This window comes from Lysinibacillus sp. NPDC097287 (genome assembly GCF_044761695.1).
GTDB lineage: Bacteria > Bacillota > Bacilli > Bacillales_A > Planococcaceae > Lysinibacillus.
In genome coordinates, this window is the sequence record NZ_JBIWCX010000018.1 from 1 (window position 1) to 81064 (window position 81064).

Genomic DNA, 81064 nt, shown 5'->3' on the forward strand with positions numbered 1-81064 from the left:
AATGCGGATATTCCAGTCATTCCAGGTACAGATGGACCTGTTTCTTCGGTAGAAGAAGTGCTGGCATTTGGTGATCAGTATGGCTATCCACTTATGATTAAAGCTGCTTTAGGCGGTGGCGGTCGTGGTATGCGTGTTGTACAGACAAAAGAAGATATTCAGTCGGCTTATGATCGTGCCAAATCAGAGGCGAAAGCGGCATTTGGGTCAGACGAAGTGTATGTAGAAAAATGTATATTAAATCCGAAACATATTGAAGTTCAAATAATAGGGGACAAGGAAGGCAATATCGTGCATTTATATGAGCGTGATTGTTCTATCCAACGTCGCCATCAAAAAGTAGTAGAAATTGCCCCATCGAATTCGATTTCAGAAGATTTAAGAAATAGAATTTGTGATGCAGCTGTGAAACTCATGAAAAATGTCTCGTACATAAATGCAGGGACAGTTGAATTTTTAGTCGCGGGCGATGATTTTTATTTCATCGAAGTAAATCCTCGTATTCAAGTAGAGCATACGATTACAGAGATGATTACAGGTATTGATATTGTGCATGCGCAAATTAAGGTCGCGGCGGGTTATGGCTTACATGGTGAAGAAATTCATATGCCACTGCAGGCAGATATTCCGTTATTCGGCTTTGCAATTCAAGCACGTGTGACAACGGAAGACCCTGCAAATGGCTTTATGCCGGATACAGGAAAGTTGATGGTGTACCGTTCAAGTGGTGGTTTTGGCGTCCGTTTAGACGCAGGAAATGGCTTCCAGGGTGCTGTTGTCTCACCTTACTATGATTCATTACTCGTGAAAATTTCGACTTCTGGTATGACATTTAAAGAAGCAGCGGCAAAAATGGACCGCAATTTACGAGAATTCCGTATTCGCGGGGTAAAAACAAATATTCCGTTTTTAAATAATGTCGTTGTACATGAGAAGTTTTTAAGCGGAACATTCGATACAAGTTTTATCGATACGACACCGGAACTTTTCGAGTTCCCAGATCGTAAAGACCGTGGAACAAAGTTACTTAGTTACATCGGGAATGTAACTTTAAACGGCTTCCCAGGCGTAGAAAAGAAAGCTAAGCCAATTTTCTCTCAGCCAAGCATTCCAAACGTTGATAAATTGATCGTACCTCCAGCGGGGACAAAACAAATTTTGGACACGCAAGGTGCAGATGGTTTAGTGAAATGGATTTTAGCGCAAGAGGATGTGCTGTTAACAGATACAACTTTCCGTGATGCGCATCAATCCTTACTTGCGACGCGTGTTCGTTCACAAGATATGTTCGAAATTGCAGATCAAACAGCGCGCATGATGCATAACTACTTCTCACTTGAAATGTGGGGTGGCGCAACCTTTGACGTGGCGTACCGTTTCTTAAAAGAAGATCCATGGGCGCGTCTAGCAAAACTACGCGAACAAGTGCCAAATGTGCTGTTCCAGATGTTACTTCGTGGGGCGAACGCAGTCGGTTATACAAACTATCCAGACAATTTAATCCGTGAATTCATCGCAGAATCGGCGTCTTCAGGTGTAGATGTCTTCCGGATTTTCGACAGTTTAAACTGGATTAAAGGAATGGAAGTGGCAATTGATGCCGCACGCCAATCAGGAAAAATTGCAGAAGCGTCAATCTGTTACACTGGTGATATTTTAGATGATTCACGCGCGAAATACTCTGTTCAATACTATAAAGATATGGCAAAAGAGCTAGAACAAACAGGTGCACATATTTTAGCGATTAAAGATATGGCAGGCTTATTGAAACCAGAAGCTGCTTATCGTTTAATTTCGGAATTGAAAGAATCTACAAACCTACCAATTCATCTGCACACGCATGATACAAGTGGCAACGGTATTTACTTGTATGCAAAAGCGATCGAAGCAGGCGTGGATATCGTTGATACAGCACTCGGTTCAATGGCAGGTTTAACATCACAACCAAGTGCGAACTCATTGTATTATGCGATGAAGGGCGGAAAACGTGAAGTACGTGCTGACATTGCATCGCTTGAAAATCTATCATACTACTGGGAAGATGTTCGTAAATACTATAAAGATTTCGAAAGTGGCATGAATAGCCCACATTCTGAAATCTACGTCCATGAAATGCCGGGCGGTCAATACAGTAACCTACAACAACAAGCTAAAGCAGTAGGGCTGGGTGATCGTTGGGATGAAGTGAAACACATGTATTCTCGTGTGAATCTACTATTTGGTGATATCGTCAAAGTAACACCATCATCAAAAGTAGTCGGCGATATGGCATTATTTATGGTGCAAAATGACTTGGATGAGGAAACAGTGATTTCGAGAGGGCAAACAATCGACTTCCCAGACTCAGTGATCGAGTTCTTCCAAGGCTATTTAGGACAACCACATGGCGGATTCCCACAAGAATTACAAAAAGTGGTCTTAAAGGATCGTGAAGCGATCACAGTTCGTCCTGGTGAGCTGTTAGAGCAAGTGAATTTTGAACAGCTTGAAATGATACTAGAAGAGAAACTGAATCGTTCTGTGACGAAACAAGATGTGTTAGCCTATGCGCTATATCCGAAAGTGTTTGAGGAATATGCAAAAACGCTTGATAACTTCGGAAACATATCCGTATTAGACACACCAACGTTTTTATACGGCTTGAAATTAGGCGAAGAAATCGAAGTAGAAATCGAAAAAGGTAAAACACTCATCATTAAACTCGTATCCATTGGCGAATCGCAGCACGATGGCACACGTGTGATGTACTTCGAGTTAAACGGTCAATCACGTGAACTCGTTATCCAAGATATGACGGTGGAAGTGGATGGCAGCATTACAATGAAGGCTGATCCAAGCAATCCAAACCAAATCGGCGCAACGATGCCTGGAACTGTATTAAAAGTCGTTGTCTCAAAAGGTAGCCAAGTGAAACGCGGGGACCACCTACTGATTACAGAGGCGATGAAGATGGAAACGACAGTACAGGCACCAAAAGATGGAGTAGTAAAAGAAGTTTATACGACTGCAGGCGATGCCATTTCAACAGGTGATCTATTAATTGAAATTGAATAATTACTAACATTTAAAGGCTATTACACGGCTTACACAGCGTGTTAATAGCCTTTTTTAGCATATTTACTGACTGTTTTATCAGGAAGAAGTTCTTATTTTAATAAGTAAGATAGTGAAAAATATTTGGGATGCAATGAATGTAGGAGGAGTAAAGATAGACAAAAAAATTTTTAATTGGATGTTAGTCATTGGAATCATTTTATTAGGGAACGTATTGTAACAAGTGTTTGTTGTTATTTGGACAGTCTATTTATCACTTTTTTAAAAGACTACATCTCCATAGCTCATATCGCTTAAATAGTAGAAGGAATTGGTATAAAAAGAGAAAACAACTAAATAAAAAAATCGACATACATTTTCATGTGCTGTCGATTTTAATAATACTATTTACTTTTTTCATTATGGTTGCTTCGGGATACGAGCATAATCATGTAACAAAGCAAACCAAATAGAAGTGAAATGAGTAATGAATGTACGAGTGCAATAGTTAAGTTCAATCTTGTTAGTACTACTAACATACCAGCTATAACTTGTAAAACAACAATACTGAAGGCAATGATCCAGCCCCAATAGATGATGCGTTGATCTTTGTATTCTTTTACTGCATGCCACGTTATGTATGCGATCCAGATGAAGATAATAAGAACAGCGATGCGATGACCCATTTGTACCCATTCATACATATTATTTGGTAACGCAAACGGCGTTTCATTATAACAAAACGGCCAGTCTGGACAGACCAAACTTGAATCTGTATGACGTACAAGAGCACCTGTATAAACAACTAAATAAGAATAAATTGTGACAGCAATCGTATGCCAGCGTAATTTTTTTCCAATAAATACTTGGTCAGCATCAAATTTCCTATCTACTTCAAAAACGATCATCGAAAGGAGTAAAACCGCTGCAAAGGAAATAAGTGAAATTCCGAAATGTAGTGCTAGAATGAAATCCCCTTGTCCCCATAATACTTGAGCTGCACCAATTAAAGCTTGCGCGATTAAGAAAAACATCGCTAAAAATCCTAAGAATTTTACCTCACGAATATGACCGAGTTTACGCCAAGTCCAAACTGTTAAACCAAGAATAGCAATCGAAACGACTCCAGTTACTAGACGGTGTGAAAATTCGATTAATACTTCTGGTGTAATTTCCTTTGGAATTAGAGAACCGTTACAATCCGGCCAATTTCGACCACAGCCCAAGCCACTATCTGTCTTTGTTACGAGTGCACCTCCAATTAAAATGAAGAGCATTCCAACTGTAGCGGCAACAGCAAACCACTTCATATACCTGTTGTGTTGCATAAAATAAGTCACCCACTTTGTCTATCCACATCACATCTTAGTGTAATGTTTCTGCTACTAGATAATATCTAAAATAAGGATAAAAAACAACTTGTATTAAGATGGTAGTAATGTATGTTGGCTCCATTTCACAAATTGTTCATAATTTCGTGCTTTAACCTTCACAATTCATTTTAGAAAATGATTTACTATAGATATGTTGATTTTAATTATATTTCTAGACGAGCTAATTTTTACATGTTTATCTAAATTTCACTAAACGTCTAGAAATCAATCGCAAATTTCGCTATAGTTATGGTTAGCGGAATATGCTTACAAAAATGAAAGGAGAGGTAATATGTCAAACGGTCGTACATTGACTGCTACTAGAAATACTGGTCCTGAAACAACATCTGTTGTAACCGATTTCTTAGCACTGATTAAAATCGGCATTGTTAATTCGAATCTTGTCACAACTTTTACAGGGATGTGGTTGGCCTTCCAGTTTACTGGTGGACACTTCTTGCAAGAGCTTGATGTTATCTTTTGCACGATGATAGGTGCGGCTCTCATTATTGGTGGTTCTGGTGCAATGAATAACTTCATTGATCAGGATATTGACCCAATAATGAAAAGAACAAAGACAAGACCAACAGTTACTGGTAGATTCAAACCAAGTCTTGTATTGACCATTGCACTCTCGTTTTTATTTGTAGGTGAAATTTTGTTATTTGCGGCATCATTTGCGGCCGGCATGTGGGGACTAGCAGGGATACTTGCTTATGTAGTTCTATACTCAATGTGGTCAAAAAGGAAGCATGTTAGTAACACGGTTGTAGGAAGTATTTCTGGAGCCATCCCGCCAATTATAGGGTGGGCGGCTGTTGAACCAGCACTAAGTTCCGGAGCACTTGCTTTATTTCTTATAATGTTTGCTTGGCAGCCACCGCATTTCTATGCACTTGCGATGAAGCGAACAGAAGAATATCGTGCGGCTAATATTCCAATGTTACCCGTTGTAAAAGGGTTTAAACGAACGAAGTACTCAATGTTTTTTTGGATTCTTTTATTATTACCATTACCGTTCCTTTTACCCGAGCTAGGGAGTGGATTTTTACTCCTTGCAACAGCATTGAATGTAGGTTGGTTAATCCTGGCGTTTAAAGGCTTTACAGCAAAAGATGATTTGAAATGGGCAAATAAGATGTTTATATATTCCTTGAATCATATGACAATCTTGTTTGTATCAATGATTATCTTTGCAGTGTTTAGCTAACTACTGGAATTCTTTCTTAATTATAAGAATTCACATAGACAGAACCAATGTCCTAGGTACACATGAAAATACAACAAAGAAAGAGGGGTTTAATTAAGCTATGATGAAAGGGCTTAAAAAGTGGCGTCTTTTTTCACTTCTAACAGTGATGATGGTCTTCCTTTCCGGATGTGGTGAAGAATATATTTCTACACTAAAACCAGCTGGTGAAGTAGGTAAAGAGCAATTAAATTTATTATTGTTAACTACTGGAATCATGACGCTAGTAGTAGTAGTAGTATCAGTTATCTATTTACTTGCATTCTTAAAGTTCCGTCGTGCTAAAGTAGGCGAAAATGTTATTCCTAAGCAAGTAGAAGGTAGCCACACTTTAGAAGTGATTTGGACAGTTATTCCTATTATCTTATTATTAATTATCGCTGTACCAGTTGTTACGGCTACTTACAAATTTGCAGATGTTGCTGCAATGGACGAAGTAGACGAAGATGGCAACAAAACTGCTCTTACAGTTAATGTAACTGCAAAACTTTACTGGTGGGAGTTCGAATATCCTAACCAAGGCATTATAACAGCTCAAGAATTAGTTGTACCAACAGGTGAAAAAGTTTACTTTAACCTAAAAGCGGCTGATGTTAAGCACTCATTCTGGATTCCTGCAGTAGGCGGTAAAATGGATACAAACGTAGAAAACGTAAACAAGTTCTACCTAGTATTTGACAAAGAATCAGAAGGTCTTAAAGATGGCGTATTCTATGGTAAATGTGCTGAGTTATGTGGTCCTTCACATGCTCTAATGGACTTCAAAGTTAAAGCGTTAAGCCCAGATGCATTCGATGCATGGGTTGCATCTATGCAAGCAACAGAAGGTCAAGTTGCGGATAAAGCATCTACAGATCTTGGTGAAGCAACATTCGCTAACAGCTGTCTATCTTGTCACGCGGTTTCAGGTGCAGGTTCGGCTCCAGGAATGGGTCCAAACTTAGCGACATTTGGTGACCGTAATCGTCTTGCTGGTTTCTTGGATCACAGTGAAGAAGACTTAAAAGCGTGGATTAAAAACCCTGAAGAATTCAAACCAGGTAACTTAATGATGAATGCTGATGGCACTGCACCAATCTACGGCGACTTATCTGACGAAGAAATTCAAGCTCTTGCAACTTACATCATGGGCTTATCTGTCGAAAAATAATTTTTAGTTTATGTTACAAACTTTGAAGGAGGTAAAAGTTGTGAGCTCATATACACAGAAAAAGGGCTTCGGAGCAACTGTCTGGGATTACATTACTACTGTTGACCATAAAAAGTTAGCAGTCATGTATTTATTAGCCGGTACATTGTTCTTTGCTATCGCTGGTTTTGAAGCGTTATTAATGCGTATTCAGTTAATGAAACCAAATAACGATTTCATTTCAGCTGGTTTTTTCAATGAATTATTAACAATGCACGGAACGACAATGTTATTCCTAGCTGCGACTCCATTGCTATTCGCATTTATGAACATGCTTGTACCATTACAAATTGGTGCACGTGACGTTGCATTCCCATTCCTGAACTCTTTAGGGTTCTGGTTATTCTTCCTAGGTGCGGTATTCCTTCACCTGTCATTCTTCATGGGTGGCGCTCCTGATGCGGGCTGGACTTCTTATGCATCATTATCATTATATTCTCCAGGTCATGGTATTGACTTCTATGTACTTGGTTTACAAATTTCAGGGGCAGGTACATTAATCTCGGGTCTTAACTTCATCGTTACGATTATTACAATGCGTGCTCCAGGTATGACATTCATGCGTATGCCTTTATTCACTTGGACTTCATTAGTATCAAGTGCATTAATCTTATTCGCATTCCCTCCACTTACAGTTGGTCTTTTATTAATGTTAATTGACCGTATGTTCGGTGGTAACTTCTTTGACCATACTATGGGTGGTAATACAGTTATTTGGGAACACTTATTCTGGATCTTCGGACACCCAGAGGTTTATATCTTAGTTTTACCAGCGTTCGGTTTATTCTCTGAGATTATTCCAACGTTCTCTCGTAAACGTCTATTCGGATACTCTTCAATGGTATTCGCAACAATCTTAATCGGTTTCCTAGGCTTCATGGTTTGGGCTCACCACATGTTCACAACTGGTCTTGGGCCAACTGCGAACGCAATCTTCGCTGTTGCGACAATGGCAATCGCCGTCCCGACAGGTATGAAAGTATTCAACTGGATCTTAACGATTTGGGGCGGATCCATTAAAGTTACAGTACCAATGCTATATGCACTAGGTTTCATTCCATCGTTCGTAGCTGGTGGTGTTACAGGGGTAATGCAAGCATCTGCTCCTCTTGACTACCAATTACACGATTCTTACTTTATCGTAGCTCACTTCCATTACGTAATCGTTGGTGGTATCGTTACAGCATTATTCGGTTCAGCGCACTTCTACTGGCCAATTTTCTTCAACCGTATGTTAGATGAAAAATTAGGTAAATGGACTTTCTGGGTATTCTTCATTGGATTCCATTTAACATTCTTCGTACAACACTTCCTAGGTTTAATGGGTATGCCACGTCGCGTATTCACTTACATGGAAGGTCAAGGTTGGGATCAGTTCAACTACATTTCCACTGTCGGTGCGGCAATGATGGGTGTAGGGGTTGTCATGATGGTAATCAACTGCTTACTGTCAATCAAACGTCCACCAGCTGGTCAAGATCCATGGGGCGATGGCCGTACTTTAGAATGGGCTATTCCACAACCAATTCCATTCTATAACTTCCGTCAAACTCCACTTGTTCGTGGATTAGATCCTTATTGGATTGAGAAACAAGAAGGTAACAAAGAAGGTATGGTATATGCTGAGCCACTAGGTGACATCCATATGCCAAACAACTCTGCAATTCCATTCGTAATTTCTGTTGGTATGTTTATCGCAGCTTTCGGTGCTCTTTACAGCCCACTTGGTGTTGCAGATGATTCACGTACATGGGCAATTCCAGTTCTAATCATAGGTCTAGCTATTACATTCGGTGCTATGATTGTTCGTTCTGTTAAAGACGATCACGGATTCCATTTACACAAAGAAGAAATTATGGAAATTGAAGAACAACTTTACGGCAAAGGGGGAAAAAAATAATGGATTACAACACAAAATTTACTCCTCATACTTGGCCAGATCATCCTGAACAAGCTACAATGGAAGGGAAAAATAAAGTTGTTGGTTTCTGGATTTTCCTTGCATGTGAAGTTGTACTTTTCGCAAGTTTATTTGCGACATACTTAGCACTTAAGAACAAAGGGCCTGCGGGCATGGAGTTCTCAACACAAGAATTATTTGAATTACCATTAGCATTTGCGATGACGATGTTACTTTTAACATCTTCACTGACATCGGTTTATGCAATTTACCATATGCGTAACTTTAACTACAAAGCGATGCAAACTTGGTTAGCAATCACGTTACTTTTAGGTGCAGGCTTCTTAGCTCTAGAAATCTATGAGTTCTATCACTATGTGCACCTTGGTTTCACTTTTGGGCAATCTGCATTCTCAACTGCGTTCTATACGTTAGTTGGTACACATGGTTTCCACGTAACTTTAGGTCTAGTTTGGATTTCAACATTACTAATTCGTAACGCTAAACGTGGTCTTAATCTGTACAACGCACCAAAATTCTTCGTAGCTGCTTTATACTGGCACTTTATCGATGTAGTTTGGGTGTTCATCTTTACAGTAGTATACTTGATGGGAGTGATCGGATAATATGTCACACGATACACCTGTAGTTGCTAAGTCTCAAACGCAGTACGAGTATGATCGTCATCACAATGCCGTTCATATGCGTAAACAAGTAATTAACTTTGCGATCATGATTTTCTTAACGTTTATCGCGTTCGCAGTAGTTGCTGCTGATTTCTCACCATATTTAATTATGCCATTCGTTTTGTTATTGGCAGGTATTCAAGTAGTGCTTCAACTTTATTCATTCATGCACTTAGAAGATAAAAAAACTCACTTCGGTGGCGTTATTGCATTCTTCATGTGGTTTGGTATTCTTGTAGCATTCACTTTCTTCCTTGCGTTCTTAACGATCGTTTGGTGGTAATCATTAGAAAAGCACGTTCCTACTATTTAGGAACGTGCTTTTTTGTCTCCAAATCGTGCTAAATGTGGGGAAATTGTTCACCTTTCGTTCATTGCAGTTCACAAGTAAGGGCTTTATAATAGGAGTATTGAAGTTTAGAGGGGTGCGTTTAAAATGTCACTTAGTATATTTGGTTTCCAAGCATTATGGAGCCCGTATTTAATAGGGGTTCTCGTTTTTATAACAGGATTGTATTTTTTAGTAACAATTAAATGGAGAAATGACTTTAAAGTAAATGAACCTTTGAAAAAGGGAGAGGCAATTTACTTCCTATTAGCCATGGTGACGATATATATTATTAAAGGGTCGCCTTTAGATTTAATGGCACATATAATGTTTACGGTACATATGGTGCAAATGGCTGTGTTATTATTACTTGTACCAATCTTCATTATCAAAGGGATTCCTTGGTGGCTATGGAAGGTTGCAATTGAGGCACCAGTCGTAAAACCATTATTTAGAGTGCTTACATTACCTGTAGTAGCTGTCTTGGTCTTTATTGGACTATTTTCGTTCTATCATTTACCATCCGTATTAGATTACATTAAGTTAAACGAAACATTACATGGTACATACACATTTGTATTGTTTGTTTCTGCTGTATTAATGTACTGGCCTATACTTCAAAAAATGCCAGATCGACAACAGATGAAGCCGCTTTATAAAATAGGTTATATTATCGCTAATGCAGTATTGATAACACCTGCTTGTGCACTTATTATTTTCGCACCTACTCCTATGTATGATACATATACAAATGGTGATGCTTGGTTGAAAGCAATGGAACTATGTGTACCTGCTTCAACTTTATCAGGGCTATCATTATCTGGACCGGAGTTATTTACTGATATGAAGCCTGTAGAGGATCAGCAGCTTGGTGGCGTAATAATGAAAATTATACAAGAAATTATTTTTGGAGTTTTACTTGCTTCTATCTTTACAAGATGGTATCGCTCTGAACAAAAGGATCCCGATAAAATTACTGCAGATGCATTAAAAGCGCATCAGGAAAAATGGAAAAACGAACATCAGCATCAAATGTAAAACTAGAAATTTTATACGTATAAGGGGTTTTGAGAATGAGTTTAGAATTATTACCCACGATTAGTACTTCGTTCATCGTCATTAGTGCGGTGTTAGTGGCAATCGGTTGGGGCTTAATAGTAAAAGGCAAAGTAGAAGCGCATAAAAAAGTAATGTTGGCTGCAGGTGCTGCCGCACTTATTTTCTTCATTATCTATGCTTCACGCACAATCTTTATTGGTAATACAGCATTCGGTGGTGGAGATGATTTAAAACCATACTATACATTCTTCTTAATTTTCCACATTATTTTAGCAACAACAGGAGCTGTTTTTGGTATTGTTAGTATTATTTCAGGTTTGAAAACAAACTTGAAGCTTCACCGTCGTATCGGACCAATTACAAGTATTATTTGGTTCTTTGTAGCAATTACAGGTGTAATGGTTTATTGTCTATTATACGTATTATTTGAACCAGGCGAAACAACATCGGTTATTAAAGCTATTCTAGGGTTTTAATATAATTCAGCAGTAAGTGCCTGCTGAATGCGGAACTCTGGCTAAGAACGCCGCGTCTTGCGGCAACGCCTGAGAGTGACCAACATCCTGTTGGCCCAACGCCTCCGGCGGATGTCACAGATTTTGAAAGGAGTCAATTGTGCAAGCGCAATTCAAAATCTGGACGCATTATTTTTCTGTGCGAAAGCGTAGCGTCAGCAACAATTACGCCGAGGCGTAATCTGTTAATAAAATCTCCCATCTTACTCTTCAGTAGGAGGGAGATTTTTTGATGGTGGTGGATTGATGAGGGTAACGATAACAACAATAACCAATGGACCAATTAATATACCAAGAAAGCCAAAGATTTTGAAGCCTATGAACATCGAGATGAGTGTAGAAAGTGAAGATAATCCAATTTGGTCACCAATGATTTTAGGTTCGATCATACGGCGAATTAAAAATAGCACGACAGTTAAAATTATTAGAGCCAATGCAAATAAATATTCGCCTGTTACAACTTTATAGATAGCCCATGGACCAAGCAAAATAATCGAATCTAAAAAGGGAATACCATCAAGTATAACGAGTAGCAACGCCAATACAATTGGGAAAGGCATCTTTAAAAAGAAGAAAGCTAGTGATGCTACAATGAAAATACAGATTGCTACTAAAAATTGTGCTTTGATAAACCCGAACAAAGCGATCTTAACACGCTGTGCAATTAGTATTAACTTTTGTTGATGATGAAAGGGAACAGGTGACAATAACTTTTTATTAATGGATGGTAGCTCTAAAAGCAACATGTACAAGACGATCCAATAGATGAGTACATCAAAAAGTATTGTCGGTAAATGCGTCATAAAGGATGACCAGTAGTTTAAATTTGTTAGTGAAAAGGCGAAATCTTCGAGAGAAATGAGCCCGCGAGAAATAAGTGTTTGAATCTGAATCACAAGTTCGAGTGGTAGAGGATGCGTATAGACTGCTAGTTTGGATTGCATTTGAATCCAGAATGCAGACAATTGGTTTATATATTCAGGGAAGTGATTCAAAAATGTCGAAAATTGCTTCCATGCTATATAGCCTAATAACAGACAAATCAAGGTACTGAGAATGAAAAATAATATAAAAAATATAGATACAACGACACTTCTTTTAAAGCGAAGTCTCTTTCCGATTTTTAGAACAAGGGGCTCTAGTAATAGGGCAGTTAAGTAGGCAAGTATAATCGGGAGCGATAAGGATGATAGCCAAAGGATTGCGGTAGCTATTAAAATAACTGTTATTGGATGGCGAAAAAAAGGTTTTTGGAAAAAGGTTTTCAATTTAAACACCTACATCATTTGAAAGATGTAGTTAGTATGAGGAGAAAATTTTTTTTTACAAGGGAAAAATAAAAAAGACTGGATATCCAGTCTTTCATCAGTAATTAAACACGGACTTCAAAAGCTTCTAAATCTAATTTTACTTTATTTAGAATTTCTTCGCATTTTTTAACAAGGTGTGCAGGGAAAACTTCACCTTCACCATATTCTACACCGTGTGGATAGTAGTATTTACCGATAACTGGTTTCATTAAAGTTAAGACTGCATCATGTGCGCCAACATCACCAGATTTAGCATATGCGAATACACGAAGGTAGAAACGTCCCTCACGAGTATCGAAACGACGGTCGAATGTCATGCGTTCATAATCCCAGCCGCCATCACATTCAAGACCATTTTTGTTCATAACGCTTTCGATTAATTCTTGGTCAGCTGTTAAATTTTCAAGGTTAGTATTTTCAAAATACATCTAATAATCCTCCTTTAGCTTTTCGTACATATAATACGCTCATTTTTATAATAGAGCATATTCGACATTGTTGCAATGACAACATTGTGTCAACGCACTTACAATTGATATAATAACTACCAATAATGGTGATGAAAAGGAGTAACGTATGAAAGCTTTATTTCGCATATTATTAGCTTGTGCAACGATTGCGTTTATCGGCTTTATATTCTTTAATACCGCTCGTGAAAATGAGCCATTAAAAGGGCCTAATGCGAATTCAAATGTAATCCCAAAGACCGAGTTAGAACAACCTGAAGAAGGTGCAATAACACGTCCGCAAAGCGGTTTGTCGATATTTGTCGGGCAAGGAGTGGGAGCTGTACTCGAACAATATGGAGAGCCAGCAAGAATAGAGCCGTCGTCGTTTGGTTATGATTGGTGGGTATATAAGTCAAGCGCAGCGACGTTTTTTATGCTAGGTGTACAAGAAGACATTGTGACACAAGTATACATAGCTGGTGATGAGTTAGATGCGTCTCCCTTTAAAATTGGACAAAAGCGAGATGACATTTATCGCATGACAATCATTGACTATGAAGTCGCTGCCAATGTCGACGATAATATTTTTATTTTTTCAATGAATGAAGAAGATATGCAGACACGTTTACTCGTTAAATTTGACGGCATTTTTGCACAGTTGTATATAGATGGAGAAACAGGCGAATTGCAGGGTGTACGCTTTACTGATAGTGAAACGCTAGTATTACACCAACCATATGAAATGATTTATCAAGGTGAGCTTGTTACACCAACACCACCATCTTCTTTTTTACAGCAAGATATTAACACAGCAAATGCCAAACAATTAAATGATTTAATCAATATCACACGTGTACATCATGAACTACCCTCGTTAGAAATCGACAAGGCACTTGATGAGGCGGCAAAAATGCATAGTGAGGATATGAAAATACAAAACTTTCTTGCACATGAGTCACCTACAAATGGCGATTTGAAAAAGAGGTTAGAAAACCAAGGCATAGCATTTAATGATGCAAGTGAAAATCTAGCAACTGCTTATTTCGATGCGATTGAGGCGATGCATGGATGGCTCAATTCAGCGGAGCATCGTAAGGTTATCATGGATGAGAAATACACAGTTGTTGGTTCAGGTGTATATTTAAATTACTATACGCAAATCTTTATTGAACCTTCAGAAGATAAAGAGAGCAGTGAGGAACAGGATAACGAATTACCTGTAGAAGGATCAGAAAATATCACCAGATAAATTAAAAGCAGTGTACACGGTAGGAACGTGTACACTGCTTTTTTTCGTCACCACGTTACAAACGTCGACATATGATAGGGGAAATAGGGAGGGGAGTTGTATGATGCAATTAGCAGAGCTGTTAAAGGAATGGCCTTGTACCGTTACTGGGGGCTCGATTCGGACGATTATTACAGGGGTAGAGGATTATGCACAGGCAGTAAAGCCAGGTGATATTTTTGTCGTGCGAAAAGGTGTCAAAACATCTGGAAGTCGTTTTATAAAAGAAGCGTTGGAACGAGGCGCTGTTGCGATTGTGTCAGAAGAGAGTATAACAATTCCTACAAATGACAAAAAAATACCTTATGTATGGGTTCCAAATACAGCCTTGTTTCTATCATATGCCAGTGCAAAATTAGCGGGTTTTCCAGCAGAGGCCTTAACGGTAATTGCTGTGACAGGAACGAATGGAAAAACAACAGTCAGCCACTTTATCAGTCAATTACTAAGAGGCTTACATAAAAATGTAGCGGTGATTGGAACTGTTGGCTATTTTATAAATGGACAAAAACAACAAACAAAATATGAAGAGTTAACAACAGTACAGGCGAAGGAGCTACATCCTATTTTAAAAGAATGTGTGTCTGCTAGAGTCACATATGTTGTACTAGAAGCCTCATCAATGGGCTTACAGCAATATAGACTTGATCATTGTGATATCGATTGTGGCGTGTTCTTAAATTTATCAGAAGACCATTTAGAAGATCATGGAGGACTAGAGGCGTATAAACGAGCCAAAAAAAGATTAGCGGATTTATCGAAAAAGCTCGTACTAAATGGTGATGATAATTTTTGTCGGTCTGTAGGGATTTATGATAAGAAAAAGGCGAGCTCATTTGGATTTGAGAACCACAATGATTTACATGTTCAAATACTAGGTGAAACAGCTGGGAAAACGACATTATGTTTGCAGACGAGTGTGAGTGAGCATATTGTCGCAATTCCATTTGTTGGTCGTTATCATGTGCAAAATACCATTGCTGCATTAATGGCGGTCTGGCGCCTTGGTTTTCCAATGGAAGAAATAATTACGCATATGTGGAATTTAAAATTACCAGAAGGGCGGCTTGAAAAAATAGATAATCCATTGGGAATAGATGTCTATGTCGATTATGCGCATACAGCAGAAGCATTACAGGCTGTTTTACAAACCTTTGAGGACAAAAAAACTATTCTTCTTGTGTTTAGTTGTGGAGGAAATCGAGATAAAGCAAAGCGTTTTGCCATGGGGGCTGTGGCCAGTAAATATGCCGATATTATCTTTTTAACAACCGATAATCCACGTGATGAAGATCCTATTATTATCAATGAAAGTATCATAGCTGGTTTTTCTGAACAACAGTATTATGAAGTGTTTTTAGACCGACAAGTTGCCATTCATCAAGCGTTGTCAAAGGCGAATAAAGGTGATATTGTGCTTGTTGCTGGAAAAGGGCATGAACGAACTCAGCAAATAAAGAATGAAAAGTTCCCCTTTTCCGACCAACAATGCATTCAAGACTATTTTGCTAATCTTACGACAGGCGACGTTTAATGACAAAGAAGGAAGCTGTTGCAATGGCTAGCTTACGCCCAGTTTCATCCTCGATATCACATTCCATTACTAATGTTTGACGACCTTTATGCACAAAACGCCCTCTAGCAATCAGTTCTTTATTTGTTGTCGTCGCAATATATGAAATGTTGATATTCGTAGTGACCACGTTAAAGCCTTCTGGAACAGAGCGTGAAGCGAGCCCACCCATTGCTGCGTCTGCAATGGTTGCGATTATTCCTCCGTGTGGCACTTTTATCGTGTTATGAATAACGGGAGTAATTGGTATCCGAACTTCGCTTTCTTCCGGCTTGAATTCCCCCACCATATGAAGTGCAGCATTAATGTAACGACGATGGGTGCCTTGTTGCTTATCGCGAAGGCCACCTAATAAATGACGTAGTACTTCCTCATCTTCTTCCGTACTATTTTGTAAAATTTCTGCTAGTAGCTCTTCAATTTGTTCTTTCGAGGATATGACCAATTGTAAAAACTCCTTTATGTTGAAATATCAATAATGTAAAATTACCATAAAATCTGTTATGATGGGAATTAGATTGGGGGAATTAACAATGATGATGACCTCTGAATGGGCACTCATTTTGGATGAAGCCGATGCGCTTTGTGAGATGATTCTTTCCTCCGAACCTGCGAATACGCTACAGCAAGCGTATAATGCCGTTTATAGCGACCCTAAATTAGTAGAAGCTATTCACGCATTTGGACGTATGAAAGAGCAATACGAAGATGTACAACGTTTTGGGAAATATCATCCTGATTATCATACAATCATGAAATCGATTCGTCAGCAAAAGCGTGAACTCGATTTAAATGATAAGGTTTCAGCGTTAAGACTAGCTGAAAACGACTTTCAAGATTTGCTTGATGAAATTAGCTTACTAATCGGTAAAACCGTATCTGAAGCGGTGAAAGTACCAGTAAGTAATCCCTTTTTTGCATCAAGTTCTGCTTGTGGTAGTGGCTGTGGCTCAGGAGGCTCTTGCTCTTGCTCGGCATAACGATAGAAGAAGTGTAGGCATTACACTTCTTCTATTTTTTTTGTGCCAAGAAGAGTGTATAGTAAATTATGTAAGGAAAGTTCAAACAGGGGGCAATACATATGAAAATTTACCGAATTGCAGTAATACCAGGGGATGGCATAGGAAAAGAAGTTGTCCCAGCGGCAATGGAAGTACTCGACAAGGCCGCACAACTAGATGGAAGTTTTCAATTTGAATGGACAACATTTCCGTGGGGATGCGAATATTATTTAGAAACAGGTAAGATGATGCCAGATGATGGCATTGATATTTTAAAAAGCTATGACCAAATTTTCTTAGGTGCGGTTGGTATGCCGGACCTTGTACCAGACCATATTTCACTTTGGGGTTTACTCATTAAAATTCGCCGTGAGATGAAACAATCGATTAATGTACGTCCAGCAAAATTATTACAAGGTTTACCTTCACCATTACGTAATCCAAATGGTTTTGATTTTGTAGTTGTTCGAGAAAATTCTGAAGGGGAATATTCAGAAAGTGGCGGCCGTATCCATAGTGGTCAAGACGAGGTGGCAATTCAAAATGCCATTTTCACACGCAAAGGAACAGAACGTGCGATGCGCTATGCATTTGAAATGGCACAAAATCGTCGTCAGCATGTAACGAGTGCTACAAAGTCGAATGGCTTAACGTACAGCATGCCATTTTGGGATGAAGTTTTTGCAGAAGTGGGTAAGGATTATGAAGGCATCGGACAAACAACAAATCATATTGATGCTTTAGCTGCTTTTTTAGTGATGAAGCCACAAGTGTTTGATGTTATTGTTGCATCGAATTTATTTGGAGATATTTTAACAGATTTAGGCGGGGCGATCATGGGAAGTATCGGGATTGCACCAGCTGCCAATTTAAATATTGAACGTGAGTATCCATCTATGTTTGAACCTGTTCATGGCTCTGCACCGGATATTGAAGGAAAAGGTATAGCAAATCCACTTGGACAAATTTGGACAGGTAAGATGATGCTCGATTTCTTAGGCTATTCAGAAGTAGGAGAAAAGGTGTTAAATGCTATAGAAGAAACGTTAGCGCAAGGTGTGAAAACAGGTGATTTAGGCGGTGCAGCCAATTTACGTGAAGTAACAGATGCTGTGCTTAATAATTTAAAATAGGTTAAAAACGAGAAGAGCGTCTTCTAAGTTAATCTGGACTTAGGAGACGCTCTTTTTTATTGATATTTTTGTAATAGCACCATCGCTATATCAGGGCGGTCGGTAATAATACCCTTAGCACCATTTCGAATTAGCTTGTTCATAGTTACTAAATCATTGATTGTCCAATAATGGACAGGAATATTGAGGTTGTTTAAAAACTGAATGAATTTTGGTGAATCTAGTGCAACAACACCGGACTTTATTGGTATTTGAAATACATCCACTTTCGGATGATATAAATGCCCAAACTGGCTTGAAAAAGATGTGAATGCTTTTCGTACATCTGACTCACCTGCGCCAAGTGCCACACGATTTTGTGCATATAAATTAAAACGATCTACTTGTTCGCCATAGAAGCTTGCCACAATGACACGATCTTCTACACCGAGCTCTTCGATTAAACGCCATAGTTTAGAAGGCATTAAACTACCTTCATACGTATCTGGTGCATCTTTTATTTCAATATTTATTAACATGTTTGAATATGTTTCTAGCAATTGACGGAGTGTAACAACGTCGACTTTCTGATCACGGTAAGTAGTAATGCCATCTAAATCTTCAAACTGGTAGCCATGGTTAAAAGCATTAATCTCTTCTAATGTCATTTCAGCTACAAGGCCATAACCATCTGTTGTACGGTCAATCGTAGCGTCGTGGAAGACAATAATCTCTTCATCTTTAGTTAAACGAATGTCGACTTCAAAGCCATCTACGCCTAATTGTGCAGCTTTTTCAAAAGCCGGCATCGTGTGCTCTGGTGCCAAATCTGCACCACCGCGATGCGCAAGTACAATAGGGCGATCAAATTGTAACGCTGGTTTTCCTTCGCGTTGTTGCGGTTTAGAAATAGCTTTACTCCCTGCCCAGGCTGCTGCACTAGCTGCTGCAATGGCAATTGCTATCTTTGTCTTCTTCCCCATATTCGTCCTCCTTAACAATCATCTTCATTCCAAAAGGTACTGGCAAATTCACTTTATCTAGCATAAGTGAATAGATTTCTGTCAACAAAAAATTCTATGCTTTTCCATTATAACGGAAAAACGATCCAGCTGTCAGCTAAACTCTGTTGCTATCAATTTCCCGTGTATGGTATTCTTTTAGATAAGAAATGAGGGAATACTTATGAACGAACGACAAGGGCTTATCGTTTACGTCCATCAATTAAAACATGCAAAATCACTTCGGAAGTATGGTCATGTTCATTACATTTCTCGTAAGCAAAAATATGTTGTACTTTATTGCGATCGAGAGGATATTGAAACAATGATTACAAAAATACAACGCCTTCCTTTCGTGAAAGACGTTGTTGAATCTTTTCGTCCATTCGTTAAAACTGAGTTTGAAAATGCTAAACCAGATAAAGCGAAGGAATATGACTATAAAGCGGGTCTATAATATCAGTTTAATGCCGGAATATAGTGATGTAGTCTCATTATTCCAATAAGGTATTGATAAAATAGTTTTGACTCCGAAAATATAGATGAGTGCTTTATTTCTACAACTACTGCTTTTCTACCGAGTTGTTCAATACATTCTTCGAACATTATTTGGCGTTTTGATGGCTTCTCCTCATTAAAAGGAATGCCTTCTCGGCAAATGTAAATGGGCATGAATTTACTGTCTCCTGCTGGTTTAAGGGCTACAGCTAAAGAAGCAATTGTTTGTTCTTCTTTTGTTGATGTTAGAATGAAGGCTTGATGGAAGCGGCTGTCATTTGATTTGATAATCTCAAGAAGCTCGTAAACATCACCGTAGCCTTCACCTAGTTCTATAAATTGTTGTGGCATTATATTCGCACATCCTTTCCAATACACATAGTATCATGCTGCGGGAGGTCTAGCATATGAAATTTGCATTGAGTTTTTTTTCCATTCTAGCTTTAATAATAACGGGCACATTGTTCTTCCAATATCAGGCATACTCATCTGATTTAGAAGTAGGTAATGGCGAATTCCACTACTCACAAGAAATTGAGATTGTTTATCGTGAAAATAGTTTAGATGTTCGTCAGCATTTTAAAAACTTGCCAAATCAAAAGGTAAAAATAAAATGGCCAAAAAATGCAGTGGATCCAACTTGTTTTATCGACAACGAGAACAGTTGTAACCGTTTATCAGAAGAAACAACATATTTTAAAAAAGGTGAAACAAAAGCACAATCAGTTTCGTACATAATTCCACTTGAGGGTGGTCTGCAAGATAAAATGTTGATCCAGGATGTATTTGCTACATTAATTAATGGAGAAACCTCTTACTCGGTTGTGCATATTTCAACTGAAGGGAACATGGAAGGACAGTGGGTAACAGGTTTGCCATTAATTGGGCAACAACAATTATCGCTTGTGAACTACACAATGTTTAGTGGAAACGGTGCAGTGCATGATTTATATTGGCAAACAGGTAATTTAAAAGTGCAAAAACAAACACCTGTATTATCGATTTATGCAAAGCAAGCGGTATCCAACGAATTTTTAAAAGCACTTGAAAGCATACAATTTTTAAATGATGAGCATATTTCTATTGTACAAGAGCAAAAGCCAATTGCTACACATGATGATCGTATATTATTCTTACCAGAGTTAACAGTGCAGGCAGTAGAGAAACAGGTTATTCTATCGCAAATCAAGTCGGAGTTAGAATTTAAGGACGCGCCAGAGTGGTTAATAGAAGTTGTAGCATCGTATTTAGTAAGTGGCTCTATTGGTTCTGATAAAGCGAAGGAAATGGTAGCAACCTTGAAGGAGTATATGTCTGATGACCAAGAGCGTGCTTGGCAGGAAGCTGTAAAAGGATTGGGTGAAGAGCCGATTTCTCCGACAAAAATGGATGAGCTATTATCGGAAGTATTAACAGCGAAAACATCCTATTTTGAGTTAAATGTCACACATGAAAATGGTGTTTACCCATTGTTATTTGAAGATGGGCGAAGCGTTTATGTAGATGACCTTATTAAAGAAGATGTAGATATTATTTTATATGAAGGACAAACTTTATATTCTGCTGATACACTATTACCGCATTTAGGCTACACTGCTGGTGAGGGGGAAAATGGTTATTATGTGAATAGTGAGACACGTTCATTCCGATTCCCGAAAGAGCCAGGGTTTTATGTATTTAATCAACGCAGATATTCAACAATTTCTGAACCGATACTCAAAATTGCTGATCGTTATTATGTAGAAGAGGCGTGGTTACAACGTTTATTCTTAGTAGAATTGAAAAAAAGTGATGGTCGTGTACAAGTGTTAACACAGGAACAAAAATAGTAAGAGTAAAAAGCGACACATTTGTGTTGCTTTTTGCTACTAGAAGTAAAAGAAAGTATGAAGAAGGTGCATCTATGAGAGTAGTAGCAGGAGAACGTAAAGGCATGCCATTAAAGGCGATTTCAGGAAATACAACGAGGCCGACAACAGATAAAGTAAAGGAATCCATTTTCAATATTATTGGCCCATTTTTTGATGGTGGAACGGCGCTCGATTTATTCGCGGGTAGTGGTGGACTTGGTATTGAGGCTCTGAGTAGAGGGGCTGAGCATGCAGTATTTATTGAGAAGGATTTTAAGGCTTTTCAGGTACTACAAGAAAATATCGGAAAATGTCGATACGAAGAGTACTCTGAGCTTTTCCGCATTGATGCGAAGCGTGCTGTAAAAGCGCTATTAAAGCGTGATATTAAATTTAAATTGGTTTTTTTAGATCCGCCATACCATCACAAAGAGTATTATGATTTAGTACAAATACTTGTCGACAACGATAAAGTGCAAGAGGATGGTATCATTTTATGTGAACATGCGAAGGAAGTAAACCTACCACAAAACTTTAATGCATTCACATTACAAAGACAAGAAACATACGGTGGAACGATTATTTCGGTATATCGTTGTACTGGGGAAGAGGGAGAATAAGTTGTCAGAGAAAATTGCTGTTGTTCCTGGAAGTTTTGATCCTGTTACATTTGGTCATTTAGACATTATTAAACGAGCTGCGGATATTTTTGATGTTGTGTATGTGGCTGTATTAAATAATTCATCCAAGCAGCCTTTGTTTTCGGTAGAAGAGCGCATGAAATTGATGGCGGAGGTCACAAAAACGCTACCGAATGTGCGTATTGAATCCTCATCAGGGCTTCTGATCGACTATGCCAAAGAAAAGGGTGCCAAAGCTATCGTACGTGGTTTACGCGCAGTATCGGACTTTGAATATGAAATGCAAATTACATCGATGAACCGTTTCCTAGATGAAACGATTGAAACATTTTTTATTATGACGAAAAATCAATATTCATTCTTAAGTTCGAGTATTGTCAAAGAGGCGGCAAAATACGGCAGCGATGTACGCGAACTTGTACCTGATTGTGTGGAACGCGCATTAAAAGAAAAATACGGTTTTGCAAAGTTATAAAGGCACATGTACCTATTCGGGTACATGTGCTTTTTGTTTGTTAAGGAAATTATAGATTTTTTTTCTGCGGATAACCTAGGGCATTGTCGTCTAGGCTAAAGCGTTACATCCTCGAGGCCGCGGTCTGCTCCCACTGGCGAAAGTGGTGGAACGTTTACTTTCGCTTCGGGCTCTCCAGCGTATTTGTTCCTATAAAAAAAATAAGGCATAAATAGTTGGCACTACAATGATGCTGAGTAGACGAAATTTAATATATGGGCGAACGGAGAGTTTGGCTGACTTAGCGATAACGAATATTTGTAGGTGGATGCTAATACTTTGCATCGTCAACAGTATGACCACGAATAACGGTAAGTACGGATGTGAGGGAAAGGTTGTAATGGTCATTTTTATGCCATTTGTCACTTCTAATACGGCAGCAATCATAAACTCTAACGAATGTGGTAAGCCAGGAATCAATTCTACTAAACTTTTTTGCACAATCGTTTGAATAGCTGTGAAAAAAATAACTGTTGTCCCAACTAGGAGTAATGTAGGTGCTGTTTCCTTGATACTTTCTGAAAAAGGTGATCCGTGTAATGGGGTGTTGTGTACTGAAATAGTAGGGGGTGCTGTTTTACGAAATAAAAAATAGCCGCTGAGTAAACAACAAATATTAAAACTATGTAATAAACATAAAAACAACCATCCAAACGTATTGTTTTGTAATAAATCAAGACTTACAAAGCCGAGTACAAAAAGCGGACTAGGGGCATGACATACAGCTAATAAAAAATTTGCTTCTTTTGGATGAAGCTGCCCACTGTTTTTTAAGTACACAATTGTTGTTGCACCTGTAGGATAGCCGCCAAGAGCGCTAATCACGTAAGCTTGTACGTACAGAGAGGCTCTTTTTGTTTTGGTACGAAGTGGTGCAGTTAAGCGCAGTAGCCATTGTGTCAGTATGAGATAAGGGAGCAAATACGGGAAGAGTGCTTCCATGAAAAGTTGTAGACCTAAATCTGTCCCGGTATGAGCGGTCTGTGGAAATAACAAGAGTAATAGAATAAGAAGTATGCAGAGCAATATTTGGATTGTCGCAATCATCATATCATCTCGTTTCAACTTTTTGTCATTCACATAGGCAAATGCTAAAATCAATATATGTGTAAAAGGCGAAAACATGAACAGTTGGTTTTAGTGCGTCTAGGGAGGTGTCTTTAATTATGAAGAAAAAAATTAGTTTATATGTTTTGTTTTTATCTATGATTGCTTTTTTATCATTGTATCGAATAGACGCTTATATTATGAAGCCAGGAAGTGCTTATGATGTTAGTGAATTTGTAACCGTAGAAGATGGTGATGCAGACGATGAAGGATCGCTAAGTTTGATGACTGTTGCTATGCAACAAGCAACTCCCATGACATATTTATGGGCAAAAACACAAAAGTACCAAAAGTTAATGGATATTAACCAAGTCAGAAATCCCTTAGAGGATAATGAAGAATACAGTGTTCGCCAGTTAAAGCTTATGTCAGATTCACAGTTTAATGCGAAATATGTAGCTTTCAAGAGAGCTGGCCTAGATGTTAATGTTAAATTTGATGGTGTTTTTGTATTAAATGTCCTTGATGGTGGTGCTTCAGATGGTATTTTAAAAGCAGGTGATGAAATCATCGAAGTTGATGGACAAAAGATTGAAAATCAAGAAATGCTTGTAGAATTGCTAAAAACGAAGCGAATGGATGACGAAGTAAATATACAATTTCTTAGAAATAAAAAACTAAAAGAAGAAAAACTTACGCTAAAAGAAATTCCAGGTACCCAGGAGAAGCGTGCGGGTTTAGGGATTACGTATGCAGAAAGTAAAACAATTGAAACGACGCCGGAAGTTTCGATGAAAACAGAAGATATTGGTGGCCCGTCTGCAGGATTAATGTTCACACTTGAAATATTAAATCAGTTATTACCCGAGGATTTAACAAAGGGCTATAAGATTGCAGGTACTGGTGAAATGCATATGGATGGTAAGGTTGGCCGTATCGGTGGAATTGACTACAAAGTCATTGCTGCTGACCGTGATGGCATGGAGATTTTCTTTGCCGCAGACGATGAAATTTCGCCTGAACTAAAAGCGAAGTATCCTGAGTTAGAATCGAATTATGCGACAGCAGTTAAGACAGCTGAGGACATTGGTACGGAAATGAAAATAATACCCGTGAAAACTATAGATGACGCTATTAACTATTTAGAACAATTGGATACAAAATAAAAGACGCCGCACTGCATGTTGTGCGGCGTTTTAGTGACATTAATAAAAGGACCGCTTTAAAAATCGTATCCGACCGCTAAAAGCGAATTGGTGGTGTTTGATAGTCTTTCGGGAGTTTATGTGAAGTGCCACCATACTCAACACTAAAGTTGTAAATTTCCGCCGCGTGAAGGTCGATAGCAAGCATTTTGTCTTCGGTTGCGGCAACACGGCTTATTAGTGGCAGTGTGAATTCTTTTTTATGCAGTCCTAAATATTGCTGTCCCTGAGCTGACATACCAAGTAAGCGAATTGTTGTTGGTGCATCAAAAGTATGCAATTGTTCCTTTGTAAATCCTGTATAAATATGAGTAAGCATTCGTTGTAACCTTGTCCACGTATAGCGTTTAGATTTTATCTTTTCCATAAAAATTTTGAATGTATCGCTTGTTTTTGCAGCTTTCAAAAGTGTATGCTCGATGCCTTCTGTTACTTCTGCATATCGTGTTAACTCTTTTGGTGAATGGCGGATAATTGTAAATTGTAGGAGCGGCCAAAATGCTTCCCAACTGGCGAATTGAGCATGCCTTTCATGCCAATTGCATAAATATTCATATGAAGGTTTTGGTAATACATTTTTCACACCATGTAAAGAACCTGTTTCGGCGAGTTCTTTTCGTATACCGGTTGCACTGGCAATTGAAGCACCTTCTCGTAAATCGTCATGATAACCAGCTGCTATACGTGGAATCGTTAATGGCTTGATGGAGCTACCAAGTCTGTCAGCAGCTTCAATATAATGAAAGCCTAAAATATTATTTGGTTGTGCTAAATTAATGTATGTTGAAGGGTGATTTTGTGTAAGCTGTTCATAAGCGTAATGTAGGCTTTTTGGAAAGCTTGCACCGGTTTGTAAGCTTGTTCTAACAAATGCATCGTACTCGTCTCGGTGCTGTTTAATGAGATGGTAGGTATTTAAAAAAGGCTGAACAGTGCCGTCCTCGCTGCCAAAGACAAAGGAATCACAACCAATCGCTGAAAGAAGAGCAATCGCCCCTTTTGCGAAATCTGTTGCTGATGCGGTACTATAGACATATGGTAGCTCTATCACAATATCGACACCGCTTGCGAGTGCCATTTGTGTTCGTGTCCATTTATCCACCATAGCTGGTTCTCCGCGCTGTAAAAACGAACCACTCATTACTGCAATGGCGATATCAGCCTGTGCTACTTGTTTTGCCTGTGTTAAATGATAGGCATGTCCATTATGGAATGGATTATATTCAACAACAATGCCGACTGCTTGCATAACGTAAAACCCCCCTTTAACTGTATTCAGTAAATGTCTTATGCGGTAGAATCTGGGCGTGATTACGCCAAGTTGTAATTGGTAGTATGTCTAATTATAAGTGGGTTTTTAAGTGGTGACAAGAAATTATCTTGACATCTATTTTCACACAATATATAATCAACAGTGTTGTCTCGAGGTGATTAAACGAATGAAATGGTCAATTCATCAATTATCTAAATACCGCCAAGACGGAATGCCAATTGATGCCTATGTACAGTTGGACGAAGTGATGGAGCGAAACCAGGATATTCGTGCGATTTCGCCCGTTCATGTAAAAGGGCTATGTACTTTTGGTGCATCGCAAATGACTTGTCAGTTGACAGTGACAGCTACGTTAACACTTCCATGTGCACGCACGTGGGAAGATGTTGAGTTTCCTATCGAAATCGAGACAGTTGAAATTTTCAGCTGGGTAGATGAAGAAAAACGTGGGGAAGATGCCGATGAGGTTCACTATATTGATGGTGATGTTATCGACATGAAGCCGGTTATTGAGGAGTTAGTTCTTCTTGAGGTGCCAATGCAAGTATTCAAAGAGAATACCGAAGGACAAATGCATGGTGGCAAAAACTGGACTTACGCAACGGATGAAGACGTAGTACTTCACAAAAAAGCTGACGAACCAAAATTGGATCCAAGACTGGCTGCTTTAGCTAAGTATTTTGATCAAACAGACGAATAAACGATCTGTAAGGAGGTGCCATCAATGGCTGTACCATTTAGAAGAACTTCTAAAACTGCAAAAAGAAAGCGTCGTACGCATTTCAAACTATCTGTACCTGGTATGGTAGCTTGCCCTAACTGTGGTGAAGCTAAATTATCACACCGTGTTTGCAAAGCTTGCGGACAGTACAAAGGTAAAGAAGTAGTAAGCAAATAATTCAGTGTTTGCTCACTTAAAAGGCTAGTAGAGAGACCATGGCTCTCTACTAGCCTTTTTTTATTTTTTTAGCTCTTGGAATTACACCTCTACGTAATTGATTATAACGAAATGACCGAATTTTTCGTCAATAACGAAAGAATATATAGTACAATAATAGTTGTATGATACAATTTATCTTATTAAACAAAGGGGGACTAGAAATGGCTTATATAATTGACAACAATGATGGCATCATTACTTTTACGATTAATCGAGAAGAAAAACATAATGCTGTAAACGATGAGGTAATGAACGGTTTACAGGAAGTAATTACATATATTCGTACACATAATGATGTGCGTTTCTTAGTCGTAACGGGAGCGGGAGAGAAATCATTTTGCTCAGGTGGTGATTTATCAGAATTTCATTCGCTAGAAACGGAAGACGAAGCTTTCGGCATGCTTAGCAAAATGGGGAAAATTTTATATGATTTAGCGACATTACCAGTACCAACAATTGCACTTATTAACGGAACTGCAGTGGGTGGTGGCTGTGAGATTGCAACGGCTTGTGATTTCCGTCTAGTGGCGAGCCATGCGAAATGTGGCTTTATTCAAGGTACTTTAGCGATTACGAGTGGCTGGGGTGGCGGCACGTACTTGTTCGAAAGAGGTTTACGTCATGACCGTGCAATGAAGATGCTTGTAGATGCGAAAAGGTACCCTGCAGATTTACTTTATGAAATTGGCTGGGCGATGCGTGTCTTTGAAGGTTCTAAAGATGAGGCACTTGATGATTTTGTTGAGCATATGTGTAAAATTCATCCGTCTGTGCATAAAGCATATAAGGAAATTGAGCTTCGTAAATGGCGCGAACGTAATATGTATGAACGTGTGATGGAGGAAGTGCGTACATGTGCAAAGCTTTGGGAAAGTGAAGCACATCATGAGGCGGTTAATAGCTTCTTAACGAAAAAAAATAATAAATAATATTTTAGCTCAACACCAAAATCTGTTCTTGAATCATTATATATTGATATAAAGCACATGGAACGGAGGCTCAACCCACGCCCCGCGGAAAGCGTCCACCCGTAGTGGAATGTGCAGACACGTACATGTTTTGAAAAGAGCCAATATTTTATATGCAGTGATTATTGAAGCTAACAATAATCATTGCTTTTTTCGTAGAATGATTCTATTTTCTTTACCAAAGCATATAGTAGTAAAAAATGCGAGGGTGATAGATTATGGAACTTAAAAAAAGAAAAGATCAATGGACGAAGGATGACGATGAAAGATTAGCGGAAATTGTGCTGCATAATGTGCAAAATGGTAAAACACAGTTAGAGGCATTTGAATTAGCGGCGGAAGAACTTGGACGTACGAAGCAGGCATGTGGTTTTCGTTGGAATAAAACGTTGCGTGGTCAGTATAGTCAATCATTATCAGCCGTGCGCAATCAACCACAACAATCCATGCGTAGTCATTTGAAGTTAGCGTTGACAAGTTTTGATGAATTGACTGAGGCCTACCAAAGTCTTGAGGTGCAACATCGAGAATTGCAAAATGAACACGAAAAGTTAGTGAAATGGCTGCAACAAGGCTATTCATTAATGAAAGATTAGCGATTTAGAAAAAAGTAAGATATGGATATATAAAATGAGTGTCGGTTGATTTTTGTGCGATACTTGTAATGTATATCCGAAGGTTAGTATCCAAACAAAATGCTATTATCGTATCGAAAACATTCGGTGAATCCTGTATAATAAAAACACCTGCGAAGGTCTGCCATCTAGTCGGCAGGCCTTTTGCGCATAAGAAAGCGGGGAGATTTTGTGAATGTTGTTGTTGTAGGGGCGGGTGCTGTCGGTATGCTGACGGCAAGTTTTTTAGCGGAAGCTGGCATACATGTGACAGTAGCTGTTAGAAGACAAGAACAGGCACAAAAATTAAATAAAGTAGGTTTGACAAGAGTCAATCTTGACGGTACAAAAACGCAAAGACAAGTTGGTGCAACAACAAGTTTAAGCACTCTACCTCACCAAGATTTAGTCATTGTCGCTGTTAAATACGGTCAATTACAGACGCTGTATAAGGAATTGTCAGTGTTACCGAAGAATGTACCACTATTGTTTATGCAAAATGGTTTGGCGCATTATGAGGAGGCCCTACAATTACCACAACAGACGATAGCCTTTAGTTCTGTTTTGTATGGTGCGCAAGTTCAAAATAGTTCGACTGTCTTACATAGAGGGCTTGGTTTATGCAAAATTGCACCTGCTCGTGGGGATCATACAATCTTTTGGGAGCTTCAACAAATGGTTGATTCTGTTTTTTCGCTTAAATTAGCACAAAATGCAGAACAAATGTTATTTGAAAAGGCAGTGTTAAATTGCTTAATAAATCCACTAACAGCCATTTTGCAAATGAAAAACGGAGAGTTACTAACGAATAAGCATGCGTTTTTCTTAATGCAGACTCTGTATAATGAGTTAATAGATGCATTTCCGGGTCTCGAGGCTAATGTTGCTTTTTCTGATGTTGTTGCTGTATGTGAAAAAACTTCAGCCAACACGTCATCAATGCTAGCGGATCGTTTGGATGGGAGAAAAAGTGAAATCGACACAATTGTAGGTGCGATATTAAAAAAGGCTTTAAACAATGGACACACATTACCGACTTTGCGCACGTTCTATCATCAAATACTAGCAATTGAGGAGAGTGATGAAGGAAATTGAAAGATTTTTTACATATCCTAATTAGTATTATTATTTTTTGTCCTGTTCTTATTTTTTTGCTTGTTCTTTTCATTGGGCGAAAAATTAATGTTAAAGGAACCCGTGCATTTGGTGTAGCATCGGATGTAACAACATTTTTTTTATTTTTTTCAGTACCACTTGCAATCGGAGCGGTATGGCAAATAAATATAGGTGGATTTTTAGTAATAACAGCCATCATAATGGCGATGATTTTTACATACGTAGACTGGCGTACGAAAAAGGAAATTGAAGTAAGGGCATTACTGCGAAAAATTTGGCGCTTTTTATTCTTATTACTAAGTGCTGCGTATATTATTATTTGTGTAGTGGGTATAATCCAATCGCTGATAGAATATTTACAGGTTGTATAAGCATTTTCTTTTCATGTTAATGAGGAAAGCGTTAAAATAATAGAATTAACAGAGTGTGAAAATTAATTTAGATGATTTAGTGAGTAGAGGAGTTTATGTTAAATGAAACTGGAGTCAATCCAAGTACCTGTGGGAAGTCGTGTGCTAGCAGACTATTGGTCGCCAAACACTGCCATTCATAAGTTTTTTGAATACGAATATAGTGATGAGGCATTTCAAAAACGAGCAGCATATTTAGAAAAGCAGACGAAGGACCAAACTGAAATAGCTACAATAATTCGTCAATTTATGGAACCACTTGGTATAACGGATAAAATAAATGAGCATTTAAAACAATTAGAACAAGGCGCACTTGTTGTTGTTGGAGGACAGCAGGCGGGTGTTTTAACAGGCCCTCTTTACTCTGTAAATAAGGCAATTTCAGTTATTGCGTTAGCGAAAGAGCAAAGTATGAAACTTCAAAGACCGGTTGTACCAGTTTTTTGGATTGCTGGAGAAGACCATGATCTAGAAGAGATTAATCACACTTACACAATGCGTGAAGAAGATGTGAAAAAACGTGCTTATGGGGAACGTTCGAAACGTAAAACAATGGCTTCGACAACAGCGTTAAATCAAGAAGCAATGACTCAATTTATAAATACGGTTGTAAAAGATTTTGGCGAAACAGCTTATACTGAAGGACTTAGAAAACATTTGCTAGAGGCATTAACAGAAAGTGACACGTTTACCGATTTCTTTGCGCGTTTAATGAATCAATTGTTCAAAGAAGAAGGATTACTTATGATTGATGCGGCGGATATGAAGTTCCGTCAATATGAAAGCCAAAACTTTACGCATATTATTCGTAATAACGCAGAAATTGCTCAGGTTGTAACTGCGCAAGAGCAAGCATTTGATAGTGCGGGATACGGGACGCCGATTTTTTCAACAAGTGAAGCTGCCAATCTATTTTATGTAAAAGACGGTGAACGTCATTTACTAGAACGTCGTCAAGATCAATTTGTGAATTTAGCTGCGAATATTAAGCTATCTCGAGAAGAGTTACTGGAAATCGCTGAACTTAACCCTGAGCAGTTAAGTAATAATGTGGTTACAAGACCATTGATGCAAGAAATGACATTGCCGGTATTAGCCTTTGTCGGAGGACCGGGAGAGCTTGCTTACTGGGCGACGCTAAAAGATGCATTTACAGTTCTAGGTTTGAAAATGCCTATATTTGCACCACGTTTAAACATAACACTAATTACTAGACAAGTAGAGCAACTACTGAAAGAGTATGGATTATCTGTCGAAGATGTATGGAATGGAAAAGCGATGCAATTAAAAGACACGTTTGTTACAGCTGTGCAAGACGAAAAGGCAAAGCATCAAATTCAGGCGATACAACAATTAATTAATGAAAAATTAGATGAGCTTGAAGTGCATTTAGAAGCGCAACAAATTCCGTTAAATAAAGTCATTATGAAAAATAAAGAAACACATTTAAAGCAATTTAATTATTTGCAACAAAAAATTGAACAAACAGTACTTGCGAAGCATGAAGTAACTATCCGTAAGTTTATGATACTGCAAAACGAACTGTATCCAAATGACGGGTTCCAAGAGCGTTCTTATAATCCGTATCAATATTTGAATGAGTTTGGCCCTAGTTTAATTGATGAAATGTTAGAAAAATCATACGACTTTGGAAATCATCATTATTTACTTTATTTGTAATGGGAATAAAATGAGTATAAATACCTATATGTGTCATAAATTAACATATAGATCTGATCTTTACCGTCGTTTGTCATAACAGAAAGAGGGCTACTCTATTAAGAGTGGTTCTTTTTTTATGCCATTTATCACAAAACAAATATTTTACTAGAGGTCTATTCGCATATTGAGTGTGAAAATGTCAAGTTTTTTTTAAAAAAAGTGGAGGAAAGTGGGGGGATGTGGTACATTATTTAGTAAAGTGGGGTGAGTAGCATGTTCATGGGAGAATATCAACACTCTGTTGATGCGAAAGGACGGTTAATCGTACCAGCAAAATTTCGTGAAGCTTTAGGCGAAACGTTTGTTGTTACACGTGGTCTCGACAACTGTCTATTTGGCTATCCTATGAATGAATGGCGAAAACTCGAAGAAAAATTAAAAGGCTTACCAATGACGAAGAAAGATACACGTGCATTTGCGCGATTTTTCTTTTCGGGAGCAACGGAAGTTGAAATAGACAAGCAGGGCCGAATTAACATTCCTTCTACTCTTATCACGCATGCACATCTTGAGAAAGAATGTGTTGTGCTAGGTGTATCGAATAGAATTGAGATTTGGGCTAAAGAGGCTTGGGAAATTTATTTCAATGAGTCTGAACAATCTTTCAATGAAATTGCAGAAAATATGATTGGCTTTGATTTTTAGTTAAAGAAGAAAGGCCTGGAGGGAGCGATTAGTATGTTCGATCATACAACCGTGCTATTAAAAGAAACTGTTGATGGGTTGAACATCAATCCTGATGGTGTATATGTAGACTGTACGCTTGGCGGAGCAGGGCACAGTGAATATTTAGTACAACAACTATCAGAAAAGGGTCGTCTCATTTGTTTTGACCAAGATACAGTAGCTATCGAAAATGCAAAGGTTCGTTTAGCACCTTATATAGAACGTGTCACATTTGTGCACTCGAATTTCCGATATTTAAAAGAGGAATTACTAGCATTAAATATTGAAAAAGTAGATGGTATTTTATATGACCTTGGCGTATCTTCGCCACAATTGGACACACCGGAGCGTGGGTTTAGTTATCATCATGATGCACCACTTGATATGCGTATGGACCAGACAGCACAACTGTCGGCATTCCATGTTGTCAATGAATGGGCATATGCGGATTTAGTTCGTATTTTCTTCCGTTATGGAGAAGAGAAATTTTCAAAACAAGTAGCTCGAAAAATTGAGGAAGCACGTAAAACTGCGCCAATTGAAACGACTGGGCAACTTGTAGAACTTATCAAAGAGGGGATTCCTGCAGCTGCACGTCGTAAAGGCGGGCATCCAGCGAAGCGTATTTTCCAAGCGATTCGTATTGCTGTAAATGATGAGCTAGGCGCAGCAGAAGACTCACTTGTAGATGCTATTGAAATGATTGGTGTTGGAGGACGCATTAGCGTAATTACATTCCATTCATTAGAGGATCGCTTATGTAAGACAATTTTTAAAGAAGCTTCGTCACTACCTGAATTACCACCGAATTTACCGGTGATTCCAGATAATATGAAACCGACTTTAAAGCTTATATCAAGAAAGCCGATTCTACCTTCAGAAGAGGAGTTAGCAGTTAATAATCGTGCACGATCAGCAAAGCTTAGAGTGGTGGAGAAAATTAACGACAAAGGACGTGAGTAAATGGCAGCAGTACGTGTAAGGCAACAACAGCATCAACATGTGCAACAACCAGTAACGCCACCTAGTCCAAATCCCACCATCAAACATCGCAAAAAAACGAACCAAAAATTTGAAAAAATGATGTTACTCGTTTTAGTAGCAACGATTGCAGTACTAGCAGTTTTTGTATTAAACAAACAGGCAGCAATTCAAACGACGAACATAGATATTCAAAAAATTGAAAATGAAATTGAAGAAATTTCAAGACAAAACGTAGATTTGACTGTTCGCGTGAGCGAACTTTCTACATACTCTAGCATATGGAAAAAAGCACAGGAACTAGGTTTAACTCAAAATGAGAAAAATGTAAAGGTAGTGCCTGGAGAATGAAAAAAAAGAGATTTCGATTCCAATGGGGAGCCTTTCTATTATTAATATTTTATGGAGGGCTCTTTTTCCTATTATTCACAAGAATGGTTACACTTCAAGCTTCTGGAGAAGTAGAAGGACAAGAACTGGCAGCAAAAGCTGCTGCGAAATATCAAAAAGAGAGTGCTATTACCGCTAACCGAGGAAAAATCTATGATACTAATGGCAAAGTGATAGCTGAGGATACACTTAGCTATCGACTAGTTGCCGTTGTAAATGAAAGTGCAACAACCAATCCCAAAAAACCACGTCATGTTGTTGATCCTGAGGAAACTGCAGAAGTATTGGCAGAATATATAGATATGGATAAAGAGGCAATCTATCATCGACTAACGAAGCGTAGAGATGACGGTACACTACCTTACCAAGTTGAATTTGGTAGTGCTGGCCGAGGGATTAGTCATGAAATTATGAACCAAATAAAAGAAGAAGAATTACCAGGTATACTGTTTGTTAGTGATTTGAAACGCTATTATCCAAATGGAGTTTTTGCGTCGCATCTGATTGGCTTTGCGCTAAAAGAGGAAAATAAGGACGGTACTGTGACAACAAAAGGAAAGATGGGTCTTGAGTTAACGTACGACGAGGCATTAACTGGTGAAAATGGTAAGGTTGAATACCAGACCGACGCTTTCCAATACTTATTACCTAACAGTGAGAAAATGATAACACCGGCCAAAGATGGCGATGATATTTATCTCACTCTAGATAAAACAATTCAAAGTTTCGTAGAAGATGCTATGACACGAGTAGAAAAAGAGTATAATCCGGAATCTATGACGGCTGTAGTGGCTGATCCGAAAACGGGGAAAATTCTTGCGATGTCACAGCGTCCGACATTCAACCCTGAAACACGTAGTGAAAATATGAAATGGTTGAATGAAGTCATTGAGGAAACGATTGAGCCTGGTTCGACGATGAAGATTTTCACGCTTGCTAGTGCAATCGATTCGGGTAATTGGAATCCAAATGAAACTTATAATTCAGCTCCTTATAAGGTACATGATCGAGTTATTCGGGATCATAATAGAGTCGGTTGGAATTGGATTACATATTTAGAAGGTTTCCAACGTTCTTCTAATACATCAATGGCCCATCTTTTGAAGAAGATGGGAGACGATGTGTTCCTTGATTATTTAGATCGCTTTGGTTTTGGTCAAAAAACAGGCATTGATTTACCAAATGAAGCGACAGGGATAATTTTATCGCAATATCCAATTAACCGAGTGACAACATCATTTGGTCAAGGTTCGACGGTAACACCAATTCAGCTTATTCAAGGGATGACAGCTATCGCAAATGACGGAAAAATGATGCAACCGTATGTGATTGATAGAATAGTAGATTCATCTACAGGAGAGATTATTGAACAACATGAACCAAAAGAAAAGGGGCAACCTATTTCAAAAGAAACAGCGAAGCAAGTGCAAGAGATTTTAGCATCTACATTAACGTCTAAGTACGGGACAGCGAAGGATTTTGTGTTAGATGAATATCAAGTAGCTGGTAAAACAGGTACAGCAGAAATTCCGAAGGCTAGTGGTGGGTATTATTGGGGTGCTGATCAGTTCCTGTATTCCTTCTTAGGAATGGCACCAGCAGATGATCCACAGCTAATCATGTATGTGTCAGTTGAAAAGCCGAAGCTAAAAGGGAAATTAGGATCTGTACCAGTTGCTGAAGTATTTAATCCTGTCATGCAAAATAGTTTAAAACATTTAAATATTAATCCTGAAGATGTAAAAGCAGTAGATCGTGTAGCTATTCAAGATTACACGGGTAAAAATGCAGAAGCGATGCAGGTGGAGCTTGCAAATGATGGCTTGAAACCAATAATTGTTGGTGCTGGCGGCGAAATTATTGAGCAATATCCAAAAGGTAAGCAAAAGCTTGTGAAAGGTAGCTTTGTATTTTTGAAAACGGCAGGAAATAGTACCTTACCGAACTTTACGGAATGGTCGCTACGGAACATACTTGTTTTTAAAACAATGTCGGGCATGGAAATTGAAGCAGTAGGGGAAGGTTTTGCGGTCAGTCAAAGTGTGTCTCCGGGTACAGTCATTTCAGATCGTGCACCAATAGTCGTTAATCTCAAGACTCCTGCTGAAAGTTTCATTCCAGATGTAGACGTTTCTCCAGAAGGTGAAATTGAAAATATAGAGATTGAATAGACATTGAATAGAAGTCCACTTCATTTCATACGTTGTAAAAAACAAGGTGTGATGTAGAATGAAGTGGATTTCTATCCATTCAAAAAAGCGATTACGAATTTTATATGTATTGTTTATCTGTCTGACAGCTGCAGTAGTGATTCGTCTTTTTTTCTTACAAGTCTTTGACCAAAAAGAATTAACAAAAAAAGCAGAAGAGAACTGGGACCGTGAAATTCCGTTTGCTAATGAACGAGGGCATATAACGGATCGAAATGGAGAAAGTATAGTAACGAATAAATTGGCACCGACTTTATATTTTATGCCTTCACAGAGCAAGGATATTGAAGGAGCTGCTGCAAAAATTGCGCAAGTACTAGAAGTGGATGCGCAAACACTTCTAGAAAAGATGAATAAAAAAGCGTACTTAGTGAAGTTGGCACCAGAGGGGAAGAATATCCCTTATGAAAAGGCTGTAGAACTGCAAGGCTTACAGATAGAAGGCTTGTATAGTGGTGTTGACTACGTACGGGACTATCCTTATGGCACATTGTTATCACGTTTTCTCGGGTTTACTGGTTATGATTCGCAAGGACTTGCAGGTATTGAGTATGGGTACGATAAACTCTTACAAGGCAATGCGTCAGCCATCCGGTTATTTACAGATGCAAGAGGTAACAACTTACCGAATGTAGCAAGTGCTTGGAAAGCGGGCGATGATGGCGCTACTGTAGAACTGACGATTAATGTGGATGCACAAAAAGTAGTGGAGCGCGAACTATCACAGGCTATGGATAGGTATGATGCTGACCAAGCCCTCGCGATTGCCATGGATCCAAATACAGGTGAAATTTTAGCACTGTCTTCATATCCAACTTTTCATCCCGCGGAGTATCAGTCAGTGGAGCAGTCGATTTACAATCGGAACTTGCCTGTATGGATGGCATATGAGCCGGGTTCTACTTTTAAAATCATTACGTTAAGTGCAGCACTTGAAGAAAACCTAGTTGATCTAGAACATGAAAGATTTTACGACCCAGGCTATTCTATGGTCGCTGGTGCGAAACTTCGCTGTTGGAAGCGCGCGGGACATAGGGATGAAACATTCCTTCAAGTCGTTGAAAATTCTTGTAACCCAGGCTTTATTGAACTAGGACAACGATTAGGTAGTGAGCGACTTATGCAATACATTAAAGACTTCGGTTTTGGTGAAAAAACCGGTTCGGGTATTGCTGGCGAAGCTTCGGGGATACTATTCTCAAAAGAAAGATTTGGACCTGTTGAGCAAGCAACAACTGCATTTGGTCAAGGTGTTTCAGTAACACCAATACAGCAGGTTCAGGCAGTTTCGGCTGCAGTAAATGGTGGCAAGTTGTACACACCGTATGTTGTGAAAAAGATATACGATCCTAAAAGCGGAGAGGTTATTGAAGAGACTGAGCCGACTATGAAAAGACAGGTTATTCGCGAAGAAACCTCTGCAAAAGTGCGGGCTGCTTTAGAATCTGTCGTTGCAAATGGTTCAGGACGACAAGCTTTTCGCGATGGTCTACGTATTGGCGGTAAAACTGGTACGGCACAAAAAGTAGAAAACAACCGCTATCTTGAAAATAATTATATCGTTTCCTTTATTGGTTTTGCACCTGCAGATAATCCACAAATAGTTGTGTATGTTGCAATAGATAACCCTAAAAAGGCAACACAGTTTGGTGGTGTAGTAGCAGCGCCAATTGTTGGTCAAATTATCGAAGATGTTGCACCCTTTGTAGGTATAAAAAAATCTACTGAACAGTTAGAGAAGGTATACCGTTATGGGGATGCGATTACAGAAAAAATGCCGGACTTTATAGGTCAAACAAAAGATGATATTGCAAAGCAACATTATCCTTTTAGAATTGAGTGGCATGGTGAAGGTACAAAAATTGGTAGTCAATTACCTGAAGCAGGAAGCGTTATCGCTCAAGACGGCACAATTCATTTATATTTAGTAAAGTAATGTAACTTTGCCTTTAAAAATAGAGGAATAACAACTATTATTATGAAGGGCAGTATTAAATATATTATGGTTTTAACTTTCTTCATTAGGGAAGAAGTTAAACAAGATTTAAAGGAGATTTTTTAATGGAACTCGCAACAACGCTTACCATCTTAGCCATTGCTTTTATAGTAACAGTTATTTTGGCACCAATTAGTATACCCCTTCTACGTCGCTTGAAATTTGGGCAAAGTATTCGCGAAGAAGGACCGCAATCTCATATGAAAAAAGCTGGTACACCGACGATGGGTGGCATTATCTTTTTAATGTCAATCATTATTACTACAGTCGGTGTAGGCAGCTATTTAGATTTATTCACAGCGCAAACAATTGTCTTGCTACTAGTGCTAATAGGGTTTGGTATTATTGGCTTTTTAGATGATGGATTAAAGGTTATTCTCAAACGAAATTTAGGTTTAACATCTATTCAAAAATTGATTGGGCAAATTATTATTGCGATACTTGCCTATTTCTTATTACATGTAGCATCATTTGACACGTCTTTAGCTATTCCATTCACGGATTGGTCGATTGATTTAGGCATTTTCTATGTAGCCTTTTTAATTTTCTGGCTTGTTGGTTTTTCAAATGCGGTGAATTTAACAGATGGATTAGATGGATTAGTAGCAGGGACAGCTTCAATTTCATTTGCGGCATTTGGTGTTATTGCACTATTCCAAGACCAAGCTGATATCGCAGTATTTACGTTTGCAGTAACGGGTGCTTTACTTGGGTTTTTACTTTTTAATGCAAATCCAGCGAAGGTGTTCATGGGTGATACAGGTTCACTTGCACTTGGTGGGGCAATTGCGATGGTCTCAGTTTTAGTAAAAGAAGAGTTTTTATTATTACTTATTGGGCTTGTGTTTGTCATTGAGACATTATCCGTTATCCTACAAGTAGGAAGCTTTAAACTTCGTAAAAAGCGTATCTTTAAAATGAGTCCAATTCATCATCATTTTGAATTATCAGGTTGGTCAGAATGGAAAGTTGTTCTTGTATTTTGGTCAACTGCTTTAGCAGTAGCATTGATTGCAGTCTTATCGGAGGCGTTATTATGAGAGATTACAAAGATTTACAACATAAAAAAGTGCTTGTTCTTGGTTTAGCCAAAAGTGGAGTAGCTGCTGCGGAAATTTTACATGAGCTTGGTGCATTTGTGACAGTCAATGATTCAAAACCATTCGACGAAAGTCCGGATGCACAAGGTCTACTTCAAAAAGGCATTACAGTGATTTGTGGACGTCACCCAGAGGATTTACTAGACGAAGGTTTTGAATTAGTGGTGAAAAATCCAGGGATTCCTTATAGCAATAAAATTGTAGCAGATGCAATTAGCCGTGATATTCCTGTATGGACAGAGATTGAACTTGCTTATTTAATTAGCGATGCACCATTTATTGGTATTACCGGCTCGAATGGTAAGACAACAACTACAACACTTATTTTTGAAATGCTTGAAAACGGAGCGAAAAAGCCGTTAATCGCAGGGAATATTGGTACTGTAGCTTGTGGCGTAGCTAGAGAAGCTGTTGAAGATAATAATATAGTGACGGAACTTTCGTCTTTCCAATTAATGGGTACGGAAACATTTAAGCCGAAAATCGCTATTTTAACAAACCTTTATGATGCTCATTTAGATTACCATGGTACATTTGACAAGTATGCAGAGGCAAAATTTAACGTGACACGTAATCAAGATGAAAATGATTATTTCATCTATAATGCTGATCAACCTATAGTGGTTGGTTATGCAGCACGATCGAAAGCGAAAAAAGTTCCATTCTCTTCTAATGGACGAACAGAAGAAGGCATCAGTGCTGATGAAACAACAATTTACTGGCAAGGCGAGCCGTACATGGAACGAGCAAATATTGCTCTTCCTGGTAAACACAATCTAGAAAATATTCTAGCCGCTGTAGCAGCTTGTATTTTAGTAAACTGTGATAAAACAAAGATGGAAGAAGTATTAGAGACATTTGCGGGCGTGCGTCATCGTACACAATTTGTTGGTGAATGGAAAGGGCGTAAAATTTATAATGACTCAAAAGCAACAAATTGCTTAGCGACGAAGAGTGCACTAGAAGCATTTAAAGCGCCTGTTATTTTGCTTGCTGGTGGTTTAGATCGAGGGCATTCGTTTGAAGAATTGCGACCTTCTATGAATCATGTAAAGGGTGTTGTCGCATTTGGTGAAACGGGCTTACGTTTTGTCGAATTTGCAAAATCTTGTGGTGTACAGCAGACGGTCATCGCACAAAATGTAGAAGACGCGGTGCACTATGCCGCACCGATGTCAGCTGAAGGCGACATTATTTTACTATCACCAGCATGTGCAAGTTGGGATCAGTATGATAGTTTTGAGATTCGTGGAGATGTATTTATTGAAGCTGTAATGAAGCTGTAATAAGTTCGTAACTATTTTAGAATATAATTAATTCGGAAGGATGGCATTGCTGAGAGGAAAAGAAAGCTATTTATTGCTCATAACAACGTTGATGCTATCAATAATCGGCATTATTTTCGTCTATTCTGCTGGCACGTATTGGAGTGCTGTTCATTATAGTGAAAAAATGCCGTTTTATATGAAACAGAGTATATACTTCGTCGTAGCGATAATAGTGTTTTTTGTCACTATTCGACTAGATGTTCTTAAAACTAAATCTTTTTGGAAAATGGCTTATGTATTTTCTTTAGTTTTACTAGTACTCGTTTTGATTCCGGGAATTGGCCTTGTCCGTAATGGTTCACAAAGTTGGATTGGGGTAGGACCATTAACAATTCAACCAGCAGAGCTAACAAAAATAACTGTACTCGTATATATGAGTCACATTTTAGCAGAGCATAAGACGGGCAAACCTATTGTGAATTGGCGACATGGTGCGATTTTATTGCTACCAGTTGTACTCATCATGCTGCAACCGGATTTTGGTTCTGTCTTTATCTTAGTTGTGTCAGTGTTTTTATTGTTTTTTGTAGCAGGCTATCCACTAAAGCTCTATGCATTATTTATTGTAGCTGGTATTGGTGGGTTAGTGGCTTTGATCGCAACTGCTCCGTATCGTTTGAAGCGAATTCAGTCATTTCTTGACCCATGGCAAGACCCTCTAGTTACTGGCTTTCAAGCAGTACAATCATTAATGGCTATTGGGCCAGCAGGTATTTTTGGGCATGGCTTTGGACAAAGTAGGCAAAAGTTTTTATATTTACCTGAGCCTCAAAATGATTTTATATTCGCGATTATTTTAGAAGAAGTTGGTTTAGTAGGTGGGTTGGCCATTGTGGCATTATTTGTACTTGTTTTGTATGCCGGTTACAAATTAGCGGTCCAAGCTACGACGAGAACAGCCTTTTACGCTATCATAGGACTCGTTACAATGTTAAGTGTGCAAGCTTTTTTAAATATTGCCGTTGTAATTGGTTTAGTGCCCGTAACGGGGGTAACACTGCCTTTTATTAGTTATGGTGGTACATCTTTAGTAACAATGTGGTTAATGATAGGTATTATTTATCAATTAGCAAAATAAATATAAAGGAGGGAGTGCATAATATGGAGAAGGTAATAGACATTGAAGATCGTATACCTACACTAAAAAAACGTCGGAAGAAGCGAACCAATCGTAAATTTATAGTGTTGATATTACTTTTCTTTTTAGTATTATCTGTACTCCTTTATTTTCAATCCCCGTACAGTGACATAAAAACAATAGATGTTAAAGGTGCTCATTTAGCAAACGAAGATTATTATCTTCAAGGAAGTAAGATTGTAGAAGGGCAATCGATGTGGGGCTTTAAGGTTAAAGATGTTGAACAAGCATTATTAAAGGATGAATGGGTTAAGGATGTACAGGTAAAGCGCAACTGGTTACGTAAAGTCACAATTGAAGTAGAAGAGTGGAAAAAGGTTGCTTATTTAGCGGAGAATAGCACATACTATCCATTACTCGAGAATGGAAAGCGCTATGAACAAGCTGATGATAGCATACCGATAGATGCACCTGTTTTTATCGGTATTACAAGTGAAAAAAAGATTAATAAGCTCGTCGAACAATTGTCGTTCTTAAAGCCTGAAGTCCTTGCTCTAATTTCACAAATCAATTCGAATGAAAGTAAAACAAATCCAAATGCCATCAAGCTATATATGAATGATGGCTATGAGGTACGAGCAATCATTTCGACTCTAGCAGAAAAGCTCAATTATTATCCGTCGATGGTAGCGCAAATTCAGCACTTGGAAAAGGGTATTATTGACTTAGAGGTTGGTTCATCTTTCAAACCGTACAATAAAGCATACAATCAAGTGGAGTTGGATATGGAAGAAGATGCAGAACTAACCGAGCAGGAAGTGACCGAAGATGAACAACAAGAACTCTAACAAAGGGAACTTTTTATCTAGAAAACAGTTCGAGATTTTAATTGTATGTATAGTTACTGGTTTTATCATTGGTTATTCGTACAATCAGGCACAGGATAATAGAACGTCTAGTTCGTTAAATTCACAGCTTTTTGCACAAGAGGATTCATATCGGGAAGAATTAATTGAACAGCAAGAACGAAATATAGAGCTTGCTGAAGAAAGAAATCATTTGCAAGATAAAATTCGCGAATATGAAAAAAAGTATGCTTCTAACGAAAAAGAATATGAACAGCTTGTGGAAGAAGCAGAGGATTTGCGATTATTATTAGGAGAATTAACAGCAGAGGGGAAGGGCGTTCGTGTGACATTACAGGACGCTGAATATGACCCAACTGCAGTCAATCCTAATGATTATATAGTACATGAAAGCCATGTGTTTAAAGTCTTGCATGAATTGAAAATATCGGGTGCACAGGCCATCACTATCAATGGTCAGCGTTTAATGGCAAATTCTTATATACATTGTAATGGACCTGTAATTACTATTGATGGTAAGCAACATCCAGCACCTTTTGTCATTGAAGCAGTAGGGGATTCAGCAACGCTAAGTGCTTCGTTAAATTTAAAGGGCGGAGTAATAAATCAATTATTAAATGATAATATCGTCGTAACGTTGGAAGAAAATCAAAATATAATGATGTCAAAAGTTAAAGTGGAAAGTTAATACGATACGTCTAGGTGGGAACAGTTTTGAAAAAAAATATGTATACCCGAATAACGATTGTGCTATTCATTATCGGTCTAATGATGTCGGTACAATACAATACTATTCGCAAACCAGCTGAACGAGATACTCGAGATATATGGGCAATTCGTGAAGAACTTTCAGAAGAAAAGAAACAGCATTCAGCTCTATTAGCAGAAATTCGTTCATTAAATGCAGTCGTAGATCGCTATGAACAATCTGAGGAGACGAATATGAAAGCTGTATTGAGTGAAACAGTTGAAAGCCTAAAACAGCAGGCTGGACTAACAGAGATTACTGGACCAGGTGTAATATTACGCATTAATCCAGCACAAGAATTAGTAGCGATGGGGTATGACATCAAAGAAATATCTCCAGATTTACTTATTCAATTAACAAACGCATTATTCAAATATGGTGCTACGAATGTTGCGATTGATGGGGAAAGAATTGTACACACGACTGCCATTCGTGATATTAATGGAGAAACAACCGTAAATAGTGTGCCGTTAAGCACACCACCATTTGAAATATACGTGGGCACAAATTCGTATAAAGATGCAAAAAAAGTGTACAATTCTGTACAAGCCTCTACATTTATTGATTCATTCTATTTGGACAACTTTAACCTAATTATTGAAGAACCCACCGACGAATTAACCATTCCAGCATTTGAAAATTCGTTAACGAATGACTACTTAACAGAAGCTAAAAAAGGAGAATAGCATATGTGGCTACCGTTTTTAGGTTTATTACTAGGAATTGCCTTTGGTTTATTAACGAATATTCAAATCCCTGCTATTTATGAAAATTATTTATCCATTGCAGTATTAGCTGCTTTAGATACCTTATTTGGTGGCATCCGTGCTCAATTACAACAAGTTTATGATGATAAGGTATTTATATCTGGATTTTTCTTTAATATTATGCTCGCAGCAGGGCTAGCGTTTCTAGGTGTCCATTTAGGCGTAGATTTATATTTAGCAGCAATTTTCGCTTTCGGAGTACGTTTGTTCCAAAATATTGCAATTATTAGGCGTATTTTACTAACTAAGTGGGGTGAAAAACGTCCCAAGAACAAAAATTCGCCCATAAATTAAGAGAAAAATTGACTGAAATGCTCGATTTGCTTAGACATTATGGGAAATTTACAATAGAATGAAAATAAGAGCATTTTCAAGGAGGTGCAGCGAGTTGAATCAGCAAGAATTATATATATCTCTTGATATAGGATCTTCCTCTATCAAAGTATTAATAGGTGAAATGAGCGACGGACATTTACATGTAATTGGTGTTGGAAATGTCAAGTCGAATGGTATTCGAAAAGGGGCAATTGTTGATATAGATGCAACAGTACAATCTATTCGGAAAGCAGTAGAACAAGCAGAACGAATGACAGGCTATAAGATAGAAGAGGTAGTCTTAGGAGTTCCTGCTAACCAAACAATGTTACAATTAGTAAAAGGTGTTGTAGCTGTTAGTAGCGATAATAGAGAGATTACAGATGATGATTTAGACAGAGTAGTAGAGTCTGCACAAGTCATGTCAATACCTCCTGAACGTGAGCTAGTAAATATAATACCTAGACAATTTATTGTGGACAACCTGGATGAAATTAAAGATCCTCGTGGCATGATTGGTATTCGTCTTGAAATGGATGCCACAATGATTACAACATCAAAAACGCTTTTACACAATGTACTTCGGTGTGTAGAACGTGCCGGTTTAAGCATCAGAGAAATATATCTGCAACCACTCGCAGCAGGTTTCTTTTCATTAACCGAGGACGAAAAAAATCAAGGAACCGCTTTTATTGATTTGGGAGGCGGTTCGACGACAATTGCAGTGTTTGAGGATGGGCAGTTAACACATACAGGTGTTATACCTGTCGGTGGTGATCACATCACTAAAGACTTATCGATTGTTTTAAAAACACCTACTGAGCAATCTGAACAAATCAAGCAGCAGTTTGGACATGCCTTTTATGATGATGCTTCAGACGATGAATTATTTGAAGTTCCAGTTGTTGGTACTGATTCAAAAGATCAGTATAGTCAGCGCTTCATTTCAGAAATTATCGGGGCACGTTTAGAAGAAGTATTTGAGCTTATTATTGATGAATTAGCTCGTTTAGGTGTACGGGATTTACCAGGCGGTGTAGTTTTAACAGGTGGCGTTGCTCAACTTGAAGGAATCGCACCTTTAGCGCGTCAAGTATTGCAAACACGTGTTAGAATTTATACACCTGATTATATCGGCGTTAGAGAGCCTTCATTTACGACAGCGGTTGGACTTATCCGTTACGCCTATTTAGAAGACGATTTTTATGGAAAAAGTACGATTTCAAACCCGATTGAATATGCAACTGTAGGAACTCAAACTGTTGCTTCTAAAAAACAAGAACATGCAACAACAGAACCTAGAGGCAGTGTAATTGGGAAAGCAAAAAAATTTCTAGATAAATTTTTTGATTAATGCGAATGCGTAATGGATGAAATAGAGTCGAGTTACCGTGGGAGGAAGAGAGTATGTTAGAATTTGATACAAGTGTCGATCAACTTGCAGTTATAAAAGTAATTGGTGTCGGTGGCGGCGGTAACAACGCTGTAAACCGAATGATTGAGCATGGTGTACAAGGTGTTGACTTCATTGCAGTAAATACTGATGCACAAGCTTTAAATCTATCAAAGGCAGAAGCTAAATTACAAATTGGAACAAAACTAACTCGTGGTCTAGGTGCAGGAGCAAATCCCGAAGTTGGGAAAAAAGCTGCTGAGGAAAGCCGTGAACAATTAGAAGAAGTACTACGTGGTGCTGATATGGTATTTGTCACTGCTGGTATGGGTGGTGGTACTGGTACTGGTGCTGCTCCTGTTATCGCACAAATTGCACGCGATTTAGGTGCTTTGACAGTTGGTGTTGTGACACGTCCATTTACATTCGAAGGACGTAAGCGTCAAACACAAGCAATCGGCGGTATTAATGGCATGAAGGAATCGGTTGATACATTAATCGTTATTCCAAATGACAAGCTACTACAAATCGTGGACAAGTCAACACCGATGCTTGAAGCATTCCGTGAAGCGGACAATGTATTACGTCAAGGTGTACAAGGTATATCAGATCTTATCGCAACACCAGGTCTTATTAACTTAGACTTTGCGGATGTAAAAACAATTATGTCTAATAAAGGTTCTGCATTAATGGGTATTGGTATTGCAACTGGTGAAAATCGTGCCGCAGAAGCTGCGAAAAAAGCGATTTCAAGTCCATTATTAGAGTCTTCAATTGATGGCGCTAAAGGTGTACTAATGAATATTACTGGTGGCTCAAACTTAAGCTTATTTGAAGTGCAAGAAGCAGCTGATATCGTTGCTTCAGCATCTGATGAAGAAGTGAATATGATTTTCGGTTCGGTTATTAACGAGAACTTAAAAGATGAAATTATCGTAACAGTTATTGCGACTGGTTTCACAGAAGAAGCTATACAACAACGTGGTCCAGCTCGTCCGACGTTGAATGCAACTCGTCAAGCTGCACCTCAACAACAAGCGCCTGTTCGTGAGCAACGTCAAGAAGTTCATGTTCAACAAGAACAGCCACGTCAAAATCAACAAAATTATGCACAAGATGATATGCTAGAGGTACCTGCATTTTTACGTAATCGTAAAAACCGCGGTTAACTAGCAAAATAGTTTTTTTAAAAAGTCCGTATTTTACTAATGTAAAATACGGATTTTTTTGTGTTTTAAAATGTAAGGAAAGCGTTTTTTTTGTCAAAATCTTTTTTAGAATCTCTTCTACTGTTTGACAATATTTGTGTAAATTGCGTGCTAAATTAGTAATTAGGAGGCGGCTGTTATGTATGGAGAATGGCTGGTGCTCATTAATACGCTTTACAATCTGGCGATACTTACGTTTGCAGCAAAGGTGACTGGGGTTCATGTAAAGAATAAAAGACTCTTAATGAGCTCGATTTGTAGTAGTTTGATTGCTGTTGTAGGTGGACAAACGCTAGTGGTTACATTTTTGAGTTTTCTTGCACTAATTGGAATTGCTTTTCGCTTTAAATTACGTAGCTTTCAAAAACAAGGACCAATCGTATTAACAGCGACGGTCATTGTAGGAGGGTTATTAACAGCATTACAACCGTACTTAAAGAACCTTTCTGTTATTCATTTCATTCTGATTTGCTTTTTGTTAGCGGTCGGCAATTTGGTTGTTTTTTATAAGCAATGGGGATTTGTGAAGCTTGAACGTTTCAGTGGTCAATTTGTCTATGAGACAACTTTAAAGATTTTTGGTGAAACGATTCCGCTTTCGGCATTTGTTGATACAGGGAATCAATGTATTGAACCAATGTCTGGCAAACCAGTCCACTTTGTATCGTATACAGCTTTGCGCCCGAATATACCGATATCTATAAAAAAAGCGTTAGCAGAATGGCAAGAAACAGATCCGTATAATGTGTCGATGTTTTCGCCAGATTACCAGCGGATTATACGATTTATTCATGTCAATACGGTACAGCAACAGACTATTGTACTCGGTTTTCGCTTTGATGAATTGCATATCAAAGGGGAGTCATCGCAAGTGAAAACAAATGAATATATCGTTTTGACAAAAAAAGCGAAAAATTTTCCGCATAGCACAGCAGCAATATTACATTTTTCAGCGCTTTCAAATCAATCATAGAGGGGGAAAACTATTGCTTCTTAGGCTACTTGCTAGCTTGAAAAAATTATGGGGTAAGTTTCGTAGTAGTGAGACGTACTATATAGGGGGTAACGATTCATTGCCAGTGCCATTAAGTCGAGAAGAAGAAGTGTCGGTGATTGCATCCTTTATGAATGGGGATTTACGAGCAAGAGATACACTAATTGAACGCAATTTGCGTCTTGTTGTCTATATTGCGAGACGTTTTGATAATACAGGAACTCCGATAGAAGATTTAATAAGTATTGGATCGATTGGGCTTATAAAAGCGATTGAAACGTTTAATACTGATAAAAATATTAAGCTAGCCACATATGCATCACGTTGTATTGAAAATGAAATTTTAATGCATTTACGCAAAACGAGCCGTATGAAAGGTGAGGTTTCACTAGATGAACCATTAAATTCAGACGCTGATGGAAATGAGCTACTGTTGTCGGATATATTGGGGACAGAAGAGCATATTATTTTAGATAATGTTGAGAAGAAAATTGAGCGGCAGCATATGTTCCATGCGATCAATTTACTAGGTCAGCGCGAGCGTTATATTATGGAATGTCGTTTTGGCTTAAATGGCAAAATTGAAATGACGCAAAAAGAAGTAGCTGATCACTTAGGTATTTCACAGTCTTATATTTCTCGTCTAGAGAAGAAAATTATTCAAGATTTACGAGAAAATTTAAATCAACCAATTTCGTAAGTAGGAAATATTGACCTGCCTAAAATTGGCTATGACTTTTGTGCATATTCTTATTTCTTCAGGACAAACTGATTTCACGGTTTAAGTCAGAGAACAACATCCGGAGGAATCGAATATGCGAACAAAAGTAGATCTTTGCGGCTTAGATACATCGACTTTGCCAATATTAAAACATGAGGAAATGAAGGCACTCTTCATTCGCTTACAAGCAGGAGAAACCGAGATTAGGGAAGAGCTTGTCATGTGTAATTTAAGATTGGTGCTTAGTATTGTTGGGAGATTTGCCTATAGGGGAGAACAGGCAGATGATTTGTTTCAAGTAGGAAGTATCGGTCTTATGAAAGCCATCGATCATTTCGATTTGAAGCATAATGTAAGATTTTCAACATATGCTGTACCAATGATTATTGGTGAAATTCGCCGCCATTTACGTGACCATCATGCGTTACGAGTGTCTCGTTCATTGCGAGACATTGCCTATAAAGCTATGCAGGCAAAGGAGCAATGGATTACAGATAATTTGCGTGAGCCAACGATTGAAGAAATAGCTGAAATGATTGATATGAAAAAGGAAGATGTCTTGTTTGCTTTAGATGCTATTCAAGACCCAGTATCATTGCAAGAGCCCATTTATGCAGATGGTGGAGATGCCGTCTATATGATGGATCAGCTTCGTGATGATGCCGTATCTGAAGATCAGTGGGTTGCCTATGTATCGGTGAAAGAGAGTATGCAAAAATTAGATGTACGTCAACAAATGATTCTTGCAAAGCGTTTTTATTTTGGCGAAACACAAACTGAAATTGCCAAGGAACTTGGAATTTCACAGGCGCAAATCTCACGCTTAGAAAAAAATGCAATTGAAACAATGCAAAAAGATTATAAGTAACTAGTCAATGCGCACCCGAGACTTCGGTGCGCATTTTATCTTCATTCAGCTTTAAATTATTGTCTCTAAAGGTGTGAGATGAATGTGGTTCTATCTTTATTCAGCAGACGTATAGATACCCGCTGAATAAAGATAGAACCAACGGCGGATGTAACATGTTTTTGCGCGAAAACGGCAGGTATTATTACGCCGTGGTGTAATTGATATGGGGGGGATATTGATGCGTTTTTCCGTTTTACAACAAAAAGAAGTCATAGAAGCGGGCAATGGACGTTTTTTAGGCTTTGTGGTGGATGCAGAAGTGTCAAAAGAAACGGGTTATGTGACAGCCTTTATGATTGCAGAGCCACGCAAGTATCTTGGTTTTTTTAAAGGAGAAGAATCTATTAGAAAAGTTTTCATGAAGGATGTACTTGTCGTTGGAAAAGATGTTATTCTAGTGAAGTCACTCGCGTAGATGTCTAGGTATATATGCTGATTGGGTATAATTAGAAAGTGAATATGCATTTCCTAATAGGTCAGGCTATTTATTGATAAAAGAAGCATTGCTTGTTACAATGTAGAAAACTAATGTTGTAAAGTTGGGAAAAATAGTGACTAAAATTTCAACAAATTTAACGAAAATAGAAGAACAAATACTCACAGCACAAAAAAAAGCGCATCGTGAAGGTGATAATGTACACATTATCGCTGTTACAAAAGAAGTTTCTGTTGAAAGAACACAAGAAGCGATTGCTGCTGGGCTTACACATTTAGGTGAAAATCGCCCCGAAGGCTTAAACAATAAAATTGAAGCTATTGATGAACCAGTAAATTGGCATTACATTGGCTCATTGCAAACAAGAAAAGTGAAACAGGTTATTAATCAGATTGATTATCTACATTCGTTAGACCGATTAAGTCTAGCGGAAGAAATAGAAAAAAGAGCGATAGAACCTGTAAAATGTTTTGTTCAAGTAAATGTTTCAGGTGAAGAATCTAAGCATGGCTTAAATGCTATGGAAGCTGTATCATTTATTCAATCTTTAAAGGACTTTACTAAAATTCAAGTTGTTGGTTTAATGACAATGGCGCCGAATACTGAGGATGAATCGGTAATTCGCTCTGTTTTTAAGCAATTAAAACAATGTCAACAGCAAATAGCCGATCAAGGATTAGCACATGCACCTTGTACCGAGTTATCAATGGGCATGTCAAATGACTTCCAAATTGCGGTAGAGGAAGGAGCTACATTCGTTCGAGTTGGAACGGCTCTTGTTGGAAATGAAAGAGGGGAACAGGATGAGCATGAAAAATAAAATAAAAAATTTCTTTTATCTCGAGGAAGAAATCGAAGAAGAAATCACGCAAGCTCCTATTCAACAGCAAGTACAACAGCAACAACCAATACCAGCAATGAAGTCTAAAAAAATGATGAAGGAACGTAAAGCTCCGATTCATGAAGTGGTACAACAAAGTAACGTACCGAATAATAACATCGTGAGTATACAAGCAGCAATGTCCTCTAAAGGATCTAAAGTGGTACTAGTAGAGCCGAGGATCTATGCAGAGGCGCAGGATATTGCAGAAAACTTAAAAAACAAGCGTGCTACAATCGTGAACTTACAACGTATTGATCGAGAGCAAGGTGTTCGTATTATTGATTTTTTAAGTGGAACTGTTTATGCACTTGGCGGCGATATTCAACGTATTGGCAAAGACATTTTTCTTTGTACGCCGGATAATGTAGAAGTATCTGGTGAAATTTCTAATTTTATTATTGACGATAACTAATGAGCGAGGATTGTAGAATATATGGTTGAAATTATGAATCTGATAGCAATTGCATTTTATGTTTATTCATTAATGTTAATAGCTTATATATTAATGTCTTGGGTACCAGCTGCCCAAAATTCAGCAGTTGGACGTATGCTAGAAAAAGTTTGCGAGCCGTATTTAGGTATCTTTAGGAAGTTCATTCCACCAATCGGAATGATTGATATTTCTCCGATTGTAGCAATCTTCTTATTGAATTATATTCAAAAAGGACTTTTCATCGTCATTGAAAAAATATACATGATGTTTTAGTCGAAAATCCTCACTGATTGTGGGGATTTTTTGTTTAATAGAAATTTATAGAGAGATAGAAGAGGTGACAACTAATTGGAACATTTAATACAACACTTTAGAAAGGATGAACAGCCTTTCATTGAACAGGTTGTGAGTTGGCAACGTGAAGTAGACGATCGCTATGCACCAAAATTAACAGATTTTCTAGATCCGAGACAACGATTCATCGTGGCATCTATTTTGGGACAAACGAATGAATTACAAACAGCAAGTGCTGGTTTATTTGAAGATGCAGAACGTCAGCGCATGCTCATTTTCCCGTCATATTATGAGCCACAAGTAGATGATTTTCAAATGACTGTTTATACCATTCATTATCCGTCTAAATTTGTGCAGCTTCGTCATCCAGATGTGTTAGGTGCTTTACTTTCGCTTGGTTTAGATCGCACTAAATTTGGCGATATTCGTGTAAATGAACAACAAGTACAATTTGTTGTGGCACATGAGGTGGCCGATTATGTACGATTACATTTAACGGGTATTGGTAAAGTAAAGGTTCATATAGAGTTGATTAAGGAAACAGAGCAACTTATCCTAAATGAAGATGAGTGGCAAGAAGAGTCACATACAGTTTCATCCATGCGTTTAGATGTTATTTTAGCTACCGTATTAAATGTTTCCCGTCAAAAGGCGCAGGCTCTGATAACAGGGAATAAAGTACGTGTAAACTGGACAGAGCGAGATGCAGTAGCTTTTGAATTACAGGAAGGCGATATTTTATCGGTTAGAGGAAGTGGCCGGGTGAAAGTAATTATGACAGAAGGTCGAACAAAAAAAGATAAGATTCGACTGCAAATTGGTCGGTTGACACAAAAAAGCTAAAAAACTTGTGAATTTCATTTATTTTTACTGCGAAGTTGTTAGAAGAAATGTATAATAGTGAGTACGAATGTTAATGTAAAGGAGAGAAGGATCGTATGCCATTATCACCTATTGATATACATAATAAGGAGTTTACGAAATCTTTCAGAGGTTATGCAGAAGATGAAGTAAATGAATTTTTAGATCAAATCATTAAAGACTATGAAATTTTGCTGCGTGAAAAGAAAGATGTCGATAAGCAATTAGAAGCGGCTCTAGAACAAACAAGATATTTCAATTCTTTAGAAGAGACGTTACAAAAATCTATTGTTGTAGCACAAGAAGCAGCTGATGAAGTACGTCGAAATTCTCAAAAAGAAGCAAAATTGATTGTTAAGGAAGCAGAAAAAAATGCGGATCGTATTGTCAATGAAGCATTAACAAAGGCTCGTAAAATTACAATAGAGATTGATGAATTAAAAAAACAATCAAAAGTTTTCCGCAATCGATTCAAGATGTTAGTGGAAGCACAGCTTGATTTATTAAACACAGATGATTGGGAACACTTGCTGCAGTATGATATTGATTTAACAGAGATTCAATCTTCTGTTGAAGGCTCACAAGGTTCAGACGAAGTATAGGTAGTTAATTTCACTTGACGATATGCATTGGTTTTCATATACTTTGTAACAGTAGTTATTATAATTGACATAATACAGGCGGAGACGGAAACAGTATTTGTTAGATGCGGTGATAGCGATTTGGGGATAGTGTGAGCCCAAACAAGCAAATAACAAAGAAAATCATTCCTGAGCTAAATAACTGAACTAACAGTAAGTTATTTCGTTGCGCACGACGTTAACGTGCTTTCAAGAGGTAGTGTAATTTTATGCTACAACTAGGGTGGTACCGCGAGTTCAAGCTTCTCGTCCCTTTTAGGGATTGAGGGGCTTTTTTGTTTGCAAAAATGGTCAACATTATGTGAGATAGAGTTGATTGCAACCCCTCGGAATGGGGCGTAATTGCCCCGATATTCATTAAAAATTGAAGGAGGAATACTAAATGGTAGAGTATAAAGAAACGTTATTAATGCCGAAAACGGATTTCCCAATGCGTGGGAACTTACCGGCAAATGAACCAAAAATGCAAGAAAAATGGAATGAGATGGACATTAACAAATTACAAATGGAGCGCACTGCAGGTCGCCCAGAATTTGTTTTACACGATGGCCCTCCATACGCAAATGGCGATATTCATATCGGGCATGCGTTAAATAAAGTCCTTAAAGATATGATTACTCGTCAACGTTCAATGACTGGCTACCACGTAAATTATATTCCAGGCTGGGATACGCATGGTTTACCAATCGAGCAAGCATTAACAAACAAAGGTGTAAAACGTAAAGAAATGTCAGTTGCTGATTTCCGTCAACTTTGTGAAGAATATGCATACGAACAAATCGATCGTCAACGCACACAATTCCGTCGTCTAGGGGTTCGCGGTGACTGGGAAAATCCTTATATCACATTAAAACCTGAATTCGAGGCGCGCCAAATCGAAGTATTCGGACGAATGGCTGAAAAAGGTTACATTTACAAAGGTCTAAAACCAGTATATTGGTCACCATCTTCTGAATCAGCACTTGCTGAAGCAGAAATCGAATACCAAGATGTAAAATCTGCATCTATCTATGTTAGCTTTGCTATTAAAGATGCAAAAGGCGTCGTGCCAGCAGATGCGAAATTCATCATCTGGACAACAACACCGTGGACAATGCCAGCAAACTTAGGGATTTCATTAAACCCTGATTTCACATACGTTGTTGTAGCAGTAGAAGATAAAAAATTCATCATCGCTAAAGAGCTATTAGAATCTGTATCGACTGCACTTGAGTGGGCGTCGTATGAAATCGTACAAGAAGTAAAAGGGCAAGAAATGGACCGCATCGTTGCACAGCATCCATTCTATGACCGTGAATCACTTGTTATGGTTGGTGAGCACGTAACAGCTGAAGCTGGTACAGGGTGTGTTCATACAGCACCTGGACACGGGGAAGACGACTATAACATCGGTAAATTATATGATTTACCAGTACTTAGCCCAGTTGATAATCGTGGCTGCTACACAGATGAAGCGCCTGGCTTTGAAGGTGTTTTCTACAATGATGCCAATAAAATGATTACAGCTAAATTAGAAGAAGTTGGTGCTCTTGAGAAATTAAGCTTCTTTACACACTCATACCCGCATGACTGGCGTACAAAAAAACCAGTAATCTATCGTGCAACACCACAATGGTTTGCGTCTATTGATGCTTTCCGTGATGAATTACTTGCAGCAGTTAAAGCAACTAAGTTTACACCAGCTTGGGGCGAAACTCGTCTTTATAACATGATTCGTGACCGTGGAGATTGGGTAATTTCTCGTCAACGTGCATGGGGCGTGCCGATTCCTATTTTCTACGCAGAAAATGGTGAACCAATCATTACACCTGAAACGATTGCACATATCTCTGCATTATTCCGTGAGCACGGTTCGAATATTTGGTTCCAAAAGTCAGCGAAGGAATTACTTCCTGAAGGCTTTACACATGAAGGTAGCCCAAATGGTGAATTCACTAAAGAAAATGATATTATGGACGTTTGGTTTGACTCAGGTTCTTCACACCAAGGTGTGCTAGTAGAGCGTGGCATGAAATATCCTGCTGACCTTTACTTAGAAGGTTCTGACCAGTACCGTGGTTGGTTCAACTCTTCATTAATCACAAGTGTTGCAATCAATGGCTATGCACCATATAAAGGCTTATTATCACACGGTTTCGTACTTGATGGTGATGGTCGTAAAATGAGTAAATCATTAGGGAATGTTATCATTCCTGAAAAAGTAATGAACCAATACGGTGCAGATATTCTACGTCTTTGGGTAGCATCTGTTGACTACACTGCTGACGTACGTATTTCAATGGATATGTTAAAACAAGTATCTGAAGTATATCGTAAAATCCGTAACACATTCCGTTTCTTACACGGAAACGTTGCTGATTTTAATCCACAGACAGACCGTGTAGCATACGCTGATTTACGTGAAATGGATCAATACGTATACATGCGCCTGCAAGATGTGTTAAAAACAGTGCGTGCTGCGTATGACCGTTATGATTTCGCTGCAGTATATCATGCAATCAATAACTTTGTGGCTCTTGAATTATCTTCATTCTACTTAGACATCGCAAAAGATGTTGTGTATATCGAAGGTCATGACAATAAAGACCGTCGTGCAATGCAAACAGTGATGCATGATACATTAATGACATTATTAAAAGTTATGACACCAATCATCCCACATACAACGGATGAAATGTGGTCTTACTTAGATGTAGAAGAAGCTTCTGTTCAATTAACGGACTTCCCAGAAGTAGTTGAACAAGCAAACTTCGAAAGCCTACGTGCGAAATGGGACAACATCATCGCTGTCCGTAATGATATCTTAAAGGCACTTGAAGAAGCTCGTAATGCAAAAACAATCGGTAAATCTTTAGAAGCAAAAATTTCTGTTTATGCAAATGAAGATATCGTGGCACTTTTAAGTGATGCAAACATTGACTTTGCACAGCTTTCAATTGTATCTGCTTTTGAAGTAGCCCCACTTGAGACAGCTCCTGCTGAAGCGTTGGCGCTTGAGCACGTTTCAATCGTTGTTGAAAAAGCAACGGGTGAGAAATGTGAACGTTGCTGGTCAATTTCTGAAACAGTTGGCTCAAATGAGAAACATTCAACAGTTTGTGCGCGTTGTGCAGAAGTAGTAGAGAAATATTACGTTTAACATTAATGGGTCATTACCAAAATATGTACTTGGCTTAAAATAAACCCCACTATTTGTAAGCACATGGAACGGAAGGTGGCGACTCCTAGGGGATTAGCGAGCAACTTGAGACCCTGCAGGAGCACAGCGACGTAGCGGCTCAAGGCTCGCCCCCTGGAAAGCGTCCGCCTGTAGTGGAATGTGCTGTCACGTACAGATTTTGGTGTAGAGCCACATTAATTGGCGGATTTATTTAAATAAAAATGAGCAGCCGGATGATCGCATCGGCTGCTCATTTTTTATTTGAACAATATTTCTTTTGTATTTCGGTATTCGCTAGGTGTAATACCAACATGTTTTTTAAAGGTTAAGCTGTAATAATTAGAAGTATTAAAGCCTGAACTTGTTGCGATTTTATCAATAGTATAATCATATTTTCGTAAAAAAGTCACAGTTTTAAGAACACGTGTAAACGCAACATAATCAACAAAATTGCGACCTGTCTCCTTTTTAAACAGGCGGCTAAAATGTGCAGGACTAAAGTTAATATAGTTTGCTACATCACATAAAACAAGTTGCTCATCGTAATGCTCTTCGATGTAAGCTATTGCTTTTTGTAGTTGTTCATTTTTAGTTAAGTCTTCATAAAATCGCACGTTAAGATTATCAACGGATGGTTTTTTACGAGCTTTTCTTGCCTGGCTATAGGATTGATAGACTTGCCTTGGTTGTTGGTAAACATCACCGATCCCCATAAATAAATGGATGTTGTAATCTCTTTTTAAGACTTCAATGACATTTAATAAGCAAGTTAATCCTTCAGACCAATGCTTAAAGGATGTATAGTCAGAAGGTATACGCATAAGTAGCAATAAGTAGCGTTCAAAATTTAAAAAAGAGATTGATGCTTTATTCGCGAAATTAGTTCGAAAAACATTAGTAATGATACTCGCAGCATCAATATCTATAGGATGGTTTTCATCAAGTATCCTATAGCCTTGAATTAAAAACACAATATTCGGAATGTTGTCAGCAGATAAAAAGGAAGCAGCTTGAATAATTTCTTGTTCATTTTCGATTTCACCACGAATAAGTCTTCTCAAAAAAGCTTCTCGGAATGGAGATGTATGATCTTGTGGAACTTGTTGAGATAATTCATACATAGTCAATTTGTGAGCTTGTTTTTCGTGAAGAGATGCATAGAGCTTTTTCACGATACGTAAAAATTTAGTCTTATGTAGCGGTTTAATTAAGAGTGCTTGCAAATTAAGTTCAATAGCAATACTAGTAGAGTAGGTTAAGTGTTCTGCAACAATAGGCACGATAATGTTATTAGGATAATTTCTATGCAATCGATTTACCTTAACCCAGTCAAACAAATGGTTTATTTCATATACAAAAATTGTCATTTCGTTTGCCGCTAGATATTCACATTCAACAAAAGTGTTTGGAAGAAACTCCTCTAGCCATGCTGTCATACACTTTTTATCATCAGAATTTTCAACTGCCCAAGTAATGCTTAAAATGATTAACAGCCCCTTCCTTATATAACTATATGAAACCGCCTTATAAAAATATTTTAACTTAAAATAGTGTTTTTTTGTACTAATACAGCAATATTTTGTATCATTTTTATTGAAAAAATGAAATAAAATAGAAGTTATGAGTAATAGAGGGGAAATTTAAATAACTATATGTCCATAACAAAGTAGAAATTGTAGGATGGTAAGTTGGATTGAACAGGATGTGTAAACGTTTATCGCTAATAGATGCTAAAGCAATAATCTGTTTATGATTTCGGAGGGTACAGGAACAAGTACACAAAAAATGAGGTAGGATTCTTTTACAAGAAACTATACAAGTGATTTTAGTTATTAGACTATTAAGATTTCGTGTTATAATTTGGGAAAAGATTAGAAATATAATCTATAAGAAACAGGTAGGTGAAACTTATGCCACACATACAATCGGCATTATCGACGATACGTGATACATCACAGGCGTTTCAAGAGATTAGTGCTCAGTTGCATTCCAATCCTGTGCTTATTCTCTTTTTTACTAGCACGGTACATTCTTTTGAACAATTGACTGAATTATTTCAAGTTAAATATCCAAATTGCGAAGTTGTTGGGGTAACGACGACTGGTGAGATTGGTCCACAAGGATTTTCTGATAATAGTTTAAGTGCACAAAGCTTTGCGCAGGAGTTTGGTCAAATCGAGGCTTTACTTTTAGAGAACATCGAAAAATATCCAATATTTGATCGCAATAAACTTTTACATAGTGTGAAGAAATTAGGTATTCGCGTCGAGAGCGAGCAAATCGACAAGGAAGGGCTAGCGCTCATTTTTCCAACAGGCTTAGTTGCTGGTGAGGAAAAAATGCTATCAGTTGTAAATTCGATTTTTAATTTTGAAGGTTTTCCTATTTTTGGTGGAACTGCCGGTGATGATGCTAAATTTGTACAAACGATTGTGAGTTTGAATGGGCAGCAATCTTTTAAGGGTGGTATCGTTGTTTTTATTAAAACCAATCTAGACTTTTACATACAAAAAGAAAATATTTTCACTAGTACTGGCATTACGCTGAAAATTACGAAGGCAGACGCTGAAAAACGTATTGTTTATGAAATTAATGATGAGCCTGCTACGAGGGCTTATGCAAAAGCATTAGGGATAAGTGAGCCACAATTGCCCCAATACTTTATGACAAATCCTCTAGGTCGACGCTTTAATGAGGAGATATTAATTGCTTCTCCATTCCGCGTCGAAGCTAATGGTGCACTGGCATTCTATTGCCAAGTATTTCAGGATGCAGTATTAGAGCTGTTGGAGCCAAAGGATCCTGTCACAACTTTGCAAAAAACACTTTCTGAATTTACATCTCAATTTGACAAACTAGAGGGTGTATTGGCTTGTAATTGTATTTTACGAAAATTGCAGTTTCAAGAGCAGCGTTTATTCCCAGCATTAAATAATCAGCTAAGCCAATTGCCGAATCTATCTGGATTTTGTAGCTACGGAGAACAGTTAAACAAATCTTTAATTAACCAAACCTTATTATTAATTGGCTTTGGCAAACGAGGATAGGAGAACGAACATGCTAAAACAATTATTTATGCGTACAAAAGATGAACAAACTGAAGAGGCACTAAGACAAGAAATTGAAGGTTTAACATCTGAAGAACAGGACATGATTTTAACGGGTATGTTTGATTTAATCTCGCTGTTAACGACTGCCAATGAAAAAAATGCGAAGGGCGATAGTTTTTTTATTGAGCGAATTACAGGGATTAAAGACTCTCTAGCGGAACAGCACCAGGAATTGCAACATTCTAATGAAGGTGCGATGAGGATTGTGAGTGAAGCAGAGCGTGTTCATGAAATAACAAATGCTGTAGAGATACAGGGCAAAGATAATATTCGTTTAGTCGTTGAAGGCAATGATAATATGAACAAACTTTTCGCGCAAATGGAGAAAGTGATGGATGTTTTCAAAGGATTTGAACATTCCATGCAGGAAGTCCAAACGGAAACGAGTAATATTATGGCTTTTACAAAAATGATAAGTGATATTGCCGACCAAACGAATCTTCTAGCACTTAATGCTTCAATTGAGGCTGCACGTGCAGGTGAGCATGGTAAAGGCTTTGCTGTAGTGGCAAACGAAGTACGGAAACTAGCAGAGCAAAGTAAAGATGCACTTGTCCATATTCGCTCTAAGGTAACGGAAATTGTTGACCGGATGGAACAACTGTCTACAACAATGAAGGAAGAAGCGTTAATTGTTGGTGAAACACAAGACATGACAACATATACGAAAGCTTTCTTTGAGAAAATAGAGCAATCTGAGCAGTCACTATTTACGAATATGTCTGCCATTCAACAGGCGACAGATCAAACGATGACAGAAGTGGTTGCCTTTCATCAGCAACTGACGGCAATTATTGAATCGACAAAGGTGTCTATTGAAGGAATCAATGAGTTATATAAGTTTTCACAAGATAAATTTTATAATGCCAATGACATTACATCTTATATTGCGCAACTGTACTATTTAGCAGAAGCTGTGCGTCATCAGCGCTTATAATTTTATTCAATAGATTTTTATAGCAAAAGCTACAAGGTAAATTCGCTGTTGAGAATTTAATTTAAGCAGGACACCTGAATTAGTCTAGTAATCGGACGATTCAAGTGTCCTGTTAGCGTTTCCATCATATTTTCATGTACTATAAGTTATTCTTTGTATGTGCTCTTATGGTAGAATAGATAAGATATCGTGCAAACGGAGGAATGGCTTGTGTATAAATATTATGGATTGGCCGCTTTTGCTATACTTTTAGATCAATGGACAAAATGGCTAATTGTGAAAAATATGGATTATGGGGAACGCATCTCAGTATGGGACCCGTGGTTAGGTATCTTGTCTCATCGTAATAGAGGGGCTGCATGGGGCATGTTAGAAGGTCAAATGTGGTTGTTTACGATTGTGACAGTTGGTGTGATTATTGCCATCATTTACTTCTATCATAAAGAGGCAAAGGGTAAACCGATTTTCCAAGTAGGTTTAATGTTGCTATTAGGCGGGGCGATTGGGAACTTTATTGATCGATTATTTAGAGGTGAAGTGGTCGATTTTGTGGACGTATTAATCCCGGTTATTAATTATCATTTCCCTATATTTAATGTTGCAGATGCAGCATTATCGATTGCGGTAGTTGTATTAATGATTGGTTTAATCATTGAGGATAAAAAAGAAAAGAAACAGGTGGAACAATGACAGTAGTAACATATACAATGGAAGAACAACAACAGGGAGAGCGCATTGATAAGGCGGTCTCGAGCGTACAAACAGAATGGTCACGTACACAAATAGGCAACTGGATTACAGAAGGTATTGTCAAAGTGAATGGTGAAACAGTAAAAGCGAAGTATAAAGTAAAAGCAGGAGATGTCGTAGAAATCACTGTTCCAGAAGCAGAACCTCTAGACGTTATAGCAGAAAACTTAGATCTTGACATCGTTTATGAAGATGCAGATGTATTAGTAGTGAACAAACCAAAAGGTATGGTTGTACATCCTGCACCTGGTCACTTGACAGGTACACTTGTAAACGGCTTAATGTACCACTGCAAAGATTTATCTGGCATAAACGGCATTATGCGTCCAGGTATTGTCCATCGTATTGACAAAGATACATCTGGTTTATTAATGGTTGCTAAAAATGACGTTGCGCATGAATCATTAGTCGACCAACTTGTGAAGAAGACGGTAACACGTAAATATACAGCGCTTGTACACGGGCATATTGCACATGACAAAGGTACGATTGAGGCACCAATTGGCCGTGACCAAAAAGATCGTCAAAGACAAGCAGTAGTGGATAATGGTAAGCATGCTGTAACACACTTCCAAGTTGTCGAACGTTTTGGAGACTTTACGTTAGTAGAGTGTCGTTTAGAAACAGGGCGTACACACCAAATTCGTGTGCACATGAAGTATATTGGTTTCCCACTTGTGGGTGATCCAAAATATGGTCCGAAAAAGACAATTGATTTTGGCGGACAAGTATTACATGCAGGAGTTTTAGGATTTGTACATCCTGTTTCAGGCGAATATTTAGAGTTTGAAGCACCACTTCCTGCTGATTTTGTGCAATTAGTAGACGAATTACGAAATAATCATTGACGTATTCAGATAGACGGTCTATAATAGCGACAGTGAATGAATAACTCAACTTAATATTCACCTTTAATGGCAGTCCAGAGAGGCTGAGAAGGTACATGTGAAAGTGTTGAAAGAATTTGTGATGCAAATTTTTCCAACGCACTTATTAAACACGTATATAACCCTCTCAAGCCCTGCGCTTCGAGAGGTTTTTTTTATGGACACATGACCAAACTAAGATAAGAGAGGGGGAGTCAAACATGACAAAAAACGAGTTATTAGATAGTCCGTCAATGACGAGAGCATTGACTCGTATTGCACATGAAATTATTGAACGTAACAAAGGAATTGACGAGTGTATTTTAGTTGGTATTAAAACACGTGGTGCTTATTTAGCCAAACGCCTAGCAGAGCGCATCGAAAAAATCGAAGGAAAACCGATACGTACAGGTGAACTAGACATTACATTGTACCGAGATGATTTATCGATGAAGCATGATAATGAACAAGCACATGTACAACAAGTAGATATCGAATACGGGGTAGCCAATCAGAAGATTATATTAGTCGATGATGTATTATACACGGGGCGTACTGTAAGAGCTGCATTAGACGCAGTTATGGATTTAGGCAGACCTTCACAAATTCAATTAGCAGTTTTAATAGACAGAGGTCATCGTGAATTACCGATTCGAGCAGATTACGTTGGAAAGAATGTTCCAACATCGGGTACAGAACGAATCGTTGTACATCTGCTAGAAGTTGACGGTGAAGATTGCGTCACAATTTATAAAGAAGACTAAACATGAAGAGAGGAAACGAAATGTCAAAGGCAGTTTTAGACATAAATGATAAACCGACACCAGTCCAATTAGTTACATTAAGTTTCCAGCATATGTTCGCCATGTTCGGGTCGACAATTTTAGTACCGCAACTTGTTGGGCTAAGCCCAGCAATTGCCTTGCTTACAAGCGGGATTGCTACACTTGTCTTCCTATTAGTCACACAGTTTAAAGTGCCAGCTTATCTAGGATCATCATTTGCCTTCATATCACCAATTTTAATTGCCTCAAACGGCTTAACAGAGGATGGCGCAAGTGTAAATCCAGGGAATGCAATGATAGGTGCCATGGCAGTTGGTTTAGTGTACGGGATTGTATCATTATTAATTTGGAAAACAGGTTATAAATGGTTGATGCGCTTACTACCACCGATTGTAGTAGCGCCAGTCATTATCGTGATTGGATTAGGTTTATCAGGTACAGCAGTAGATATGGCGATGAATATAAAAGTGGAGCAGTTCAATGAGACAACTGGAGTTGTAGAAATAGTGTCTCAGTATAGTGTATTGCACTTCACAGCAGCTTTAGTCACATTATTCTCAGCCATTATTTTCACAGTGTATTTTAAAAACATTTTAAGTGCGATGCCGATCCTTATGGGGCTAATCGTAGGCTATATTTATTCAGTCATCATCGGAATTGTTGATTTTTCATCGGTAAAGGAAGCGTCGTTCGTCGCTTCACCAGACTTCTTAATTCCAGGTATTGACTATGAAATTAATATTACAGCTAAAATCTTACTCGCAATGGTACCGATTGTGATCGTGACAATTTCAGAACATATCGGCCACCAATTAGTTTTGGGGAAAGTTGTGAATCGGAATTATATAAAAGATCCAGGTTTGCACCGCTCGATTTTAGGCGATGGTTTAGGGACATTAGTAAGTGCGATTATCGGCGGTCCACCGAAAACTACATATGGTGAGAATATTGGAGTGTTGGCAATCACACGTGTCTATTCAGTATACGTCATCATGGGTGCAGCAATCATTGCGATTGTCGTGTCGTTCTTTGGAAAAGCAATGGCATTAATTGCAACAATTCCAACTGCAGTTCTTGGTGGTATTTCAATCTTATTATTCGGTATTATCGCTTCTAGTGGTTTACGTATGCTAGTTGAAAACAATGTAGATTTTGGAAATAATCGTAACATGGTTATCGCATCTGTTATTCTAGTAGTAGGAATCGGTGGTGCGGCTCTAAGATTTACTGAATCATTTGCTATAGAAGGAATGGCGTTAGCTGCCATTATCGGAGTTATTTTGAACTTAGTATTACCAGGTCGTGATAAAGAAGTGGCCGACTATGATTAACTAAATAAGTAGTACCTTTTAATGAATTGTCCAGAGAGGCAGAGAAAGGGAAGATGTAGACAAGTATAAAGGAAGAATCATATTCTTTCTTCAACTCGTCACGCCTCCTTATGCCTCGCTGATGACATCAGCGGGGCTTTTTCTTTATTCAGCAAGCTGAACAAAGAAAGCCTCCGGCGGATGCCACAAATTTTGAAAGATTTTAGTGGATGTTAGTCTAAATACGTCGCATCCATGCGACAACGGCTAACTGACCTGAGTCATCAGGCCCAAGCACGATTCAAAATTTGGGCGTCAAATGCGCCAAGGCGAATTTGAGTAAAGTAGAACGTCATACATAGACGTTCATGACACACAACCTAATGGAGGTACATGATGAAGAACTTATTATCGATGGAACATTTAACAAACGAAGAAATTAACCACATCTTAGACCGTGCGCGGGCTTTTGAAAATGGAGAAGCATCATCGTTATCTCGCACATACAACGTCGCTAACTTATTTTTTGAACCGAGTACACGTACGAAGACGAGCTTTGAAATGGCAGAGCGCAAAATTGGCTGTACGGTCATTCCTTTTGATGCAGGATTCTCGAGCATGACAAAGGGTGAAACAATGTACGATACGGTAAAGACATTAGAAATGATTGGCATAGATGCAGTAGTCATCCGCGCGAAAGAAGATGAATATTACAACGAGCTGCTGGAAGGCATAAACGTTGCTGTCATTAACGCGGGAGATGGCGCTGGCCAACATCCGTCACAATCATTACTAGATCTTTACACAATCAAAAAAGAATTCGGTTCCTTTGAAGGGTTAAATGTTACAATCGCAGGGGATGTATCGCATAGTCGCGTAGCTAAGTCTAACGCAACAGCTTTACAGCGCTTAGGTGCAAATGTACGCTTTCTTTGTCCAGAAGCTTGGGCAGGCGAGTTTGAGGCGCATCACACTTGGGATGGCTTGATTGATACGAGCGATGTCATTATGTTACTACGTGTGCAACATGAACGTCATAAAGTGAATAAAAGTTTTTCGAAAGAAAGCTATCACGAAGAGTTTGGCTTAACAATTGAACGTGAAAAGCAGATGAAAGAAACGGCAATTATTATGCATCCTGCTCCGGTTAACCGAGATGTTGAAATAGCATCTGAGTTAGTAGAATGCGAACGTTCTAGAATTTTTGATCAAGTACGCAATGGTGTATTCGCGCGTATGGCGATTGTTGAAACGATTTTAAAGGAGAGAGACTAACATGAAAAAAGTATTTCGAAATGTTCGAATAGTAAATGAACAAAGTGAATTAGAAACAGTAAATGTAGCTATCGAGAATGGGAAAATCGCAGCAATTGGCGCAAATGTAACAATAGACGGTGCAGAAGTAATTGAAGGTAAAGGACACTTATTATCACCAGGTTTTGTTGATGTACATACGCATTTACGCGAGCCAGGCTTTGAGCATAAAGAAACAATTGCAACAGGTACGGCTTCAGCAGCTAAGGGTGGTTTCACAACAATTTGTGCAATGCCAAATACGAAACCAGTACCAGATTCAGTGGAAAACATGCAACTGATCAATGGTCTTATCAAAGAAAGTGCTGTTGTACGTGTGCTACCATACGGTTCACTAACAAAAGACATTTCTGGTGAAGTTCGCACAAGTATTGAAGAGTTAAAGGAACAAGGAGCAGTTGCATTCTCGGATGACGGTGTTGGGATCCAACTTGCATCAACAATGTATGAGCAAATGAAGGAAGCTGCGAAACATGATGTTGTCGTAGTTGCACACTGCGAAGATAATTCACTGATCTACGATGGCGTGATGCACGAAGGAACACGAAATGTAGAGCTTGGCTTACCAGGTATTCCGTCAATTTGTGAATCAGTCCAAATTGCACGCGATGTGTTACTTGCAGAAGCAGCGGGTGCTCGCTATCACGTTTGTCACGTATCGACGAAAGAATCTGTACGTGCAGTACGTGATGCAAAAGCAGCAGGTATCCGTGTAACTGCAGAAGTTTGCCCACATCACCTACTATTAGAAGAAATGGACATTCCATCAGATGATGCAAACTGGAAAATGAACCCGCCATTACGTGCAAAAGATGATAAAGATTCATTACATGCAGCACTACTGGATGGCACAATCGATTGTATCGCAACAGACCATGCACCACACACAGAAGAAGAAAAATGCTGTGGTATGGTTGGCGCGCCGTTCGGTATTGTAGGGTTCGAAACAGCATTCCCACTGCTTTACACACAGTTTGTGGAAACAGGCAAGTGGACTTTAAAGCAATTAATCGATTGGATGTCTGTCAAAGCAGCACAAATTTTTGATCTACCATATGGAACACTTGAAGTTGGTGCATCAGCAGATATGATTCTAATCGATTTGGATAAAGAACAAACAATTGATGCAGAAGGTTTTGTATCAAAAGGTCGTAACACACCATTCAATGGTTGGGTAGCAAAAGGCTGGCCAGTAGTTACAATTTTTGAAGGCAACATCGTATATCAGGAGGCGGAATAATGAAAAAACGTTTACTTATTTTAGAAGATGGCACGGTATTCACAGGCACAGCGTTCGGTAGCGAGCGAGCTTCACAAGGTGAAGTAGTATTTACAACAGGAATGACAGGCTACCAAGAAACAATATCAGATCCTTCTTTTTATGGACAAATTGTAACGTTAACATATCCGTTAGTAGGTAACTACGGCATTAACCGAGACGACTTCGAATCAATCACACCAGAAATTCGTGGTTTCGTAGTACGTGAGCTTGCGAAAACACCTTCTAACTTCCGTTGTGATATGTCACTTGGTGATTACTTATTGTCAAAAGACATCCCTGGGATTGAAGGCATCGATACGCGTAAGTTAACTCGTATTATTCGTAGCAAAGGTTCAGTAAAAGCAATTCTGACAGCAGCAGATGAAGAAGTGGATGTAGATGAAATCGTTGCAAAATTACAAGCAACGCCAGCAATTACACACCATGTGCGAGAAGTATCACCTAAAGCGGCTTATCCATCACCAGGACGTGGCAAGCGTGTTGTTGTGATTGACTACGGTATGAAGCACGGGATTTTACGTGAATTAAATAAACGTGACTGTGACGTACTTGTTGTACCTTATAACACTTCTGCGGAAGAAATTTTAGCATGGCATCCAGATGGCATTATGCTATCAAACGGTCCTGGTAACCCTGAGGACGTAGAAGAAGGCATCGAAACTGTGCGCAATTTAATCGGAAAAGTGCCAATGTTCGGTATTTGCCTAGGTCACCAAATCTTTTCACTAGCAAGTGGTGCAAAAGCTTTCAAACTACCATTTGGTCACCGCGGAGGGAATCATCCAGTAAAAGATTTACGCACTGGCCGCACAGATTTAACATCTCAAAATCATGGCTATGCAATTGACATCGATTCTTTAAAAGATACAGATTTAGAATTAACACATGTCGCATTAAACGATGGTACTTGTGAAGGGGTTCGTCATAAGAAATTCCCAATCTTCACGGTGCAATATCACCCAGAAGCATCACCAGGTCCAGAAGATTCAAATCACTTATTTGACGAATTTATCGAAATGATGGAAGTAGAAGCAGGGAAGGGGAAACAACATGCCTAAACGTACAGATATAGAAACTATTTTAGTAATCGGGTCAGGCCCAATCGTAATCGGACAAGCAGCAGAATTTGACTACGCAGGAACACAAGCTTGTCTTTCATTAAAAGAAGAAGGCTACCGCGTTATTTTAATCAACTCAAACCCTGCAACAATCATGACAGATACAGAGATTGCCGACAAAGTATACATCGAGCCAATTACGCTTGAATTCGTATCACGCATTCTTCGTAAAGAACGTCCAGACGCTATCCTACCAACACTTGGTGGACAAACAGGTCTAAACATGGCGATCGAGTTAGACGAATCAGGTATCTTAAATGAACTAAATATCGAAATTTTAGGAACAAAATTAGATGCAATTCATAAAGCAGAAGACCGTGATTTATTCCGTAACTTAATGTATGAGCTAGGTGCTCCAGTACCTGAATCAGACATTATCCATAACATGACAGAAGCTAAAGCATTAGTATCACGTATTGGCTACCCAGTAATCGTACGTCCAGCATTCACACTTGGCGGTACGGGCGGCGGTATTTGTTACAACGATCAAGACCTAGAGGAAATCGTAACATCTGGTTTGAAATATTCTCCAGTGACACAATGTTTACTTGAAAAATCAATCGCTGGCTATAAAGAGATTGAATATGAAGTAATGCGTGATGCTGCGGATAACGCCATCGTTGTATGTAACATGGAAAACTTTGACCCAGTAGGTATTCACACGGGTGACTCGATTGTAGTGGCACCAACACAAACACTTTCTGACCGTGAAAACCAAATGCTACGTAATATTTCTTTAGATATTATCCGCGCCCTTAAAATCGAAGGTGGTTGTAACGTACAGTTAGCTTTAGATCCATACAGCTTTAACTACTATGTAATTGAAGTAAACCCACGTGTATCACGTTCATCAGCATTAGCATCAAAAGCAACGGGTTACCCAATCGCGAAGCTTGCTGCTAAAATCGCTGTAGGTCTTACACTAGATGAAATCAAAAACCCAGTAACAGGTTCAACATATGCTTGCTTCGAGCCAGCGCTTGACTACATCGTTGCAAAAATCCCACGCTGGCCATTTGATAAGTTCGAATCAGCAAAACGTAACCTTGGTACTCAAATGAAAGCTACTGGTGAGGTTATGGCACTTGGACGTACGTTTGAGGAAGCGATACTTAAAGCAGTACGTTCTCTAGAAACAGGTCAAGTACACCTAGAGCTAAAACATGCGGAAGACAATACAGATGCTTGGATTGAGAAACGTATCCGTAAAGCAGGTGATGAACGCTTATTCTTCATCGGAGAAGCAATTCGTCGTGGTGTAACAATCGAGCAAATCCATGAATGGTCGGCAATCGATTTATTCTTCTTAAATAAACTTAAAAACATCGTGGACATGGAGCAAACACTTGCGGACAATAAAAACGATAAAGAGGTATTACGCACAGCAAAACGTCTAGGCTTCGCAGATAAAACAATCGCAGAGCTTTGGGATACAACAGAATCAGCAATTTATGCTTACCGTAAAGAAAACGGCATTATCCCTGTATACAAAATGGTAGACACATGTGCAGCAGAATTTGTATCAGAAACACCATACTTCTACGGTACTTACGAAGAAGAGAATGAATCTTTCAAATCTGATAAGCCATCAGTAATCGTTCTTGGTTCAGGTCCAATCCGTATTGGTCAAGGGGTAGAGTTTGACTATGCAACAGTTCACTCTGTATGGGCAATACAAGAAGCAGGTTACGAAGCAATCATCATCAACTCAAATCCAGAAACAGTATCAACTGACTTCTCAATTTCTGATAAATTATACTTCGAGCCATTAACAATCGAAGACGTAATGCATATCGTTGATCTTGAGCAACCAATCGGTGTTGTTGTCCAGTTCGGTGGTCAAACAGCGATTAACCTAGCTGATAAATTAGAAGCAAACGGCGTGAAAATTCTTGGTACAACACTAGAAGATATCGATCGTGCGGAAAACCGTGATAAATTCGAGCAAGCATTACACGAAATCGGCATTCCACAACCACTTGGTAAAACAGCTATTTCTGCTGAAGAAGCGATTGTAATCGGGAAAGAAATTGGCTTCCCAGTACTTGTTCGTCCTTCATACGTACTTGGTGGACGTGCGATGGAAATCGTTTATAACGAAGAAGAACTACAACACTATATGGAAAATGCGGTAGAAGCATCTCCAGATCATCCAGTACTTGTTGACCGTTACTTAACGGGTAATGAGATTGAAGTAGACGCAATTTGCGACGGTGAAAACGTGTTAATCCCAGGTATCATGGAACATATTGAACGCGCAGGGGTTCACTCGGGTGACTCAATTTCTGTCTACCCACCACAAAAATTAACACAAGCACAAAAAGATACATTAGTAGACTATACAACTCGCTTAGCAAAAGGTCTTGGCATCGTAGGTCTAATGAACATTCAGTATGTAATTTCAAAAGGTGAAGTATTCGTGATCGAAGTAAACCCACGTTCTTCACGTACAGTACCATTCTTAAGTAAAATTACAAACATCCCGATGGCTAACATTGCAACAAAAGCAATTCTAGGCACATCAATCGTAGAACAAGGCTACCCAACAGGCTTAGCAGCTGAGCAAAAAGGTGTATTCGTAAAAGTACCAGTATTCTCATTTGCAAAATTACGTCGCGTAGACATTACATTAGGCCCTGAAATGAAATCCACAGGGGAAGTAATGGGTAAAGATTCAACGCTTGAGAAAGCTCTATACAAAGGTTTAGTAGCAGCAGGCATGGAAGTACGCACAGAAGGTACAGTATTATTCACGGTATCTGATAAAGATAAAGAAGAAGCAATTGCACTAGCAAAACGCTTCTCAACAGTAGGCTACCGTATCGTAGCGACAGAAGGTACAGCAAAAGTATTCGAGGAAGCTGGCGTACGTACAGATATAGTTGGCAAAATCGGTGCAAAAGGCACAACATTACTAGATATGATTCAAAACGGTGAAGCGCAGCTTGTTGTTAACACGCTTACGAAAGGCAAACAACCAGCACGTGATGGCTTCCGTATCCGCCGCGAATCAGTAGAAAACGGTGTACCTTGCTTAACTTCACTAGATACAGCTGAAGCAATGCTTCGTGTCATTGAATCAATGACATTCACTGCAGAACAAATGCCAAAAGCGGAGGTAGTACACTAATATGATTCGTCAAGAGAAAATGACGGTCGTCTCTCAAAAGCAAATCGCGACAAACATTTTCGAATTGACACTTCGTGGGGAACTGGTTCAGGACATGACGCCTGGCCAGTTTGTCCATGTAAAAGTGTCGGATTCACTGGAGCCGCTTTTACGTCGACCAATCAGTATTGCTAACATAGACAAAGACAACAATGAATTTACAATGATTTATCGCGCAGAAGGTCGTGGAACAAAAGTGCTTTCAACAAATCGCGAAGGACAAGTAGTGAATGTGCTAGGCCCAATCGGTAACGGCTTCCCTGTGGATGCAGTGAAAGAGGGCGGAACAGCATTACTTGTCGGTGGTGGTATCGGTGTACCACCACTACATGAATTGTCAAAACAACTAAATGCACGCGGTGTGAAAACAATCCATGTACTAGGTTTCCAAACAGAAGACGTATGCTTCTACGAAGATGAGTTCAACAAACTTGGTGAAACACACTATGTCACAGTAGACGGTTCAAAAGGTACAAAAGGTTTTGTCACAAATGTATTAGAAGACCGCGCACCTGAATTCGACGTGTTTTATTCTTGTGGACCACTACCCATGTTAAAAGCATTAGAAAACTATTATCCAGAAAAAGAAGGCTACTTATCGTTCGAGGAACGTATGGGTTGTGGCATAGGGGCATGCTTTGCTTGCGTATGTAAAACAACAGAGCAAGTAGAAAAAGATTACGTCAAAGTATGTTCTGACGGTCCAGTATTCCCGAAAGGTACGGTGGCATTATGAGTCGTTTAAATATTGAGTTACCAGGTTTAGATTTAAAAAATCCAATTATGCCAGCATCAGGTTGCTTCGGCTTTGGTCGTGAATACGCACAGCTTTATGATCTATCAAAACTCGGAGCGATTATGATTAAAGCAACGACGGTAGAAACTCGTCCGGGGAACCCGACACCGCGTGTTGCCGAAACAGCAGCGGGCATGCTAAATGCAATCGGCTTACAAAACCCAGGGCTTGAAAAAGTGATGAATGAGGAGTTACCGTTTTTAGAAGCATATGATGTACCGATTATTGCAAACGTTGCAGGAACAGATACTGAGGACTACGTTGAAGTAGCACGCCGTATTTCAACTGCACCAAACGTCAAAGCATTAGAACTGAATATTTCTTGTCCGAATGTAAAGTGCGGCGGGATTCAGTTTGGTACAGATCCAGCTACTGCACGTGAACTAGTAGCTGCAGTAAAGGCAGTTTCTAAAGTACCTGTTTATGTAAAGTTATCGCCTAACGTGACGAACATTGTTGATATTGCTAAAGCAGTGGAAGAAGGCGGAGCAGACGGTATTACAATGATTAATACATTAATCGGTATGCGTCTAGATGAACGTACTGGTAAACCAGTTATCGCAAATGGTACAGGTGGTTTATCAGGTCCAGCGGTAAAACCAGTGGCTATCCGTATGGTCTATGAAGTATATAAAGCCGTGGACATTCCGATTATCGGTATGGGCGGTGTGACAGAAGCACAAGACGTTATTGACTTTATGTCAGCCGGAGCATCAGCAGTGGCGGTTGGTACAGCCAACTTTGTCGATCATTTCGTCTGTCCAAATATTATTGAAGAGTTACCCGAGAAACTAGACGCATTAGGCGTACAACATATTTCAGAAATCATCGGAAGGAGCCACCGCTAATGAATACAAAGCCAATACTTGCACTTGATTTTCCAGGAGAAGAGGAAGTTTTCAAGTTTTTAAACCATTTTAATGAGCCGCTTTTCGTGAAAATTGGTATGGAGTTATACATGCAAGAAGGTCCAGATATCGTGCGTAAAGTGAAAGAACAAGGCCATGATATTTTCCTAGATTTAAAGTTGCATGATATTCCAAATACAGTCGGGTCTGCGATGAAGGGCTTAGCAAAATTAGGTGTGGACTTAGTGAATGTTCACGCAGCAGGTGGGCGTCCGATGATGGAAGCGGCACTTGAAGGCTTAGAGGCGGGAACACCTGCCGGCAGAGAACGTGCAGCACTTATTGCAGTAACTCAACTAACTTCTACGACAGAAGAACAAATGCATGCAGAACAAAAAATTGAGTTATCATTACAAGATTCTGTATTACATTATGCAAGCTTAACGAAACAAGCTGGTTTAAATGGTGTTGTTTGTTCGGTACATGAGGCAAAAGCAATTGCTGAAATTTGTGGCGAAGATTTCTTGCGCGTGACACCAGGAATTCGTTTAGCAGGTGGAGAATCACATGACCAAAAGCGTATTGCGACGCCAAATGGTGCAAAACGTGACGGTTCTTCATTGATCGTAGTAGGACGCGCTGTTACAGGAGCACAAGATCCAGTAGCAGCATATAAAATCGTAAGCGAATTATGGGAGGCATAAACATGACATTACAAAACGAAATCGCACACGCTATGTTAAAAGTAGGTGCAGTAGAATTAAATCCAACAGACCTATTTACTTGGGCATCAGGCATCAAATCACCTATTTATTGTGATACACGTTTAACAATCTCTGATCCTGTCATTCGTAAACAATTAGCAAACGGTTTAGCATCAGTTATCAAAGAAAATTTCGCAGCAACAGAAGTTGTAGCAGGTACGGCAACTGCTGGTATCCCGCACGCTGCATGGGTAAGTGATATTTTAGACTTACCAATGGTTTATGTACGTTCAAAAGCAAAAGAACATGGCCGTGGCAACCAAATTGAAGGTAAATACGCAGCAGGTCAAAAAGTAATTGTTGTAGAAGATATCGTGTCTACAGGCGGCTCTTCAATCACAGCAGTAGAAGCATTACGCGCAGCTGGATGTGAAGTACTAGGCGTTGTATGTGTATACACTTATAACTTACCACGTGCTGAACAAGCCTTTGAAGAAGCTGGCATTAAGTATGTATCATTAACAAACTTCGACTACTTAATCGAAGCAGCTAATGAATCAGGTGCCATTAAAGAAGAAGACATTCCATTCTTGAAGGATTGGCATGCAAAATTAAAAGCAGGCGAGCTTTAATCTTAAAAATAAAAAGCGGTATGAAAAATAGCGATATTTTTCATACCGCTTTTTTGATGCGTTTTTTTGTAATTACTCTAAATGTATAGATACTCTTCCAATTTAATTGCCGCTTACTTATTCGCTCAGCTAGAGCATAGATACGCTCGAGTAGGGTCGAAACGCTCAGCTAGAGCATAGATACGCTCGGGCAAGGGATCGAAACGCTCAGCTAGGGCATAGATACGCTCAGGTAAGGGATCGAAACGCTCAGCTAGAGCATAGATACGCTCGGGCAAGGGATCGAAACGCTCAGCTAGAGCATAGATACGCTCAGGTAGGGAAGGAAGACGCTCAACCAAGGCGTAGGGATATCACATGCACGTGGAAGTGTTTTCTCTTATGCCAGACCTTAAATATTAAGTATGTTAGTCTTTATGAATAGGTAATTTTTTGAAATGCATAATTAATTATATTTAGGAAAAAATTAAATAGTAACACTGTAAATGATTCTACAATTTCATGAAAAATACTATGGGAGAGGTGAGATGCTTTTGGCTACAGATCATGTGTTATTAAAGATCAATAATTTGAACACGAGCTTTCGAATTAAAGATATGTATCATGCTGCTGTAGATAATGTTTCACTTACCCTCAAAAAAAATGAGATTTTAGCGATTGTTGGAGAATCGGGTTGCGGGAAAAGTACTTTAGCTACCGCAATTGTTGGTTTACATAACCCATTGCATACAAAAATAACAGGAGAAATTCTTTACAAAAATAGTAACTTAACCAATCTCACTGATGAGCAATTCAATCTCTTAAGAGGAAAGGATATTGGATTTATTTTTCAAGATCCGTTATCCGCACTTAATCCACTGATGCGTATAGGTGAGCAAATTGCGGAGGGTATCCGCTTCCATGCAAAACTAACGAAGCAACAACAAAATGCACGAGTTTTAGAATTGCTAGAACAAGTTGGAATATCGGATGTAACGCGTGTTGTAAGGCAATTTCCTCACCAATTATCAGGTGGTATGAGACAGCGTGTCATGATTGCCATTGCACTTGCCTGTAAACCTGCCATCCTTATTGCAGATGAACCAACAACAGCACTCGATGTAACGATTCAGGCACAAATATTAGATTTATTAAAAACCTTACAGGATGAAACGGAAGCAGGCATTATTTTAATCACACATGATTTAGGCGTTGTCGCAGAGATAGCAGATCGAGTAGCGGTAATGTATGCTGGTCAGGTCGTTGAAATTGCAAGTGTACAAGAGCTATTTAAAAATGCAAAACATCCCTATACAAGATCCCTGTTAAACTCTATCCCACAAACACATAGTCATGGCAATAAACTAAAAATTATTCAGGGGATGGTGCCCTCTTTAACAAAATTACCACGTGAAGGTTGTCGCTTTTCCACTCGAATTCCATGGATTGATGCATCAGCACATGAAGAACAACCGGAGCTTTACGAGGTAACACCAGGACACTTTGTCAGATGTACTTGTTGGCAACACTTTTACTTCGAGGATGAAGGAAGTGCATTTGTATGAGTTTTATGAAAATAGATGAGTTATGTGTGCATTATCCAATCCGTGGCGGGTTTTTAAATGCCGTTGTCGATAACACATATGCAGTAGACGGTGTCTCCATGGAATTTGAAAAAGGAAAAACGTATGGACTAGTGGGAGAATCAGGTTCAGGAAAATCAACGACTGGGAAAGCAATTATTGGTTTAGAAAAAGTAACATCCGGTCAAATTATTTATGAAGGCGAAGATGTAACGAACCAACGTCGAAAACGGACATCTGCCTATAACCGTGATGTCCAAATGATTTTTCAAGATTCACATTCGAGCATGAATCCGAGAAAACGTGTAATTGATATTTTAGCAGAGCCGATTCGTAATTTTATGAAATGTAGTGCGCAAGAGGAGCGAAAACGTATAAAGGAATTACTCGCCATTGTAGGGATGTCAGAAGATGTACTGTTAAAATATCCACATGAGTTTTCAGGAGGACAGAAGCAACGCCTTGGGATCGCTCGAGCTGTAGCTTGTTATCCAAAGCTCATTATTGCAGATGAACCTGTATCTGCTTTAGATATCTCGGTGCAAGCACAAGTATTAAATTTTATGAAGGATATTCAAGATGAATATGGCCTGAGCTATTTATTTATCTCCCATGACTTAGGTGTGGTGAAACATATGTGTGAGCATATTTCCATTATGTATAAGGGGCGTTTTGTAGAGAGTGGGACACGTGAAGACATTTATGATGAGCCACAGCATATATACACAAATCGCCTATTGTCAGCCATTCCAAATATTGAACCAGAAACACGTCAAAAGCGTAAGCGAGAACGTCAACATATTGAGACAATGTATCAGAGAGAGCAACATAAATACTTCGATGATCAAGGTAAAGTATATCCATTAGTACCTATATCCAAGACACATATGGTCGCCATGCATGAGGAGGGGGTATAACATGTGGAAAACGATTATTCGACGTATGATCATCATGATTCCGCAGTTATTTATATTAAGCCTATTAATTTTTATTATGGCAAAAAACATGCCCGGAGATCCTTTTACAGGGCTCATTACACCTGAAACAGATCCTGCACGTATTGAAGAATTACGGATTCAAGCAGGTTTTTATGATCCGTGGTATGTGCAGTATTTTAACTGGATCACAAATGCACTTCAAGGTGATTTTGGTCAAAGCTACACATATAAAATTGCGGTTTCTACATTAATCGGTGAGCGGGGATTGAATACATTTTGGTTATCCTTATTAAGTGTAATTTTGGTGTACTTGCTAGCCATACCTCTTGGCGTATTAGCAGGGCGTTATCAAGACACGCTTTTAGATAAATCCATCGTGCTCTATAGTTTTATCAGTTATGCGATACCTACATTTGTTTTGGCGCTTATCTTCTTATATATTTTTGGCTATCGTTTACAATGGTTTCCGACAAGTGGGACCGTTGATATTGGATTAGAAACAGGAACCGTTGCTTATTACTGGGATAAATTTCATCATTTATTGTTACCGGCCATGACGTATGCAAGTTTAGGTATAACAGGGATTGTCCAATATTTACGTACAGAAATAATAGATGCGAAGACGCAAGACTATGTCAAAACAGCGAGAAGTAAAGGCATTCCGATGAACAAAGTGTATTCTCGTCATATATTCCGAAACTCCTTACTACCTATCGCAGCTTTTTTAGGTTTCACGATCACAGGTTTACTAGGAGGCTCAATTTTCATTGAAACAATTTTTGGCTACCCAGGTATGGGGCAATTATTTGTTAATTCAATAATGAGTCGTGATTATAGTGTGATTACTGCACTCGTATTACTTTATGGCTTTTTAACATTAGTAGGGAGTCTATTCTCGGATATTATTATGAGTATTGTGGACCCAAGGATTCGTATAGAGTAAATCCATAAAGGAGAGTCGAATTCAAATGGAACAACAAACAATCGAAAAATTTGAAAGCTCTCCGCCAAGTGGTTTGCAGGTCGTATTGCGAGAGTTTAAAAAGGATAAAGTCGCTTTTTTTTCACTCATCACTATATCATTATTGATTGTCGGTATTATTATTGCAGCCTTTTTCATTGATCAAGAAAAAGTGATGACCATAAATTTACACGAACGATATACAGAACCTGGGGTAAATGGCTTTATACTCGGTGCTGACCAAGCAGGGCGTGACATATTAGGGCAGTTAATCATTGGTTCACGTAATTCTATTGTAATAGCAATGGTGATCACCGTTATTACAGGTGTTGTCGGCATTATATTGGGTGTAATCATGGGCTATTACGGTGGCTATATCGATAATCTTTTGATGCGAACGATAGACTTTTTTATGACTCTGCCAACTTTAATGATTATTATCGTCTTTGTTTCCATCATTCCAAAATACGGAGTGTGGGAATTGATCGTAATCATGAGTTTATTTCTTTGGATAGGGACAGCGCGGTTAGTACGAAGTAAAGTACTGTCAGAAGGACGTCGTGATTATGTAAGTGCGTCAAAAACAATGGGGACAAGTGATGTTTCGATTATGTTTAAAGAAATTCTCCCGAACTTAAGTTCCATCTTAATCGTAGAGTTAACGCTAAGTTTCGCTGGAAATGTCGGGATTGAAACAGGGTTATCTTTTTTAGGATTCGGCTTACCTCCGTCAACACCAAGCTTAGGAACCTTAGTCAGCTATGCCACTAACCCTCAAGTATTAGCAGATAAATATTGGGTCTGGTTGCCAGCATCTCTACTAATTTTAGTGCTCATGCTTGGCATCAACTATATTGGTCAGGCACTACGTCGTTCAGCTGACGTCAAACAAAGATTCGGTTAAGGGGGGATTGTAATGAGAGGAAAAAGCTTATTCTTGTTATTACTTTTTTCTTTAGCTCTTTTAATATTATCTGCTTGTTATGGACGAGAGAAAGAAACTTCAACAATGGACATCCACTCTTTACCGCTTTCTGTAACGAATGAGGGTGAGGTAATTTCAGGTGGTACATTAAAAGTAGCGCTTGTCACAGATTCCCCGTTCCAAGGGATTTTTTTAGCGGAATTATATGAAGATGCATTTGATGCTGAAATCTTTGGTTATGCATCAAACTCTCTGTTTGAGATAGACGGTGATTTTTTAGTAAAAGATACGGGCATTGCAAAGTTAGATGTTCATCCAGAACAAAATAAAGCGACTGTTACCATTCGAAAAGGTGTTAAGTGGTCAGATGGACTGCCATTAACAGTGGATGATTTAATATATTCCTATGAAATTATTGGTCATCCAGATTATACAGGCATTCGTTATGATGGAAGTTCTCAAAATATCGTGGGGATGACGGAGTATCACGAGGGGAAAGCAAAAACAATCTCAGGTATCAAAAAAATCAATGATCAGACGATAGATATTACTTTTAAAAAAATAACGCCAGCGATTTATTCCATCGGGGATGGATTGTGGGGATATGCGGCACCTAAACACCAGTTACAGTCTATAGCAGTGAAAGATTTACTTTCATCTGAGGCAGTACGTAAAAATCCGGTAACACTTGGTGCATTCAAGTTCGACAAAGTTATTAATGGTGAGTCAGTTCAATTTGTAGCAAATGAAAACTATTACAAAGGCAAGCCTAAATTAGAAAAAGTGGTTGTACAAGCAGTACCTTCAACTTCAGTTAGTGAAGCACTAAAAGCAGGGAAATACGACATCGCCACCCCTTTTCCAACGAACCAATTTGATAGTGTGAAAAACCTTTCGAATGTAGCTATTTTAGGTCGTCCTGAAATGGCTTATTCATATCTTGGCTTTAAATTAGGAACATTTGATACATCAAAAAAAATTAATGTGTATGATTCATCATCAAAAATGAACGAGCCAAAATTACTTCAAGCAATTGCTTATGGCATGGATATTGAAACAGTAACGGAAGTAATCTATCAAGGTCTGCATAAACGAGCGAATTCGTTAATCCCACCAGTGTTCTCATTCTATGATGCCTCATTAAAAGGCTATACTTATGATGCTAAAAAAGCACAAGTGCTATTAGATGAGGCAGGCTTCATCGATATCGATGGTGACGGGTATCGTGAAAATCAAAAGGGTGAAAAGTTGGTCATTCAATTAGCTGCGATGGCTGGCTCAGATGTAGATGAGGTCATTGTCGCGTATTATCGTCAAAACTGGGCAGATATCGGTTTAAATGTGGAATTAACGACTGGACGTTTAATAGAATTTAATAATTTTTATCAGAAAGTACAATCGGATGATCCTGAAATTGATATGTTTATGGCTGCATGGGGGACAGGGACAAATCCGTCTCCATCAGGGCTATATGCAAAGGAAGCAGCTTTTAACTTCAGCCGATTCGTATCTGAAGACTTAACAAAAATACTAGAAGATATCGACTCTGAAAAGTCCATGGTGGCTGATTATCGTTCGAAAGCATTTCGTATATGGCAAGATTATATGGATGAGCAAGCAATCATCATTCCAATGTATTTCCGCACTGAAATTATCCCCGTAAATAAACGTGTGAAAAACTACAACGTTGACTACCAAAACGGTACCGAACTACAAGATATCGAGTTGACCAATAATGTACCTTTCCAATAAACAAAATTTGAAAAATGACGTAACTTAGGACATCAAGAGTAAAAACCCCTCCTAAAGAGATTCAGGAGGGGGAGAAGTTTATTATTTTGAAAGCCAAGTTTTTACTAAGTCAGTTGTACCGTACACATAATGTTGGTCTCCAACTTCATGATACGTTGCGCTATCATCAACTTCTGTGTGTGTGTAAGGAATACGTTGACGACGCTTTTCAGACATAGGATCTGGAAGCGGAATTGCTGATAATAAAGATTTTGTATAAGGGTGAACAGGATGATTGTATATATCATCTGCTTTCCCGATTTCCATTATTTTACCACGGTACATAACAGCGATTCGATCACTAATATATTTTACCATGGACAAGTCATGGGCGATGAAAAGATATGTTAGACCGCGTTCTTTTTGCAATTGTTTTAAAAGGTTAACAACCTGAGCTTGTATCGATACATCTAGCGCTGAAATAGGCTCGTCTGCAATGATGAACTTAGGGTCTAAGCTCAGTGCACGCGCAATACCGATGCGTTGGCGTTGGCCACCAGAGAATTCATGAGCATAACGGTTTGCGTGTTCCTTATTTAAACCTACTGCTTCAAGTAATTGGTTTACTTTTTCTCGACGCTCTTTTTTGTCCTTGTATAGCCCGTGAATTTGAAAGCCTTCAGCAATAATTTCACCTGCCGTCATACGAGGGTTTAATGAAGCGTAAGGATCTTGGAAAATCATTTGCATTTGGCGATTAAACTTTTTCAAATCATGCTTGGATTTTTTGTCGTGAATACTCTCACCATCGAAAATGATCTCGCCACCAGTTATATCGTACAGACGGATGATAGAGCGACCAGTCGTCGATTTACCACAACCAGATTCACCTACAAGCCCCAGTGTTTCGCCTTCATAAACGTCAAAACTAATGCCGTCAACAGCTTTGATTGGGTTGTTAGAAGAACCAAAATGTTGTTTTAAGTTTTTGATTTCGAGAATTTTTTTTGCAGTATTAACCATTGAATTGGGCCTCCTTTGCTAAAAATCCTTCGATGCGTTTTGCGACAGCATCCGGTAGTG

The 81064-nt window shown here is 38.7% G+C and carries 77 protein-coding genes and 1 other annotated feature; of the genes, 67 read left to right on the top strand and 10 right to left on the bottom strand.

Going from position 1 to position 81064, the window contains the following annotated elements; translation table 11 throughout:
- Window positions 1–3054, top strand: a 3054-nt coding sequence (pyc, locus tag ACIQ2D_RS19095; protein WP_402866900.1) for a pyruvate carboxylase, incomplete at its 5' end; no start/stop codon positions are given.
- A gap of 383 nt (window positions 3055–3437) precedes the next feature.
- Here the strand turns inward: pyc and ACIQ2D_RS19100 are convergent.
- Entirely contained in the window at window positions 3438–4361 is a 924-nt protein-coding gene (locus ACIQ2D_RS19100; protein WP_402866901.1) for a COX15/CtaA family protein, read from the bottom strand.
- 337 nt (window positions 4362–4698) lie between these two features.
- Between ACIQ2D_RS19100 and cyoE the strand changes: the two genes are divergently transcribed.
- The 7 genes from cyoE (at window position 4699) to ACIQ2D_RS19135 (ending at window position 11293) form a co-directional block, all read left to right on the top strand.
- Window positions 4699–5616, top strand: a complete 918-nt coding sequence (gene cyoE, locus ACIQ2D_RS19105; protein ID WP_402866902.1) for a heme o synthase — start codon at window positions 4699–4701, stop codon at window positions 5614–5616.
- A gap of 100 nt (window positions 5617–5716) precedes the next feature.
- Window positions 5717–6805 carry a cytochrome c oxidase subunit II gene (coxB, locus tag ACIQ2D_RS19110; protein ID WP_402866903.1) on the top strand — a complete coding sequence of 363 codons (1089 nt, stop codon included), beginning with the start codon at window positions 5717–5719 and terminating at the stop codon, window positions 6803–6805.
- Window positions 6806–6845: 40 nt separating this feature from the next.
- The gene (gene ctaD, locus ACIQ2D_RS19115) at window positions 6846–8744 is read left to right on the top strand and encodes a cytochrome c oxidase subunit I (RefSeq protein WP_402866904.1); all 1899 of its coding nucleotides are present in this window, start codon (window positions 6846–6848) and stop codon (window positions 8742–8744) included.
- Window positions 8744–9370: a cytochrome c oxidase subunit 3 gene (locus ACIQ2D_RS19120; RefSeq protein WP_402866905.1), complete on the top strand. Its 627-nt coding sequence runs from the start codon at window positions 8744–8746 to the stop codon at window positions 9368–9370. Before ctaD ends, ACIQ2D_RS19120 begins: the two co-directional genes overlap by 1 nt.
- 1 nt (window position 9371) lies before the next feature.
- Window positions 9372–9713: a cytochrome C oxidase subunit IV family protein gene (locus tag ACIQ2D_RS19125; protein WP_402866906.1), complete on the top strand. Its 342-nt coding sequence runs from the start codon at window positions 9372–9374 to the stop codon at window positions 9711–9713.
- A 153-nt stretch (window positions 9714–9866) separates the two neighbouring features.
- Window positions 9867–10796, top strand: coding sequence for a cytochrome c oxidase assembly factor CtaG (gene ctaG, locus ACIQ2D_RS19130; protein WP_402866907.1), 930 nt, complete (start codon window positions 9867–9869; stop codon window positions 10794–10796).
- 35 nt (window positions 10797–10831) lie between these two features.
- Window positions 10832–11293: a DUF420 domain-containing protein gene (locus ACIQ2D_RS19135; RefSeq protein ID WP_402866908.1), complete on the top strand. Its 462-nt coding sequence runs from the start codon at window positions 10832–10834 to the stop codon at window positions 11291–11293.
- Window positions 11294–11535: 242 nt separating this feature from the next.
- Here ACIQ2D_RS19135 and ytvI read toward each other — a convergent pair whose 3' ends face one another.
- Entirely contained in the window at window positions 11536–12600 is a 1065-nt protein-coding gene (gene ytvI / locus ACIQ2D_RS19140; protein WP_402866909.1) for a sporulation integral membrane protein YtvI, read from the bottom strand.
- Between the two features lie 104 nt (window positions 12601–12704).
- The gene (locus ACIQ2D_RS19145) at window positions 12705–13070 is read right to left on the bottom strand and encodes a YugN family protein (RefSeq protein WP_402866910.1); all 366 of its coding nucleotides are present in this window, start codon (window positions 13068–13070) and stop codon (window positions 12705–12707) included.
- Window positions 13071–13218: 148 nt separating this feature from the next.
- On the opposite strand from ACIQ2D_RS19145, the gene ACIQ2D_RS19150 reads away from it, so the two are divergent.
- Together ACIQ2D_RS19150 and ACIQ2D_RS19155 are read left to right on the top strand one after the other, a co-directional pair.
- Entirely contained in the window at window positions 13219–14340 is a 1122-nt protein-coding gene (locus tag ACIQ2D_RS19150) for a CAP domain-containing protein (protein WP_402866911.1), read from the top strand.
- Window positions 14341–14443: 103 nt separating this feature from the next.
- A complete protein-coding gene (locus ACIQ2D_RS19155) occupies window positions 14444–15913 on the top strand; it encodes a UDP-N-acetylmuramoyl-L-alanyl-D-glutamate--2,6-diaminopimelate ligase (RefSeq protein ID WP_402866971.1) in 1470 nt (489 codons plus the stop codon).
- On the opposite strand, the gene ACIQ2D_RS19160 is transcribed toward ACIQ2D_RS19155, so the two are convergent.
- Window positions 15894–16397, bottom strand: a complete 504-nt coding sequence (locus tag ACIQ2D_RS19160) for a PaaI family thioesterase (RefSeq protein ID WP_402866912.1) — start codon at window positions 16395–16397, stop codon at window positions 15894–15896. The two genes, ACIQ2D_RS19155 and ACIQ2D_RS19160, sit on opposite strands and share 20 nt — an antisense overlap.
- An 88-nt stretch (window positions 16398–16485) precedes the next feature.
- Here ACIQ2D_RS19160 and ACIQ2D_RS19165 point away from each other — a divergent pair, with 88 nt between their 5' ends.
- Window positions 16486–16932, top strand: coding sequence for a YlbF/YmcA family competence regulator (locus ACIQ2D_RS19165; protein ID WP_402866913.1), 447 nt, complete (start codon window positions 16486–16488; stop codon window positions 16930–16932).
- Between the two features lie 101 nt (window positions 16933–17033).
- Entirely contained in the window at window positions 17034–18086 is a 1053-nt protein-coding gene (locus ACIQ2D_RS19170) for a tartrate dehydrogenase (RefSeq protein ID WP_402866914.1), read from the top strand.
- Window positions 18087–18142: 56 nt separating this feature from the next.
- Here ACIQ2D_RS19170 and ACIQ2D_RS19175 read toward each other — a convergent pair whose 3' ends face one another.
- Window positions 18143–19048 (bottom strand): glycerophosphodiester phosphodiesterase family protein, encoded by a 906-nt coding sequence (locus ACIQ2D_RS19175; RefSeq protein WP_402866915.1) that lies wholly within the window; start codon window positions 19046–19048, stop codon window positions 18143–18145.
- Between the two features lie 202 nt (window positions 19049–19250).
- Between ACIQ2D_RS19175 and ACIQ2D_RS19180 the strand changes: the two genes are divergently transcribed.
- A complete protein-coding gene (locus ACIQ2D_RS19180) occupies window positions 19251–19523 on the top strand; it encodes a YlbG family protein (protein WP_402866916.1) in 273 nt (90 codons plus the stop codon).
- A gap of 2 nt (window positions 19524–19525) precedes the next feature.
- Here ACIQ2D_RS19180 and ACIQ2D_RS19185 read toward each other — a convergent pair whose 3' ends face one another.
- The gene (locus ACIQ2D_RS19185) at window positions 19526–19915 is read right to left on the bottom strand and encodes a DUF7147 family protein (RefSeq protein ID WP_402866917.1); all 390 of its coding nucleotides are present in this window, start codon (window positions 19913–19915) and stop codon (window positions 19526–19528) included.
- A 56-nt stretch (window positions 19916–19971) separates the two neighbouring features.
- Between ACIQ2D_RS19185 and ACIQ2D_RS19190 the strand changes: the two genes are divergently transcribed.
- The 3 genes from ACIQ2D_RS19190 to coaD all read left to right on the top strand — a co-directional run bounded on the left by ACIQ2D_RS19190 (window position 19972) and on the right by coaD (window position 22530).
- On the top strand, window positions 19972–21393 hold the full coding sequence (locus tag ACIQ2D_RS19190) for an RNA polymerase II (RefSeq protein WP_402866918.1): 1422 nt from the start codon (window positions 19972–19974) through the stop codon (window positions 21391–21393).
- Between the two features lie 74 nt (window positions 21394–21467).
- Window positions 21468–22034 carry a 16S rRNA (guanine(966)-N(2))-methyltransferase RsmD gene (gene rsmD, locus ACIQ2D_RS19195; protein ID WP_402866919.1) on the top strand — a complete coding sequence of 189 codons (567 nt, stop codon included), beginning with the start codon at window positions 21468–21470 and terminating at the stop codon, window positions 22032–22034.
- A gap of 1 nt (window position 22035) precedes the next feature.
- On the top strand, window positions 22036–22530 hold the full coding sequence (coaD, locus tag ACIQ2D_RS19200; protein ID WP_402866920.1) for a pantetheine-phosphate adenylyltransferase: 495 nt from the start codon (window positions 22036–22038) through the stop codon (window positions 22528–22530).
- A 189-nt stretch (window positions 22531–22719) separates the two neighbouring features.
- Here the strand turns inward: coaD and ACIQ2D_RS19205 are convergent, their stop codons facing one another.
- On the bottom strand, window positions 22720–23634 hold the full coding sequence (locus tag ACIQ2D_RS19205; RefSeq protein ID WP_402866921.1) for a hypothetical protein: 915 nt from the start codon (window positions 23632–23634) through the stop codon (window positions 22720–22722).
- A gap of 101 nt (window positions 23635–23735) precedes the next feature.
- Here ACIQ2D_RS19205 and ACIQ2D_RS19210 point away from each other — a divergent pair, with 101 nt between their 5' ends.
- Window positions 23736–24782, top strand: coding sequence for a SepM family pheromone-processing serine protease (locus ACIQ2D_RS19210; protein ID WP_402866922.1), 1047 nt, complete (start codon window positions 23736–23738; stop codon window positions 24780–24782).
- Window positions 24783–24858: 76 nt separating this feature from the next.
- On the opposite strand, the gene ACIQ2D_RS19215 is transcribed toward ACIQ2D_RS19210, so the two are convergent.
- Window positions 24859–26070: a nucleotidyltransferase gene (locus ACIQ2D_RS19215; RefSeq protein WP_402866923.1), complete on the bottom strand. Its 1212-nt coding sequence runs from the start codon at window positions 26068–26070 to the stop codon at window positions 24859–24861.
- A gap of 190 nt (window positions 26071–26260) precedes the next feature.
- Here ACIQ2D_RS19215 and ACIQ2D_RS19220 point away from each other — a divergent pair, with 190 nt between their 5' ends.
- The 31 genes from ACIQ2D_RS19220 (at window position 26261) to ileS (ending at window position 56222) form a co-directional block, all read left to right on the top strand.
- Window positions 26261–26794, top strand: coding sequence for a YceD family protein (locus ACIQ2D_RS19220; protein WP_402866924.1), 534 nt, complete (start codon window positions 26261–26263; stop codon window positions 26792–26794).
- A gap of 24 nt (window positions 26795–26818) precedes the next feature.
- The gene (gene rpmF / locus ACIQ2D_RS19225) at window positions 26819–26992 is read left to right on the top strand and encodes a 50S ribosomal protein L32 (protein ID WP_010858320.1); all 174 of its coding nucleotides are present in this window, start codon (window positions 26819–26821) and stop codon (window positions 26990–26992) included.
- A 203-nt stretch (window positions 26993–27195) separates the two neighbouring features.
- A complete protein-coding gene (locus ACIQ2D_RS19230; RefSeq protein ID WP_402866925.1) occupies window positions 27196–27963 on the top strand; it encodes an enoyl-CoA hydratase/isomerase family protein in 768 nt (255 codons plus the stop codon).
- A gap of 257 nt (window positions 27964–28220) precedes the next feature.
- On the top strand, window positions 28221–28598 hold the full coding sequence (locus ACIQ2D_RS19235) for a transcriptional regulator (RefSeq protein ID WP_053584456.1): 378 nt from the start codon (window positions 28221–28223) through the stop codon (window positions 28596–28598).
- Between the two features lie 210 nt (window positions 28599–28808).
- The gene (locus ACIQ2D_RS19240) at window positions 28809–29711 is read left to right on the top strand and encodes a 2-dehydropantoate 2-reductase (RefSeq protein ID WP_402866926.1); all 903 of its coding nucleotides are present in this window, start codon (window positions 28809–28811) and stop codon (window positions 29709–29711) included.
- Window positions 29708–30103, top strand: a complete 396-nt coding sequence (locus tag ACIQ2D_RS19245; protein ID WP_402866927.1) for a DUF3397 domain-containing protein — start codon at window positions 29708–29710, stop codon at window positions 30101–30103. The genes ACIQ2D_RS19240 and ACIQ2D_RS19245 overlap by 4 nt, the downstream gene beginning before the upstream one ends.
- Window positions 30104–30205: 102 nt before the next feature.
- On the top strand, window positions 30206–31822 hold the full coding sequence (gene bshC / locus ACIQ2D_RS19250; protein ID WP_402866928.1) for a bacillithiol biosynthesis cysteine-adding enzyme BshC: 1617 nt from the start codon (window positions 30206–30208) through the stop codon (window positions 31820–31822).
- A gap of 255 nt (window positions 31823–32077) precedes the next feature.
- Window positions 32078–32509: a division/cell wall cluster transcriptional repressor MraZ gene (mraZ, locus tag ACIQ2D_RS19255; RefSeq protein WP_402866929.1), complete on the top strand. Its 432-nt coding sequence runs from the start codon at window positions 32078–32080 to the stop codon at window positions 32507–32509.
- A 33-nt stretch (window positions 32510–32542) separates the two neighbouring features.
- Window positions 32543–33493, top strand: coding sequence for a 16S rRNA (cytosine(1402)-N(4))-methyltransferase RsmH (gene rsmH / locus ACIQ2D_RS19260; protein ID WP_402866930.1), 951 nt, complete (start codon window positions 32543–32545; stop codon window positions 33491–33493).
- On the top strand, window positions 33494–33862 hold the full coding sequence (ftsL, locus tag ACIQ2D_RS19265) for a cell division protein FtsL (RefSeq protein ID WP_402866931.1): 369 nt from the start codon (window positions 33494–33496) through the stop codon (window positions 33860–33862).
- Window positions 33859–36072 (top strand): penicillin-binding protein, encoded by a 2214-nt coding sequence (locus tag ACIQ2D_RS19270; protein ID WP_402866932.1) that lies wholly within the window; start codon window positions 33859–33861, stop codon window positions 36070–36072. The genes ftsL and ACIQ2D_RS19270 overlap by 4 nt, the downstream gene beginning before the upstream one ends.
- 58 nt (window positions 36073–36130) lie before the next feature.
- Complete coding sequence (locus ACIQ2D_RS19275) at window positions 36131–38047, top strand: stage V sporulation protein D (protein ID WP_402866933.1); 1917 nt, start codon at window positions 36131–36133, stop codon at window positions 38045–38047.
- A gap of 125 nt (window positions 38048–38172) precedes the next feature.
- Complete coding sequence (gene mraY / locus ACIQ2D_RS19280) at window positions 38173–39147, top strand: phospho-N-acetylmuramoyl-pentapeptide-transferase (RefSeq protein WP_402866934.1); 975 nt, start codon at window positions 38173–38175, stop codon at window positions 39145–39147.
- Window positions 39144–40493, top strand: a complete 1350-nt coding sequence (gene murD / locus ACIQ2D_RS19285; protein WP_402866935.1) for a UDP-N-acetylmuramoyl-L-alanine--D-glutamate ligase — start codon at window positions 39144–39146, stop codon at window positions 40491–40493. Before mraY ends, murD begins: the two co-directional genes overlap by 4 nt.
- A gap of 40 nt (window positions 40494–40533) precedes the next feature.
- On the top strand, window positions 40534–41613 hold the full coding sequence (ftsW, locus tag ACIQ2D_RS19290; protein ID WP_402866936.1) for a putative lipid II flippase FtsW: 1080 nt from the start codon (window positions 40534–40536) through the stop codon (window positions 41611–41613).
- Window positions 41614–41636: 23 nt separating this feature from the next.
- The gene (locus ACIQ2D_RS19295) at window positions 41637–42461 is read left to right on the top strand and encodes a cell division protein FtsQ/DivIB (RefSeq protein WP_402866937.1); all 825 of its coding nucleotides are present in this window, start codon (window positions 41637–41639) and stop codon (window positions 42459–42461) included.
- The gene (locus ACIQ2D_RS19300) at window positions 42442–43167 is read left to right on the top strand and encodes a DUF881 domain-containing protein (RefSeq protein ID WP_402866938.1); all 726 of its coding nucleotides are present in this window, start codon (window positions 42442–42444) and stop codon (window positions 43165–43167) included. The genes ACIQ2D_RS19295 and ACIQ2D_RS19300 overlap by 20 nt, the downstream gene beginning before the upstream one ends.
- A 26-nt stretch (window positions 43168–43193) precedes the next feature.
- The gene (locus tag ACIQ2D_RS19305) at window positions 43194–43913 is read left to right on the top strand and encodes a DUF881 domain-containing protein (protein WP_402866939.1); all 720 of its coding nucleotides are present in this window, start codon (window positions 43194–43196) and stop codon (window positions 43911–43913) included.
- Window positions 43914–43916: 3 nt separating this feature from the next.
- Window positions 43917–44288 carry a small basic family protein gene (locus ACIQ2D_RS19310; RefSeq protein ID WP_402866940.1) on the top strand — a complete coding sequence of 124 codons (372 nt, stop codon included), beginning with the start codon at window positions 43917–43919 and terminating at the stop codon, window positions 44286–44288.
- 94 nt (window positions 44289–44382) lie between these two features.
- Entirely contained in the window at window positions 44383–45663 is a 1281-nt protein-coding gene (gene ftsA / locus ACIQ2D_RS19315) for a cell division protein FtsA (protein ID WP_402866941.1), read from the top strand.
- A 53-nt stretch (window positions 45664–45716) separates the two neighbouring features.
- Complete coding sequence (gene ftsZ / locus ACIQ2D_RS19320; protein ID WP_402866942.1) at window positions 45717–46871, top strand: cell division protein FtsZ; 1155 nt, start codon at window positions 45717–45719, stop codon at window positions 46869–46871.
- Window positions 46872–47049: 178 nt separating this feature from the next.
- On the top strand, window positions 47050–47883 hold the full coding sequence (locus tag ACIQ2D_RS19325) for a sigma-E processing peptidase SpoIIGA (RefSeq protein ID WP_402866943.1): 834 nt from the start codon (window positions 47050–47052) through the stop codon (window positions 47881–47883).
- Window positions 47884–47896: 13 nt separating this feature from the next.
- Window positions 47897–48604: an RNA polymerase sporulation sigma factor SigE gene (gene sigE / locus ACIQ2D_RS19330; protein WP_402866944.1), complete on the top strand. Its 708-nt coding sequence runs from the start codon at window positions 47897–47899 to the stop codon at window positions 48602–48604.
- Between the two features lie 115 nt (window positions 48605–48719).
- Window positions 48720–49493: an RNA polymerase sporulation sigma factor SigG gene (gene sigG, locus ACIQ2D_RS19335; protein ID WP_402866945.1), complete on the top strand. Its 774-nt coding sequence runs from the start codon at window positions 48720–48722 to the stop codon at window positions 49491–49493.
- 220 nt (window positions 49494–49713) lie between these two features.
- Window positions 49714–49950 carry a YlmC/YmxH family sporulation protein gene (locus ACIQ2D_RS19340; RefSeq protein WP_402866946.1) on the top strand — a complete coding sequence of 79 codons (237 nt, stop codon included), beginning with the start codon at window positions 49714–49716 and terminating at the stop codon, window positions 49948–49950.
- 136 nt (window positions 49951–50086) lie between these two features.
- Complete coding sequence (locus ACIQ2D_RS19345; RefSeq protein WP_402866947.1) at window positions 50087–50791, top strand: YggS family pyridoxal phosphate-dependent enzyme; 705 nt, start codon at window positions 50087–50089, stop codon at window positions 50789–50791.
- Window positions 50775–51266, top strand: a complete 492-nt coding sequence (locus ACIQ2D_RS19350) for a cell division protein SepF (RefSeq protein ID WP_402866948.1) — start codon at window positions 50775–50777, stop codon at window positions 51264–51266. The genes ACIQ2D_RS19345 and ACIQ2D_RS19350 overlap by 17 nt, the downstream gene beginning before the upstream one ends.
- Before the next feature lie 21 nt (window positions 51267–51287).
- On the top strand, window positions 51288–51560 hold the full coding sequence (locus tag ACIQ2D_RS19355) for a YggT family protein (RefSeq protein WP_402866949.1): 273 nt from the start codon (window positions 51288–51290) through the stop codon (window positions 51558–51560).
- 75 nt (window positions 51561–51635) lie between these two features.
- On the top strand, window positions 51636–52424 hold the full coding sequence (locus ACIQ2D_RS19360) for a YlmH family RNA-binding protein (protein WP_402866950.1): 789 nt from the start codon (window positions 51636–51638) through the stop codon (window positions 52422–52424).
- Window positions 52425–52519: 95 nt separating this feature from the next.
- Complete coding sequence (locus tag ACIQ2D_RS19365) at window positions 52520–53044, top strand: DivIVA domain-containing protein (protein ID WP_402866951.1); 525 nt, start codon at window positions 52520–52522, stop codon at window positions 53042–53044.
- Between the two features lie 72 nt (window positions 53045–53116).
- Window positions 53117–53340 (top strand) — a binding site (T-box leader).
- Between the two features lie 125 nt (window positions 53341–53465).
- Window positions 53466–56222: an isoleucine--tRNA ligase gene (ileS, locus tag ACIQ2D_RS19370; protein ID WP_402866952.1), complete on the top strand. Its 2757-nt coding sequence runs from the start codon at window positions 53466–53468 to the stop codon at window positions 56220–56222.
- A 278-nt stretch (window positions 56223–56500) separates the two neighbouring features.
- On the opposite strand, the gene ACIQ2D_RS19375 is transcribed toward ileS, so the two are convergent.
- Complete coding sequence (locus ACIQ2D_RS19375; protein WP_402866953.1) at window positions 56501–57679, bottom strand: helix-turn-helix domain-containing protein; 1179 nt, start codon at window positions 57677–57679, stop codon at window positions 56501–56503.
- A gap of 474 nt (window positions 57680–58153) precedes the next feature.
- Between ACIQ2D_RS19375 and ACIQ2D_RS19380 the strand changes: the two genes are divergently transcribed.
- From ACIQ2D_RS19380 to ACIQ2D_RS19470, 19 genes are all read left to right on the top strand, one after another.
- Window positions 58154–59290, top strand: a complete 1137-nt coding sequence (locus tag ACIQ2D_RS19380; RefSeq protein ID WP_402866954.1) for an FIST signal transduction protein — start codon at window positions 58154–58156, stop codon at window positions 59288–59290.
- A 10-nt stretch (window positions 59291–59300) separates the two neighbouring features.
- Window positions 59301–60290 (top strand): methyl-accepting chemotaxis protein, encoded by a 990-nt coding sequence (locus ACIQ2D_RS19385; protein ID WP_402866955.1) that lies wholly within the window; start codon window positions 59301–59303, stop codon window positions 60288–60290.
- A 210-nt stretch (window positions 60291–60500) separates the two neighbouring features.
- Entirely contained in the window at window positions 60501–60980 is a 480-nt protein-coding gene (lspA, locus tag ACIQ2D_RS19390; protein ID WP_402866956.1) for a signal peptidase II, read from the top strand.
- Window positions 60977–61888: an RluA family pseudouridine synthase gene (locus ACIQ2D_RS19395; protein WP_402866957.1), complete on the top strand. Its 912-nt coding sequence runs from the start codon at window positions 60977–60979 to the stop codon at window positions 61886–61888. The genes lspA and ACIQ2D_RS19395 overlap by 4 nt, the downstream gene beginning before the upstream one ends.
- 218 nt (window positions 61889–62106) lie before the next feature.
- Window positions 62107–62670 (top strand): bifunctional pyr operon transcriptional regulator/uracil phosphoribosyltransferase PyrR, encoded by a 564-nt coding sequence (gene pyrR / locus ACIQ2D_RS19400; RefSeq protein ID WP_402866972.1) that lies wholly within the window; start codon window positions 62107–62109, stop codon window positions 62668–62670.
- Between the two features lie 20 nt (window positions 62671–62690).
- Window positions 62691–64022, top strand: coding sequence for a uracil-xanthine permease family protein (locus ACIQ2D_RS19405; RefSeq protein WP_402866958.1), 1332 nt, complete (start codon window positions 62691–62693; stop codon window positions 64020–64022).
- Window positions 64023–64397: 375 nt separating this feature from the next.
- The gene (locus ACIQ2D_RS19410; RefSeq protein ID WP_402866959.1) at window positions 64398–65276 is read left to right on the top strand and encodes an aspartate carbamoyltransferase catalytic subunit; all 879 of its coding nucleotides are present in this window, start codon (window positions 64398–64400) and stop codon (window positions 65274–65276) included.
- A 1-nt stretch (window position 65277) separates the two neighbouring features.
- Window positions 65278–66555: a dihydroorotase gene (locus ACIQ2D_RS19415; RefSeq protein ID WP_402866960.1), complete on the top strand. Its 1278-nt coding sequence runs from the start codon at window positions 65278–65280 to the stop codon at window positions 66553–66555.
- Complete coding sequence (gene carA, locus ACIQ2D_RS19420; RefSeq protein WP_402866961.1) at window positions 66555–67655, top strand: glutamine-hydrolyzing carbamoyl-phosphate synthase small subunit; 1101 nt, start codon at window positions 66555–66557, stop codon at window positions 67653–67655. Before ACIQ2D_RS19415 ends, carA begins: the two co-directional genes overlap by 1 nt.
- Window positions 67648–70845 (top strand): carbamoyl-phosphate synthase large subunit, encoded by a 3198-nt coding sequence (gene carB, locus ACIQ2D_RS19425; protein WP_402866962.1) that lies wholly within the window; start codon window positions 67648–67650, stop codon window positions 70843–70845. The genes carA and carB overlap by 8 nt, the downstream gene beginning before the upstream one ends.
- Before the next feature lies 1 nt (window position 70846).
- The gene (locus ACIQ2D_RS19430; protein WP_402753662.1) at window positions 70847–71620 is read left to right on the top strand and encodes a dihydroorotate dehydrogenase electron transfer subunit; all 774 of its coding nucleotides are present in this window, start codon (window positions 70847–70849) and stop codon (window positions 71618–71620) included.
- The gene (locus ACIQ2D_RS19435) at window positions 71617–72528 is read left to right on the top strand and encodes a dihydroorotate dehydrogenase (protein WP_402866963.1); all 912 of its coding nucleotides are present in this window, start codon (window positions 71617–71619) and stop codon (window positions 72526–72528) included. Before ACIQ2D_RS19430 ends, ACIQ2D_RS19435 begins: the two co-directional genes overlap by 4 nt.
- Entirely contained in the window at window positions 72528–73232 is a 705-nt protein-coding gene (pyrF, locus tag ACIQ2D_RS19440; RefSeq protein ID WP_402866964.1) for an orotidine-5'-phosphate decarboxylase, read from the top strand. Before ACIQ2D_RS19435 ends, pyrF begins: the two co-directional genes overlap by 1 nt.
- 2 nt (window positions 73233–73234) lie before the next feature.
- Window positions 73235–73864: an orotate phosphoribosyltransferase gene (gene pyrE / locus ACIQ2D_RS19445; protein ID WP_402866965.1), complete on the top strand. Its 630-nt coding sequence runs from the start codon at window positions 73235–73237 to the stop codon at window positions 73862–73864.
- A gap of 596 nt (window positions 73865–74460) precedes the next feature.
- Window positions 74461–75408 (top strand): ABC transporter ATP-binding protein, encoded by a 948-nt coding sequence (locus ACIQ2D_RS19450; RefSeq protein WP_402866973.1) that lies wholly within the window; start codon window positions 74461–74463, stop codon window positions 75406–75408.
- Window positions 75405–76343, top strand: coding sequence for an ATP-binding cassette domain-containing protein (locus tag ACIQ2D_RS19455; RefSeq protein WP_402866966.1), 939 nt, complete (start codon window positions 75405–75407; stop codon window positions 76341–76343). The genes ACIQ2D_RS19450 and ACIQ2D_RS19455 overlap by 4 nt, the downstream gene beginning before the upstream one ends.
- 1 nt (window position 76344) lies before the next feature.
- The gene (gene opp4B, locus ACIQ2D_RS19460; protein ID WP_402866967.1) at window positions 76345–77307 is read left to right on the top strand and encodes an oligopeptide ABC transporter permease; all 963 of its coding nucleotides are present in this window, start codon (window positions 76345–76347) and stop codon (window positions 77305–77307) included.
- A gap of 25 nt (window positions 77308–77332) precedes the next feature.
- Window positions 77333–78229, top strand: coding sequence for an ABC transporter permease (locus ACIQ2D_RS19465; RefSeq protein ID WP_402866968.1), 897 nt, complete (start codon window positions 77333–77335; stop codon window positions 78227–78229).
- A 12-nt stretch (window positions 78230–78241) separates the two neighbouring features.
- Window positions 78242–80002, top strand: a complete 1761-nt coding sequence (locus ACIQ2D_RS19470) for an oligopeptide ABC transporter substrate-binding protein (protein ID WP_402866969.1) — start codon at window positions 78242–78244, stop codon at window positions 80000–80002.
- An 81-nt stretch (window positions 80003–80083) separates the two neighbouring features.
- Here ACIQ2D_RS19470 and ACIQ2D_RS19475 read toward each other — a convergent pair whose 3' ends face one another.
- Entirely contained in the window at window positions 80084–81004 is a 921-nt protein-coding gene (locus ACIQ2D_RS19475; RefSeq protein ID WP_402866970.1) for an ABC transporter ATP-binding protein, read from the bottom strand.
- Window positions 81005–81064 lie beyond the last annotated feature (60 nt).

Bases quoted from the DNA above. Each gene is read 5' to 3' on its own strand.
- ACIQ2D_RS19100 (WP_402866901.1), bottom strand. From the start codon at position 4,361: ATGCAACACAACAGGTATATGAAGTGGTTTGCTGTTGCCGCTACAGTT.
- cyoE (WP_402866902.1), top strand. From the start codon at position 4,699: ATGTCAAACGGTCGTACATTGACTGCTACTAGAAATACTGGTCCTGAA.
- coxB (WP_402866903.1), top strand. From the start codon at position 5,717: ATGATGAAAGGGCTTAAAAAGTGGCGTCTTTTTTCACTTCTAACAGTG.
- ACIQ2D_RS19120 (WP_402866905.1), top strand. From the start codon at position 8,744: ATGGATTACAACACAAAATTTACTCCTCATACTTGGCCAGATCATCCT.
- ACIQ2D_RS19125 (WP_402866906.1), top strand. From the start codon at position 9,372: ATGTCACACGATACACCTGTAGTTGCTAAGTCTCAAACGCAGTACGAG.
- ctaG (WP_402866907.1), top strand. From the start codon at position 9,867: ATGTCACTTAGTATATTTGGTTTCCAAGCATTATGGAGCCCGTATTTA.
- ACIQ2D_RS19135 (WP_402866908.1), top strand. From the start codon at position 10,832: ATGAGTTTAGAATTATTACCCACGATTAGTACTTCGTTCATCGTCATT.
- ACIQ2D_RS19145 (WP_402866910.1), bottom strand. From the start codon at position 13,070: ATGTATTTTGAAAATACTAACCTTGAAAATTTAACAGCTGACCAAGAA.
- ACIQ2D_RS19150 (WP_402866911.1), top strand. From the start codon at position 13,219: ATGAAAGCTTTATTTCGCATATTATTAGCTTGTGCAACGATTGCGTTT.
- ACIQ2D_RS19155 (WP_402866971.1), top strand. From the start codon at position 14,444: ATGCAATTAGCAGAGCTGTTAAAGGAATGGCCTTGTACCGTTACTGGG.
- ACIQ2D_RS19165 (WP_402866913.1), top strand. From the start codon at position 16,486: ATGATGATGACCTCTGAATGGGCACTCATTTTGGATGAAGCCGATGCG.
- ACIQ2D_RS19170 (WP_402866914.1), top strand. From the start codon at position 17,034: ATGAAAATTTACCGAATTGCAGTAATACCAGGGGATGGCATAGGAAAA.
- ACIQ2D_RS19175 (WP_402866915.1), bottom strand. From the start codon at position 19,048: ATGGGGAAGAAGACAAAGATAGCAATTGCCATTGCAGCAGCTAGTGCA.
- ACIQ2D_RS19180 (WP_402866916.1), top strand. From the start codon at position 19,251: ATGAACGAACGACAAGGGCTTATCGTTTACGTCCATCAATTAAAACAT.
- ACIQ2D_RS19185 (WP_402866917.1), bottom strand. From the start codon at position 19,915: ATGCCACAACAATTTATAGAACTAGGTGAAGGCTACGGTGATGTTTAC.
- ACIQ2D_RS19190 (WP_402866918.1), top strand. From the start codon at position 19,972: ATGAAATTTGCATTGAGTTTTTTTTCCATTCTAGCTTTAATAATAACG.
- rsmD (WP_402866919.1), top strand. From the start codon at position 21,468: ATGAGAGTAGTAGCAGGAGAACGTAAAGGCATGCCATTAAAGGCGATT.
- ACIQ2D_RS19210 (WP_402866922.1), top strand. From the start codon at position 23,736: ATGAAGAAAAAAATTAGTTTATATGTTTTGTTTTTATCTATGATTGCT.
- ACIQ2D_RS19215 (WP_402866923.1), bottom strand. From the start codon at position 26,070: ATGCAAGCAGTCGGCATTGTTGTTGAATATAATCCATTCCATAATGGA.
- ACIQ2D_RS19220 (WP_402866924.1), top strand. From the start codon at position 26,261: ATGAAATGGTCAATTCATCAATTATCTAAATACCGCCAAGACGGAATG.
- rpmF (WP_010858320.1), top strand. From the start codon at position 26,819: ATGGCTGTACCATTTAGAAGAACTTCTAAAACTGCAAAAAGAAAGCGT.
- ACIQ2D_RS19230 (WP_402866925.1), top strand. From the start codon at position 27,196: ATGGCTTATATAATTGACAACAATGATGGCATCATTACTTTTACGATT.
- ACIQ2D_RS19235 (WP_053584456.1), top strand. From the start codon at position 28,221: ATGGAACTTAAAAAAAGAAAAGATCAATGGACGAAGGATGACGATGAA.
- bshC (WP_402866928.1), top strand. From the start codon at position 30,206: ATGAAACTGGAGTCAATCCAAGTACCTGTGGGAAGTCGTGTGCTAGCA.
- mraZ (WP_402866929.1), top strand. From the start codon at position 32,078: ATGTTCATGGGAGAATATCAACACTCTGTTGATGCGAAAGGACGGTTA.
- rsmH (WP_402866930.1), top strand. From the start codon at position 32,543: ATGTTCGATCATACAACCGTGCTATTAAAAGAAACTGTTGATGGGTTG.
- ftsL (WP_402866931.1), top strand. From the start codon at position 33,494: ATGGCAGCAGTACGTGTAAGGCAACAACAGCATCAACATGTGCAACAA.
- ACIQ2D_RS19270 (WP_402866932.1), top strand. From the start codon at position 33,859: ATGAAAAAAAAGAGATTTCGATTCCAATGGGGAGCCTTTCTATTATTA.
- ACIQ2D_RS19275 (WP_402866933.1), top strand. From the start codon at position 36,131: ATGAAGTGGATTTCTATCCATTCAAAAAAGCGATTACGAATTTTATAT.
- mraY (WP_402866934.1), top strand. From the start codon at position 38,173: ATGGAACTCGCAACAACGCTTACCATCTTAGCCATTGCTTTTATAGTA.
- murD (WP_402866935.1), top strand. From the start codon at position 39,144: ATGAGAGATTACAAAGATTTACAACATAAAAAAGTGCTTGTTCTTGGT.
- ftsW (WP_402866936.1), top strand. From the start codon at position 40,534: ATGGCATTGCTGAGAGGAAAAGAAAGCTATTTATTGCTCATAACAACG.
- ACIQ2D_RS19295 (WP_402866937.1), top strand. From the start codon at position 41,637: ATGGAGAAGGTAATAGACATTGAAGATCGTATACCTACACTAAAAAAA.
- ACIQ2D_RS19300 (WP_402866938.1), top strand. From the start codon at position 42,442: ATGAACAACAAGAACTCTAACAAAGGGAACTTTTTATCTAGAAAACAG.
- ACIQ2D_RS19310 (WP_402866940.1), top strand. From the start codon at position 43,917: ATGTGGCTACCGTTTTTAGGTTTATTACTAGGAATTGCCTTTGGTTTA.
- ftsZ (WP_402866942.1), top strand. From the start codon at position 45,717: ATGTTAGAATTTGATACAAGTGTCGATCAACTTGCAGTTATAAAAGTA.
- ACIQ2D_RS19325 (WP_402866943.1), top strand. From the start codon at position 47,050: ATGTATGGAGAATGGCTGGTGCTCATTAATACGCTTTACAATCTGGCG.
- sigG (WP_402866945.1), top strand. From the start codon at position 48,720: ATGCGAACAAAAGTAGATCTTTGCGGCTTAGATACATCGACTTTGCCA.
- ACIQ2D_RS19340 (WP_402866946.1), top strand. From the start codon at position 49,714: ATGCGTTTTTCCGTTTTACAACAAAAAGAAGTCATAGAAGCGGGCAAT.
- ACIQ2D_RS19350 (WP_402866948.1), top strand. From the start codon at position 50,775: ATGAGCATGAAAAATAAAATAAAAAATTTCTTTTATCTCGAGGAAGAA.
- ACIQ2D_RS19355 (WP_402866949.1), top strand. From the start codon at position 51,288: ATGGTTGAAATTATGAATCTGATAGCAATTGCATTTTATGTTTATTCA.
- ACIQ2D_RS19365 (WP_402866951.1), top strand. From the start codon at position 52,520: ATGCCATTATCACCTATTGATATACATAATAAGGAGTTTACGAAATCT.
- ileS (WP_402866952.1), top strand. From the start codon at position 53,466: ATGGTAGAGTATAAAGAAACGTTATTAATGCCGAAAACGGATTTCCCA.
- ACIQ2D_RS19375 (WP_402866953.1), bottom strand. From the start codon at position 57,679: ATGACAGCATGGCTAGAGGAGTTTCTTCCAAACACTTTTGTTGAATGT.
- ACIQ2D_RS19380 (WP_402866954.1), top strand. From the start codon at position 58,154: ATGCCACACATACAATCGGCATTATCGACGATACGTGATACATCACAG.
- ACIQ2D_RS19385 (WP_402866955.1), top strand. From the start codon at position 59,301: ATGCTAAAACAATTATTTATGCGTACAAAAGATGAACAAACTGAAGAG.
- ACIQ2D_RS19395 (WP_402866957.1), top strand. From the start codon at position 60,977: ATGACAGTAGTAACATATACAATGGAAGAACAACAACAGGGAGAGCGC.
- ACIQ2D_RS19405 (WP_402866958.1), top strand. From the start codon at position 62,691: ATGTCAAAGGCAGTTTTAGACATAAATGATAAACCGACACCAGTCCAA.
- ACIQ2D_RS19410 (WP_402866959.1), top strand. From the start codon at position 64,398: ATGAAGAACTTATTATCGATGGAACATTTAACAAACGAAGAAATTAAC.
- ACIQ2D_RS19415 (WP_402866960.1), top strand. From the start codon at position 65,278: ATGAAAAAAGTATTTCGAAATGTTCGAATAGTAAATGAACAAAGTGAA.
- carA (WP_402866961.1), top strand. From the start codon at position 66,555: ATGAAAAAACGTTTACTTATTTTAGAAGATGGCACGGTATTCACAGGC.
- carB (WP_402866962.1), top strand. From the start codon at position 67,648: ATGCCTAAACGTACAGATATAGAAACTATTTTAGTAATCGGGTCAGGC.
- ACIQ2D_RS19430 (WP_402753662.1), top strand. From the start codon at position 70,847: ATGATTCGTCAAGAGAAAATGACGGTCGTCTCTCAAAAGCAAATCGCG.
- ACIQ2D_RS19435 (WP_402866963.1), top strand. From the start codon at position 71,617: ATGAGTCGTTTAAATATTGAGTTACCAGGTTTAGATTTAAAAAATCCA.
- pyrF (WP_402866964.1), top strand. From the start codon at position 72,528: ATGAATACAAAGCCAATACTTGCACTTGATTTTCCAGGAGAAGAGGAA.
- pyrE (WP_402866965.1), top strand. From the start codon at position 73,235: ATGACATTACAAAACGAAATCGCACACGCTATGTTAAAAGTAGGTGCA.
- ACIQ2D_RS19450 (WP_402866973.1), top strand. From the start codon at position 74,461: ATGTATCATGCTGCTGTAGATAATGTTTCACTTACCCTCAAAAAAAAT.
- ACIQ2D_RS19455 (WP_402866966.1), top strand. From the start codon at position 75,405: ATGAGTTTTATGAAAATAGATGAGTTATGTGTGCATTATCCAATCCGT.
- opp4B (WP_402866967.1), top strand. From the start codon at position 76,345: ATGTGGAAAACGATTATTCGACGTATGATCATCATGATTCCGCAGTTA.
- ACIQ2D_RS19465 (WP_402866968.1), top strand. From the start codon at position 77,333: ATGGAACAACAAACAATCGAAAAATTTGAAAGCTCTCCGCCAAGTGGT.
- ACIQ2D_RS19470 (WP_402866969.1), top strand. From the start codon at position 78,242: ATGAGAGGAAAAAGCTTATTCTTGTTATTACTTTTTTCTTTAGCTCTT.
- ACIQ2D_RS19475 (WP_402866970.1), bottom strand. From the start codon at position 81,004: ATGGTTAATACTGCAAAAAAAATTCTCGAAATCAAAAACTTAAAACAA.